This is a genomic window from Pseudonocardia sp. C8, assembly GCF_014267175.1.
Taxonomy (GTDB): domain Bacteria; phylum Actinomycetota; class Actinomycetes; order Mycobacteriales; family Pseudonocardiaceae; genus Pseudonocardia.
On sequence record NZ_JACMTR010000002.1, the window covers coordinates 2124342 to 2239684 of the forward strand.

General features: G+C 74.4%; 97 protein-coding genes, 1 tRNA gene, 1 pseudogene and 1 riboswitch (2 of these 100 cut by a window edge). Of the genes and pseudogenes, 53 read left to right on the forward strand and 46 right to left on the reverse strand.

The window, feature by feature from the left end; genetic code table 11:
• The 6 genes from H7X46_RS10625 to H7X46_RS10650 form a co-directional block, all read left to right on the forward strand.
• Window positions 1-557: the 3' portion of an oxaloacetate decarboxylase gene (locus tag H7X46_RS10625; RefSeq protein ID WP_370588699.1), read on the forward strand. It extends 298 nt beyond the left edge of the window; the window shows 557 of its 855 coding nt (coding positions 299-855); its start codon lies beyond the left edge, outside the window; its stop codon occupies window positions 555-557.
• A 2-nt stretch (window positions 558-559) separates the two neighbouring features.
• Window positions 560-1822, forward strand: coding sequence for an aconitase family protein (locus tag H7X46_RS10630; RefSeq protein ID WP_186359243.1), 1263 nt, complete (start codon window positions 560-562; stop codon window positions 1820-1822).
• A complete protein-coding gene (locus H7X46_RS10635; RefSeq protein ID WP_186359244.1) occupies window positions 1819-2349 on the forward strand; it encodes a 3-isopropylmalate dehydratase in 531 nt (176 codons plus the stop codon). The genes H7X46_RS10630 and H7X46_RS10635 overlap by 4 nt, the downstream gene beginning before the upstream one ends.
• Before the next feature lie 75 nt (window positions 2350-2424).
• Window positions 2425-3744 (forward strand): MFS transporter, encoded by a 1320-nt coding sequence (locus H7X46_RS10640; protein WP_186359245.1) that lies wholly within the window; start codon window positions 2425-2427, stop codon window positions 3742-3744.
• A 249-nt stretch (window positions 3745-3993) separates the two neighbouring features.
• A riboswitch (cobalamin riboswitch) is annotated at window positions 3994-4070 on the forward strand.
• An 86-nt stretch (window positions 4071-4156) separates the two neighbouring features.
• On the forward strand, window positions 4157-7783 hold the full coding sequence (cobN, locus tag H7X46_RS10645; RefSeq protein ID WP_186359246.1) for a cobaltochelatase subunit CobN: 3627 nt from the start codon (window positions 4157-4159) through the stop codon (window positions 7781-7783).
• A 9-nt stretch (window positions 7784-7792) separates the two neighbouring features.
• On the forward strand, window positions 7793-9229 hold the full coding sequence (locus tag H7X46_RS10650) for a plasmid pRiA4b ORF-3 family protein (RefSeq protein WP_186359247.1): 1437 nt from the start codon (window positions 7793-7795) through the stop codon (window positions 9227-9229).
• Between the two features lie 292 nt (window positions 9230-9521).
• On the opposite strand, the pseudogene H7X46_RS30600 reads toward H7X46_RS10650, so the two are convergent.
• Window positions 9522-9929, reverse strand: a pseudogene (locus H7X46_RS30600) (DUF4143 domain-containing protein); the annotation flags it as partial.
• Between the two features lie 11 nt (window positions 9930-9940).
• On the opposite strand from H7X46_RS30600, the gene H7X46_RS10660 reads away from it, so the two are divergent.
• On the forward strand, window positions 9941-10699 hold the full coding sequence (locus H7X46_RS10660) for a Mut7-C RNAse domain-containing protein (RefSeq protein ID WP_186359249.1): 759 nt from the start codon (window positions 9941-9943) through the stop codon (window positions 10697-10699).
• A gap of 48 nt (window positions 10700-10747) precedes the next feature.
• On the opposite strand, the gene thpR is transcribed toward H7X46_RS10660, so the two are convergent.
• A complete protein-coding gene (thpR, locus tag H7X46_RS10665) occupies window positions 10748-11299 on the reverse strand; it encodes an RNA 2',3'-cyclic phosphodiesterase (RefSeq protein ID WP_186359250.1) in 552 nt (183 codons plus the stop codon).
• Window positions 11300-11360: 61 nt separating this feature from the next.
• Between thpR and H7X46_RS10670 the strand changes: the two genes are divergently transcribed.
• Both H7X46_RS10670 and H7X46_RS10675 read left to right on the forward strand, forming a co-directional pair.
• On the forward strand, window positions 11361-11564 hold the full coding sequence (locus H7X46_RS10670) for a hypothetical protein (protein WP_186359251.1): 204 nt from the start codon (window positions 11361-11363) through the stop codon (window positions 11562-11564).
• A 261-nt stretch (window positions 11565-11825) separates the two neighbouring features.
• Window positions 11826-12581 carry an NAD-dependent deacetylase gene (locus tag H7X46_RS10675; protein ID WP_370588700.1) on the forward strand — a complete coding sequence of 252 codons (756 nt, stop codon included), beginning with the start codon at window positions 11826-11828 and terminating at the stop codon, window positions 12579-12581.
• A 162-nt stretch (window positions 12582-12743) separates the two neighbouring features.
• Here the strand turns inward: H7X46_RS10675 and H7X46_RS10680 are convergent, their stop codons facing one another.
• The gene (locus H7X46_RS10680; protein WP_186359252.1) at window positions 12744-12890 is read right to left on the reverse strand and encodes a hypothetical protein; all 147 of its coding nucleotides are present in this window, start codon (window positions 12888-12890) and stop codon (window positions 12744-12746) included.
• A gap of 99 nt (window positions 12891-12989) precedes the next feature.
• Entirely contained in the window at window positions 12990-14345 is a 1356-nt protein-coding gene (locus H7X46_RS10685; protein WP_370588701.1) for an MFS transporter, read from the reverse strand.
• Window positions 14346-14442: 97 nt separating this feature from the next.
• Between H7X46_RS10685 and H7X46_RS10690 the strand changes: the two genes are divergently transcribed.
• Both H7X46_RS10690 and H7X46_RS10695 read left to right on the forward strand, forming a co-directional pair.
• On the forward strand, window positions 14443-15195 hold the full coding sequence (locus H7X46_RS10690) for a hypothetical protein (RefSeq protein WP_186359254.1): 753 nt from the start codon (window positions 14443-14445) through the stop codon (window positions 15193-15195).
• Window positions 15192-16574, forward strand: a complete 1383-nt coding sequence (locus tag H7X46_RS10695) for a hypothetical protein (protein WP_186359255.1) — start codon at window positions 15192-15194, stop codon at window positions 16572-16574. The genes H7X46_RS10690 and H7X46_RS10695 overlap by 4 nt, the downstream gene beginning before the upstream one ends.
• A 12-nt stretch (window positions 16575-16586) precedes the next feature.
• On the opposite strand, the gene H7X46_RS10700 is transcribed toward H7X46_RS10695, so the two are convergent.
• Entirely contained in the window at window positions 16587-18143 is a 1557-nt protein-coding gene (locus H7X46_RS10700) for an acetolactate synthase large subunit (protein ID WP_186359256.1), read from the reverse strand.
• A gap of 123 nt (window positions 18144-18266) precedes the next feature.
• Here H7X46_RS10700 and H7X46_RS10705 point away from each other — a divergent pair, with 123 nt between their 5' ends.
• Entirely contained in the window at window positions 18267-18737 is a 471-nt protein-coding gene (locus H7X46_RS10705; protein WP_186359257.1) for a hypothetical protein, read from the forward strand.
• Between the two features lie 66 nt (window positions 18738-18803).
• On the opposite strand, the gene H7X46_RS10710 is transcribed toward H7X46_RS10705, so the two are convergent.
• On the reverse strand, window positions 18804-20003 hold the full coding sequence (locus H7X46_RS10710; protein ID WP_186359258.1) for an MFS transporter: 1200 nt from the start codon (window positions 20001-20003) through the stop codon (window positions 18804-18806).
• A gap of 56 nt (window positions 20004-20059) precedes the next feature.
• The gene (locus H7X46_RS10715; RefSeq protein ID WP_186359259.1) at window positions 20060-21061 is read right to left on the reverse strand and encodes a glycosyltransferase family A protein; all 1002 of its coding nucleotides are present in this window, start codon (window positions 21059-21061) and stop codon (window positions 20060-20062) included.
• Between the two features lie 226 nt (window positions 21062-21287).
• Here H7X46_RS10715 and H7X46_RS10720 point away from each other — a divergent pair, with 226 nt between their 5' ends.
• The gene (locus tag H7X46_RS10720; protein WP_186359260.1) at window positions 21288-22178 is read left to right on the forward strand and encodes an ATP-grasp fold amidoligase family protein; all 891 of its coding nucleotides are present in this window, start codon (window positions 21288-21290) and stop codon (window positions 22176-22178) included.
• 16 nt (window positions 22179-22194) lie between these two features.
• On the opposite strand, the gene H7X46_RS10725 is transcribed toward H7X46_RS10720, so the two are convergent.
• Entirely contained in the window at window positions 22195-23595 is a 1401-nt protein-coding gene (locus tag H7X46_RS10725; protein ID WP_186359261.1) for a lipopolysaccharide biosynthesis protein, read from the reverse strand.
• Window positions 23596-23802: 207 nt separating this feature from the next.
• Between H7X46_RS10725 and H7X46_RS10730 the strand changes: the two genes are divergently transcribed.
• Together H7X46_RS10730 and H7X46_RS10735 are read left to right on the forward strand one after the other, a co-directional pair.
• Window positions 23803-25068, forward strand: a complete 1266-nt coding sequence (locus H7X46_RS10730) for an FAD-dependent monooxygenase (RefSeq protein WP_370588702.1) — start codon at window positions 23803-23805, stop codon at window positions 25066-25068.
• A 126-nt stretch (window positions 25069-25194) separates the two neighbouring features.
• Entirely contained in the window at window positions 25195-26442 is a 1248-nt protein-coding gene (locus tag H7X46_RS10735) for an FAD-dependent monooxygenase (RefSeq protein ID WP_186359262.1), read from the forward strand.
• 36 nt (window positions 26443-26478) lie between these two features.
• Here the strand turns inward: H7X46_RS10735 and H7X46_RS10740 are convergent, their stop codons facing one another.
• On the reverse strand, window positions 26479-27957 hold the full coding sequence (locus H7X46_RS10740) for an amino acid permease (protein ID WP_186359263.1): 1479 nt from the start codon (window positions 27955-27957) through the stop codon (window positions 26479-26481).
• Window positions 27958-28134: 177 nt separating this feature from the next.
• On the opposite strand from H7X46_RS10740, the gene H7X46_RS10745 reads away from it, so the two are divergent.
• Window positions 28135-30642 (forward strand): ATP-dependent Clp protease ATP-binding subunit, encoded by a 2508-nt coding sequence (locus H7X46_RS10745; protein ID WP_186359264.1) that lies wholly within the window; start codon window positions 28135-28137, stop codon window positions 30640-30642.
• A 68-nt stretch (window positions 30643-30710) separates the two neighbouring features.
• Window positions 30711-31616 carry a cation diffusion facilitator family transporter gene (locus H7X46_RS10750; protein WP_186359265.1) on the forward strand — a complete coding sequence of 302 codons (906 nt, stop codon included), beginning with the start codon at window positions 30711-30713 and terminating at the stop codon, window positions 31614-31616.
• Between the two features lies 1 nt (window position 31617).
• Here the strand turns inward: H7X46_RS10750 and H7X46_RS10755 are convergent, their stop codons facing one another.
• Window positions 31618-35250: an ABC transporter ATP-binding protein gene (locus H7X46_RS10755; RefSeq protein ID WP_222131266.1), complete on the reverse strand. Its 3633-nt coding sequence runs from the start codon at window positions 35248-35250 to the stop codon at window positions 31618-31620.
• Between the two features lie 246 nt (window positions 35251-35496).
• Here H7X46_RS10755 and H7X46_RS10760 point away from each other — a divergent pair, with 246 nt between their 5' ends.
• Complete coding sequence (locus tag H7X46_RS10760; protein WP_186359266.1) at window positions 35497-38106, forward strand: PEP/pyruvate-binding domain-containing protein; 2610 nt, start codon at window positions 35497-35499, stop codon at window positions 38104-38106.
• Window positions 38107-38259: 153 nt separating this feature from the next.
• Here H7X46_RS10760 and H7X46_RS10765 read toward each other — a convergent pair whose 3' ends face one another.
• From H7X46_RS10765 to H7X46_RS10780, 4 genes are read right to left on the reverse strand one after another with little or no spacing between them, the layout of a single operon-like run.
• On the reverse strand, window positions 38260-39438 hold the full coding sequence (locus H7X46_RS10765; protein ID WP_186359267.1) for an N-acetylglucosamine-6-phosphate deacetylase: 1179 nt from the start codon (window positions 39436-39438) through the stop codon (window positions 38260-38262).
• Window positions 39435-40442, reverse strand: a complete 1008-nt coding sequence (locus H7X46_RS10770) for an SIS domain-containing protein (RefSeq protein ID WP_186362589.1) — start codon at window positions 40440-40442, stop codon at window positions 39435-39437. The genes H7X46_RS10765 and H7X46_RS10770 overlap by 4 nt, the downstream gene beginning before the upstream one ends.
• Before the next feature lie 32 nt (window positions 40443-40474).
• The gene (locus H7X46_RS10775; protein WP_186359268.1) at window positions 40475-41392 is read right to left on the reverse strand and encodes a BadF/BadG/BcrA/BcrD ATPase family protein; all 918 of its coding nucleotides are present in this window, start codon (window positions 41390-41392) and stop codon (window positions 40475-40477) included.
• On the reverse strand, window positions 41389-42774 hold the full coding sequence (locus tag H7X46_RS10780) for a sugar porter family MFS transporter (protein WP_186359269.1): 1386 nt from the start codon (window positions 42772-42774) through the stop codon (window positions 41389-41391). Before H7X46_RS10780 ends, H7X46_RS10775 begins: the two co-directional genes overlap by 4 nt.
• Before the next feature lie 78 nt (window positions 42775-42852).
• On the opposite strand from H7X46_RS10780, the gene H7X46_RS10785 reads away from it, so the two are divergent.
• Together H7X46_RS10785 and H7X46_RS10790 are read left to right on the forward strand one after the other, a co-directional pair.
• Window positions 42853-43569: a GntR family transcriptional regulator gene (locus H7X46_RS10785; protein WP_222131267.1), complete on the forward strand. Its 717-nt coding sequence runs from the start codon at window positions 42853-42855 to the stop codon at window positions 43567-43569.
• 763 nt (window positions 43570-44332) lie between these two features.
• Window positions 44333-44725: a hypothetical protein gene (locus H7X46_RS10790; protein WP_186359270.1), complete on the forward strand. Its 393-nt coding sequence runs from the start codon at window positions 44333-44335 to the stop codon at window positions 44723-44725.
• A 72-nt stretch (window positions 44726-44797) separates the two neighbouring features.
• Here H7X46_RS10790 and H7X46_RS10795 read toward each other — a convergent pair whose 3' ends face one another.
• The gene (locus tag H7X46_RS10795; protein ID WP_186359271.1) at window positions 44798-46237 is read right to left on the reverse strand and encodes an RNA polymerase sigma factor; all 1440 of its coding nucleotides are present in this window, start codon (window positions 46235-46237) and stop codon (window positions 44798-44800) included.
• Window positions 46238-46486: 249 nt separating this feature from the next.
• On the opposite strand from H7X46_RS10795, the gene H7X46_RS10800 reads away from it, so the two are divergent.
• Window positions 46487-47320, forward strand: coding sequence for an inositol monophosphatase family protein (locus tag H7X46_RS10800; protein ID WP_186359272.1), 834 nt, complete (start codon window positions 46487-46489; stop codon window positions 47318-47320).
• Between the two features lie 8 nt (window positions 47321-47328).
• Here H7X46_RS10800 and cei read toward each other — a convergent pair whose 3' ends face one another.
• On the reverse strand, window positions 47329-47961 hold the full coding sequence (gene cei / locus H7X46_RS10805; RefSeq protein WP_186359273.1) for an envelope integrity protein Cei: 633 nt from the start codon (window positions 47959-47961) through the stop codon (window positions 47329-47331).
• Window positions 47961-49043, reverse strand: a complete 1083-nt coding sequence (locus H7X46_RS10810; protein WP_186359274.1) for a phosphotransferase family protein — start codon at window positions 49041-49043, stop codon at window positions 47961-47963. Before H7X46_RS10810 ends, cei begins: the two co-directional genes overlap by 1 nt.
• A 330-nt stretch (window positions 49044-49373) precedes the next feature.
• On the opposite strand from H7X46_RS10810, the gene H7X46_RS10815 reads away from it, so the two are divergent.
• On the forward strand, window positions 49374-49676 hold the full coding sequence (locus H7X46_RS10815) for a DUF4193 domain-containing protein (RefSeq protein WP_186359275.1): 303 nt from the start codon (window positions 49374-49376) through the stop codon (window positions 49674-49676).
• A 63-nt stretch (window positions 49677-49739) separates the two neighbouring features.
• Here the strand turns inward: H7X46_RS10815 and H7X46_RS10820 are convergent, their stop codons facing one another.
• Window positions 49740-50243 carry a DUF3093 domain-containing protein gene (locus H7X46_RS10820; RefSeq protein ID WP_370588703.1) on the reverse strand — a complete coding sequence of 168 codons (504 nt, stop codon included), beginning with the start codon at window positions 50241-50243 and terminating at the stop codon, window positions 49740-49742.
• A gap of 25 nt (window positions 50244-50268) precedes the next feature.
• Between H7X46_RS10820 and dut the strand changes: the two genes are divergently transcribed.
• From dut to H7X46_RS10840, 4 genes are all read left to right on the forward strand, one after another.
• Window positions 50269-50784 carry a dUTP diphosphatase gene (gene dut, locus H7X46_RS10825; RefSeq protein WP_186359277.1) on the forward strand — a complete coding sequence of 172 codons (516 nt, stop codon included), beginning with the start codon at window positions 50269-50271 and terminating at the stop codon, window positions 50782-50784.
• On the forward strand, window positions 50784-54626 hold the full coding sequence (locus H7X46_RS10830) for a DUF3710 domain-containing protein (RefSeq protein ID WP_186359278.1): 3843 nt from the start codon (window positions 50784-50786) through the stop codon (window positions 54624-54626). The genes dut and H7X46_RS10830 overlap by 1 nt, the downstream gene beginning before the upstream one ends.
• A 238-nt stretch (window positions 54627-54864) precedes the next feature.
• On the forward strand, window positions 54865-55248 hold the full coding sequence (locus tag H7X46_RS10835; RefSeq protein ID WP_186359279.1) for an OB-fold nucleic acid binding domain-containing protein: 384 nt from the start codon (window positions 54865-54867) through the stop codon (window positions 55246-55248).
• Between the two features lie 22 nt (window positions 55249-55270).
• Complete coding sequence (locus tag H7X46_RS10840) at window positions 55271-55978, forward strand: DUF3159 domain-containing protein (protein ID WP_186359280.1); 708 nt, start codon at window positions 55271-55273, stop codon at window positions 55976-55978.
• 32 nt (window positions 55979-56010) lie between these two features.
• Here the strand turns inward: H7X46_RS10840 and H7X46_RS10845 are convergent, their stop codons facing one another.
• Together H7X46_RS10845 and H7X46_RS10850 are read right to left on the reverse strand one after the other, a co-directional pair.
• Entirely contained in the window at window positions 56011-56670 is a 660-nt protein-coding gene (locus tag H7X46_RS10845; RefSeq protein WP_186359281.1) for a TrkA family potassium uptake protein, read from the reverse strand.
• Window positions 56670-57332 carry a TrkA family potassium uptake protein gene (locus tag H7X46_RS10850; protein ID WP_186359282.1) on the reverse strand — a complete coding sequence of 221 codons (663 nt, stop codon included), beginning with the start codon at window positions 57330-57332 and terminating at the stop codon, window positions 56670-56672. The genes H7X46_RS10845 and H7X46_RS10850 overlap by 1 nt, the downstream gene beginning before the upstream one ends.
• A gap of 118 nt (window positions 57333-57450) precedes the next feature.
• On the opposite strand from H7X46_RS10850, the gene H7X46_RS10855 reads away from it, so the two are divergent.
• From H7X46_RS10855 to H7X46_RS10880, 6 genes are all read left to right on the forward strand, one after another.
• Entirely contained in the window at window positions 57451-59523 is a 2073-nt protein-coding gene (locus H7X46_RS10855) for an APC family permease (protein ID WP_186359283.1), read from the forward strand.
• On the forward strand, window positions 59520-60764 hold the full coding sequence (locus H7X46_RS10860; RefSeq protein ID WP_186359284.1) for a class I SAM-dependent RNA methyltransferase: 1245 nt from the start codon (window positions 59520-59522) through the stop codon (window positions 60762-60764). The genes H7X46_RS10855 and H7X46_RS10860 overlap by 4 nt, the downstream gene beginning before the upstream one ends.
• 74 nt (window positions 60765-60838) lie before the next feature.
• Window positions 60839-60912 (forward strand) — tRNA-Leu (locus tag H7X46_RS10865).
• 43 nt (window positions 60913-60955) lie between these two features.
• Window positions 60956-61705: a helix-turn-helix domain-containing protein gene (locus H7X46_RS10870; protein WP_186359285.1), complete on the forward strand. Its 750-nt coding sequence runs from the start codon at window positions 60956-60958 to the stop codon at window positions 61703-61705.
• Window positions 61706-61868: 163 nt separating this feature from the next.
• Window positions 61869-62498, forward strand: coding sequence for a response regulator (locus H7X46_RS10875; RefSeq protein WP_186359286.1), 630 nt, complete (start codon window positions 61869-61871; stop codon window positions 62496-62498).
• Window positions 62499-62716: 218 nt separating this feature from the next.
• Entirely contained in the window at window positions 62717-64048 is a 1332-nt protein-coding gene (locus tag H7X46_RS10880; RefSeq protein ID WP_186359287.1) for an ABC transporter substrate-binding protein, read from the forward strand.
• 73 nt (window positions 64049-64121) lie between these two features.
• On the opposite strand, the gene H7X46_RS10885 is transcribed toward H7X46_RS10880, so the two are convergent.
• The 5 genes from H7X46_RS10885 to H7X46_RS10905 all read right to left on the reverse strand — a co-directional run bounded on the left by H7X46_RS10885 (window position 64122) and on the right by H7X46_RS10905 (window position 68901).
• Window positions 64122-64940 (reverse strand): ABC transporter ATP-binding protein, encoded by an 819-nt coding sequence (locus tag H7X46_RS10885; RefSeq protein ID WP_186359288.1) that lies wholly within the window; start codon window positions 64938-64940, stop codon window positions 64122-64124.
• Window positions 64937-65974: an ABC transporter ATP-binding protein gene (locus tag H7X46_RS10890; RefSeq protein ID WP_186359289.1), complete on the reverse strand. Its 1038-nt coding sequence runs from the start codon at window positions 65972-65974 to the stop codon at window positions 64937-64939. The genes H7X46_RS10885 and H7X46_RS10890 overlap by 4 nt, the downstream gene beginning before the upstream one ends.
• Complete coding sequence (locus H7X46_RS10895; protein WP_186359290.1) at window positions 65964-66959, reverse strand: branched-chain amino acid ABC transporter permease; 996 nt, start codon at window positions 66957-66959, stop codon at window positions 65964-65966. Before H7X46_RS10895 ends, H7X46_RS10890 begins: the two co-directional genes overlap by 11 nt.
• Window positions 66960-66970: 11 nt before the next feature.
• Complete coding sequence (locus tag H7X46_RS10900; protein WP_370588704.1) at window positions 66971-68365, reverse strand: branched-chain amino acid ABC transporter permease; 1395 nt, start codon at window positions 68363-68365, stop codon at window positions 66971-66973.
• 137 nt (window positions 68366-68502) lie between these two features.
• On the reverse strand, window positions 68503-68901 hold the full coding sequence (locus H7X46_RS10905) for a PaaI family thioesterase (RefSeq protein ID WP_186362592.1): 399 nt from the start codon (window positions 68899-68901) through the stop codon (window positions 68503-68505).
• A gap of 175 nt (window positions 68902-69076) precedes the next feature.
• On the opposite strand from H7X46_RS10905, the gene H7X46_RS10910 reads away from it, so the two are divergent.
• Window positions 69077-69676 (forward strand): carbonic anhydrase, encoded by a 600-nt coding sequence (locus tag H7X46_RS10910; protein ID WP_186359291.1) that lies wholly within the window; start codon window positions 69077-69079, stop codon window positions 69674-69676.
• A gap of 11 nt (window positions 69677-69687) precedes the next feature.
• Here H7X46_RS10910 and H7X46_RS10915 read toward each other — a convergent pair whose 3' ends face one another.
• Entirely contained in the window at window positions 69688-70536 is an 849-nt protein-coding gene (locus tag H7X46_RS10915; RefSeq protein WP_186359292.1) for a class I SAM-dependent methyltransferase, read from the reverse strand.
• 325 nt (window positions 70537-70861) lie between these two features.
• On the opposite strand from H7X46_RS10915, the gene rpsA reads away from it, so the two are divergent.
• The 6 genes from rpsA (at window position 70862) to H7X46_RS10945 (ending at window position 76756) form a co-directional block, all read left to right on the forward strand.
• The gene (gene rpsA, locus H7X46_RS10920; protein WP_186359293.1) at window positions 70862-72352 is read left to right on the forward strand and encodes a 30S ribosomal protein S1; all 1491 of its coding nucleotides are present in this window, start codon (window positions 70862-70864) and stop codon (window positions 72350-72352) included.
• A 248-nt stretch (window positions 72353-72600) separates the two neighbouring features.
• Window positions 72601-73449: a hypothetical protein gene (locus tag H7X46_RS10925; protein WP_186359294.1), complete on the forward strand. Its 849-nt coding sequence runs from the start codon at window positions 72601-72603 to the stop codon at window positions 73447-73449.
• Between the two features lie 42 nt (window positions 73450-73491).
• The gene (gene coaE / locus H7X46_RS10930) at window positions 73492-74661 is read left to right on the forward strand and encodes a dephospho-CoA kinase (RefSeq protein WP_186359295.1); all 1170 of its coding nucleotides are present in this window, start codon (window positions 73492-73494) and stop codon (window positions 74659-74661) included.
• A gap of 213 nt (window positions 74662-74874) precedes the next feature.
• Window positions 74875-75651 (forward strand): RNA polymerase sigma factor, encoded by a 777-nt coding sequence (locus H7X46_RS10935; protein WP_370589062.1) that lies wholly within the window; start codon window positions 74875-74877, stop codon window positions 75649-75651.
• Window positions 75648-76430, forward strand: a complete 783-nt coding sequence (locus H7X46_RS10940; protein WP_186363000.1) for a hypothetical protein — start codon at window positions 75648-75650, stop codon at window positions 76428-76430. The genes H7X46_RS10935 and H7X46_RS10940 overlap by 4 nt, the downstream gene beginning before the upstream one ends.
• Window positions 76431-76465: 35 nt before the next feature.
• Window positions 76466-76756, forward strand: coding sequence for a hypothetical protein (locus H7X46_RS10945; RefSeq protein ID WP_186359297.1), 291 nt, complete (start codon window positions 76466-76468; stop codon window positions 76754-76756).
• A gap of 1388 nt (window positions 76757-78144) precedes the next feature.
• Here H7X46_RS10945 and H7X46_RS10950 read toward each other — a convergent pair.
• Entirely contained in the window at window positions 78145-78687 is a 543-nt protein-coding gene (locus H7X46_RS10950) for a DUF402 domain-containing protein (RefSeq protein WP_222131268.1), read from the reverse strand.
• Window positions 78688-78759: 72 nt separating this feature from the next.
• Here H7X46_RS10950 and uvrB point away from each other — a divergent pair, with 72 nt between their 5' ends.
• The 4 genes from uvrB (at window position 78760) to H7X46_RS10970 (ending at window position 84773) form a co-directional block, all read left to right on the forward strand.
• Window positions 78760-80982, forward strand: a complete 2223-nt coding sequence (uvrB, locus tag H7X46_RS10955; protein WP_186359299.1) for an excinuclease ABC subunit UvrB — start codon at window positions 78760-78762, stop codon at window positions 80980-80982.
• 185 nt (window positions 80983-81167) lie between these two features.
• Window positions 81168-82448: a glycosyltransferase family 87 protein gene (locus H7X46_RS10960; RefSeq protein ID WP_186359300.1), complete on the forward strand. Its 1281-nt coding sequence runs from the start codon at window positions 81168-81170 to the stop codon at window positions 82446-82448.
• Window positions 82449-82525: 77 nt separating this feature from the next.
• A complete protein-coding gene (locus H7X46_RS10965) occupies window positions 82526-83800 on the forward strand; it encodes a GAF domain-containing protein (RefSeq protein WP_186359301.1) in 1275 nt (424 codons plus the stop codon).
• Between the two features lie 205 nt (window positions 83801-84005).
• A complete protein-coding gene (locus H7X46_RS10970) occupies window positions 84006-84773 on the forward strand; it encodes an acetoin reductase (protein ID WP_186359302.1) in 768 nt (255 codons plus the stop codon).
• A 42-nt stretch (window positions 84774-84815) separates the two neighbouring features.
• Here H7X46_RS10970 and H7X46_RS10975 read toward each other — a convergent pair whose 3' ends face one another.
• Window positions 84816-85718, reverse strand: coding sequence for an ABC transporter permease (locus tag H7X46_RS10975; protein ID WP_186359303.1), 903 nt, complete (start codon window positions 85716-85718; stop codon window positions 84816-84818).
• On the reverse strand, window positions 85715-88759 hold the full coding sequence (locus tag H7X46_RS10980) for an ATP-binding cassette domain-containing protein (RefSeq protein WP_186359304.1): 3045 nt from the start codon (window positions 88757-88759) through the stop codon (window positions 85715-85717). The genes H7X46_RS10975 and H7X46_RS10980 overlap by 4 nt, the downstream gene beginning before the upstream one ends.
• 350 nt (window positions 88760-89109) lie before the next feature.
• Here H7X46_RS10980 and H7X46_RS10985 point away from each other — a divergent pair, with 350 nt between their 5' ends.
• On the forward strand, window positions 89110-90207 hold the full coding sequence (locus tag H7X46_RS10985; RefSeq protein WP_186359305.1) for a TerC family protein: 1098 nt from the start codon (window positions 89110-89112) through the stop codon (window positions 90205-90207).
• Window positions 90208-90269: 62 nt separating this feature from the next.
• Here H7X46_RS10985 and H7X46_RS10990 read toward each other — a convergent pair whose 3' ends face one another.
• Window positions 90270-90647, reverse strand: a complete 378-nt coding sequence (locus H7X46_RS10990) for an FKBP-type peptidyl-prolyl cis-trans isomerase (RefSeq protein WP_186359306.1) — start codon at window positions 90645-90647, stop codon at window positions 90270-90272.
• Between the two features lie 289 nt (window positions 90648-90936).
• On the opposite strand from H7X46_RS10990, the gene H7X46_RS10995 reads away from it, so the two are divergent.
• The gene (locus H7X46_RS10995) at window positions 90937-91965 is read left to right on the forward strand and encodes a sodium:calcium antiporter (protein ID WP_186359307.1); all 1029 of its coding nucleotides are present in this window, start codon (window positions 90937-90939) and stop codon (window positions 91963-91965) included.
• 39 nt (window positions 91966-92004) lie between these two features.
• Here the strand turns inward: H7X46_RS10995 and pqqE are convergent, their stop codons facing one another.
• The 12 genes from pqqE to H7X46_RS11055 form a co-directional block, all read right to left on the reverse strand.
• The gene (pqqE, locus tag H7X46_RS11000; RefSeq protein WP_370588705.1) at window positions 92005-93105 is read right to left on the reverse strand and encodes a pyrroloquinoline quinone biosynthesis protein PqqE; all 1101 of its coding nucleotides are present in this window, start codon (window positions 93103-93105) and stop codon (window positions 92005-92007) included.
• Entirely contained in the window at window positions 93102-93383 is a 282-nt protein-coding gene (gene pqqD / locus H7X46_RS11005) for a pyrroloquinoline quinone biosynthesis peptide chaperone PqqD (protein ID WP_186359308.1), read from the reverse strand. The genes pqqE and pqqD overlap by 4 nt, the downstream gene beginning before the upstream one ends.
• A gap of 79 nt (window positions 93384-93462) precedes the next feature.
• Complete coding sequence (gene pqqC / locus H7X46_RS11010) at window positions 93463-94179, reverse strand: pyrroloquinoline-quinone synthase PqqC (RefSeq protein WP_370588706.1); 717 nt, start codon at window positions 94177-94179, stop codon at window positions 93463-93465.
• Window positions 94180-94182: 3 nt separating this feature from the next.
• Complete coding sequence (gene pqqB, locus H7X46_RS11015) at window positions 94183-95109, reverse strand: pyrroloquinoline quinone biosynthesis protein PqqB (RefSeq protein WP_186359309.1); 927 nt, start codon at window positions 95107-95109, stop codon at window positions 94183-94185.
• Between the two features lie 72 nt (window positions 95110-95181).
• Window positions 95182-95274 carry a pyrroloquinoline quinone precursor peptide PqqA gene (gene pqqA / locus H7X46_RS30605; RefSeq protein ID WP_186359310.1) on the reverse strand — a complete coding sequence of 31 codons (93 nt, stop codon included), beginning with the start codon at window positions 95272-95274 and terminating at the stop codon, window positions 95182-95184.
• 56 nt (window positions 95275-95330) lie between these two features.
• Complete coding sequence (locus tag H7X46_RS11025; protein ID WP_186359311.1) at window positions 95331-97019, reverse strand: PQQ-dependent dehydrogenase, methanol/ethanol family; 1689 nt, start codon at window positions 97017-97019, stop codon at window positions 95331-95333.
• A 13-nt stretch (window positions 97020-97032) separates the two neighbouring features.
• Window positions 97033-97497 (reverse strand): MSMEG_3727 family PQQ-associated protein, encoded by a 465-nt coding sequence (locus H7X46_RS11030; RefSeq protein ID WP_186359312.1) that lies wholly within the window; start codon window positions 97495-97497, stop codon window positions 97033-97035.
• An 816-nt stretch (window positions 97498-98313) separates the two neighbouring features.
• Window positions 98314-99081: a ribonucleotide-diphosphate reductase subunit beta gene (locus tag H7X46_RS11035; RefSeq protein ID WP_186359313.1), complete on the reverse strand. Its 768-nt coding sequence runs from the start codon at window positions 99079-99081 to the stop codon at window positions 98314-98316.
• A gap of 9 nt (window positions 99082-99090) precedes the next feature.
• Complete coding sequence (locus tag H7X46_RS11040) at window positions 99091-99312, reverse strand: rubredoxin (protein WP_186359314.1); 222 nt, start codon at window positions 99310-99312, stop codon at window positions 99091-99093.
• A 195-nt stretch (window positions 99313-99507) separates the two neighbouring features.
• On the reverse strand, window positions 99508-101604 hold the full coding sequence (locus H7X46_RS11045; protein ID WP_186359315.1) for a prolyl oligopeptidase family serine peptidase: 2097 nt from the start codon (window positions 101602-101604) through the stop codon (window positions 99508-99510).
• Between the two features lie 63 nt (window positions 101605-101667).
• Window positions 101668-102162, reverse strand: a complete 495-nt coding sequence (rnhA, locus tag H7X46_RS11050; RefSeq protein WP_186362595.1) for a ribonuclease HI — start codon at window positions 102160-102162, stop codon at window positions 101668-101670.
• Between the two features lie 27 nt (window positions 102163-102189).
• Entirely contained in the window at window positions 102190-102864 is a 675-nt protein-coding gene (locus H7X46_RS11055; RefSeq protein ID WP_186359316.1) for a hypothetical protein, read from the reverse strand.
• A 537-nt stretch (window positions 102865-103401) separates the two neighbouring features.
• On the opposite strand from H7X46_RS11055, the gene H7X46_RS11060 reads away from it, so the two are divergent.
• Entirely contained in the window at window positions 103402-103686 is a 285-nt protein-coding gene (locus tag H7X46_RS11060; protein ID WP_186359317.1) for a hypothetical protein, read from the forward strand.
• Window positions 103687-103699: 13 nt separating this feature from the next.
• Here the strand turns inward: H7X46_RS11060 and H7X46_RS11065 are convergent, their stop codons facing one another.
• The 3 genes from H7X46_RS11065 to H7X46_RS11075 all read right to left on the reverse strand — a co-directional run bounded on the left by H7X46_RS11065 (window position 103700) and on the right by H7X46_RS11075 (window position 106801).
• Window positions 103700-104476, reverse strand: a complete 777-nt coding sequence (locus H7X46_RS11065; RefSeq protein ID WP_186359318.1) for a sporulation protein — start codon at window positions 104474-104476, stop codon at window positions 103700-103702.
• Between the two features lie 118 nt (window positions 104477-104594).
• Window positions 104595-105161 carry a hypothetical protein gene (locus H7X46_RS11070; RefSeq protein ID WP_186359319.1) on the reverse strand — a complete coding sequence of 189 codons (567 nt, stop codon included), beginning with the start codon at window positions 105159-105161 and terminating at the stop codon, window positions 104595-104597.
• A 965-nt stretch (window positions 105162-106126) separates the two neighbouring features.
• A complete protein-coding gene (locus H7X46_RS11075; RefSeq protein WP_186359320.1) occupies window positions 106127-106801 on the reverse strand; it encodes an MBL fold metallo-hydrolase in 675 nt (224 codons plus the stop codon).
• 374 nt (window positions 106802-107175) lie between these two features.
• On the opposite strand from H7X46_RS11075, the gene uvrA reads away from it, so the two are divergent.
• Window positions 107176-110151 carry an excinuclease ABC subunit UvrA gene (gene uvrA / locus H7X46_RS11080; protein WP_186362596.1) on the forward strand — a complete coding sequence of 992 codons (2976 nt, stop codon included), beginning with the start codon at window positions 107176-107178 and terminating at the stop codon, window positions 110149-110151.
• A gap of 164 nt (window positions 110152-110315) precedes the next feature.
• Here the strand turns inward: uvrA and H7X46_RS11085 are convergent, their stop codons facing one another.
• Window positions 110316-111173, reverse strand: a complete 858-nt coding sequence (locus H7X46_RS11085; protein ID WP_186359321.1) for a glycosyltransferase — start codon at window positions 111171-111173, stop codon at window positions 110316-110318.
• A gap of 379 nt (window positions 111174-111552) precedes the next feature.
• Between H7X46_RS11085 and infC the strand changes: the two genes are divergently transcribed.
• From infC to pheT, 6 genes are all read left to right on the forward strand, one after another.
• On the forward strand, window positions 111553-112176 hold the full coding sequence (gene infC, locus H7X46_RS11090) for a translation initiation factor IF-3 (RefSeq protein ID WP_186359322.1): 624 nt from the start codon (window positions 111553-111555) through the stop codon (window positions 112174-112176).
• A gap of 100 nt (window positions 112177-112276) precedes the next feature.
• A complete protein-coding gene (gene rpmI / locus H7X46_RS11095) occupies window positions 112277-112471 on the forward strand; it encodes a 50S ribosomal protein L35 (RefSeq protein ID WP_093339532.1) in 195 nt (64 codons plus the stop codon).
• A gap of 75 nt (window positions 112472-112546) precedes the next feature.
• Entirely contained in the window at window positions 112547-112930 is a 384-nt protein-coding gene (rplT, locus tag H7X46_RS11100) for a 50S ribosomal protein L20 (protein ID WP_186359323.1), read from the forward strand.
• Between the two features lies 1 nt (window position 112931).
• Entirely contained in the window at window positions 112932-113774 is an 843-nt protein-coding gene (locus H7X46_RS11105) for an RNA methyltransferase (RefSeq protein WP_186359324.1), read from the forward strand.
• Window positions 113775-113821: 47 nt separating this feature from the next.
• Window positions 113822-114877 (forward strand): phenylalanine--tRNA ligase subunit alpha, encoded by a 1056-nt coding sequence (pheS, locus tag H7X46_RS11110; protein WP_186359325.1) that lies wholly within the window; start codon window positions 113822-113824, stop codon window positions 114875-114877.
• A gap of 30 nt (window positions 114878-114907) precedes the next feature.
• On the forward strand, window positions 114908-115343 hold the 5' portion of the coding sequence (gene pheT / locus H7X46_RS11115; RefSeq protein ID WP_186359326.1) for a phenylalanine--tRNA ligase subunit beta. 2069 nt of this gene lie beyond the right edge of the window; 436 of the gene's 2505 nt are visible here — the first part of the coding sequence; it begins with the start codon at window positions 114908-114910; the stop codon falls past the right edge of the window.

The following is a 115343-nucleotide window of genomic DNA, read 5'->3' on the forward strand; positions in this document are numbered from 1 at the left end:
CGGCGGTCTTCATGGAGGACCAGCGCTCGCCCAAGCGTTGCCCGTTGATCCCGGGCGCCGAGGTCGAGCTCGTCGACACCGCCGAGGCCGAGGGCAAGGTCCGGGCGGTGAAGGACGCGGCCGGTGACATGATCGTCATCGCACGCACCGACGCGAGGGGCGACGAGGCGCTGCGCCGGGCAGAGGCGTACGTGCGGGCCGGTGCCGACATGATCATGCCGGTGACGAGGACGTTCTCCACCGTCGAGGAGTGGGCCCGTTGCCGGGAGGTCGCCGGCGTGCCACTGACCGCGACCCTGACTGCGTCGGCGTGGACCGAGCGGGAGTTCACCACCGATGTCATGGATGAGGTCGGTGTCCGGCTCGCCCTGCTGCCGACGCAGGTTCTGATGGCGGTCACCGGGGCCGCGCAGCACTGCCTGCGGCGCCTGGCCGCGGGCGAGCCGCCGGCGTCGGTGAGCGCGGACGGCCTGGGACACCACGACTTCATCGGACTGATCGGGATGGACGAGATCGAGCGCCAGCAGCACGCCTACCTGCCCGCGGCGGTGGTGTGACCGTGGGCGGCACGATCGCCGAGAAGATCCTCGCCCGAGCGGCGGGCGTCGCGTCCGTGCGGGCCGGGGAGAACCTCCCGGTCCGGCCCGACTACATGATCGCCTACGACTTCCCCGGCTACACCGACGTCATGTTCCGGCAGATGCACGACGAATTCGGTATCCGCGAGCTCGCCGAGCGGGACCGCTACGTGGTGTTCATCGACCACATGCTGACCCGTGGTGATGAGCGGGAGCAGGAGGTCCATCAGGTCACCCGTGACTGGTGCGAGTACTACGGGATCGCGCTGCACGAGGCCCGGGGGATCGGACACCAGGTGATGGCCGAGCTCGGATATGCGCAGCCCGGCAACTTCCTCATCCATTTCGACGGGCACATCTCCGGTGCGGGGGCGTTCGGTGCACTCGGCTGGGGCGTTCGGCGGGACCTGCTCGAGGCCTGGGTGTCCGGTCGGATCTTCCTCGACGTCCCGGCGACCACCCGGTTCGAACTGGCCGGGGAGTTCCGGCCCGGCGTGGACAGTCGCGACCTGGTGCACCGCATCATCTCCGACCTCGGCGCCGACGGCTGCGCGCACCAGGTGATGGAGTTCGGCGGACCCGGTGCCCGGGCGATGTCGATCGATCACCGGCAGGGCTTGTGCGGGATGGCGATGTTCACCGGCGCGGTATCCGCGGTCTTCGAACCGGACGAGGCCGCTCTGGAGCACGCGCACCGGGTCGGGGGTGGAGGGTTCACGCCGCAGTCGCCGGACCACGACGCCGGGTACCACGCCGTCCATCACTACGATCTCGCGACGATCGTGCCGCAGGTGGTGCTGCCCGGGTCGGCCCGTTCAGCACACACCCGTGACGCCGCCGAGCTCGGTGGCACGGCGGTGACCAAGGCGTTCATCGGGTCTTGTGCATCGGGCCGGATCGAGGACATCCGCGCGGCCGCCCGTGTCCTGCGCGGCCGGTCGGTGGCACCGGGGGTCGAGCTGAACGTGGTCCCGACCTCGGAGGCGGTGCACCGCCAGGCGGAGGAGGAGGGGCTGCTCGAGGTGCTCCGCGAGGCCGGCGCGCAGATCGCCCGGTCGAGCTGTGACTTCTGCTTCGGGTACCAGAAGCCGCTCCAGCCGGAGGAGAACTGCATCTCCACCGGCGTGCTGAACATCTCCGGCCGGATGGGCAGCACCGCCGCCAACATCTACATGGGATCCGCGTCGACGGTCGCAGCCAGCGCCGTGGCGGGGAGCATCTCCGCAGCCGAGGAGGTCCGGTGAGCGCCAGCCGTGACTACCCGCCACCGGCCGATGTGATCAGCGGGCGGGTGGCGTGGGTGTTCGGTGACGACTTCGACATCGACCTGGTGATCGGTGTCGAGAACATCAAGTCCTACGAAGCCGAGTTCCTCCGCAGCAAGGTCATGCAGGACTACGACCCGACCTTCGCCGACCGGGTACGGCCCGGTGACGTGATCGTGGGGGGCCGGAACTTCGGCTACGGTCACCCGCACTACCCCCCGATGGTCGCCCTGCGCGACCTCGGCATCGCCGCGGTCCTCGCCGAGTCCTTCTCGCCGGGGTTCTGGCGCGGCGAAACCTACAACGGGATGCCGCTGGTCACCGTCCCGGGGATCGCCTCCGCCGTGGCCGTGGGCGACGCCGTGCATCTCGACTGGCGGGCGGCCGCGGTCACGCTGCCCGGCGGCCGGGAGCTGCGAGGCACTCCGCCGAGCGCGCGGGTGATCCGCGTGATCGAGGCGGGGGGGTCGCTGAACCTGCTGCTCGCGGAGCACGCCCGGACCTGACCCCGGGCCCACCACCACGCCGGCCCACGCCGGCCCATGCCGGTCCATGCCGATCAACGCTGATCAGGAGCTCACGTGTCCGAGACGACCTCCGCGCCCGGTGCCACGGCGGCACCGCCACACTCCGTCCTGTCCGCCCGCCGGGCCGCGCTCGCCGGCGGGGTGGGAACGCTGATCGAGTACTACGACTTCAGCGTCTACGCCTTCCTCGCCGTCACCCTCGGGCCGCTGTTCTTCCCCAGCGACGAACCCGGCGTCTCGATCCTGCTCACCCTGGCCGTCTTCGGGTCGGCCTACGTCATGCGGCCGCTCGGAGGCTGGTTCTTCGGCCGCCTCGGTGACCGGCGCGGCCGCAAGCACGCCCTGGTCGTCACCGTGGTCACGATGGGGGCGTTCTCCGGGTTGCTGGGCCTCCTGCCGGACTTCGCGACGGCCGGGATGCTGGCGCCGATCCTGCTCGTCCTGGTCCGGCTCGCCCAGGGCTTCTCCGCAGGCGGTGAGATCGGTGGTGCTGCCACCTACGTCGCCGAGTCGGCGCCGCCCGGTAGGCGAGGCCTCTACGGTTCGCTCACCCCGGTCGGGTCGACCCTCGGCTTCGCGGTGGCCGCGGCGGTGGTCGGGCTGGTGACGGCGGTGACGACGCCCGAGCAGATGTCCGCGTGGGGCTGGCGGGTTCCGTTCCTGATCGCCGTCCCGCTGGCCCTGATCTGCCTGTGGGTCCGCGTGAAGCTCGAGGACACCGCCGAGTTCGAAGCCATGGCCGAGCGCCGCGAGGTCGTTCGCAGCCCGCTGCTGAACGTGCTCCGGGAGCGCCCCGGGGCGGTGCTGCGCGTCGTCGGGATCGCGATCGCCATGAACGGCACCGGGTACGTCGGGCTCACCTACTTCAGCACCTACCTGATCCAGACCCAGGGGTTCGGCAAGCAGGCCGTCTACTGGGCGTCGGCGATCGGGATCGCGCTCGCGTGTGCCACGTACCCGCTCGCAGGCATGCTCACCGACCGGTTCGGGCGCCGGCCGGTGCTGCTCGCCGCCTACGTGCTCTACCTGGCGCTGGCCTGGCCGGTGTTCGCACTGCTCGGTGCCACGTCGAGCATCGTCGTGGTCACGGTCACCTACGTCGTCTACATGGCGGTGAACGGCTTGGCGCAGGTTCCGGCGTTCCCACAGTTCACCGAGCTGTTCCCGCGGCGGATCCGCTACACCGGCGTCGCGCTCGGCTTCAACGTCGGCACGATCCTGGCCGGTGGCTCTGCGCCCTACGTCGCCGCGCAGCTCGTGCAGAGCACCGGGAACCCGATGTCGCCGGCGTTCTGGGTGCTGGGGGTCGCGCTGGTCGGCATCGTCACCGTCCTGTCCATGCGGGAGACCGGCCGGGACCGCCTCCCGGTGTAGGCCCCGCATCAGCCCAGGTACCGGCGGGCCCCGGAGTACGTGCCGTCGAACCGGACCGGCGTGATCCGCACCGGGGTCGCCGCGTCGAACGCCTCGATCATCCGTCCGTCCCCGGCGTACAGCGCGACAAAGGAGGCGCACCGCGCCGTCCCCGACCGTGCCGATCACCACCGTCAGCAGCGGTCGCCTTGACGCCGTCCCGGCCCGCCCGTGAAGGTGAGCCGACAACCGAAGACGGCGGGCGGGAGGCAGGAAGCCGGTGCGAGTCCGGCGCGGTCCCGCCACTGTGTCCCCCGATCGAACCCCGACGGGGCAGCCAGACACTGCACCCACCCGCCGCGCCACCTCCACCCGGGACGAGGATCCCGAGGAAGGTCCGCCGAATGACGCGCGCCCGTACCGGTGAAGTCCGGTGATCCTGCTCCTGTCCACCTCGGACACCGATCTGCTCTCCGCCCGCGCCAGCGGCGCCGGCTACCGGCTCGCCAACCCGAACCGGGTGCTGCTCGACGAGCTGGCGACGATGGCCGACGAGGCCGACGTCGTCGTCGTCCGGGTGCTCGGCGGCTACCGGTACTTCGAAGAGGGCCTGGACCTGCTGCGGACCCGGTCCACACCGCTGGTCTGCCTGGGCGGCGAGATGGCCCCGGACGCCGAGATGATGGAGCTCTCCACCACCCCGGCCGGGATCGCCGCGGAGGCGCACGTCTACCTGGCCCAGGGCGGCGCGGAGAACCTGCGCCAGCTGCACGCGTTCCTCTCCGACACCGTGCTGCTCACCGGCGAGCCGTTCGACCCGCCGGTCGAGCTGCCCGAGTGGGGCGTCCTCGAGCGGGAGACGGCCGGGCACGACGGGCCGACCGTCGCCGTGCTCTTCTACCGGGCGCAGTACCTGGCCGGGAACACCGCCTACGTCGAGGCGCTGTGCGCGGCGATCGAGGCGAAGGGCGCGCGTCCGCTGCCGATCTGGTGCGCGTCGCTGCGGCAGGCACCGGCCGAGCTGCTGGCGACGCTGCGGCGGGCCGACGCGATGGTCGTCACCGTGCTCGCGGCCGGCGGCACGAAGCCGGCGTCCGCGCAGGCCGGCGGCGAGGACGAGGAGTGGGACGTCGCCGAGCTCGCCGCGCTCGACGTCCCGATCCTGCAGGGCCTGTGCCTGACCAGCTCCCGCGCCACCTGGGAGGCCAACGACGACGGGCTGTCCCCGCTGGACGTCGCCACCCAGGTCGCCGTCCCCGAGTTCGACGGCCGGCTGATCACCGTCCCGTTCTCGTTCAAGGAGACCGACGACGACGGCCTGTCCGTCTACGTCCCGGACGCCGAGCGCGCCGCCCGGGTCGCCGGGATCGCGGTCAACCACGCGAACCTGCGTCGGGTCCCGAACGTGGACAAGAAGATCGTGCTGATGCTGTCGGCGTACCCGACCAAGCACGCGCGGATCGGCAACGCGGTCGGGCTGGACACCCCGGCGTCGACGATCGCGCTGCTGCGGGCGATGGCGGAGGCCGGCTACGTCGTGTCCGACGACACCGGGGAGTTCCCCGGTGTCGAGGCCGGCGACGGCGACACCCTCATGCACGCGCTGATCGAGGCCGGCGGGCAGGACCCGGACTGGCTCACCGAGGAGAAGCTTGCCGGCAACCCGATCCGGATCCCGGGGGAGGCGTACCGGGCCTGGTTCGAGACGCTGCCGCAGGACTTCCGCGAGGGCGTCGAGCAGCACTGGGGGCCCGCACCCGGCGAGCACTACGTGCAGGGCGGCGACATCGTCGTCGCGGCGCTGCGCCGCGGCAACGTGACGCTGATGGTGCAGCCGCCGCGCGGGTTCGGCGAGAACCCGGTCGCGATCTACCACGACCCGGACCTGCCGCCGTCGCACCACTACCTGGCCGCCTACCGCTGGCTTGCCGCGCCGGAGCCCGACGGCGGGTTCGGCGCGCACGCGATCGTCCACGTCGGCAAGCACGGCAACCTGGAGTGGCTGCCGGGCAAGACGCTGGGGATGTCGGCGTCCTGCGGCACCGACGCCGTCCTCGGTGACCTGCCGCTGGTCTACCCGTTCCTGGTGAACGACCCCGGCGAGGGCACCCAGGCCAAGCGCCGGGCGCACGCCACCCTGGTCGACCACCTCGTCCCGCCGATGGCGCGGGCCGAGAGCTACGGCGACATCGCACGCCTGGAGCAGCTCCTCGACGAGCACGCCAACGTCTCCGCGCTCGACCCGGCCAAGCTGCCGGCGATCCGCCAGCAGATCTGGACGTTGATGACCGCGGCGCAGATGCACCGTGACCTCGGCCTGGAGGAGCGCCCGGACGAGGACGTCTTCGACGACATGCTCCTGCACGTCGACGGCTGGCTCTGCGAGATCAAGGACGTCCAGATCCGGGACGGCCTGCACGTGCTCGCCCGGGCCCCCGAGGGGGAGCAGCGGGTCGACCTCGTGCTCGCCGTGCTGCGCGCCCGGCAGATGTGGGGCGGCGAGCAGACCGTACCCGGCCTGCGGCAGGCGCTCGGCCTGGTCGAGGACGGGTCCGAGAGCGGGACCCGCACCGACTCCGTCGAGGCCGTCGCGAAGGCCCTGGTCGCCGGCATGGAGGCGCGCGGGTGGGACGCCGGCGCCGCACCGTCGGTGGTCGCCGAGCAGCTCGGCGGTTCCCCGGCCCCGGAGCTCCCGGGCGCCGACCCCGCCGCGGTCGAGGCCGTGCTCCGGTTCGCCGCCGACGAGGTCGTGCCCCGGCTCGACGCGACCGCGCACGAGCTCGACCGTGTGCTGCACGCCCTCGACGGCGGGTTCATCCCGGCCGGCCCGTCCGGTTCCCCGCTGCGCGGCCTGGTCAACGTGCTGCCGACCGGCCGGAACTTCTACTCGGTCGACCCCAAGGCCGTCCCGTCGAAGCTGGCCTGGGACACCGGGCAGGCGATGGCCGAGTCCCTCGTCGAGCGCTACCGGGCCGACCACGGCGAGTACCCGCGCTCGGTCGGGCTGTCGGTGTGGGGCACCAGCGCGATGCGGACCTCCGGCGACGACATCGCCGAGGTGTTCGCCCTGCTCGGGGTGCGGCCGGTGTGGGACGATGCGTCGCGCCGGGTCCGCGACCTCGAGGTGATCGAGCTCGAGGAGCTGGGCCGGCCCCGGGTCGACGTCACCGTCCGGATCTCCGGGTTCTTCCGCGACGCGTTCCCGCACGTCCTGGCCCTGCTCGACGACGCGGTGCGGCTCGTCGCCGCGCGCGACGAGCCGCCGGAGCAGAACTTCGTGCGGGCCCACGTCGACAGCGACCGGGAGCGGCACGGCGACGACCGCCGGGCCCGCACCCGGATCTTCGGCTCCAAGCCCGGCACCTACGGTGCGGGCCTGCTGCAGCTGGTCGACTCCCGCGACTGGCGGGGCGACTCCGACCTCGCCGAGGTCTACTCCACCTGGGGCGGCTACGCGTACGGCCGCGGCCTCGACGGCGTCCCCGCCCGGGACGACATGGAGCAGGCCTACCGGCGGATCGCGGTGGCGGCCAAGAACATCGACACCCGCGAGCACGACATCGCCGACTCCGACGACTACTACCAGTACCACGGCGGCATGGTCGCCACGGTGCGCGCGCTGACCGGCTCCGCGCCGGCCGCGTACGTCGGCGACTCCACCCGCCCGGAGTCGGTGCGTACCCGCAGCCTGCACGAGGAGACCAGCCGGGTGTTCCGCGCCCGCGTGGTCAACCCGCGCTGGATCGCCGCGATGCGCCGGCACGGCTACAAGGGCGCGTTCGAGATGGCGGCGACCGTCGACTACCTGTTCGGCTGGGACGCCACCACCGGGGTGATCGCCGACTGGCAGTACGAGACGCTCACCGCCGAGTACGTCCTCGACCCGGAGAACCGGAAGTTCCTGCAGGAGTCGAACCCGTGGGCGTTGCACGGGATGGCCGAGCGGCTGCTCGAGGCGGCCGACCGGGGACTGTGGGAGGCCCCCGAGGCGTCCACCCTGGACGCGTTGCGGCAGGCGTACCTGGAGTCCGAGGGGGACCTGGAGGAGGACGGCTCGTAGCCTGGCCCCGTGGCAGGGGCATCGCACGATCCACGGGCCGGCGCCGGCCCGTTCGAGCGGCCGGTCCCGCCGTCGCGGCGGCGGGACCGGCGGACCGACGCCGTCACCTACCGGGTCCGGGTGGGCCTCGCCGGAACCGAGCCGCCGCTGTGGCGCCGTCTCGAGCTGGCCTCCGACCTGTTCCTGGACGAGCTGCACGACGTCCTGCAGGTCGCGTTCGGCTGGACCGACAGCCACTTGCACCGCTTCGGCTCCGGTCGCGGCTTCCACGACCGGGACACCGAGTACTACCTGTGCCCGTTCGAGGTCGAGGAGGGCGAGTCCGGGATCCCGGAGGGCGAGGTCCGCCTCGACGAGGTGCTCGCCGACCCCGGCGACACGCTGCTCTACCTTTACGACTTCGGCGACGACTGGCAGCACACCGTGCGCCTGGAGGCCGTCCTGCCGCGGGACCGGGATGCGCCGCGGGCGGTGTGCACGGCAGGAGGGCGGCCGGGCCCGCCCGAGGACATCGGCGGCGTCCACGGCTACGAGCTCCACGACGCCGCCACCGACCCGGCCCGCCCCGACCACGCCGCGGCCCGTGCCGAGTTCGCCGCGAAGTTCGGCTCTGAGGTCGATCCCGCCGCGATCGACGCGACGCCGTTCGACGCCGGCTCGATCACTGCGGAGCTCGTCGAGGCCGGGCCCGCGCCGCGACCGGCCGCCGCGCTGCCCGGCCGCCTCGCGGATCTGGTGAGCGAGGTCCGGGACCAGCGGGAGGCCGTCCGGCTCGTCCGGTGGATCGCGCGGACCCGGCCGGGCGAGCCGGTCACGATCGACCCGGACGTCGCCGCGGGCATGGTCCGCCCGTACACCTGGCTGCTCGACCGGATCGGCGACGGCGGGATCACCCTGACCTCGGCCGGTTACCTGCCGCCCGCCCATGTCGAGGCGGCGGCGACCGAGCTGGGCATCGCCGACGAGTGGATCGGCACGCTCAACCGGGAGGCCCACACCCTGCCCGTGCTGGAGCTGCGCGAGTCCGCGCGGAAGGCCGGACTGGTCCGGAGGAACCGCGGAAAGCTGCTGCTCACGGCCCGTGCACGACGGCTGCGGGCCGACCCGGTCGCGCTGTGGTGGCACCTGGCCGAGCAGCTTCCGCCCACGTCCCGGGACGCGTGCGAGAACCAGGCGGGGCTCCTGGTCCTGGTCGGTGTGGCCGGTGGCCGGGCCGAGGGCCTCGACAGCGCCGTCGCGCGGACGCTCGGCGCGCTCGGATGGGTGAGTGGCGACCGCGTCCCGCTGACGTCCCACGACGTGGTCGGGATCGCCCGCGAGACGTGGACCGTGCTGCAGCGGTTGGGCGCCGTCACCGGCCGGCGGTTCCGCGAGCAGGAGCGGGTGACGCCGGGAGGGATCGCCTTCGCCCGCGCCGCCCTGACGCACTGGCCCGCGGGACGCTGAGGAGCCGGGCCGTGCGGCCTCGGCGCGCCCGGCGGCCATGCCGGCGGTCCCGCTCCTTCGCTGACGGGCGCGTGGCCCCAGCTCAGGCGTCTCCGTCGATGCGTGGCCGGGGAGCACGCTCGTTCGGGTGCCACAACGCGGAGAACGGGAGCGCCCAGATGGGCCCACCCAGGTGCCGGGCTTCGGGGATGGTGCACAGCACGATGCCTGCCGAGAAGTCTGCGCCGAGGCGCTGTTCGAGGAGACGCAGCCCGCGAAGATCGTCGGCTCGCACCGTGGCGCCGGCCTTGATCTCGACCCCGACGACGTGGCCGTCGCCGGACTCCAGGACGATGTCGACCTCGACACCGGTCCGGTCCCGGAAGTGGAACAGGCTGGGTCTCGTCCGGGACCACTCGCACTGGGCTCGGAGCTCGCCCGCGACGAAGGTCTCGAGGAGACGCCCGGCAAGGTCGGGATCGGTGCGCAGACGGCCGCCGAGGAGCCGTGCGGCAAGCCCCGTGTCGGTGATGGTGAGCTTGGGTCTGCCCCCCAGCGGTCTTGCGATTCGCAGCCCTGCTGTCTGCGATTCGCAGAGGCTATCTCTGCGATTCGCAGCTGTACGGCCTGCGATTCGCAGCGAGATCTCCTGCGCGTCGCGGTCGACGTGAACTTCGGACGGGAAGTCGGTGTGGTGGGGCCACGTCTCCGGAACGGGCACGATCGACCGCGATGGCTTCCGCGCTGCTCGCCGTCCGCCCGCATCCCGAGCTGTGGCCGTTCCTCGCCCCGCGCCGCCGTCGGGAGGTCGTCGAGGTCGGCCACGACCCGGACGCGACGGTCGGGCACGTCGTGCAGTCGCTCGGGATCCCGCTGACCGAGGTGGGCCCGCTCGCCGTCGACGGCGCCGGTGCCGGCCCCGCGCACCGGCCCCGGCCCGGCGCGCGGATCGACGTCGGCCCGGTGTCCCGGCCGCAGCGGGTGCCGGGCGCGACCGGGTTCCTGCTCGACGTCCACCTCGGCACGCTCGCCCGCCGGTTGCGCGTGCTGGGCGTGGACGCCGCCTACCGCAACCCGGCCGACGACGACGCGCTGGTGCGGCAGGCCGCCACCGAGCAGCGGGTGCTGCTGACCCGGGACCGGGGCCTGCTCATGCGGCGCGCGCTCTGGGCCGGTGCGCACGTGCGCGGCGACCGGCCCGCCGACCAGCTGGCCGACGTGCTCGACCGGTTCGCGCCTGCCCTGGACCCGTGGACCCGGTGCCCGGCCTGCAACGGGCTGCTGGACGAGGTCGCGAAGGCCGACGTCGCCGACCGGCTCGAGCCCGGCACCCGCCGCTGCTACGAGCGGTTCGCCCGCTGCCGCGCGTGCGACCGGGTGTTCTGGCACGGCGCGCACGGCCGCGGGCTGGACGCCGTCGTCGCGGCGGCCCGGGCGCAGCTCGGGACCGCGGGGCGCCCGGACGGACCCCCCACCGCGGGCGGCCGCTGATCGCGCCCGGCACCGTCCGCGCCGAGGACGGCCGAGCGGGCGGCGTGCTCACCCCCGGCCCAGCGGCCACGACACCAGCAGCTCGTGCCGGGCCCGGCCGTCCGGGCCCGCGCCCAGGCGGCTGCGCACCAGGTGCAGCTCGCGGGCGGTCCAGGCCCGGCCGTCGAACCCGCCCAGCGCTGCCACCGCGGGCCGCAGGTCGGTTTCGCCCCGCGCGCGGGCCAGCGTGAGATGGGGCCGGTAGGGGCGGTCCTCGACGGCGAGCCGGGCGCGCCGGGCCGCGGCCCGCACGGACGCGGCCAGGCGGCCCAGCCGCTCGACGTCGCCCTGGACCCGGGTCCACAGCACCCGGTGCCCGAACCGGCCGGCACCGGCCAGCGACAGCGTGAGGGGTTCGTGCCGGGCCGCCGCCCGCGCCAGCCGTCCGACCAGGTCCTGCCGCGCGTCGTCGTCGACCTCGCCGAGGAACGCCAGCGTGAGGTGCCACTGCTCCGGCACCGCCCAGCGCAGCGCGGGGGAGCCGTCGCGCAGGGCCGCCGTCGCGGACCGCAGCTCGTCGACCACCTCCTGCGGGGGCGTCACCGCGACGAACAACCGCACCCCGGCATGTTCGCACGGGCCGGGCGGGCGTGACCGTGCCGCGGCGGGGTAGGCGCGGGGTGTGACCGAGCCGAACGACTATCCCGAGGACGACCCGCGCCACCACACGACGCGGCTGCGCGGCCTGCTCGACCAGCTGGCCGACCATGCGCTGGCCGACGTGGACAAGGTCAGCGACCCGGGGGCGCAGGCGCTGTTCGAGACCACCGCCGAGGTCTGCCGCGGGCTCGCGGCCGCGATGCGCCGCCACGAGCAGCGGACCTGACCCGTCCCTGGCACCTGGCACCCCGGCACCCGGCGCCCCGGCACCCCGGCACCAGGCACCAGGCACCCCGGCGCCCGGTACCCCGGCACACTCATGGAGCTTTAGTCCTGCGGGACGGGACCAAAGCTCCATGAGTGTGCCGGGGTACGCGGTACCGTCCGGGGTGCGCGGAGCGTCGGGGTGCGCGCGTCGGGGGTGTGCGGGGGTGTGCGGGGGCGTCCGGGCGTGCGCAGGAGTGGCGGGCGTGCCACGGTCGTCGTCGTGCAGGAGCAGCTGGAGCGGGCGGCCGCGCTGCTGGCCCGCGCCCGCCGGGTGACCGTCCTGACCGGGGCCGGGGTGTCCACCGACTCGGGCATCCCGGACTTCCGCGGACCGCAGGGCGTGTGGACGCGCAACCCCGAGGCCGAGCGGCTGTCGTCGTACCAGGCCTACCGCGACGACCCGGAGGTGCGCCGCGAGTCCTGGCGGCAGCGCGCCGCCCACCCGGTCTGGTCGGCCCGCCCGGGACCCGCACACGAGGCACTGGTCGCACTGGAACGGTCCGGGCGGCTTCGGGCGCTGCTCACCCAGAACATCGACGAGCTGCACCAGGCCGCGGGCTCCGCACCGGAGCGGGTGGTGGAGCTCCACGGCACCGTGCACCGCACCCGGTGCCTGTCCTGTGGCGCGCTGGCTCCGATGTCCGAGGCCCTCGACCGGGTCGCCGCAGGCGAGGAGGACCCGCCGTGCCCGGACTGCGGCGGGATCCTCAAGTCGGCGACGATCTCGTTCGGGCAGGCGCTGGACCTCGACGTGCTGCGGCGCGCCCAGGACGCCGCCCAGGACTGCGACGTGCTGCTCGTCGTGGGGAGCTCGCTCGGCGTCCACCCGGCGGCCGGCCTGGTCGACGTGGCCGCGGCGGCGGGTGCCGACGTCGTGATCGTCAATGCGGAGCCGACCCCCTACGACGACGTCGCGACCGTCGTCCTGCGCGGCGGTGCCGGGGAGTTGCTACCCCGGATTCTCGGCGGCGGTTGACGGGGTCGGCGGCGCGAACCGTCCGTGCTCGGATCACCTCCGTCGAGGTGCACCTCAGCGCGAATTGTCGATCTTCGCCGAACCCTGGGCTCCATCTCGGCGGGAATCTCGCCGGTGGCCCGGTCCCGCCCGGCGCAGCGGTCGTTCTCGCGGGCGTCCGGGTCAGCGCGACCGGCGGACGCGGCGCGAGGTCCGCCAGCGGGTCCCGAACAGGGCGCCGGTCCAGGTCACGGTCCGGCTTTGCCGGGACCGGCGCACCGTGCGCCGGAGCGGGCCGAACCGGAGCATCGTGCGGCGCCGCGTGCTCATGCGTCCCGAGGCTACGCCCGGCTCGGGGAGATGTAGGCCGAACCGGCCGGACCACAGCTCCGCGAGTCGTCGCGTCAGGGAGTACGCCGGCGGGGCGCGTCAGGGGCGTGCCGGCAGCCGGGTCCGGGACGCGGCCGCGACGCCGGTCAGGGCCGGCACCGCCACCACCGCGAGCAGCACCGGGAGCGCGACCGCGGGCGAGGACAGCAGCACGAGCAGCGCCCCGCCGAGGCCGACGAACGCGGCCGTCGCGAGCTGGTCGAGCAGCTGGGCCGCCGACGAGTGGGAGCCGACGTCGGCCGGCGCCGAGTGGGCGAGGGTGAGGAACGCGATCGCGGAGAACGCGACGCCCATCCCGAGCCCCGCGAGCCCCGAGGCGCCGATCGCGACCCAGCCCGGGAGCACGCCGGCCGCGACCGGGAGCAGGCCCAGCTGACCCGCCAGGATCACCGCGAAGCCGGAACGCAGCATGACCGACCGGTCGCGGTCCGGGTGGCGCGCCTGCCACGCGGCGGCGCCGGACCAGCCCAGCGAGGCGACGATCAGCGGGATCCCGGCCGTGGCGGGCGACCACCCGTGGGTGGCGGTCATCAGCAGCGGCAGGAACGACACCACCGTGAAGAACGCCGCCGCGACCAGACCGCGGGCCGCCACCACGGCGGGGACGCCCGGGCGGGCGGCGAACGTCCCGCGCGGCAGGAGCCGCCGCAGCGCCGGGACGAGCACGACCAGCGCGACCGCCCCGACGGCCGCGCCCCGCGTGTCGAGGTGCTCCGAGGCCCAGCTCAGCGCCGCGACACCGGCGGCGGCACCCAGCGCGGCGAGCACCGTCCCCCCACCTCCGGAGGGCGGGTGCGGGGCGGGCGGGCCCAGCCGCCGTACCGCGGGGAGGACCAGCACGAGGGCGAGTCCCACGACCGGCAGCAGCCCGAGGAACACCCAGTGCCACGAGAGCCGTTCGGTGACCACCCCGGCGAGCGGCGGCCCGGCCAGCGAGGGCAGCACCCACGCCGAGGAGATCAGCCCGAACACCGCGGGCCGCAGCCGCGCCGGGTACACCGCCGCGACGAGCACGTACACCGCGACGCCCTGCACGCCCGCGCCGAGGCCCTGCAGCACGCGGCCGGACAGCAGCCCGGCCATCGTCGTCGCGACCCCGGCGACGAGCAGCCCCGCGCCGAACACCGCGGGCGCGACGACCAGCGGGACCCGCGGCCCGCGGGCGTCGCACCACCAGCCGCCGAACGCCGTCCCGAACACGGCGGCGGCCAGGAACACCACGAACGGCCACGCGTAGTCGGCGATCCCGCCGAGATCGGAGACGACGACGGGCATCGCGGTGCCGACCCCCATCGCCTCGAACGCGGTGAGGCTGATCAGCAGCAGGATGCCGACCGTCGTCGGTGCCCGCCCGTGCGACCAGACCCCGTCTGCGCGACCCACGGTTCCGACCACGGGAGCACCTTCCGCCCCGGACCCGCCCGGAGGCCAGCCGAATTCCGTGCCGCGTACGCTCCGCGTTTCCGGTGGCCGCGACCGGGTACACGCGGTCATGACCGACCTCACAACGATCATCCTGCTCGTGGTGGTGGTGATCGTCGTCGCGGCGCTCGCCGTGGTTGCGGCGACGATGCTGCGCCGCCGCCACTCGGAGAAGCTCCGCGAGCAGTTCGGACCCGAGTACGACCGCACCGTCCGCGACGCCGACGACCCGCGGGCGGCGGAGAAGGAGCTGGAGCAGCGCCGCAAGCGGCACCGGGCGCTGCGGCTGCGCGACCTCGAACCGGGCGAGCGCGACGGCTACCGGCAGCGCTGGACTCAGGTCCAGCAGGGCTTCGTCGACGACCCGGCCACCGCGGTCCGGGACGCCGACCGGCTCGTCGCCGAGATCATGTCCGCCCGTGGCTACCCGATCGAGGACGTCGACCGGCAGGCCGAGGACCTGTCCGTCCGGTACCCCGTGGTCACCCAGCGCTACCGGGAGGCGCGCGCGATCTCGCGCGAGCACGCGGCCGGGCGCGCCGGCACCGAGGACCTCCGCCACGCCGTGACCAGCTACCGGTCGCTCGTCGAGGCCCTCCTCGAGGACGACGACGCCGACCGCGGTCCGGACCGGGCCGGCACGCCCGACCGCGGCGGGGCCGGCGGCACACACGACCGCGGCGAGGCGCACGGCCGTGACGACGCGCACGGCCGCGCCGGGAGCGACGGGAGCGGCAACGGGGCCCGCCGCCGCGACGGGAGCGCGATGCACGCGACACCGCCGCAGCAGGCGGACGACTCACGACGGGAGACCAGGACATGAACGAGCGTTCGGGCCGCCGGCACGAGGGCCGCGCCGCGCGGCTGGCAGGAGAGCTGAAGGACCGGATCGTCGGGACCCGCGACCACGAACGTGACGCCGCCTGGGACCCCGACGAGGCCGCGACGACCGCGGAGCGGGACGCCGGCGTGCCCGGGCAGCGGGACCGCGACCCCCTCCCACCCGACGAGGGACAGCCGCCGGCGCGCCCGCGGCCCGGGGAGCCGGAGCAGGCCCCGCCCCCCGCCGGGCCGGGCGGCGCACCCGCGCACCCGGGGTCGGCACCGGCCGGGGCGGGCGGCGGGTCCGCGCGTCCGGGTCCGGGACCGGACGGGCCCGGCGGGACCGCGTACCCGGGTCCGGGACCGGCCGGGGCGAGCGGGTCCGCGCGCCCGGGTCCGGGACCGGCCGAGGCGGGCGGGTCCGCGCGCCCGGGTCCGGGACCGGCCGAGGCGGGCGGTGCGCCGGCAGAGCCGGGGCCGCCGCCGGCGGGGACGACCGGGCGGCACGCGACGCCGTCCTCGGAGATGGGCGGCGCGACCGCGCAGCCGACCCGGCGACCGGCCGGCGCGCCACCGCCGCAGCAGGACCAGGCATCGCAGCAGGACCAGGCGCCGCAGCGGGGCCAGGCGCCGCCGCCGCAGGCCCAGCCGCAGCACGGCCAGGTGCAGCAGACCCCGCCGCAGCACGGCCAGACGCAGTACGCCCAGTCGCAGCACGGCCAGGCGCAGTACGGCCAGCCGCAGCACGGCCAGGCGCAGCACGCTCAGGCACAGCAGGCCCCGCCCCAGCACGCCCAGCCGCAGCAAGCGCCGCCCCAACACACCCAGGCGCAGGTGGCCCCGCCGCAGTACGACCAGCCGCGGCACGCCCAGGCTCCGCAGCAGGGACACACCGACGCCGGACCGGCGTCCGGCTACGACGGCCCACCCACCCCGGACATGCCCGAGGGACCGCGGACCCACCACGGCGCCGCGGCACCGGGCGCCGGCGGCACCATCGACGCCCCGGGCGCCGCGGACGCCCCCGGTGCCCCGGGCGGCGGAGTCGACGCGGCCACCGGCGCCCCGGGCGGCGGAGTCGACCCGACCACCGGCACCCAGGGTGGCGGCGCGGCGTCGTCGCTCATCCCGCCGGGCCGGGCCCGGGACTACCAGGAGCGCTGGAACGTCCTGAAGGGAGAGTTCGTCGACGAGCCCCGCCAGGCCGTGCACGGCGCCAACCAGCTGGTCGGGGAGGTGCTCGACGAGCTGGAGGAGCTGTTCCGGCGCCAGCGCGACGACCTGGAGCACCAGTTCTCCCGGCAGGACGCCTCCACCGAGGACCTCCGGCAGGCGCTCGGCCGTTACCGGGAGTTCTTCGACCGCCTGCTGTCGCTCTGACCGGCCGGACCGTCATCCCAGCGGCGGCACGATCGCCTCGACGAGGTGCGGCCCCGGCTCGCTCCGCGCCCAGCGGAGCGCGTCGAGCAGCTCCTCGGTGGTCTCCGCCCGCCGGGCCGGGACGCCGAGCCCGGTCGCCAGCGACACGAAGTCCGGCGTCGGGTCGGACAGGTCCAGCATTCGTCCCGCCCGCCCGGACCGTGCGGCCTCCCCGGCCCCGGTCCGGGCGAGCTCGACCCGCAGGATCGCGTACGCCGAGTTGTTGACCAGCACGGTCGTCACGTCGAGCCGCTCCCGGGCCTGCGTCCACAGCGCCTGGAGGGTGTAGAGCGCGCTGCCCTCGGCCTGCACCGCCACGACCGGACGGTCCGGGGCGGCGACCGCCGCACCCACCGCCACGGGCGGGCCGTGCCCGATCGCGCCGCCGGTCAGGGCCAGCTGGGTGTGCGGGGCCGCGGTCTGCAGGGCGGACGCGAGCGCTGCCGCGGCCGTCAGTGCCTCGTCCACCACGATCGCGCCCTCCGGCAGGGACGCGGCCACCGCGGCACACAGCGAGCGGACGTCCAGCGGCCCGGGCGGCGGGGCGGGCGCGTCGAGCGGCGCGGCGACCGCCACCGCGCCGGGCGCCACCGTGGCGGCCAGCTCCTCGAGGGCCGCGGCGGCGTCGGTGGCGGCGTCGGCGAGCCCGACCACCGCGCAGCCGTCCGGCACCAGGTCCCCGGGCACGCCCGGGTAGCCGAAGAACGACACCGGTGCCCGTGCCCCGGCCAGGACCAGCGACGACGCGCCGTCCAGCTGGGCGAGCGCGTGCTCGGCGAAGTAGCCGAGCTTGTCCACCCGGGGCCGTCCGGCGCCGGTGTCCCAGCACCGCGGGAACGTCTCCACCAGCAGCCGGGCCCCGGTCGCCGCGGCGATCCGGCCGGCCGCGTCCATGCCCCGGGCGGACAGGGCGGACCCGCCGAGCAGGACGACGGCGCCGGGCCGGGTCACCGCGTCCGCCGCGGCCTCGACCCGGGTCTTGCACGGCGCCTCCGGCGGGAGCGACGTCCGCGGGGCAGCGACGGCGCCGCCCTCGGACCAGGAGACGTCGGCCGGCAGCACGAGGGTCGCCACCTGGCCGCCGCGCTCCGAGGTCGCCGCGACCGCCCGCATCGCGTCCTCGGCCACGTCGCGCACGTCACCGGAGGTGTGCACCCACCCCGACACGGTCCGCGCGACCGCGGTGATGTCGGATTCGAGCGGGGCGTCGTGCCGCACGTGCCCGGTCGCGTGCGCCCCCACCACGCACAGCAGGGGAGTGCCGGCCCGGCGGGCGTTGTGCAGGTTCGCCAGCCCGTTGCCCAGACCCGGCCCCAGGTGCAGCAGCACGGCGGCCGGCCGGCCGGTGATCCGGGCGTAGCCGTCGGCGGCGCCGGTCGCGACCCCCTCGAACAACGTCAGCACGCCCCGCATCTCCGGGACGTCGTCGAGGGCCTGCACGAAGTGCATCTCGGAGGTTCCGGGGTTCATGAAGCACACGTCGACGCCGGCCCCGACCAGCGATCCGACCAGCGCCTGCGCGCCCCTCACCCGTCGGTCCCCGTACTCGTCGTCATCATGATCCCCAGTTCACACGGTGCGGGCCCGCCACGGAAGCGGGGGTTGTCGCCGGGCCCGGCTCTGGGAACGATGGGTGCGGAGGTGATGACGTCCATGTCGCTGGATCGCGTGTGGCTGCGCCTGCCCGACGGCGGCCTCGTCCGGGCCGACCAGGCCATCGGCATCGAGGTGCACCGGACCCCGGAGACGCTCGGGAAGCGGTCCCACTGGCTGCTCGACGTCGTGCTGGCCGTCCCGTCGGGCGGCGGCGGCTCCGAGGACGGGTGGCGCACCGGGCCGCTGTACCGGACGCTCGCCCAGACCGACGACGAGGAGCCGGTCGAGGCCCCGGCCGCACTCGCCCGGCTGCTCGCCCAGCTCGACGACGTCGACGCCGCCGGGGTCGTGCGGGCCGACACCGGCCGGCTGGGCCGCGACCCGCACCCGGACCGGACCGTCGCGGCCGGCCCCATCCGGTTCGCCTACACCGCCTTCGCCCCGGTGGCGTCCGACGGCGTCCCGATCGGGCTGCCGGAGGCCGGCGAGGCGCAGCGGATCGGCGCCGGCGTCGTCGACGGGGACTGACGGGGCCTGACGGGGCCTGACGACCGGGACCGACGGCAGACCGCTGCCGGCGGTGCGGGCGGGCTGCTACCGGTGCCCCGACCGGGCCGGCAGCACGGCCGCGAGCACCAGCACGACCAGCCCGGCGAGCGGTACGACCAGCAGCCCGACCTGCAGCCGGGTCGCGTCGGCGATCACGCCCACCACGGGCGGCGAGAGCAGGAAGCCGACCCGCATCAGCCAGGTGACGACGGTCAGCCCGGTCCCGGGGGCGAGGCCGGGGAGCCGGTCGGCGGCCGTCATCGCGGCCGGGACCAGGGTCGCCACCCCGAACCCGGCCACGCCGAACCCGGCGATCGTGCCGGGCACGGTCGGGAACGCCAGGGCGAGCCCCATCCCGGCCAGCACCAGCCCGCCGCCGGTGCGGGCCACGGCCCGCTGCCCGAACCGGTCGACCAGGCGGTCGCCCAGCACGCGCCCGACGAACTGGCAGCCCTGCAGCGCGACGAACCCGAACCCGGCCACGGCCGCGCCGGACCCGAGCCCCTCGAGGTAGATCGCGGCCCAGGTGGAGCCCGAGTCCTCGACGACCGTCCCGGAGTTCGCGATCACCCCGAACGCGAGCAGCAGCACGACCGTGCGCGGCCCGAGCCCGGTCCACGGCCGCCGCGCGCCCTGATCACCGGTCCGCTCGGCGTCCTCGTCGCCCGGCAGCAGCAGCGGGTGGACCGACAGCGCGATCACCACCGACAGCAGCGACGACAGCCCCAGGTGCAGGCCGAGGGGCAGCGCGATCCCGGCCGCGGCCGACCCCATCAGGCCACCGGCCACCGCACCGACCGACCACAGCGCGTGGAACGAGTTGAGGATCGACCGCCCGTAGCGGCGCTGCACCCGCAGGCCGTGCGCGTTCTGCGCGACGTCGACGATCGCGTCGGAGGCCCCGACCAGGAACATCGCAGCGGCGAACAACCCCCAGGACGGCGCGAACGCGACCAGCACCATGCCGAGCGCGATGGCCGCCATCCCGAACGACGCGACCCGCGACGACCGGAACCGGGCGATCAGCGCGCCCGCGGTCAGCCCGGCGAGCAGCGCCCCGACCGGCATCGCCGCCACGGCGACGCCGAACTGTGCGTTGCTCAACGCGAGATCCGTCTTGATCTGCGGGAAGCGCGGCAGCACGTTCGCGAACACCAGGCCGTTGGTGAGGAATACCAGCGCGACACCGGTGCGGGCCCGTCGTTCGGTGGGGCCGGGCAGGACCGCCGTGGTTCGTTGCGTCACTGATCTGATGATGCCCGAGGGCCACCGGGCGGGGCGGACCCCGTGTGACGGGGTCGTCAGCCCCGCAGCTGCTGGAGCCGCCCGGCGGTGCGCAGCGCACCGGACATGCCCCGGTAGGCGCCGCTGCGGGCGCCGTCGCGCAGGCTGCGCAGCCGGGCGCGGCGGTCCCGGCCGGCCCCGTTCCAGGCCAGCAGCGCGCGGCCCCACGAGTCCCGGGCCAGCTCCCGGGTCCCGGCCTCCCGGGCGAGCAGCGCCCAGCGGTCGCCGAAGTCGTCCAGGCCGTCGCGGTAGGCGAACACCGCGGGCCGGATGTAGGCCATCCCCGGGTGCAGCCGCTGCATGGCCGGCGCGTAGTCGGCGAGGACCTTGTCGAGGCACTCGAAGCGGCGCCTGCGGTTCGAGCTGATCGATCCGGTCCGCATCAGCCGCATGTCGAGCAGGTAGCGCCGGGTCCCCCACATGAGCGGGTAGTTCGAGCCGGTCGCGATCCGCAGCCACATCTCGAAGTCGACGGCCGAGGGCAGCGAGGAGTCGAACCCGCCGACCTGGTCGAAGCAGGCGCGGCGGATCATCAGCGAGCTGCCGTTGTGCGGCGGGTTGTTCTCGACGAGCTGCTTGTCGACGTCGACCTTCCCGGACGGCTGCCAGCGCAGCGCCACGACCTGGCCGCTCTCCAGCATCACCCGGGTGTGGCAGTAGGCCATGCCGACGCCGGGCGGTGCGGTGTGCAGCGTCTGGAGCATGTGCCGCAGGAACTGCGGGTGCCAGCGGTCGTCGCCGTCGAGGAAGGCGACGAACGGGGCGGCGCTCTCGGCGAGTGCCCGGTTGCGCGCGGCGCCCGAGCCGCCGTTCGCCACCTGGACCAGCCGGATCCGCGGGTCGCGGCCCGCCCGCGCGCGGACGATGTCGGCGGTGTCGTCGGTCGAGCCGTCGTCGACGACCACGTACTCGAAGCGGGTCTCGGTCTGTGCGAGGACGGAGTCGATCGCGTCACCGATCCACGGCCCCACGTTGTAGGCCGGTGTGATCACCGTCACCAGCCGGTCGCAGCTGCGCACGGAGCGAAACGCTATCAAGCCCCCGTCCGAGTGTGCAGGCGGTCGGGCACCCCCACCCGGGGGCGCCCGGACGGAGCAGCACCGGCGGACGCCGGCCGCGGCGTTGGGCCGGCCGCGTGATCAACTGAGAGGGGACACTCCACAAATGATCTCCCTGGGTGATGGACCCGCTCCGTTCCGTGTACCCGGCGGAGCCCGCGACAGGGGGTCGACTATCCTCCGGGGAATGTCGTACGACGTACGGGTCGCACTGTCGCGGCGCCTGCGGTTCCTCCCGCACCGGGCCTTCGCGGTCCTGCACCACGCCCTGTTCCAGGGCGAGCTCACGACCCTGCGCCACCCGACGACCTACTCGCAGCTGCTCGCCGCGAAGAACCTCGGCGCCCAGCCCGAGCTGGTGCGCATCACGGCGGACAAGTACCTGGTCCGCGAGCACGTCGCGGAGCGGATCGGCGCCGAGCACCTCATCCCGCTGCTCCAGGTCGTCGAGCGGGCCGAGCACCTCGACCTCGACTCCCCGCAGCGCCCGTACGTCGTCAAGGGCACGCACGGCTGCAACATGACGATCCTGGTCCCGTACCCGGCCGCGGCCGACCACGCGGGGATCCGGGCGACGGCCGCCCGCTGGCTGCGCACGGACTTCTACCGGCAGGGCTGGCGGGAGCGCCCCTACCAGGGGATCACCCCGCGGGTGGTCGTCGAGGAGTTCCTCGGTGACGGCCGCACGCCGCCGGCGGACTACAAGTTCTTCGTGTTCCACGGCGAGCCCGCGATGGTCGTCGTCGACCAGGACCGGTTCGTCGCGCACACCTCGACGCTGCTGCACCCGGACTGGGTGCCGTTCCGGATCTCGGGGCGCTTCGCGCAGGCCGCGGTGCGTCCCGAGAAGCCGGCCTCCTACGAGCGGATGCTGGAGATCGCGCGCACGCTGGGCAAGGACTTCACGTTCGCCCGGATCGACCTCTACGACGTCGACGGCCACGTCTACTTCGGCGAGATCACCCACAACCCGGGCGGGGGGCTCGTGCGGCTGCGCCCGCGCGACTTCGACCGTGCGCTGGGGGAGCTGTGGCGCAACGGCGTGCCGATCCCCGAGCGGTTCGTCGACCGGGACTGAAGCCCGGGCTCGAGCCCTACTCGCGCACCCGCGGGAGTTCCTGGGTCGGGGTGTCCGGGCCGGCGACCGGGCCGGTGTCGTCGCCCGGCGCGGCCGTCCCGCCCGGCTCCTCCGGCGGAGCCGGCCGGCGCATCCAGCGGATCACTGACGGGGCCATCACGCACGCCAGCAGCAGCTCGCCGGCCAGCCAGGACCAGCCGACCGCGTCGACGCCGAGCGCGGGAGCCAGCAGCGGCACGCCACCGAGCACGATGATCGCGTGCACCAGCTGCTGGACGGCCAGCCCGCCGGTGCGGTTGGTGAGCCGGCTCTTCGCCATCCACAGCGTCACGATCACCCGCGGGAACATCGACGCCATCAGCAGCTGCAGCAGCAGGGTCGAGTTCGCGACGTACTGCGGCCCGTAGAACCACAGCAGCAGCGGCGCCCCGAGCCCGATCACCACCGACGCCGGCAGGACGATCACGCAGATCCGGCGCAGCACGGCGCGGGCGAACACGTGCGCCCGTTCCGGCTTCCGGGACCCCTCGACGACCAGCGCCGAGCTGATCGCGACCGAGAGCATCGTCATCGCGAGGAACACGGTCTGGGCGGGCAGCAGGTAGGCGCTGGCCGCCTGCCCGATGACCATCACGACGAGGACCGGCAGGAACGACGACATGGCCTGGTTGAACACCTGGCCGAGGTAGTCGCCCGCCATGTAGCGGACGAGCACGGCGCGCTCCGGGGCGCCGGTGCCGGTGCGGGTGGCCGACTCCGCCACGTGCCGGGGCAGCAGCCGCCGGGAGATCAGCAGGGTGAACGGCACGAGCAGCGCGATGACCGGCGCCGTCCACGAGGTGAAGACGCCGTCGGCGACCGAGGTGAACGAGACGACGACGAGCAGGACGAGCTTGACGACGCCGTAGACGCCGTTCTCCAGCACCACCCACATCGCCGAGCGGAGGCCGGTGAGGACCTGGTCCTGCATGTTGAAGATCGACCATGCGGCGGTGGAGACGACGAACCACGCGCCGAACGCGGGGGACACGTGCAGCGGGTCGCCGGGGGAGTAGGCGAGGTGGCAGTAGGTCATCACGCCGGCCGACCCGAGCACGGCCGCGCCCGCCGAGATGCCGTAGGCGGTGCGCACCAGCGACGCGGAGTCCCGGCCCGCGTTGGGGAGGAAGCGGATGATCGCCTGACCGAAGTTCAGCGAGGTCAGCACCGAGATCATCATCATCAGGTTGACCAGCGCGTTGCCGCGCCCGACGTCGTCGGTGCTGAAGACCCGGGCGGCGAAGACCCAGTAGACGAGGCCGAACCCGGAGTTGACGACCGTGTTCAGCATCAGGGCGTACGCGTTGCGGTAGAGGGGGTTGCCCATCTCGCTGCGTACCGACCGCACGCGGCCCGCCACCATCCCGCCGAGGCTCATCGGATGCGGGTCCGGGGCGTCCGCGGGTGCCCCGTCCGGGAGGCCACGTTCGTTGCGTGCACAACACCACGCTAACGGCGTAACGGCCGGGCCGGTGGCGCGGGGCCGCACCGGGTCGCCGGAGGCGTCCGCCACCCGGCGGCGCCGGGTGACCGCTGCGCTACCGTACGTCGGTTCCGATGGACGTCCCGACGCGAAGGGGGCCGCGTGCGTATCGCCTGCGCCGGAGGGGGGCCCGCCGGGCTCTACCTGGCCGTGCTGGCCGCGATCCGGTCCGGGGGCCGGGACGAGGTCGTCGTCCTCGAGCGGAACGAGCCCGGGCGCACCCACGGCTTCGCCGTGACGTTCGGTGAGGACCTGCTCGACGACGCCTTCCGCAACGACCCGGCCGGGGGAGCCGCGCTGCGCCGCGCGGCCCGGCTGTGGAGCGCCCAGGAGATCCGGGTCGGCGACCACCGCCCGGCGCACGTCGGCGGCAAGTACGGCTACAGCATCGCCCGCGTCGAGCTGCTCGACGTGCTGGCCCGGCGGGCCGAGCAGCTGGGCGTGCGGATCGAGTACGGCCGGGCCGTCGAGTCCCGCGAGGAGGTCGACGCCGACGTCGTCGTCGCCGCCGACGGCATCGGCAGCCGGCTGCGCGGCGCCCGCGCCGAGCACTTCGGCACGACGATCACCGACGGCGCCAACCGCTATGTCTGGCTCGGCGCCGACCGCGATTCGGACACCTTCGTCTGGGACTTCCAGCGCACCGACGCCGGCTGGATGTGGATCCACCTGTACCCGTCGTCGAACGGGCTCAGCACCTGCATCGCCGAGTGCGAGCCCGGCACCTGGACGGCGCTGGGCCTGGACGCGATGTCCGGGCCCGAGGCCATCACGCTGATCGAGTCGGTCTTCGGGCGCACCCTCGGCGGGTGCCGGATCGTCGAGCCGCCCGGCGGGCTGGACGCGCAGCCGTGGCTGCGCTTCCGGGAGGTCCGCAACCGCACCTGGCGCGACGGCGAGCTGGTCCTGGCCGGCGACGCCGCGCACACGACCCACTTCGGCATCGGCTCGGGCACCGTCCTGGCGATGCAGGACTCGATGGCGCTGGCCGACGCGCTGTACGGCACGGACGGCGCGGCCGGTCGCGACGTCGTCGACCTGCGGGACGGGAACGGCCGCGGTGCCGCGCTGGCCGCCTACGACGCGCGCCGGCGGGCCCAGGTCGGGCCCGTCCAGGACGCGGCCCACCGGAACATGCAGTGGTTCGAGCAGGCCGGCCGCCAGCTGGAGCGGGCCGACGACCCGGTGGACTTCGCCTGGTCGCTCGCCGACCGGCGCGGGGACATGGGGCGGATCCACTACCAGCTGCACCGGGCGACCCAGGTGCCCGCGCTGCGCCAGGTCCGCCGCGGCCTGACCACGGCCCGGCGGGTGCGCCGCGCCGTGCTGCGGGAGGCGTCCGGCCGCTCCCGCGGACCGCAGGACTGATCCGGACCGCCATTCGGCGTATCTGCACGCACCGTCACCGAGTCGGAGCGCTCGCGCCCTTGAGGTGCGCCCGGGCGCTTGTACGTTGTGTCGCACAACGTTGACGGACTGCGATCGGTGGGACGCGTGAAGATCGTCTGCATTGGCGGTGGACCTGCGGGTTTGTACCTCTCGGTGCTGGCCCGGCTGCGGTCGGGGGGCCGCGACGAGGTCGTGGTGGCCGAGCGGAACGAACGGGGGACGGCGTCCGGCTTCGCGGTCACTCTCGGTGAGGACGTTCTGGACGAGTTCTTCCGGACGGACCCGGTCGGGGCCGAACGGGTGCGGGCCGCCGCCCACATGTGGGACTCGCAGGTGGTCGAGGTGGCCGGCGAGCGGGTGCACCTCGGTGGCCGCTACGGCTACGCGATCGGCCGCGCACGGCTGCTGGAGCTGCTCGCCGAGCGCGCCGAGGAGCTCGGCGTGACCCTGCGGCACGGCACGGCCGCGGCGGCGGGCGGCGACGTCGCGGCCGACCCGCTCACCGCGGACGCGGACGTCGTGGTCGCCGCCGACGGCGTCAACTCCGCGGTACGGACGGCGCGGGCGCCGGCGTTCGGGACCCGGGTCGCGCACGGCGCCAACCGCTACGCCTGGTTCGGCACCGGCAAGCGGTTCCGGCCGTTCACGTTCGCGTTCGAGCCGACCGAGGCCGGCTGGGTCTGGTTCCACGCCTACCCGGCCGCGGACTGCCCGAGCACCTGCATCGTCGAGTGCGCGCCGGAGACCTGGACCGGTCTCGGCCTGGACCGGATGGACCCCGGCGAGGGCAGGCGGCTGCTCGAACGGATCTTCGCCCGCGCCCTCGACGGCCACCAGCTGATCGCCCCGCCCGGCGTGGACGCCTCGCCGTGGCTGCGGTTCCGCGAGATCCGCACCATGTCCTGGCGGGACGGCAACGTCGTCCTCGCCGGGGACGCCGCGCACACCACGCACTTCGCGATCGGCTCCGGCACCGTGCTCGCGGTGTCCGACGCGATCGTCCTGGCCGAGCACCTGTACCCGCGCGGCAGCACCGGCACCGACGACGTCGAGGCCGCGCTGGCCGGCTACGACGCCTGCCGGCGGGCCGCGATGGCCCCGGTGCACCAGCTGGCGCGCGCGAGCATGGAGTGGTTCGAGACCGTGCCCGCCCGGCTCGCCACCGCGGACGCGCTGGAGTTCTCCTGGTCGCTGCTGGACCGGCGGCACGACCAGGGGCGGCTCAACCAGCGGCTGCACCGCGCCACCCAGGTCGAGTCGATCCGCCGGGTCCGGCGCGGCCTCACGACGGCGCGGCGGGTGCGCCGGGCGCTGCGCCGCAAGGAGATCAACCCGCGGCTGACCCTGCGCTGAGCGGAGCTTGCGGAGCGAACATCTGCGCTGCGCCGCTCAGGCCTGGTCCCTGGCGGCCTCCTTCCCCATGAGGGAGTGCCTGCGGCCGTAGACGGCGTAGACGACCAGGCCCAGCGCCAGCCAGGCCGCGAACCGGATCCAGGTGTCCAGGTTCAGGTTGAGCATCAGGTAGAGGCAGGCGAGCGCGGTGAGCGCCGGGACGACCGGCGAGAACGGCACCCGGAACGGGCGCTCCAGGTCGGGCCGGGTCCGCCGGAGCACCGGCACCGCGACCGCGACGATGATCATCGCGGCGAGGGCGCCGATCGAGACCATGTCGGCCAGCGCCGTGATCGGGGTGAAGGCCGCGATCGCCGCGCAGACCACGCCACCGATGATCGTCATCCGGTGCGGGGTGCCCCAGCGCGGGTGCGCCGTGCCGATCTTCTCGGGCAGCAGGCCGTCGCGGCCCATCGCGAAGCCGATCCGGCCGATCGTGACCAGCTCGACCATCATCACCGAGGTGAGCCCGGTGACGGCGCCGAGCGCGATCAGCGCGCCGATCCAGGGCAGGCCCACGCGCGAGAACGCGGCGGCCAGCGGGGCACCGGTGTCGATCTCGGTGTAGGGGACCATCCCGGTCAGGACCAGCGACACGCCCACGTAGAGCAGCGCGCACACGCCGAGGGCGCCGAGCAGGCCGATCTTGAGGTCCCGGTTGGGCCGCCGGGTCTCCTCGCCGAGGTTGGCCAGCGCCTCGAAGCCGGTGTAGGCGAAGAAGACCACCGCGGCCGCGCTGAGCATGCCGCCGATGCCGTAGACGGTCGGTTCCAGGCCGAACACGCCGGAGACGACCGGCTGGGTGAACACGCTGCCCCCGCCCTCCGGCGGCTGGGCCTGCGGGATGAACGGCGTCAGGTTGGCCGGGTCGACGTAGAACACGCCGACGGCCAGGATCAGCACGCACACCGCCAGCTTGACCAGCACCAGCGCGTTCGTCAGCCAGGCCGACTCGCGGATGCCCACCACGGCGACCACGGTGAGCACCGCGATGATCGCGACGGCGCCGACGTTCACGGTCGCGTCCTCGCCGAACCACTCCGGCGGGAGCCCGAACAGCTCCGACAGGTAGCCCGACCAGCTCCGCGACACGACCGCGAGGCCGAGCCCGAACTCGAGCAGCAGGTCCCACCCGATGATCCACGCGAAGACCTCGCCGAGGGTGGCGAACGCGTAGGTGTAGGCCGAGCCCGCGGTCGGGACGGACGAGGCGAGCTCGGCGTAGCAGACCGCGGCCAGCCCGGCGACGATCGCGCCGATCAGGAACGACAGCGTGACGGCCGGGCCGGCGTGCTGCTGGGCCTCCACCCCGGCGAGGGTGAAGATGCCGGTGCCGATGATGATGCCGACGCCGAAGCCGACCATGTCCCGGGCCCGCAGCGTGCGCTTCAGGGGCGACCCGCCGCCCTCACCGTCCACTCCGGCCAGTCCGCGGGCCAGGATCCGTTCCACCGGCATCGTGCGGGACCACCCCACGCCGTCACCCCCAGGTCGATCGACTGCCGGGTGACCGTATGCCGCCCGGACCGGTGACGCCCGCCGGGACGCGCACGAGTCCGGATCGTTACCCGGCGTGCGACGCGCCGGCGCGGCGTTTCGCGGGTGGGCGTGCCGGGAATGCCCGCGACCGGCCGACTCGATGAGAGGTGAGCGATGACCGGCTTCTTCGGTCCCGGCGACCCGCGGGGCCCCGTGCACCGGATCGACCTCACCCGCCTGATGAGCGCGGGTGCCCGGGAGATCATGGCCAGGGCCGCGCAGGAGGCGATGGAGCGCGGTGACACCGACCTGGACGCCACGCACATCCTGCTGGCCTGTGCCCGCAGCGAGACCACCCGGCGCTGGATCGCCCGGGCCGGCGGCGACCCGGACGTCATCGCGCGCACCCTCGAGGAGCGCCTGCCCCGGACCGACGGGGCCGACAACCGGCCACCGGCGCTGACGCCGTCGGCGAAGCGGGCCCTGCTCGACGCGCACCAGATCTCGCGCTCGCTCGGCTCGACCTACATCGGCCCCGAGCACCTGCTGCTCGCGCTCGCCGCGAACGAGGAGTCCGCGGCCGGGCGGCTGCTGGCCCGCTCCCGCTTCACCCCCGGCTCGATGGCACCCGGACCCGGGCCGCAGCCCGGGGCCGCCGCCCCCGCCGGCGGCCCCGTCCCCGAGCAGCCCGAGGTGTCGACGCCGACCCTGGACCAGTACGGGCAGGACCTCACCGCCGCCGCCCGCGGCGGCCAGCTCGACCCGGTGATCGGCCGCGACGACGAGATCGAGCAGACCGTCGAGGTGCTGTCCCGGCGCACCAAGAACAACCCGGTGCTGATCGGCGAGGCCGGCGTCGGCAAGACCGCCGTCGTCGAGGGCATCGCCCAGCGGATCGCCGACGGCGAGGTCCCGGACACCCTGCGCGGGCGCCGCGTCGTGCAGCTCGACCTGGCCGGCGTCGTCGCCGGGACCAAGTACCGCGGCGACTTCGAGGAGCGGATGCGGACGCTGATCGAGGAGATCCGCGAGCACACGAACGATCTGATCGTCTTCATCGACGAGCTGCACACCATGGTCGGTGCGGGCACCGGTGGCGGCGAGGGTGGCGGCGCGATGGACGCCGGCAACCTGCTCAAGCCGGCACTGGCCCGGGGCGAGCTGCACGTCATCGGCGCCACCACGCTCGACGAGTACCGGCGCCACATCGAGTCCGACTCGGCGCTGGCCCGGCGGTTCCAGCCGGTCATGGTGCCGGAGCCGTCGGTCGAGGACACGGTCGCGATCCTGCGCGGGCTCGCCGACCGGTACGAGGCACACCACCAGGTGCGCTACACCCCGGAGGCGCTGCGCGCCGCCGTCGAGATGTCCGACCGGTACGTCACCGAACGGTTCCTGCCGGACAAGGCGATCGACCTGCTCGACCAGGCCGGCGCCCGGGTCCGGCTGCGCACCCGCACGCCGACCGTGGACCGCCGCGAGATCGAGCACCGGATCGAGCAGCTGACCCGGGACAAGGACCAGGCCGTCGCGCACGAGGACTACGAGAAGGCCTCCCAGCTGCGCGACGAGATCACCGCGGCCCGGGAGCACCTCGCCGCCGACCCCACCGACCCGGACCGCAAGGCGCCGGTGGTCGGCGTCGACGAGATCGCCGAGGTCGTCTCGCGCGCCACCGGCATCCCGGTCACCCAGCTGACCGAGGCCGAGCGGGACCGGCTGATGAAGCTGGAGGACGAGCTGCACCGGCGCGTCGTGGGGCAGGACGCCGCGGTCACCGCCGTCGCCGAGGCCATCCGCCGCTCGCGGTCCGGGCTCGGCGACCCGGACCGGCCGGTCGGGAGCTTCCTGTTCCTCGGCCCGACCGGTGTGGGCAAGACCGAGCTCGCCCGCGCGCTCGCGGTGGCGCTGTTCGGCGACGAGGACCGGATGGTCCGGCTCGACATGAGCGAGTACGGCGAGAAGCACACCGTCGCGCGGATGGTCGGTGCCCCGCCCGGCTACGTGGGCTACGGCGAGTCCGGCGAGCTGACCGAGGCGGTGCGCCGCAGGCCGTACTCGGTGCTGCTGCTCGACGAGATCGAGAAGGCCCACCCGGACGTGTTCAACACCCTGCTCCAGGTGCTCGACGACGGCCGCCTCACCGACGGCCAGGGCCGCACCGTCGACTTCCGGCACACCGTCGTCATCATGACCTCGAACGTCGGCTCCGAGCTGATCACCGGGCACGGGATGACGCTCGGGTTCGGCTCGGCTGCCTCCCGGGAGGCCTCCGCCGCGGAGCGCGAGGACGCCGTGCTGCGGGAGCGGCTGATGCCCCGGCTGCGCGAGGTCTTCCGGCCGGAGTTCCTCAACCGGATCGACGAGACGATCGTGTTCCGGCGGCTCGACACCGAGCAGCTCGCCGAGATCACCCGGCTGCTGCTCGACGACACCCGGTCCCGCCTCGCCGCCCAGGACATCGGATTCGACATCTCCGAGGACGCCGTCCGGCTGCTCGCCGAGCACGGCTACCAGCCCGACTTCGGGGCCCGCCCGCTGCGCCGCACCATCCGGCGGGAGCTGGACAACCCGCTGTCGGCGATGCTGCTCGACGGCCGCATCGGTCCCGGCCGGTCGGTGACGGTGGACGCGGACGACGGCGAGCTGGTGATCGAGAGCACGGCGCCCGCGTCGGTGTAGGGCTGTAGCTCATACTTCCGGGCCATCCGTTTAGACATGCGAATGTATGCATGGGTAGGGTGTGCGGCATGGGGCACGGACACGGGCACGGCGGGGCGCAGACGGACCGGCGGCGGCTGGCGGTCGCGCTGGGCGTCACCGTGTTCACCGCGGTGGCCGGCGCGCTCGGCGCCCTGCTCACCGGCTCGCTCGCCCTGCTCGCCGACCTCGGGCACCTGCTCACCGACTCCGGGGCGCTGGTCGCGGCGCTGATCGCGTCCGTGCTGGCGGGCCGCCCGGCCACCGACCGGCGGACCTACGGGCTGGGCCGGGCCGAGGTGCTGGTCGCGGCGCTGAACGCCCTCACCCTGGTCGCGGTCGTGGTCTGGGTGGCGGTCGAGGCCGTGCAGCGGCTGTTCGAGCCGGTCGGGATCCCCGGCCTGCCGCTGCTCGTCGTCGGCGTGCTCGGACTCGTCGGCAACCTGGTCTCGCTGGCCGTGCTCGCCGGCGGCGATCGCGGCAACATGAACCTGCGTGGCGCGATGCTGCACGTGCTCGGCGACGCGCTGGGGTCGGTCGGGGTGCTCGCGGCCGCCGTCGTGCTCATGACGACGGGCTGGCCCTACGCCGACACCGTCGCCTCGATGGTCATCGTCGCGCTGGTCCTGCCGCGGGCGGTCGGGCTGCTCCGCGAGGCCTCGCACGTGCTGCTCGAGGGCGCGCCGAAGGGCGTCGACGCCGGCGCGGTCAAGGACGCGCTGCTCGGCGTGCCGGGGGTGACCGACGTGCACGACCTGCACCTGTGGGCGATCAACGACCGCACCCCGGCGATGTCGGCGCACCTGGTGGTGGACGAGGAGGTCTCGGCGCACTGCGGCGACGGCTCGGTGCTCGACCGGGCCGCGCACGTGCTGCGCGAGCGGTTCGGGCTGGACCACTCCACCCTGCAGGTCGAGCACGACGCGCACACCGGCCACGAGAACCACTGCGGCTGACTCAGCCCGCCAGGTGCGACCAGCGCGGCGCCAGCTCCGACCACGGACCCTCGTCGGCGACCCGGCCGTGCTCGAGCACGACGACCCGGTCGGCCCGGGCCAGCGCGGCCCGCTTCGTGCTCGCGCCGACCACCGTGCTGCCCCGGCGGCGCAGCGCCGCCCACAGCTCGATCTCGGTGCGGACGTCCAGCGCCGAGGACACGTCGTCGGCGACGATCAGTTCCGCGTCCGTCGCGAGCGCACGGGCCATCGCCAGGCGCTGCACCTGCCCGCCGGACAGCCGGATGCCCCGGTGGCCGACGACGGCGTCCGGCCCGCCGGCCGCCGCCACGTCCGGGCCGAGCCGGGCGTCGTCGACGGCGGCGCCGATCGGGCGCCGGTGCCCGAGGGCGATGTTGTCGCCGAACGAGCCGGACAGCACCCGCGGGACCTGCCCGACGTACGCGACCTGGCCGGGGCGCAGGAACCGCTGCGGGTCGTCCACGGCACGCCCGTTCCACCGGATGACGCCCTCGTGCCCGACGAGCCCGGCCAGCCCGGCGAGCAGGCTGGACTTGCCGGCGCCGACCTGGCCGGTGACCAGCACCAGCGAGCCGGCGTCGACGTCGAGGTCGACCCCCTCGACGCCGACGGTGCCGTCGTCGTGCACGGCCGTCAGCTTCTCCAGGCTCAGCCGGTGCAGGGGTTCCCGCGGCGCCGGTGCCGGGGCCGGCGCGGTACCGGCCACCAGGTCGACGCCGGCCGGGAGGGCGGTGAGGTCCGCGGACCCGGCGAACGGGGCGACCGTCCGCAGCCAGCGGCGCGCGATCGGCGCCTCGGTGACCGCGGCCGCGCACACCTGACCGAGGAACCCGGCCCCGTTCAGGGTGGTCGACACCAGCAGCGCGGTCGCCAGGTCCCACGTCCCGGCCGCGTAGAGCGCCCAGGTCAGCACCACCGCGGCCTGCACGAGCAGGCCCGGCACGCCGTCCAGCAGCGTCCGGATCCGGTACTCGCGCACCGTGGCCCGGACCCGGCGGGCGTCGACCGCGGAGAGGTGCGCCCGCACGGCCCCGGTCGCCGCGGCCAGCTTCACCGTCCGCACCGCGTCGAGGGTGGACCCGAGCGCGGTGCCGAACCGGGCGCGGGCGTCGGCCGCGCGCCGGCCCGCCCGCCCCGCGAACGGCGCGCCGAGCGCCGCGACCGCCGCGCAGAGCAGCAGGAACGCCCCGATGACCGCGGCGACCCGCACGTCACCCGCGACGAGGCCGGCCGCCACGACGACGATCACCGAGTTCGTGACGTCCACCCAGCGGTCGACGTAGAGCGTGAGCCGGTCCGAGTCGAGCGCGCGGGCCACGACCTCGCCTGCCGGCGCCCGCCCGGACCGGTGCTGCATGGTCTGGCCGCGCAGCACGGCCAGCCGCAGCCGGAGGGTGACCGCCGACCACCAGCGAGGGTAGGTGCGGAACGCGACCGCGATCCACAGCGGGAACAGCAGCAGCACCCCGGTGAGGGCGATCGCCGGGGCCCACGGCGCGGCCCCGTCCTGCAACGAGGCCGCGACCAGCCCCCACAGCCAGCCGGTGACCACACCGGTCGCCCCGGCGAGGGTGGCGAGGGTGAACATGAGCCCGCCCGCCAGGCCCCAGCGCTTGTGCGCGAACGCCAGGCGCAGGACCGCCCGCCACAGCGCGGGCGCGGGCGCCGGTGCCGCGGCGGGCGCCGGCCGCCGCCGGGTACGGCGGGCGATCGGGTCCGGGTCGGGCGCCGTGCCCGGTGCGAGCGTCGCCACCCGGGCCCCGGTGCCGCCGCCGGGCATCACGACCGCGCCGGGAAGGTGCGGGGAGCCGACCGGGGCGACCCCGTCGCCGCCCGCGCGGCCGGCCGCCGTGCCGCTGCTGCCGGTCGGGCCGTCGCCGCCGGCGTCGTGCTCGCCGGCCGTGCGCCCGGCGTGACTCGGCCCCGGGGCGCCGTGTTCCGGATCGCCGTGGTCGGCGGCCAGCAGGTCGGCGTAGCGGCCCGGCTCGGTGGCCAGCCGGGTCCGGTCACCGTGCTGGACCAGCCGCCCGTCCTCCAGGACCGCGACGGCGTCGGCCCGCCGGACCGTCGACAGGCGGTGCGCGACGACGATCCCGGTCCGCCCGGACAGCAGTGCCCGGGAGGCCCGGTTCACCCGCTCCTCGGTGCGCGGGTCCATCCGGGCGGTCGCCTCGTCGAGCACGACGACGGCGACGTCGCGCACCAGCAGCCGCGCGAACGCCACCAGCTGCTGCTCCCCGGCCGAGAGCGTCACCCCGCCGCTGCCGAGCCGGGTGTCGAGCCCGTCCGGCAGCGCCGCGACCCAGCCGTCCAGCCCGAGCGCGGACACCGCTTGCGCCACCGCGGAGCGGGACACGGCCGGGTCGAACAGCGTGACGTTCTCCGCGAGCGTGGCGGCGAGGATCTCGGTGCGCTGGGTGACGACGCCGACCGCGCGCCGCAGGTCCTCGAGACCGGTGTCGCGGACGTCCCGGCCGCCGACGAACACCTGGCCGCGGGGCGGCTCGACCGCCCGGGACAGCACCTTCGCCACGGTGGACTTGCCGGAACCGGTCCGGCCCAGCAGCGCGCACGTCGTCCCGGCCGGGACGACGAGGTCGATCCCGGCCAGCCGGAACCCGCCGTCGTAGCCGGCGGTGAGGCCGCGCAGCTCCACCGCGGCCGGCCCGGCGGGGACCGGGGCGCCGCCCACCGGCTCCCGCTCGGCGTGCAGCAGCGACCGGACCCGGGTGAGCGCGCCGACGCCGGCCTGGATGTCGGGCATCCGGTCGACGATCGCGTCCACCTGGGACACGAACGCGGTGACCAGGATCCACAGCGACACGAGCGCGGCGATCCCGCCCGGGTCGCCTGCGACCAGCCACACCCCGCCGAGCGCGACCGCGCCCAGCAGGGCGTGCGCGACGAACCCGGTCCGCAGGCCGACCTTCGTCGCCGCGACGCTGACGGTCTGCACCCGCCGGAGCACCTCCGCCGCGCGGGCGGCGAACCCGGCGACCACGTGCGCCTGCCCGAGCGAGGTGCGCACGTCGTCCTGCCCGGCGATCGCCTCCTCCAGCTGCGCGGAGTGATCCGACCATGCCGCCTCCTCGGCGAGCTTGGCCCGCGCGACCACCGGTGTCAGCGGCCGTGCCACCAGCACGATCAGGCCGGCGACCAGCGGGAACGCGAGCCAGGCCGGCCAGAACACCAGCCCGGCGACGACCCAGGCGAGCACCGAGCGCAGCAGCGCGCGGCCGGTCTCCCAGCCGATCCGCCGGAACAGCGTGGCGAGCTGGCGGGAGTCGTCGTCGACCCGGTCGAGCAGCTCACCGACCGCCTGGTCCTCCAGGCGGGGGAGCGGCTGGGCCAGTGCCGCGTCCAGCAGGTCGGCCCGCAGCCGCCCCTCGGCGCGGCTCACGACCCCGGCGAACAGCAGCCGGCCGAGGGTGTCGAGCGCCGCCGCGCCGAGCAGCAGCGCCCCGAGCACCGCGACCAGCGCCGGCGACGGCCCCACCGCGACCCGGCCGGCAACGGTCGCGGCGACCGCCTCCGCGACCGCGGCGACCACGGCCGCGGTGACCGCGACGGACGACGCCGCCCCGCTCAACCGCCGCCACGACAGCGCGCGCACGTCAGGACACCCCCGCAGGACCGGACCGGGAGGCACGGGATCTCCGGCGCCGGTCCGCGGGCGACGCTAGCCCCGGCCCCCGGCCGGAATCGCCCGGTTTTCCGCTGCGGGCCGGCACCTCACACCGGTTGACGGTGCGACACACCCGTTGCACGGGGTGTGCCGCGGCGCGAACGGGTGTGACGACGAGGGGGCCTCTATTTCATCAAGCGTTGAGTTCTGGGGGGTGCGGCGCTACCGTGAGCCATGGACACGGCATTCGTCACCGGACTGGACCGGGTGGACCCGGCCGACCTCGCCGCGGCCGGTGGTAAGGCCGCCAACCTCGCCGAGCTGATCGGGGCCGGGTTCCGGGTGCCGGACGGCTTCTGCCTCGGCACCGCCGCCTACGCCCGGGCCGCGACGGCGGCCGGCCTCGGCACCGGCCCGGACGCCGCGGTCGCCGGGGACGCGCTGCGTGCGGTCACCGTGGCCGAGGAGATCGCCCGGGAGGTCCGCGCCGCCTACGCCGCGCTCGGCCCGGACGTGCCGGTCGCGGTCCGGTCCTCGGCGACCGCGGAGGACCTGCCCACCGCGAGCTTCGCCGGGCAGCAGGACACCTACCTCAACGTCGTCGGGCCGGGCGCGCTGCTCGACGCGGTGCGCCGCTGCTGGGCGTCGCTGTGGACCGGGCGCGCCGTCGCCTACCGCGCCACCGCGGGCGTCGACCCCGGCGGCGTGCGGCTCGCCGTGGTCGTCCAGCGCATGGTGGACGCCGACGTCGCCGGCGTGCTGTTCACCGCGGACCCGGTGACCGGCCACCGGGGCCGCACCGTGATCGACGCCGCGCCCGGGCTGGGGGAGGCGGTCGTGTCCGGGGCGGTGAACCCGGACCGGATCGTCGTCGAACCGGACGGGGCGGTCGCCGAGTACCGGGTCGGCGACAAGGCGACGGCCGTGCGGGCCGTGGCCGGCGGCGGCGTCGAGCGGACGGCGGTGCCGGCCGGCGGCGACCGCTGCCTGTCCGCGGCCCGGATCGCCGAGCTCGTCGCCCTCGGCCGGCAGGTGGAGGCGCATTTCGGCGCCCCGCAGGACCTGGAGTGGGCGTTCGACACCTCGGGGACGTTGTGGCTGCTGCAGGCCCGGCCGATCACCACGCTGTACCCGCTGCCCGCCCCGGCCGCACCGGGCCTGCGGGCCTACCTGTGCGTGAGCCTGGCCCAGGGACTGACCCGGCCGATCACCCCGATGGGGATCTCCGCGTTCCGGGTGATCGCCGCGCGGGCCGCGCGGGAGGCGTTCCGGGCCCCGGTGGCCGACCCGCTGGCCGGGCCCGCCGCGTTCGCCACCGCCGGTGGCCGGGTGTTCGCCGACATCACGCCGGTGCTGCACAGCCCCGGCGGGAGCCGGCTCGCCCCGGCGCTGCTGGACGTGATGGAGGCCCGCTCGGCGGTCGTGCTGCGCGCGCTGTCGGCCCGCCCGGAACTGGCGCCGCGGGGCCGGTCCCCGGTGCCGTTCGTGCTGGGGGTGCTGCGCACGCTCGCGCACTTCCGGGCCCCGCTCGTGCTGCTCCGGGCGCTGGCGAGCCCGGAAGCCGGGCTGCGGCACGCGGAGCGGGTCGGGCGCCGGGTGCGGGTGCTGCGCCCGCTCGGGCCGGGCGCGCCCGCCCGGGACCGGCTCGACCACGCCGTCCGGCTGCTGGACGGGGTGTTCCCGATGATCCCGACGGTCGTCCCGGTGGCCGGGGCGGGCTTCGCCGGGCTCGGCGCGGCCCGGCTGCTGGCCGGTCCCGCACTCGACAGCGGCGCCGTCCACGACGTGCTGCGGTCGCTGCCGCACAACTGCACCACGGAGATGGACCTGCAGCTCTGGGCGGTGGCCGTGCGGGTGCGGGCCGACGCGGCCTCGGCCGCCGCGCTCGCCGGGCACCCGCCGGCGGAGCTGTCCGCGCGGTACCGGCGTGGTGAGCTGCCCGCGGTGCTCGCCCGCGAGCTCGACGCGTTCCTCGCCGAGCACGGGCACCGGGCCGTCGCCGAGATCGATCTCGGACTGCCGCGCTGGTCCGACGACCCGTCGCACCTGCTCGGCGCGCTGGCCAACTACCTGCGCGACGACGGGGGCGACCCGCCGGACGTCCGGTTCGCCCGCGGCGCCCGGGCCGCCGAGGCCGCCGTCGCCCGGGTCGTCGACCGGGTCCGGGAACGGTCGGCGTGGCGGGCCCGGCTCACCGCGCTCGCGCTGGACCGCACCCGCCGGCTGGCCGGGATGCGCGAGGAGCACAAGGACCTGCTCGTGCGGCTGCTCGCGGCCGCACGGGCCGAGCTGGCCGCGGTCGGCGCCGAGCTCGCGGACCGCGGGCTGCTCGACGACCCCACCGACGTGTTCTTCCTCGAGCTCGACGAGGCCGGGGCGGCGCTCGACGGCGTGGACCACCGGGACCGGGTCCGCGCCCGGCGTGACGAGTACACCCGCGAGCTGGCGCGCCGGCACGTCCCCCGGGTGCTGCTCTCGGACGGCACCGAACCGGAGGCCGAACCGGGCACCGGGCCCGCGGGCGCGGACGGTGCGCTCACCGGCTCGCCCGCCTCGGCGGGCACGGTGACCGCGCCCGCCCGGGTGGTGCTGGCCCCGGACGGGGCGCACGTCGAGCCCGGCGAGATCCTCGTCTGCCCGTCCACCGACCCCGGCTGGACACCGCTGTTCCTCACCGCGGGCGGGCTGGTGATGGAGATGGGCGGCTCGAACTCGCACGGCGCCGTGGTGGCCCGGGAGTACGGCATCCCCGCGGTGGTCGGGGTGGCCGGGGCCACGGAGCGGATCGCCAGCGGGGACCTGCTGACCGTCGACGGCGGCGCCGGCCTGGTGCGCCGCGGCTGAACCGGGACGATGGACCCCGCCCGGGCGCCCCCACACGGAGAGGCGCCGCGGGCGCGGGCATCCCCGACCCTAGGAACCCCGGGCGGTCCGGTCCACGCCGCTCACCGACGCTGCCCGGACACGGCAGCGGCCCGGGTGCCGCGGCTTCCGGGATCACCCCGTCGTCGCGCAGCGCGGCTCCTGGAGGGCCCCGCAGACCGGTCGTCCCCGCCGGTACACCGCCCGGACCTGCAGCTCCCCGGTCAGGACCACCAGGTCGGCGCGGCGCCCCGGTTCGAGGGCCCCGACGTCGTCGAGCCCCAGGGTGGACGCCGGCGTCGAGGACGTCAGCGCGACCGCGCGCTCCAGGCCCGTCGCCCGGTCCGGCGCGTTCGCCACGATCCGCCGGAACAGCGCGTCCCCGGTCGCGGTGCTGCCCGCGATCGAGCCCCGGCCGGCGAGCCGGGCCACCCCGCCGGCCACCCGGACGTCGAGCCCGCCGAGCCGGTAGCACCCGTCCGGCATCCCGGCGGCGACCATGGCGTCGGTGACCGCCGCGACCCGCCCCGGTCCGGCCGTCGCGAGCACCAGGTCCCACAGGGCGGGGTGCACGTGCAGGCCGTCGGTGACCAGCTCGACGGTGACCCGCGGGTCGCCGAGCAGCGCGGCCGCCGGGCCGGGTTCGCGGTGGTGCAGCGGCGCCATCGCGTTGAACAGGTGGGTCCCGACCCGTGCCCCGGCCTCGATCGCCTCGACGACCGCGGCGTAGCCGGCGTCGGTGTGCCCGACGGCGGCCAGCGCCCCGGCCGCGGTGACCCGCCGGATCGCGTCGAGCCCGCCGTGCCGTTCCGGGGCCAGCGTGACCATCCGGACCACGCCGGTGCGCAGCAGCGGGTCCAGCTCGGCGGGGTCCGGGTCGCGCAGCAGCGCGGGGTCGTGCGCGCCGCAGCGGCCCGCCGCCAGCCACGGCCCCTCCAGGTGCACGCCGGCCAGGTCGCCGTCGGCGACCAGCTCGGCGAGCGCGTCCACGGCGCGGCGCAGGTCCGCAGGCCCTGCCGTGACCAGCGACGCGAGCGTCGTGGTGGTGCCGTGGGCCCGGTGGAACTCGACCGCGCGCCGCGCCTCGGCCGGGTCCCCGGTGGTGTAGGCGGCGCCGCCGCCCCCGTGCACGTGCTGGTCGACGAACCCGGGGACGACGACCGCGGCGCCCAGCTCGACGTCCGCGGCGCGGGCCGGGCGCCCGGTCCCGGTCGCCGTGATCCGCTCGCCGGTCACCTCGACCCAGCCCGGCCCGCAGGAGCCGGGCAGCACGACGGTGTCCGCCGCGAGCAGCGTGCCGCCGGCTCCGGTCACATCGTCTCCGTGACCTTGCGGAGCCCCCGCGGCGCGTCCGGGTCACCGCCGCGGTCCACGGCGACGTGCCGCGCGAGCAGCTGGAACGGCAGGATCTCCAGCAGCGGCGCGAGCGGCTCGTCCACCTGCGGCAGCGGCAGCGTGGTACCGGGACGGCCGACGGTCAGCACGTCCGCGTCCCGCTCGGCCAGCGCGTCGAGCACGGGGGAGAACGCGTCGCCCCCGGCCCCGGCGGACATCACGGCCAGCACCGGTACCCGGGGTTCGACCATGGCCAGCGGCCCGTGCAGCAGGTCGGCGCCGGAGAACGCCTGCGCCGAGACGTACGCCGTCTCCATCAGCTTCAACGCCGCCTCCCGGGCAGTGGGGTAGGAGTACCCGCGGCCGGAGGTGATCATACGGTCGGCGAACCGGTACCGGACGGCGATCCCGGCGACCTCGGCGTCCCGCGCCAGCACCTCCTCGGCACGGTCGGGCAGCCCGCCGACCTCGCCGGTCCCGCCCCGCACCCGGTCGAGCAGCAGGTACAGCGCCAGCAGCTGGGCGGTGTAGGACTTGGTCGCCGCCACCGCGCGTTCCGGCCCGGCGAGCACGTCGACGTGCGCGTGCGCCGCCCCGGCCAGCGCCGACGACGCGTTGTTGGTGACGGCGACGGTGAGCGCGCCGCCGGCACGGGCCACCTCCAGCGTGCGCAGCAGGTCCGGGGACCCACCCGACTGGCTGATCGCGACCATCAGCACGCCGGTCAGGTCCGGCCGGGCGCCGTAGGCGGTGTACGTCGACGGGGAGACCAGCCCGACCGGCATCCCGAGGGTGATCTCCATGAGGTACTTCGCGTACAGCGCGGCGTGGTCGCTGGTGCCCCGGGCGGCGAGCAGCGCGAACCGCGGTGCGCGGCGGCGGATCAGTGCCGCCGCCGCGTCCAGGCCCGAGCTGCCGTCCGGCCCGGCCTCTGCGAGCAGCCGCCGCCACACGGCGGGCTGCTCGGCCGTCTCGGCCGCCATCAGGGCTCCGGCCGGGGTGGTCGGTGTCGTGGTCACGGGGTCTCCTCCAGGGACGGGACGGCGCCGGCCGGGGTGTGCGGCGCGTCGGTGAGCGCGCGCGCCAGGTGCAGCGCGCCGAGGACCGGGTCGGCGCGCAGCACGTGCAGCGGCACGCCGGGCAGCCGGTCGCGGACGAGGTCCTGCACGGCGGGTCGGTGCACGACGAACCCGCCGCCGAGCACGACCGGGCCGGTCAGGTGGAGCCGGTCCAGCACGCAGCGGGCGAGCCCGGCCAGCGCGTCGGCGGCGCGGGCGAGGATCGCGTCGGCGGCCGGGTCGGTGCCGGCCAGCTCGGCGACGGCGGCGGAGCGCGCCGCCCAGTAGCGGCGGTCCGGGCGGCCGTAGACGTGGTCGAGCAGCTCGTCGCTGCCGTCGAGCCCGCAGCTCGCGAGGACGGCGCCGGTGACGGCATCGCGGGGCAGCCCGCGGTCGTGCCGGGCCAGCGCGTGCCGGACCGCCTCGCGGGCCACCCACCACCCGCTGCCCTCGTCACCGAGCAGGTAGCCCCATCCGCCGGCCCGGAACTGGGCGCCGTCGCGGCGCCGCCCCCAGGCCACCGACCCGGTGCCGGAGATCAGCGCGACGCCCTCGTCGAGCCCCTCGGCGGCGAGCAGGAGCTGGGTGTCGTGCACGACCAGCACCCGGGCGTTCGGCACCCGCTGCGCCAGCAGCGCGGTCAGCCGGGCGACGGTGGCCGGCGAGTCGGCACCGGCCGCGCCGGCGCACACCGCGGACACCCCGGTCAGGTCGCCGAGCCCGGCCAGGACCGCGTCCAGCTGGCGGCCGGCCTCCGCGTCACCGACCGAGGCCAGGTTGGCGCTGCCGGTCTCGCACTCCCGGCGCGCCCCGCCGGCGCAGCGGACCGCCCTGGTCTTGGAGCCGCCGATGTCGAGGCCCAGCAGGTCGCTCACGACTCCACCGACTTCTGCGGGGCCGCCCAGGTGCCGCCGTTCTCCCAGTAGCCGCGGATCTCCTCCAGCTCGCGGCCGCGGGTCTCCGGCGCGAGGCGGTGCACGAACACCAGGGCGAGCAGTGCGAGCACCCCGAACACCACGAACGTGCCGGCGCCGCCGAGCTCGGTGAGCATGGTGAGGAAGAACGCCGCGACCACCGCGTTGGCGACCAGGTCGGCGGTGAGCATGGTGCTCGCGCCGAGCGAGCGCAGCCGGGACGGGAAGGCCTCACCGGCGTAGACCCAGACCAGCGAGCCGAAGCCGAACGTGAACCCGACGGTGAACAGCACCAGCCCGAGGAACCCGAGCACGGACCCGCCACCGGTCGCGAACACCACGACCAGCAGCAGGTTCGCCACGACCATGATCCCGATGCCGCCGAGCAGCACCGGCCGCCGTCCCATCCGGTCCACCGTCACCAACGAGCCGAGGACCGCGACCAGCCCGGCGACCTGGACCAGCGCGGGCAGCCCGAGCAGGGCGGCGTTGCCGGTGAAGCCCATCGCCTCGAAGATCCGCGGCGAGTAGTAGACGATCGCGTTGATACCGGTGATCTGGATGAAGAAGCCGAGCCCGAGCACGAACAGGGTGGCCCGCAGGTAGGGACGGCGCAGCATCTCCCGCCAGGCCCCGCGCCGGGTGGTCTCCCCGGACTCGGTGGTGATCTCGGCGAGGTGCGCGTCGACGTCGGTGCCCGGCTCGAGGCGCTCGAGCACGGCGCGCGCGTCGGCGATCCGCCCGCGCATCGCGTACCAGCGGGCGGTGTCGGGCAGCCGGGCGATCATCACGGTGACGAGCACGGCCGGCACCGCGGCGAGTCCGAGCATCCAGCGCCAGCTGCCGGTCCCGGCGAGCGCCCAGGCGACGAGGTAGCCCGCGATGATCCCGACCACGGTGGCCACCTGGTAGAGCACGAGCATCGCCCCGCGGATCTTGGCGGGTGACGACTCGGCCACGAACACCGGCGCGACCACGATCGACACGCCGATCGTCACGCCGAGCAGCAGGCGCGAGACCAGCAGCATCGGCACCGACCACGCCAGCGCCGAGAGCAGCGAGAACAGTCCGAACCCGACGGCGACCGCGATCATGGCCGGCTTCCGGCCGATCCGGTTGGCCAGCGACCCGCCGCCGATCGCGCCGAGGATCTGGCCGATCACGACGACCGTCGCGACCTGCTCCTGCTGCTGCGTGCTCAGCCCGAACTCGTCGGTCATGAACAGCAGCGCACCGGCGATGTTCGACTGGTCGTAGCCGTAGATCACGCCCACGGTCGCGGCGGACGCCGCGACCAGTACGCCGAGCCTCGATGCTCCGCGCAGTTCCTGAAGGAATCCCACTGTCCCGCTCTCTCCGTAGATTGATGTAGACCAATCAGTGTGTGGTAGGTTGGCATAGACCAATCAGGGAGGTCAAGGGTGGAGTTGCGGTCCGGCGTACGGGTGCCGAAGTACTGGACGGTCAAGCAGGCGCTGCTCGACCAGGTCGCCGCGGGCCGGCCCGGCACCGCGCTGCCCACCGAGCGGGAGCTGGCCGAACGGTTCGCGACCTCGCGGACCACGGTGCGGCAGGCGATCACCGAGCTGGTCACCGAGGGCCGGCTGCACCGGACGCAGGGCAGCGGCACCTACATCGCCGAGCCGCAGCGGGTCGAGGTGCAGCAGCTCACCTCGTTCACCGAGGACCTCGGGCCGGACCGGGTCGCGGACCGGATCCTCGACGTGCGCACCGAACCGGCCGACGCGGACACGGCAGGCGCGCTCGGCGTCACCGCCGGCGAGACGCTGCACGTCGTCGAGCGGGTGCGGCTGGTCGACGGGGCACCGCTGGCGGTGGAGACCGCCCGGCTCGCCGGAGACCTGCCCGGACTGGCCGCCGAGCTCGCGGAGCGGGGCTCGCTCTACGCGACCCTGCGTGACGCCTACGGCCGGGAGGTCGCGCAGGTGCGGGACTCGGTGCAGAGCCGGCTGGCCGACCCGGCCGAGGCGGAGCTGCTCGACGTCGAGACCGGACACCCGTTGCTGCTGGTCCGGCGGTTGAGCCATACCGCAGACGGCCGTCCGGTGGAGTGGACCCGGTCGGTGTACCGGGGGGACCGGTTCACGTTCGTCGCGAGCACCCACCGGGTGCGGTGAGCGTCGGTCGTCGCCGGGCCCGGCGCGCGCCGTGACGGCCCGGGCACGGCGTGCCGCGGGAGCCGTCGATCACCACGGTTCCGCCTCCGAAGGGCGGGGACGTGCCGCTCGCCGAAGCATCAGGTGTCGATCGGCGCGATCTGCCCCCGCTGAGGGCGAGATCGTGCGTCTCACGGTCGCGCGTGCTGTCGATCAGCACGAATTGGCCCTGGGTGGGGCGGGATCGTGCGGTTCGAGTGCTCGTGCGGTGTTGATCTGCACGAGTTCGCCCTAGGTAAGGCAGGAACGTGCGTCTCACGGTCGCGCCTGCTGTTGATCTGCGCAGTATTGCCTCGGGTGGGGCCGGAAGGTGCGTCTCGCGGTCGTGCGTGGTGTCGATCTGCACGTATCTGCCGTGGGTGGGGCGGGATCGTGCGTCTCACGGGCGCTCGTGATGTCGATCAGCACGAACTGGCCGTGGGTGAGGCGGGATCGTGCGTCTCGAGGTCTCGCGCGATGTCGATCAGCACGGTCGCGCCGTCCCGACGGCGGGAATGTGCGTTTCGTCGTCGTGCGTGGTGTCGATCTGCACGAGTTCGCCCCAGGTGAGGCGGGAACGTGCGTCTCACGGTCGCGCCTTGTGTGGATCTGCACGGTATTGCCCCGGGTGACGCGGGATCGTGCGGGTCGCCGTGATCGTCGCCCCCCGGTCCGCGGCGGACGGTGAGCGCCGCTGAACTGTCGGGGGCGGGTGTCACCCTGCGACCTGGGAGGGGAGACGCTCATGAAGATACTGGTGGCCACCGCCCGGACCCAGGGCGCGCGTTCCAACGACTTCGACTGGTGCATCGAGGGCGAGCTGGTCCGGATCGCGGAGGTGTGCGCCCGGGACCGGAGCGACCCCGACGGCGGCTGCGGCTGCGGGCGCGGGTTCGGCGGCCTCAACTCGCACCGTTCCACGACGACCGCGATGGTCGCCGAGGTTCCGCTGTCGTGGGAGGACTACGTCCAGGCGATCCGGTCCAGCATGGAGCAACAGGGCTGGTGCCCGTGTGCCGGCTGCGCGGTCGCCGCGGCCGAGCACCTGGCCGCCGTCGTGGCCGGCCTGCCGGTCGGAGCCGTCGTCGAGCGGCGGCTCGACAAGATCGTGGTCCGCGCGTCACCGGCAGCGCAATGAAGGGTTGGGCTCGGGAACGCGAAAGGCCGCCGAGCAGGACTCGCGCTGCTCAGCGGCCTTTCGCCACGCTCGTCAGTCGAGGTAGTCGCGCAGGACCTGGGACCGCGACGGGTGCCGCAGCTTCGACATCGTCTTCGACTCGATCTGGCGGATCCGCTCGCGGGTCACGCCGTAGACCTGGCCGATCTCGTCGAGGGTGCGCGGCTGGCCGTCGGTGAGCCCGAACCGCAGCCGGACGACGCCCGCCTCGCGCTCGGACAGCGTCGCGAGCACCGACTGGAGCTGGTCCTGCAGCAGGGTGAAGCTCACCGCGTCGACCGCGACGACGGCCTCGGAGTCCTCGATGAAGTCCCCGAGCTGCGAGTCGCCCTCGTCACCGATGGTCTGGTCCAGCGAGATCGGCTCCCGGGCGTACTGCTGGATCTCCAGCACCTTCTCCGGGGTGATGTCCATCTCCTTGGCCAGCTCCTCCGGGGTGGGCTCGCGGCCCAGGTCCTGGAGCAGCTCGCGCTGGATGCGGCCGAGCTTGTTGATGACCTCGACCATGTGCACCGGTATACGGATGGTGCGGGCCTGGTCGGCCATCGCGCGGGTGATCGCCTGGCGGATCCACCAGGTCGCGTAGGTGGAGAACTTGTAGCCCTTGGTGTAGTCGAACTTCTCGACGGCACGGATCAGGCCGAGGTTGCCCTCCTGGATCAGGTCCAGGAACGCCATGCCGCGGCCGGTGTAGCGCTTGGCGAGCGACACGACCAGCCGGAGGTTCGCCTCCAGAAGGTGGTTCTTGGCGCGCTCGCCGTCCCGCACGATCCAGCGCAGGTCGCGGCGCATCTGCGGGGACAGCTTCTCGTTCGCCTCGAACGACTTGCGCAGCCGCTCGGCGCCGTAGAGGCCGGCCTCGATCCGCTTGGCGAGCTCGACCTCCTCCTCGGCGTTGAGCAGCGCCACCTTGCCGATCTGCTTGAGGTAGGCGCGGACCGAGTCGGCCGATGCGGTCAGCTCGGCGTCCTTGCGCGCCTGCCGCAGCGCCTCCGACTCCTCCTCGTCCCAGACGAAGTCGGCCGACTTCTGCTGCGAGGACCGCGTGGTCGGCGCCACCCGGTTCTTGCCGGTGTTGGTGTCGTCGTCCTCGTCGTCATCGTCGGGCGCGTCGGGCGCGTCCTCCGCCTCGACCTCCACCTCGGCCGCCTCGACCAGGTCGGCCTCGATGTCGGCGGTGTCGAGCTCCTCGTCGAGGACGACGTCGCCGTCCTCGAGCTCGGCCTCCTCGCCCTCGGGCTTCTTGGTCGAGGGCTTCTTCGTCGCCGCCCTCTTCGGGCCGCCGGCCGGGGTGTCCTTCGTGGCGGTGCCGGTCTTCGCGGCGGCGGTCTTGCGGGTGCGTGCGGCCGGCTTCTTGGCGGTGCCGGTCGCCGCCGTGCCACCGGAGGTGGTGCTGCGGCGGCTGCGGGATGCGGTACCCGCCGTCGGCTCGACGGACGAGTCGCTGCGTGCTGCGGAGTCTGCGGCTGCCACCTGGGCCCTCTCGCTACGTGCGCTGGAGTGTTACGCGGCCGGTTCGCGGTGCGCCCGTCGGGACGACGAGGCCACGCCTCCGGTCGGAAGTCCTGTCCTGGCACCGCCTCGGTCGCCGGCGTCGGTCGAAGGTCGCCGCGCGTCCCGGAGGCGGGGTGCGCGTTCCATTGTAACTGCGCACCGCCGACCACGACGCACCTCACGCCGCCCCGCGCGTTCCGGAGGCGCGACACGTGGTCGGATGGTGCCGTGAGCCCGCACCAGAGCAGCGATCCCGCCACCCTGCGCGCCGTCGCCGAGCAGGTCGCGGCCGAGGCCGCCGAGCACCTGCGCGGCCTGCCCGCCCCGCGCGACGAGGGCGTCGCCACCAAGTCGTCGCCGACCGACGTCGTCACCGCGTCGGACGCCTCGGTCGAGACGTTCGTCCGCACCCGGCTCGCCGAGCTGCGGCCGGGCGAGCCGGTGTTCGGTGAGGAGGGCGCCGGTGACGCCGACACGGCGCGCTGGGTCGTCGACCCCATCGACGGCACCGTGAACTACCTCTACGGCCTGCCCTGGTACGCGATCTCGGTGGCCGCGGTCGAGCACGGGGCGACGGTCGCCGGCGCGGTCGCCGAGCCGGCGTCCGGTCGGCTGTGGTCGGCCGGGCGCGGCCTCGGGGCCAGCTGCGACGGCCGCACGCTGGCCGTCGCGCCGACCGTCGACCTCGGACAGTCGCTGATCGGGACCGGGTTCTCCTACCGGGCCGAGCGCCGGGCGCGGCAGGCCCGGCTGGTCGCGGCGATGCTGCCGGAGGTCCGGGACGTCCGCCGGGCCGGTGCCGCGGCGCTGGACCTGTGCGCCGTGGCCGCCGGCTGGCTCGACGGCTACCTGGAGCACGGCTGCAACTGGTGGGACTGGGCGGCCGGCGCCCTGATCGCGCAGGAGGCGGGGGCGCTGGTGCACATCGCCGTCCCGCCCGGGGTGGACGACCTCGGCGGCGACGCCGACGGGCTCGGCGCCGACGTCTCGCTGGCCGCGACCCCCGGCATCGCCCGCGAGCTGGTCGCGCTGGCCCGCCGCAGCGGTTCCGCGGAGGTCTGAGCCGCGCCTCAGGTGCAGACGCCCTCGCGGGCCTGGGACAGCAGGCCCGGATCGGCCTGCGCGCCGCCCTCGGTGCCCTGCGAGGCCAGCTGGTCCAGCGCGTCCCGGGCCGCCCGGCCCGGCGCGACGTCGGTGAACGCCGTCCCGACCACGACGTCCACCACCGGGCCCGGCCGCTCGTCGCGAATCAGCTCCACGCACGGCAGCGCCAGGGCCAGGGTGGCCGCGGCGCTCTCGCCCTCCGGGCCGAACCGCATCTGACCGATGCAGTCCAGGTTGCCCTCCGGGAACGCCGGGTCGTTGCCGGGGGTGGTCGCCTCGGCGAACTCGAGGTCCTTGAGCTGCGCGGCCACCAGGTTCGCCTGGCCGCGCTGCCCGCCGGCGTTGAGTACCTGGAAGCGGACATCGCGCGGCGGGGCCGCCTGGACGCCGTCCAGGTCGGAGCGGCTGATCTCCGATCCGGGCAGCGAACCCGACGTGGGAGCCGCGCAGTCCGTCGACGACGGGCCCTCCGACGCGGTGCTCAGCACCACCGTCCAGGTGGCGACGGCGAGCACGGCCAGCACCACCGAGGTCGCCACGATGGGTCCGGTCCGGCGCCGCTCGTAGGGCCGCGCGGAGCGGGGCAGCCGCAGGCGCATCAGAAGGATCCTCCGTCCAGGACGTGGTGGCCGAGGGCGACGAGCGGGCCCACCGAGCCGTCGAGTCCCGCCGCCATGTCTGCCGGGACCGATCCGGCCCGGACCCGGGCGAGGATCCCCGCGAGGACCACGGCGAGCTTGAACGCGCCGAACGCGACGTACCAGGGCAGCGGGGCGACGTCGAGGCCGGTGCGGGCGGCGTAGGCGTCGACGAGCTCGGTGCGGCGGGGGAACCCGGGCAGCGCGGTGGGGGACGGCAGCGGCTGGGCGTCCGACCAGACACGGTCGTCGCCGTCCTGCTGCCAGTAGACGAGCAGCAGCCCCAGGTCGGCGAGCGGGTCGCCGAGGGTCGACATCTCCCAGTCGAGGACGGCGCGGATCCGGGCCGGGTCGGTGGCGTCGAACACGCAGTTGTCGAGCCGGTAGTCGCCGTGCACGATCGTGTGCCGCTGCGTGGCCGGGACGTCCGCGGCGAGCCGCTCGGCGAGCCGGGTGAGTTCGGTCTCGTCGTCGGCCGTGACCGGGATCGGGTCGTCGCCGTCGCGGGCGGTGGCCCACTGGGTGCCCCAGCGCCGGATCTGCCGCTCCATGAAGCCCTCGGGGCGGCCGAAGTCCGCCAGGCCCACCCCGGCCGGGTCGACGGCGTGCAGCGCGGCGAGCACGTCGACCAGCGCGGTGCCGGCCGCCCGCCGCTCGTCCGCCGTGGCGGCCCATCCGTCGGGCAGCTGCGCGAGCGGGACGACGCCGTCGACCAGCTCCATCACGAAGCAGGGCGCGTCCAGCACGTCGTCGGCGGCGGCCAGGACGGCGGGCACCGGCACCGGTGTCGGGGCCAGCGCGGCGATGACCCGCTGCTCACGGGCCATGTCGTGGGCGGTCGCGGCGACCTGCCCGACCGGCGGGCGGCGCAGGACGACGGCGCCGGCGGGGGAGGACACCCGGTAGGTCAGGTTGGAACGACCGGCGCCGATCGCGGCCAGCTCGGCGTCGCGCCACCGCTCGTCGTCCAGGGCCGTCGCCAGCCAGCCACCGACCACCGCGGGGTCGGCACCGGGGGTGGGCGTGCGGGCACTCGTCGTCACGCCGACCGACCCTAGCCGGGACGTCCGCGGGGCCCTCGCTGTGACACCCCGTGGCGTGCGGTGCGGCTGACCGGGGGACTCCCCGTGCCACCTGCAGGGACCTTGGGCTACCCTGCCCGCCGCCGGTGGCGGACCGGCCCCGCCGGACGGAGGCGAGCAGATCGGCGCCGAGCCGTCGGCGGAGTGAGACCGGCGTCACCTCCGCCGCCGGGCACAAACCTGGCCGCCGCGACGTTCCTCAGCGGCACGCGACGACCGACAGATGCGAAGGACCCTGCTGCCCACCGGCCGGAGTGAGCAGCACAGACGTGAATGGCAAGGGTGAGACCCATGGCGACCGACTACGACGCACCGCGTCGCAACGAGGCCGACGAGATGGCCGAGGACTCGCTCGACGAGCTCAAGCAGCGCCGGAACGAGGCGCAGTCCGCGGTCGTCGACGTCGAGGAGACCGACACCGCGGAGAGCTACGAGCTCCCGGGTGCCGACCTGTCCGGGGAGGAGCTGACGGTGAACGTCCTGCCGAAGCAGGCGGACGAGTTCACCTGCGCCAGCTGCTTCCTGGTGCACCACCGGAGCCGGCTCGCCAGCTCCTCGGGTGGGCAGTATCTCTGCCGCGACTGCGCGGCGTGACGCGCTGACAGCGGGCGAACGGGCCCCGGCGGATTCCGCCGGGGCCCGTTCGCATGCCAGGGGTCAGGAGTTCTGCGGGTGCGCCGCCTGCGCGGCGATGGCCGAGCGCAGCGCGTCCGGGCGGCGGCTGCTCATCACCCAGTACGGCTCGCCGACGCCCGGGTCGGTGACCTCCACCCGGACCAGCGGGCCGATCCAGGGCCGGTGCAGGACGTAGGCCAGCGGGTCGAGGTCCGGGCCCATCGCCCGCTGCTTGTCCTTCTTCGCCACGGTGTCGGTCACCCCGGTCGCGGACAGCGGGAGCACACGGCCGTTCGAGATCAGCTTGCCGTCGCGCACCGTGGTGCGGCTGCGGCCCATCCACCACAGGACGGCGACGCACAGCGGGATCATCACCGCGTAGCCGATCCAGGAGCGGAGGCCCGGGTACCCCATGTGGATCTGGGCTCCCAGCAGGACGCCGAGCCCGGCGGCGAGCAGGTACCACCACACCGGGACGGACAACCGTTCGTCGAACGCAGTGGGGCCGGACGTCGCAGAGTCCCGCTCCGGAGGCCGATCGCTCACGTCGTCCAGGGTAGCGTCGCCCGCCGTGCCCGGTTCCGCCCCCGCTCCCCCGGACGAGCCGCTGGTCGCACCGTCCGTCGACGTGCTGCTGACCAGGCTCGACCCCGGCATCCCGCTGCCCTCCTACGCCCGCCCCGGTGACGCCGGGGCCGACCTGGTGACCACCGAGGACCTCGTGCTCGCCCCCGGCGAGCGCCGGCTGGTCGGCACCGGAGTCGCGATCGCGCTGCCCGACGGCCACGCCGGGTTCGTGCACCCGCGTTCCGGGCTGGCCGCCCGCTGCGGGCTCTCGATCGTGAACGCGCCCGGGACGGTGGATGCCGGCTACCGCGGCGAGATCAAGGTCTGCCTGATCAACCTGGACCCGGCCGAGCCGGTGGAGCTGCGCCGGGGGGACCGGATCGCGCAACTGGTCGTGCAGCGGGTGGAGACGGCCCGCTTCGTCGAGGTCGATGCGCTGCCCGGGTCCGTACGCGGGTCGGCCGGCCACGGCTCGACCGGCGGGAACGCCGCGCTCGGGCGCGGGGGAGGCGAGCACTGATGCCGGGACGCACGCGCGGGAAGATGTTCGACATCCGGCCCGAGCACGACGAGGCCGAGGTCGCCGGGTCCGGCGCCTACCCCGGGTACCCGGGATACGGCGACGCCGACGTCGACCCGTACGACGGTGACCCGTACGCGGCCGACCCGTACGCGGCCGACCCGTACTCGGCTGACCCGTACGACGAGTACGACGACGCCGACGAGCCGGACGGTCGCGGTGTGAACGGTCGGAGAGCGAACGGTCGGAATGCGAACGGGACGGCCGCCGAGGGGGCGCCGAACCGCAACGGCACCGGGCGCAACGGCACCGGGCGCAACGGAGCCGGCCGCAACGGAGCCGGCCGCAACGAGACGGACCGCAACCGCGCCGACCGCAACGAGACGGGCCGCAACGGTCCCGGTCGCAACGAGACGGGCCGCAACGGAGCCGGCCGCAACGGTGCCGGTCGTAACGGGACGGGACACACGGGCCGCATGCCGGCGGGCGGGGGCGCGACCGGACGTGACGCCACGAGCACCGGGCGCACCGGTGTGGGGCGGACCGGGCGCAACGGCGCCCCTCGAGGCGCGGCGGAGGCGACCGGGGGTGCAGCGGCGACGACGGCCGTTCGTGCGGTCAACGGTCCCGCGCCGGCCGCCGGTGCGTCCGGCCGGTTCCGCCCCGGAGACGACCGCGACGGGCGGGTGGCCCCGGACGGCCGGTGGGACGACGTCGAGCCCCCGCTGCTCAGCCACCGCAGCGACGCCGAGGAGCCCGCCTACGCCCGCGAGCGGATCCCCCAGGGGTTCGACGGCGGCGATCCCGACGACCCGGACTGGGGTCACGGCACGCCCGACGACGACCACGACGACGAGTACTACGAGGACGGGTACGACGAGGACGAGTACGGCGTCGGTGACGCCCCGCTGTCCGTCCCACCGCCCGGCAGCGGCGGCCGGCCGCTCGGGCCGGCCGACGTCGAGGAGCTCGACCCGTCGATGACCGACGCGCTGGCGCGCGTCGACCTCGGCGCGATCCAGGTGCCGGTGCCCTACGGCGCCGAGATGAAGCTCGAACCGGCCGACGCGGAGCGCACGCAGGCCGTCCACCTGCTGCTGCCCGAGGGCAGGATCGCGGTGAGCGCGCTGGCCGCGCCCCGGTCGACCGGGCTGTGGGGCGACCTGTCCGCGGAGATCGAGCAGTCGCTGCGCAACGGCGGCGCCCGGGTCCGCAGCGTCCGCGGCGACTGGGGCCGCGAGCTGCACGCCCGCACCGAGAGCGCCGCCTCGGTGTTCGTCGGCTGCGACGGCCCGCGCTGGATGGTCTACGGCGTCGCGACCGCGTCGCTCGAGACCGTCGAGGCGCTCGACGTCGAGCTGCGCCGGGTCCTGCGGGGGATCATCGTCGTCCGCGGGAAGTCGCCGTACCCGCCGCGGACGGTGCTCCCGCTCGAGCTGCCCGAGCACCTGCGGCAGAAGCAGCCCGAGTCCGCCGCGGCACAGAAACCGAGCATCACCGTCTCCGTCCCGCGGCCGGCCGACACCGCCGCGACCGGGAGTGCACCGGCCCAGACCAAGGGGTCTGCCCGGCCGGCGGGCGCCACGCCTGCCCGGTCCACGGGGGCCACGCCCGCGCAGCCGACCGGGGCGACGCCTGTCCAGCACTCGGGTGCCACGCCTGCGCAGGCCACGGGGGCCACGCCTGCGCCGCACACGGGGGCCACGCCTGCCCAGCACGCAGGGGCCATGCCGGCGCAGGCCACCGGGGCCACGCCGGCGCAGCCCACCGGCGCCGCGCAACCCCGGCCGGGCGGTACCACCAAGGCCCGGCGCACCGGTGCGACGCCGGCACAGCCCACCGGAGCGCCGCCGGCGCCCGGTACCGGCACGTTCCCCGCGACCCCGTCACCCGGGCCGCGGGACGACGCCCGCCCGGCGGCCGGCCCCGCGCCCTCGCGCCGGATGCCGGCGCCCGGGCCGGTGTCGGCGCCGATCCGCCGGCCGGCCCCGGACGACCTCCGACCGGACCCGGACGACTACACGGCCGACCCCGCGCCCCGCGCGCCGCGGCCCGCCCCGCGTCGCGGGGCCACCGGCCCCGTGCCCGCCGAGCAGCCGGCCGAGCGGACCGCACTGGCCCGTCCGGTCCCGCCCGAGGACCCCGCCGAGCGGACCGCCCTCGCCCGCCCCGTCTCGCCGGAGACCCCCGCGGAGCGCACCGCGCTGGCCGGGCCGCCGGTGCCGCCCGCCGACGACCCCGAGGTGCAGGACGGTGGCGGGCCGCAGCGTGGTGGTCGTACGAGCGGGCGGCCCCGACCGGCCCCCGCGGCGTACGAGCACCCCGGCGAGCACGCGGACGCACCCGACCGCTCGCCCCGCCGGTCCCGCCGGACGGCGACCGGGAGCGGCCGGGTGCCCGCCACCGGCGCGCATCCCGTCCCTGCCGGGACCGAGCCGGCGCCGCACGAACCGATCGCCGAGCCGCCGGTCCGCCGGGATCCCGCGGTGACCGCGCTGTCGGCCACCGACCTGCTGGCCGGTACGGAGGTCGAGGCCACCCACCGCGACCGGTACGGCGAGGAGCCCTCCGGACGCCGCGCCCGCACGTCGGCCGGGGAGGAGGGCTCGGGTCGCCGCGACCGCGCGTCGGCCGGGGACGGCTCCGGTCGTCGTGCCCGCGTGTCCGCCGGGGACGGCTCCGGTCGTCGTGCCCGCCCGGCCGCGGACGACACGCACGGGACCCACGCCGACGACGTCGCGACCTTCGGGACCGGCGCACACCACACGTCCGGCGGGGACCGCGACACCACGGCCGGCCGCAGCAGCGCCGCGGCCGCCGAGAGCGGAGGGCGTTCCCGCCGCCGCGCGGCCGGCGGCGCGGGCCGCATCGACGCGGCCGACCTGCTGGCCGGGCACGGCGCCGCCGGCGGCAGCGCCGGCCCGGCCGCGCCGGACGACGAGCCGGCCCGCCCGGCGTCGATGGCGATCGCGGACATCCCGCTCGCCGACATCCCGCTGATGGACGCCACCCTGGAGCCGCGCCCCGGCTCCGAGCCCGAGCGCGAGACCCGGTCCGCGGCCGCTCGCCGGCACGCCGAGCCCGAGCCTCCGCCCACGGCCCCGTCCGCGCCCGGTCGGCGACGCAGCGAGGCCCCACCGGCCGAGCCGGCGGATCCCGAGGCCGAGTTCGGATCCGGCGACGACTGGCTCTCGACCGAGATCGCGGCCAGCCGCCGCGCCGGCCGGCACGGCGCCGGCACCGGCACGTCGGTGGCCGACCTCCTCGCGTCGGCGGCGCTCGACGCTCCGGGGAGCGGGTCCCGTCGCCGTGCCGCGGAGCCGGAGAGCCGGTCCGCCGGCTGGGAGGCCGGAGCCGAGTCGGCCGCGTCCCGCACCGACGACCCGTCGCTCACGGACGACGACGTCCCGTCCCGCACGGACGGCGACGTGTTCCGCACGGGCGGCGACGTGTTCCGCACGTCCACGGCCGGCCCCACCGGCCCGACCTCGGCGGACGAGGCCCGCAGCGCCCTGCAGGACCTCCTGCGCAGCGCCTCCGGGTACCGCGACGAGCAGGGCCATGACACCGACCATGACACCGGCCACGACACCGGCGATGACTCCGGTCACGGCACCGGAGGCGACCCGGGCGACGGGCACGGCGTCACCGGGCTCGCCGACTACCGGGCCGGCCGCTCGGCCCGGCGCCGCAGCCGTGAGCACGACCGTGGGCAGGACGACGAGCCGGGCGCGGACCCCGCCCGGGCCGCGGGTGGCTCCGGGCTGACCGGCCAGTGGCCGTCCGCCCGGCGCGCCGCCGGCACCGATGCCCGCGATCTCGGGAAGCACCGGCGGGACTGAACCGGAGGGGGTTCCGGGCGCCGTGCCCGGAACGCCCGCCGGGCGGGACCACCGGCCGCGCCCGGACGACCGGTCGGCGTGACCGGCGGGCCCGTCGGGGTGCGGGCGGCCACGTTCCGCCCGGCACAAACCGGGACGCCCGCGCGTTACGCTGGCGTGGCCGTAACACGACACCCGTCGGGTCGCCACAGGAGTGCGGGACGCCGGAGGTTCCGGACCGCGCGGGCCGAGGAGAGACATGGGCAGCACGGATGGCGGAACGTTCCGCCGGATGCTTCGCAAACTCACCAGTGACGTCGACGAGCTCGACGCACGGGATCTCGCCGAGGACGTCGAGGAGACCGGCGCGCGACCGGCCCGCGACTGCACCTGCGGCGAGGAGGTCACGATGCTGGGCCGGATCCGCAGCGTCGAGCTGTGCCCGGAGAGCGCGGAGGCCACGTTGAAGGCCGAGCTGTTCGACGGCACCGACGGCGTCACGCTGGTCTGGATGGGCCGGCGCCGCATCCCCGGCATCGAGGCGGGCCGCACCATGCGGGTGCGGGGGCGGGTCTCGGTCCGGGACGGCACCAAGGTGATCTACAACCCTTACTACGAGATCTGCCAGACCCAGCAGCAGTGACCCGCCGAGCGATCGGAACCGTGTGAGCGACCACCACCACATCGACCACCGGGACGCGCCGACCACCCGGATCCCCCGGATCGACGGGGCCGGCGCTCCGGAGAGGGAACCGGCCGATCGGCGGGACCGCGAGCGGATGCCGACGCTGCTGGAGCAGATGGGCGGTGTCCCCGGGATCGTCGCGTCGTCGGTGCCGGTAGCGGTGTTCGTCGTGGTCAACCTGATCGGCGGGCTGCAGCCGGCGCTGATCGCCGCGCTGGCCGCCGGCGTCGCCGTCCTGGTGTGGCGGCTGGTCCGCCGGGACCCGATCCAGCCGGCGATCTCCGGGCTGTTCGGAGTCGGGATCTGCGCGCTGGTCGCCCGGCAGACCGGCGAGGCCCGCGGCTTCTACCTGCCCGGGCTGCTGCTCAGCTCGTTCTTCGCGCTGGCCGCGATCGTGTCGATGATCGTGAAGTGGCCGCTGGCCGGCGTGATCTGGAACGGGCTGAACGCGCGCGGCACGCAGTGGCGGCAGAACCCCGTCCTGCTGCGCGCCTACACCCTCGCCACCGGGCTCCTCGCGCTGGTGTTCGCGTCCCGGGTGGTCGTCCAGGGGCTGCTCTACGACGCCAACGCCGAGACCTGGCTGGGTGTCGCCCGGCTCGCGATGGGCTACCCGCTGCTCGCGCTGGCGATCCTGGCGACCGTCCTCATCGTCCGGCGGGCCGAGAGCGGCGCTCCGCGCTCGTGAGTGCTTATCGCGGTTCCGGCCGCGATAACCACTCACGGGCGCGCCAGCGCCTCCCGGATCTCCGCCTCGACCGCGGTCGTCGCCACGAAGAGCAGCTCGTCGCCCGGCTCGAGGGCGTCGTCCGGCTGCGGGACGATCACCCGGCCGCCGCGCAGGATCGTCACCAGCGCCGAGTCCGGCGGCAGTGTCACCGACCGCACCGGGCGCCCGGCCAGCGGCGTCTCGTCGGGCAGCGTCACCTCGACCAGGTTCGCCTGGCCCTGGCGCAGCGTGAGCAGCCGCACCAGGTCCCCGACGGCGACGGCCTCCTCCACCAGCGCGGCCAGCAGTCGCGGGGTGGACACGGCGACGTCGACGCCCCAGTTCTCGCCGAACAGCCACTCGTTGCGCGGGTCGTTCACCCGCGCCACCACCCGGCGCACCCCGAACTCGGTCTTCGCCAGCAGCGACACCACGAGGTTGACCTTGTCGTCGCCGGTGGCGGCGATGACGACGTCGCAGCCCTCGATGCCGGCGTCCTCGAGCGAGGACAGCTCGCAGGCGTCGGCGTGCACCCACTCGGCCTCCGCGACGGCGTTCGGGTCGATCTGGGTGAGCTCGCGCTCGATGAGCATCACCCGGTGCTCGGACTCGACGAGCTCCAGCGCGATCGACCGCCCGACGGCGCCCGCTCCCGCGATCGCGACCCGCATCAGTCCTCCTCGGGCGGCGCCGCGGCGGCCGCCGTCACGTCGCTGACCGTGCCGGAGATCGCCGCCACGTAGACGGTGTCCTCGGCCTGCACGGTGGTGTCCTTGGTCGGCAGCACTCCCGTCCCGAACCGCACGACGAACGCGACCCGCGAGTTCGTGGCCCGCTCCAGGTCGCGGACCGGGCGGCCCACCCAGTCCTCGTGCAGCGGCAGCGGCAGGACGGCCACGGTGCCGGTGGGCTCCCGCCAGGCCGTGGCGACGCCGTCGGGCAGCAGCATCCGCAGCAGCCGGTCGGTCGTCCACGGCACGGTCGCCACGGTGGGGATGCCGAGCCGCTCGTAGACGGCGGCCCGCTTGGCGTCGTAGATCCGCGCGACCACCTTCTCGACGCCGTAGCTCTCCCGCGCGACCCGGGCGGCGATGATGTTCGAGTTGTCGCCCGAGGACACGGCGGCGAACGCGTCCGCGGCGTCCAGCCCGGCCTCGTCGAGGACGCTGCGGTGGAACCCGAAGCCGACGACCTGCCGGCCCCGGAAGTCCGGCCCCAGCCTGCGGAACGCCTGCGGGTCGCGGTCGATCACCGCGACCTCGTGGCCGAGCCGCTCCAGGCCCGAGGCCAGGGACGCGCCGACCCGGCCGCATCCCATGATGACGACGTGCATGGCGGAACGGCTTCCTTCCGGCGGTGCGGCTGCTCGGTGCGGGACGCGACGACTGTCCGACGGCGTCGGGTCCGACGCTAGCGCGTCGCCGTCCGGCACGGGGCATAGGCTGCGCACCGTGTCCAAGTTCGCTGTCGCGTTCAAGCGGCTCGTGGTCGGACGACCGCGCCGCAGCGACCGCCTGACCAGCACGCTCCTGCCGAAGCGGATCGCCCTGCCGGTGTTCGCCTCGGACGCGATGTCGTCCGTTGCCTACGCCCCGGAGGAGATCTTCCTGACCCTGTCGGTGGCCGGTGTCGCGTCCTATGTGATGTCGCCGTGGATCGGGCTGGCGGTCGTCGTCGTGCTGCTGACGGTCGTCGCGAGCTACCGGCAGAACGTGCACGCCTACCCGTCCGGCGGGGGCGACTACGAGGTGGCGACGGTCAACCTCGGCAAGAACGCCGGCCTCACCGTCGCCAGCGCCCTGCTCGTCGACTACACGCTCACCGTCGCCGTGTCGATCTCCGCGGCGGCCGCCAACATCGGCGCCCTGGTGCCGTTCGTCGCCGAGCACAAGGTGCTGTTCGCGGTCTCGGCGATCGTCGTGCTCACCGCGGTCAACCTGCGCGGGGTCCGGGAGTCCGGGGCCATGTTCGCGATCCCCGTCTACGCGTTCGTGTTCGGCGTCGGGACGATGATCGTCTGGGGGCTGACGCGGATCCTGCTGCTCGGCGACGACGTCCGCGCCGCCAGCGCCGACCTGCACCTGGTGGCCGAGGGCGACGCCTACACCGGGCTCGCGCTGATGCTGCTGGTGCTGCGGTCCTTCACCCAGGGCGCGGCCGCGCTGACCGGGGTCGAGGCGATCTCGAACGGGGTGCCGGCGTTCCGCAAGCCCAAGTCGCGCAACGCGGCGACCACGCTGCTGCTGCTCGGCATGATGTCGGTCACGATGTTCATGGGTCTCGTCGCGCTGGCCCAGCTGACGCACGTGCAGATCGCCGAGGACCCGGCCCACCAGTTCCCCGACGCGCCGCCCGGCTACGAGCAGCAGACCATGATCGCGCAGCTGGCCCAGGCCGTGTTCGCCGACTTCCGGCCGGGCTCCTTCTTCGTCATCGTGATGACCGCGCTGATCCTGGTGCTGGCCGCGAACACCGCGTTCAACGGCTTCCCGGTGCTGGGCTCGATCCTGTCCCAGGACCGCTTCCTGCCCCGCCAGCTGCACACCCGCGGCGACCGGCTGGCGTTCTCCAACGGCATCGTGTTGCTGGCGCTGTTCGCGATCCTGCTGGTCGTCGGGTTCCAGGCCGAGGTCACCCGGCTGATCCCGCTCTACACCGTGGGCGTGTTCGTGTCGTTCACGCTCTCCCAGGCCGGCATGGTCCGGCACTGGAACCGGGAGCTGGAGCTCGACCCCGAGCCCGCGCAGCGCCGGAAGATCCGCCGGTCGCAGGCGATCAACGCGTTCGGCGGGGTCATGACCGGGCTCGTGCTGATCACCGTGCTCATCACCAAGTTCACCCTCGGCGCGTGGATCGCGATCGTGGCGATGGGCGGGTTCTTCCTGCTCATGCGGGGGATCCAGCTGCACTACGACCGGGTGTCGGCCGCGCTGGTCGCCGAGGAGAGCGACGACGTGCTGCCGTCGCGCAACCACGCCGTCGTGCTCGTGTCGACGCTGCACAAGCCGACGCTGCGGGCGCTGGCCTACGCCCGGGCCACCCGGCCGGACATCCTCGAGGCCGTCACGGTCAACGTCGACGACACCGACACCAAGAAGCTCGTCGACCAGTGGCACCGGCGGAAGATCCCGGTCCCCCTGAAGGTCGTGGAGTCCCCGTACCGCGAGATCACCCGGCCGGTGCTGGACTACGTGAAGCGGATCCGCTCCGACTCCCCGCGCAACGTCGTGACCGTCTACATCCCGGAGTACGTCGTCGGGCACTGGTGGGAGCAGGTCCTGCACAACCAGAGCGCGCTGCGGCTCAAGACGCGGCTGCTGTTCCAGCCGGGGGTGATGGTGACGAGCGTGCCGTGGCAGCTGCCGTCGTCGTCGCGCACGCGGGCGCTCTCGCCGCTGGACGCGCCCGGCGCGTCCCGGCGCGGCTACCCGGGGCTGGAGCAGCTGCCCGGCGAGCGCCGCGACACCGCCGGCACCGGGCCGGCACCGTCGGGCGCGGTCCGCAGCACGAAGGGGAACCGATGAGCGTGGCACCGGCCACCGACTGGACCGACCGGATGCTCGAGCTCACCGTCGGTCCGGTCGCGCACGGCGGGCACTGCGTCGCCCGCGCCGGTGGGGACGGGCGCCCGGCGGACGACGGCCGGGTCGTGTTCGTCCGGCACGCGCTGCCCGGGGAGCGGGTGCGCGCCGTCGTCACCGAGGACCCGGGCGGGGCATTCTGCCGGGCCGACACCGTCGAGGTCCTGACCGCGTCCCCGGACCGGGTCGAGCCGGCCTGCGTGTGGGCCGGGCCCGGCGGGTGCGGCGGCTGCGACTTCCAGCACGCCACGCCGGCCGCCCAGCGGGCCCTGAAGGCCGACGTCCTGCGGGAGCAGCTGGCCCGGCTGGCCGCGCCGGCCGCGGCGACGGCCGCGGTCCGGTTCGACGAGGTCGTCGTCGAGGAGCTGCCCGGCGGGCCGCTGGGCTGGCGGACCCGGGTGCGGCTGGCCGTCGACGACGACGGCGTCCCCGGCCTGCGTGCGCACCGCAGCCACGACGTGTGCGAGATCCGCGACTGCCCGCTGGTCCCCGGTGGCGCGCTCGAACCCGTCCTCGAGCGGCGGTTCCGGCCCGGGTCCGAGGTGGACGTGACGGTCGTCGGCGGCACAGCGAGTAGCGCCGGCGGATCGCGCGTCGATGCAACCGCCCGGATCGGGGCCGGGTCCACCGTGCACGCCGCGGGCCGGACCTGGGAGCTGTCGGCCGGCACGTTCTGGCAGGTGCACCCGGCGCTGCCCGACACCCTCGCCGGCGTGGTGGGCGACTGGGCCGCCGTGCCGCGCGGCGGTGTCGCCTGGGACCTCTACGGCGGCGTGGGCCTGCTCGGGTCGGTGCTCGCCCGCCAGGTCGGGCCGGACGGGACCGTGCTCGTGGTGGAGTCGTCGCCGTCCGCGGTGGCCGACGGCGCGGCCGCGCTCGCGGATCTCGGGCAGGTGGAGTTCGTCCGGGGCCGCGCGGAACGGGAGATCGGCCGGCTCCGCCCGGACCCGGACGTGGTCGTCACCGATCCGCCGCGGACCGGGCTCGGCCGGGCCGCGGTGCGGGCGCTGGCCGCCCGGCGCCCGCGCCGGATCGTGCACGTCGGCTGCGACCCCGCCGCGCTCGCCCGGGACCTCGCGCTGTTCGCCGGCGCCGGGTACCGGGTGACGCGGCTGCGGGCGTTCGACGCGTTCCCGATGACCCACCACATGGAGGCGGTGGCGCTGCTGGAACCACTGGAGTGAACGGGCCCCGGTTTCCGCGGGACCCGGCGCGGCCGCTAAGCTGGACGAAGAGCTGAATAGGCTGAATGTCGCAAGCCCCCGTATTCCAATCGGCAGAGAAAGCGGTCTCAAACACCGTACAGTGTGGGTTCGAATCCCACCGGGGGCACTGGTCGCCGATTCCTGTCAGGGTGCGGCGCGACACTTCGAGCATGTATCCGCGGGAAGCCGTTGACGACGCCCTGCTCCTTTTTGCCGGTGGGGTGAGCCGTGTCGAGATCTCCAGACGGCTCGGGATCCCGGCGGCGACGGTCCGGCACTGGATACGGGGGTCGCGGCGATCACGCCCGGCCGAGACGGCGTGTTTCCGGTGCGCCGGCACCGCGATCCCGGAATCCTACGCCTACATGCTGGGCATGTATCTGGGAGACGGCCACATCGTCGTCGGACGACGAGGGGTGCAGTCCCTCTCGGTGTTCGGTGACGATATGTGGCCAGGTGTCCTCGATGAGGTCGAGGCGGGCATGGCCGACTTAATGCGCGGAGCGGTGTGCAGGGTCCGGCGGCAGGGCTGTACGCAGGTGAAGAGCTACTCCAAGCACTGGACGTGTCTGTTCCCGCAACACGGGCCCGGAATGAAGCACACCCGGTCCATCCGCCTGGAGGAGTGGCAGCAGCAGATCGTCGACGCCCGTCCGGAGCTGTTCCTGAAAGGCCTGTTCCACTCCGACGGCTGCCGGACGACGAACCGGGTCCGTAGTCGCCGCCCGGACGGGCCGGTCCGCGAGTACGCCTATCCCCGCTGGTTCTTCTACAACACGTCCGACGACATCATGCGCATGGCGGAGGCAGCCCTGGACCAGCTCTGCATCGCGCACCGCCGCGCACGGCCGAACGTGCTGTCGGTGGCCCGCCGGGACGCCGTCGCGGCTCTCGACCGCGCGATCGGGCCCAAGACGTGACCGGGCGCGTCGCGCGGAGGGCGTCCTGGCCGCCCTAGCCGGGATTGCACGCTGGAAGCGTGTTTCCGCACACGAAAGGCCGAAGTGGTTCGGTCGTACCGCTGTTGCCCCGGTAGCCTGGGCCGTCCGGTCGCAGTTCCGTTTCGTCGCTAAGGAGACCCCGGTGACCGACAACGTTCCCGCAGACACGCCGGCCGAGGACGGCCCGCAGCCCGGGTGGCGGGTGCTGGTCGTCGAGGACGAGGCCCTGATCCGGATGGACCTGGCCGAGATGCTCTCCGAGGAGGGCTACCAGATCGCCGGTGAGGCCGGCGACGGTGAGGCCGCGATCGAGCAGGCCCGCGAGCTGAAGCCGGACCTGGTGATCATGGACGTCAAGATGCCCAAGAAGGACGGCATCGAGGCGGCGTCGACGATCGTCGAGGAGAAGATCGCGCCGGTCGTCATGCTCACCGCGTTCAGCCAGCGCGATCTCATCGAGCGCGCCCGCGACGCCGGCGCCATGGCCTACCTGGTCAAGCCGTTCGCCCGGCACGAGCTCGTCCCGGCCATCGAGCTGGCCGTCTCCCGGTTCTCCGAGAAGAAGGCCCTGGAGGACGAGGTCGCGACGCTCAACGAGCGGTTCGAGACCCGCAAGGTCGTCGACCGGGCCAAGGGCCTGCTGATGACCCACCAGAAGATGTCCGAGCCCGAGGCGTTCCGCTGGATCCAGCGCACCGCGATGGACCGCCGGACCACGATGAAGGCGGTCGCCGAGGCCGTCGTGGACGGGCTCGCGACCGCGAAGTCCTGAGCGACGATTCCGGGGCCGCCGGTTCACCGGGAAACGGATCCGTCACGACGCGTCGTGTGATCGACACCCGGACGGTCGAAACGTGACACGGGTGGCCCGGATCATCACATTCGTGTCACGAGTGGTGACCGGATCCCGTTTCCTGGTTCGCGCGTACTAGTTTTCCGCCATCCTCCCGCGCCACGTCGACGGCGGGGGAGCGTCGAAGGGGAACTCGTATGACGCGATCATCGTGGCGAATTGCAGCCCTGGCCGGGGTGGCGTCGCTGGTCCTGGCGGGGTGCGGCGGTGGCGGCGGGGAGCAGGCCGGCTCCGGCGAGGGGGCCGGGACCGGCGAGGCGCCGTCCGCGGCCGGGCAGGCCTGCACCCCGGCACAGGCCCAGCCGACCGGCAACCCCGGGACCGCACCGCTGAAGATCGGTTCGCTGCTACCCGAGACCGGCAGCCTCGCGTTCCTCGGCCCGCCGGAGTTCGCGGGCGTCGAGGTGGCGCTCGAGGAGGTCAACGCGGGCGGCGGCGTCCTGGGCCAGCCGATCCAGCACCTGCGCGGCGACTCCGGCGACGACACCACCGACATCGCCAACCAGACCGTCGACCGGCATCTCGGGGCCGGCACCCAGGTCATCGTCGGCGCGGCGGCGTCCGGCGTGTCCAAGCTGGTCATCGACAAGATCGCCGGTGCCGGCGTGGTCCAGTTCTCGCCGGCGAACACCTCCGACGAGTTCACCTGCTGGCAGGACCGCGGGATGTACTTCCGGACCGCGCCGCCGGACGTCCTCCAGGGGCAGGCACTGGCCCAGCTGATCACCTCGGACGGCGGCCAGCGCGTGTCGCTCCTGGCCCGCAACGACCCGTACGGGTCCGGCCTGGCGAACAGCACCGAGCGGAACCTGGTGAACGCGGGCATCCCGCAGGACCAGATCCAGAAGCTGATCTACGACCCGAACGCCGCGTCGTTCAACCCGGAGATCGACCAGGTCGCGCAGTTCAACCCGGACGCGATCGCGGTCATCGGCTTCGACGAGTCCAAGCGGATCCTGACCCGCATGACGGAGGTGCGGATCGGCCCGTCGCAGAAGCGCGTCTACGGCACGGACGGCAACATGGGCAACGCGCTCGGCGAGGGCCTGCCGCCCGGCCTGCTGAACGGCATGAAGGGCACGCTGCCGCTGACCGAGCTGTCGGGTGACTTCCAGAACCGTCTCAAGGCGCAGGACCCGGCGCTGACCGACTTCAACTACGCCGCGGAGTCCTACGACGCGGTCGTGCTCTCGGCGCTCGCGGCCGAGGCGGCGAAGTCGACCAACGGCCCGGACATCGCGACCCAGATCAACGCGATCACCAAGGGCGGCGAGAAGTGCACCACGTACGCGGCGTGCAAGGCGATCGTCGCCCGGGGCGGTGACGTCGACTACGACGGCGCGACCGGCACGCTCGACTTCACCGACGCCGGTGAGCCGGGCTCGGGGTCGTACGGCGTGCAGACGTTCGACGCCCAGAACAAGATCAGCCCGAACGTGACCTACGTCCGCGTGGGTGCCCAGGGCTGAGGCGACGGATCACCGGGGGCGGGCCGTCACGGTCCGCCCCCGGAGTTCCGTTCGGGCGATTCCGGGCGGGGTATCAGTCCTTCTTCTCCCGGCTCCCGGCGAGCGTGCCCAGGTACAGCTCGATGACCTTCGGGTCGTTCAGCAGCTCCCGGCCCCCCGCGGTGTAGGCGGCCCGGCCCTGGTCGAGCACGTAGCCGCGGTCGCAGATCTGCAGGCAGCGGCGGGCGTTCTGCTCCACCATGATCACCGAGACGCCCGCGGCGTTGATCCGCTTGCAGCGCACGAACACCTCGTCCTGCAGCATCGGCGACAGGCCCGCGGAGGGCTCGTCGAGCAGCAGCACCGAGGGCGACATCATCAGCGCCCGGCCCATCGCGACCATCTGGCGCTCCCCGCCGGACAGCGATCCCGCCTTGGTCCGGCGGCGCTGCCCCAGCATCGGGAAGAGCTCGGCGACCTCCTCGAACCGGGCCGCGAACGACTTCGGCCGCAGGTAGACCCCCATCTGCAGGTTCTCCTCGATCGACAGCGAGGGGAACACGTTGTCCCGCTGGGGCACGTAGCCGAGCCCCCGGGTGACCAGCGCGTGCGCGCGGGCACCGGTGATGTCGCTGTCACGCAGCCGGATCGTGCCGCTGCGCACCGGGATCAGTCCGAACATCGCCTTGAGCAGCGTCGACTTGCCCGCGCCGTTCGGGCCGATGATCCCGACGATCTCGCCGTCGCGCAGGAAGAAGTCGCTGCGGTGCAGGATGTCGACGCCGGGCACGTACCCGGCGACCAGGGCGTCGACGCGCACCAGCGCGCCCTCGGCGAGGCGGGCGTGCACCTCGGGCGTCGCCGCCTGTTCCGGGGTCAGGACGCCGTCGGTGCCCGGGGCCTGCTCGCTCATGTCCGCTTCCCCTCGTCCGCCTCCTGCTCGGCGGCCTCCATCTCGGCGACCAGGGCGGCCGTCTCGCCGACCGGGTTGCCCTCGGCGTCGAACTCCAGCAGCCGGTCGTGGTGCGCACCGAGGTAGGCGTCGACGACCGCCGGGTTCGACGACAGCGCCGACGGCGGCCCCTCCGCGATCACCTGTCCCTGGGCCATGACGACGACCCAGTCGCTGATGTCCCGGATGACGTCCATGTCGTGCTCGACGAACACGACGCTCATGCCCTCGTCGCGCAGCGACTTGACGTGCCGCAGCAGGCTCTGGGTGAGCGCCGGGTTCACGCCAGCCATCGGCTCGTCCAGCATGACGACCTTGGGCTCCATCATCAGCGCCCGCGCCATCTCGAGCAGCTTGCGCTGCCCGCCGGACAGCGATCCGGCGAGGTCGTCGGCCTTGGCCTCCAGCTGGAACCGGGCCAGCAGCTCGCGCGCCCGCTCGGTGACCTGGCGTTCCTGGGCCCCCCACGCGGTGAACAGTGCCCCCATGAAGCTCTCGCCGCGCTGCCCGGTGGCGCCGAGGCGCATGTTGTCCATGACGGTCATGCCGGCCAGTGCCTTGGTCAGCTGGAAGGTCCGGACCACGCCGAGGCGCGCCACCCGGTGCGGGGGCAGCTTCTGCAGCGGCGCGCCCTCGTACACCCAGGTGCCGGTGTCGGCCCGGTCGAAGCCGGTGAGCAGGTTGAACAGGGTCGTCTTGCCGGCGCCGTTCGGCCCGATCAGGCCGGTGATGGCGCCGCGCTGGAACTCCAGGTGGGTGACGTCGACGGCGGTCAGCCCGCCGAAGGTGCGGGTCACGTCGTCGGCGACGAGCACCGGGTCCGGCTTGGCGACCCCCGGCTCCGGTGCGACGCCGGCCAGCGCGTGGGCGGGGTCGTCGGCGGCCGGCGGCGCGCCCCGGGCCGGGCCGGCGTGCTCGTCCGCGAACGCGGTGTCCCGGGTGATCTCGGTGTCCCGGTCCCCGCCGGGCCCGTCGGGCACGCGGTCAGCGGCCATCGCCGAGCACCTCCCTCCGGCGTCCGAAGATGCCTTGCGGCCGGAACACCATCATGAACCCCAGGAAGGCGCCGACGAGCACGAAACGGATGGCGCCGACGTCCTGGGACGAGATGACGGGCAGCAGCGGCGACTCGCCCGCGGTGGCCTGGCGCAGGAACGCGTCGGCGACCGAGAGCAGGAACCAGAACGCCATCGCGCCGATCACGGGCCCGAGCACCCGGCCCGCGCCGCCGAGGATCAGCGCGGCGTAGGCGAAGAACGTCTGCGGCGGCGAGTAGAAGTCCGGGGTCAGCGACTGGGTCGACAGTGCGAACACGATGCCACCCAGCGCGCCGAACACCCCGCCGAGGGCGAGCGCCTGCATCTTGTAGGCGAACACGTTCTTGCCCAGCGCCCGGGCCGCTTCCTCGTCCTCCCGGATGGCCTTGAGCACCCGGCCCCACGGGCTGCGCACCAGCAGCCAGGTGAGCAGCACGCAGAGCCCGACGACCGTCCAGCCGACGAGGATCGCCCACAGGTCGGGGCCGCGGACGTCCAGCCCGAGCAGCGAGTAGGACGGCCGGGTGAACGGGTTCGCCCCGGCGAAGGTGTCGGCGAAGCCGGTGAGGCCCTGGGTGCCGCCGGTGAACCCGGTCTGCGACGTCGAGCGGGTGATCAGGCGCAGGATCTCCGACGCCGCGATCGTCACGATGGCCAGGTAGTCGGCCCGCAGGCGCAGCGTCGGGATGCCCAGCACCAGCGCCAGCGCGACCCCGCAGGCCATGCCGATCAGGATGCCCAGCCAGAGCGGGGCGCCGTAGTTCGCCACCGCGATGCCCATGCCGTACGCGCCGACCAGCGCGAACCCGATCTGGCCGAAGTTGAGCAGGCCGGTGTAGCCGAAGTGGATGTTGAGGCCGAGCGCCAGAAGCGTGAAGAAGATCGCCGAGGGCCCGATCAGCTGGGAGAAGCCGACGGTCAGGAGCTGTCCGAAGTCGATCATGGCGCGCGCCTTCAGCCGATCCGGGCCCGGGAGCCGAGCAGGCCCTGTGGGCGGAACACCAGGATCACGATCAGCACCGCCAGGCCGCCGAGGTACTTGAGGTCCAGGGGCAGCACCAGCGTGGAGAGCTGGACCAGGATGCCCACGATCAGGCAGCCCAGCAGCGCGCCGTACGCGGTGCCGAGGCCGCCCAGGATGACGCCGGCGAACATGAGCAGCAGCAGCCGGAAGCCCATCTCGTACTGGACGGTGCTGGACAGCTCCGACAGCGCGAACAGCACGCCGCCGAGGGTGGCCAGCGCGCCCCCGAGCATCCAGACGAACAGGATCACCCGGTCGACGTTGATCCCGGAGGACGCGGCGAGGTCGCGGTTGTCCGACACCGCGCGCATCGCCTTCCCGATCCGGGTCTTCTGCAGCAGCAACGCGATCGCGACCAGCACGACGATCGAGATCCCGATCGCCGACAGGTCCTTGTCGGTCAGCGCGACCGGCCCGTAGTTCCGCACGGTCTGCGCGGTGTAGTCGGTGAACGACTCCGACCGCCCGCCGAAGAAGATCAGCACCAGGTAGCGCAGCGCGATCGACAGGCCGATCGAGACGACGAGCTGGGCGATCAACCCGGCCCCGCGATGGCGCAGCCTGCGCCAGATGCCGAGCTCGTTGGCCGCGCCGAGCAGGGCACCGATCAGCATCGCGATGATCGTCGCGGGGATCAGCTGGACGCCGCCGGCCACGTTCACGTACCAGGCGACGGCGGCGCCGATGGTGACCATCTCGCCGTGCGCGAAGTTGGTGAGGCCGGTGGTACCGAAGATCAGCGACAGGCCGACCGCGGAGATCCCGATGACCAGGCCGAAGCGGATGCCGTCGACGAACAGGCGGACGAAGATCGCGAACCCGCCCGCGCCCAGCCCCTCGGCCTCCTCGCCGAAACGGAACACGACCGTGTTCAGCGAGCCCGCGGTCACCTGGCGGGTGGTCTCGCCCTGCAGCACCTGGGTGCCGGGCGGGAGGGTGGTCTCGTCGAGCCGGAACGTGTAGCTCCCGGCGGCCGGGACGGTGAGCTGCCACCGGCCGTCGGGCCGCGAGGTGGCCTCGGCGGCCCGGACGCCGTCCCGTTCGGCGACGATCGTCACGTTGGCCAGCGGGCGCCCGTTCTGGTCGCGCAGGGTGCCGCTGACGTCGATGCCGTCCTGCTGCTGCGCGACCGCGGCGGGTGCCGGGGCCGGGGGAGCGGCGGGTGCGGCGGCCGCCGCCGCACCCGCGAGGGCGACCGTGCCGATCAGCGCGACCAGCAGCCCGGTCAGCCAGCGGAACGCGGCCGGGGACCGTCGCGGGACCCCGGCGCGGACGGTCACCGCGCGGCCGGCGCGCCCGCGGGGCGGAGTGCGAGGTGGTGACACGTGGGCCGTCCTCGTGCTGCGTCCAGCGACCACCCGGGCGGGTGATCGGGGCGAACCTAGCCGAGGACGGGACTGGTACGAACGTCTCGGACGCGGCCGTGGCCGAGACGTAACCCGCCCGTGCCGCAGCGCGACACTCAGGACACGAGCGGTCGTGTGTCCCGGTGCAGGCAGGTCAGCTTCGCGGTGCACACGCGACGGCCGTCGTCGTCGACGAGAACGATCTCGGACGTCGAGGTGGACCGCCCCACGTGGACCGGCCGGGCCGTGCCGGTGACCGAGCCGGTGGTCGCGGAACGGTGGTGGGTGCAGGCCAGCTCCAGGCCGACCGGGAACCGGTCCGGCAACGCGTGCAGTGCGGAGAGGACGGACCCCAGCGTCTCGGCGAGGACGGCGCTGGCGCCGCCGTGCAGCAGCCCGTAGGGCTGGCGGTTGCCCTCGACCGGCATCCGGCCGACGACCGCGTCGGGTCCCGCCTCGAGGATCTCGATGCCCATCCGGGCGGTGAGCTGCTCCAGGGCGTGCTGTGGCTGCATGTCGGGCAGCTCGGTGAGATCGATCGGCACGCCGACGATCGTAGGTTGCGCCGGACCCTTCCCGGCCTCCGAGGGGAGCGGCGCCGGACACATCACACGGCTCTGGCTTGCCGCCCGCACCCGGTTCCGCGATCTTGAGCAGGACCGACGTCCCCTACCCCCGGAACGAGGAGCGATGGCCGACACCAGGCCGACCGCCGCCGAGGCGTGGTCGATGATGCTCGAGGGCAACGGGCGCTGGCAGCGCGACGAGCGCCAGGATCCCCGCCGGTCGGCGGAGGAGCGGGCCGCCGCGGTGGCCGGTCAGACCCCGGCCGCGATGATCCTGTCGTGCTCGGACTCGCGGGTCCCCGCCGAGCTGGTGTTCGACCTCGGACTGGGGGACCTGTTCGTCGTGCGTACGGCCGGGCAGGTCGTCGACGACGCCGTGCGCGGCACCCTCGCGTTCGGAGCCGGCGCGCTGGGCATCCCGCTGCTGGTGGTGCTCGGTCACTCGCAGTGCGGCGCGGTGAAGGCCGCGGTGGCGGTCGCCGGCGGCGAACCCGCGCCGGAGCCGGCCACGCTCGGCGCGCTGGTCGGCGACATCGTGCCGGTGTGCGTGGGGGAGGGCGACGACGAGAAGGCCGGCGTGGCCGCGGCGGTCGACGCCAACGTCCGGCGGGTGGTCGCCCAGCTGACGTCGGACCCGTCGCTGTCGGGCGCGGTCTGCAACAACCGCCTGACGATCATCGGCGCGCGCTACGACCTGGAGACCGGCGCCGTCGTCGAGGTGTAGCCGGAGCCGGGTCAGCCCGGGCGGCGGGTCACGAAGATCGCCGTGCCGGGGAAGAGCTCGCCGCGCAGCCGGGACCACTGGCCCCACACCCGCTCGTGGCCCTCGGGCCACTCCGGCTCGACCAGGTCCTCGAGGACCAGCCCGGCGGCGACGACGTCCCGGACGCGGTCGCCGAGCGTGCGGTGGTGCTCGACGTAGGTGGCCCGGCCCGCGCCGTCGACCTCCAGGTACGGGGTGCGGTCGAAGTAGGACTGCACCACGGTGAGGCCGCGCTCGCCGGGGTCGTCCGGGAAGACCCAGCGCATCGGGTGGTTCACCGCGAACACCCACCGCCCGCCGGGGCGCAGCACCCGGTGCACCTCGCGCATGACCCGCCCCGGGTCGGCCACGAACGGGACCGCACCGAACGCCGAGCACGCGAGGTCGAACGTGCCGTCGGCGAACGGCAGGTGCTCGGCACCGGCCTGCACCAGCGGCACGTCGACGCCGAGCTCGCGGTTGAGCCGGGCGGCGTGCCGCAGCATCCCGGCCGAGACGTCCAGCGCGACCGGGTGGGCACCCTGGGCCGCCAGCCACCGGCTGCACGGCGCGGAGCCGGCTCCCACCTCCAGGACCCGCTTGCCGGCCAGCGAGGCGCGCGGGCCGAGCAGCTCGGCCTCGGCCTCGTGCAGGTTCTCCGGGCACCAGACGAACTCGGCGTCGCCGATGTCGGCACCGTGCTCGGCGAGGTAGGCGTCGGCGTCGGCGTCCCACCAGCGGCGGCCGGCCGCCTCGGACTCGGCGGGGCCGACCGGGCGCCGGGCGACGCCCGCGGTGCCGACGGCGATCTCGGCGGAGTGGAACTCGTCGCGGCTGCTCATGACCACCCGATCGTCGCAGTACCGGGGCCCGGGCCCGCGACCCGCCCGAATGCCCGACCCGCATTGCCCCGATCTTTCCGGGCCGCGTAGCATGCATCGCGCACCGTGGTCAACGTGTCGGAGGACCGCCCGGCGCCACTCCTGCGCCGGTTCGCGAGAGTCCGTCGCAACGAGGTTCCGACCACGGGAATCGACGCCAGAGGGTGACTGTTACAGAAGGAATCAGACACAGTCACAGCTACACGCACCACAACCGGTGAGCGTTGCTGCAGCAGCGCCGACCCGGACCGACCAGCCAGAGAAATCCATCGGAGCACCCCACTACATGTCCACCGACACCACCGCCGCCCCGACCACGCCGCAGGTCGCTATCAACGACATCGGGTCGGAGGAGGACTTCCTCGCCGCCATCGACCAGACGATCAAGTACTTCAACGATGGCGACATCGTCGAGGGCACCATCGTCAAGGTCGACCGTGACGAGGTCCTGCTCGACATCGGCTACAAGACCGAGGGCGTCATCCCCTCGCGGGAGCTGTCGATCAAGCACGATGTCGACCCCGCCGAGGTCGTCGAGGTCGGCGAGTTCGTCGAGGCCCTCGTCCTCCAGAAGGAGGACAAGGAAGGCCGCCTGATCCTGTCCAAGAAGCGCGCGCAGTACGAGCGCGCCTGGGGCACGATCGAGGCCCTCAAGGAGGCCGACGAGCCGGTCGAGGGCACCGTCATCGAGGTCGTCAAGGGCGGCCTCATCCTGGACATCGGGCTCCGCGGCTTCCTGCCCGCCTCGCTGGTCGAGATGCGCCGGGTGCGCGACCTGCAGCCGTACGTCGGCCGCAAGATCGAGGCCAAGATCATCGAGCTGGACAAGAACCGCAACAACGTGGTCCTGTCCCGCCGTGCCTGGCTGGAGCAGACCCAGTCCGAGGTCCGCAGCGAGTTCCTCAACCAGCTGCAGCGCGGCCAGGTCCGCAAGGGCGTCGTCTCGTCGGTGGTCAACTTCGGTGCGTTCGTCGACCTGGGCGGGGTCGACGGCCTGGTGCACGTCTCCGAGCTCTCCTGGAAGCACATCGACCACCCGAGCGAGGTCGTCGAGGTCGGCCAGGAGGTCACCGTCGAGGTGCTCGACGTCGATCTCGACCGCGAGCGGGTCTCCCTGTCGCTGAAGGCGACCCAGGAGGACCCGTGGCGGCTGTACGCCCGGACCCACGCGATCGGCCAGATCGTGCCGGGCAAGGTCACCAAGCTGGTGCCGTTCGGCGCGTTCGTCCGCGTCGAGGAGGGCATCGAGGGCCTGGTCCACATCTCCGAGCTGGCCGAGCGCCACGTCGAGATCCCGGAGCAGGTCGTCCAGGTCGGCGACGACTGCATGGTCAAGGTCATCGACATCGACCTCGACCGGCGCCGCATCTCGCTGTCGCTGAAGCAGGCCAACGAGGGCATGACGGTCGACACCGAGTTCGACCCGACCCGCTACGGCATGGCCGCCGAGTACGACGACCAGGGGAACTACATCTACCCCGAGGGCTTCGACGTCGAGACCGGCGACTGGAAGGAAGGGTACGAGGAGGCCCGCGCCGCCTGGGAGAAGCAGTACGCCGAGGCGCACGCCCGCTACGAGCAGCACATCGCCCAGCTCCGCAAGGCCGCCGAGGCCGAGGCGGAGGGTGGCGACGAGGCCGCGCCGGCAAACTACTCCTCCGGTGGCGACACCGAGGAGCGCGCCAGCACCGGCGGCGGGCAGGCCGAGTCGGGTGGCTCGCTCGCCAGCGACGAGCAGCTGGCCGCGCTGCGGGAGAAGCTCTCCGGCGGGGCCTGATCGCCCCTCCCGGTCCGCGACGGACCGGATGGTCGGACCGCACCGAGCCCCGGTGACCCATGTGGCCGCCGGGGCTCGGCGCTGTTCGGGGGCGGGGATACGGCCGGATGAACGGCAGCCGTTCGCCGGGTGTCGTCGCCCGGCGTGTCGGCCCGAACGCGCCGCGTAGAGATCACGTTTCGGCACCGGTCCGTGGCGCCCCGGGCGCCCGCCATGAGTCGATCTTGTATCGCGCCTAGATTGGAAGCATGGCCGGCCCCGTCCGCCGGACGCGATCCGGCACGTCCCTGCACCCATCCCTGCGTACCCGTCGACGGTGGGTGGCGCTGCTCGCCGGCCTCTCCCTGGGGGCCGGCGTCCTGGCCGGTTGCGCCACCGCGTCCGGTGACCCCGGGATCGCCGTGCCGACCTTCCCGGAGGAGTCCGGTGGCCCCGCCCCCGGCGCCGAGCCGATCCCGATCAAGCTGCCGGACGACTGCAAGGTGCTGATGGATCCCGAGCAGGCCGGAGCGCTGTTCGGGCAGGTGCTCGGCTCGGTGTCGGTCCAGACCGTGCGCGGGGTGCCGGAGCCGGCGGTGAACCGCACCGAGCGGACCGCCTGCACCTACCGTGTGAGCGGGCCGGACCAGGCGTTCGGCGGCGGCGGTGCCCGCAACAGCGGCCCGGTGCTCTACCAGCTCAACATCGGACGGTACGGCGACGCCGCGTCGGCGACCCGGCAGTGGCAGCTGAACACGAACGCCGAGCGGGCCGACGCGATCGCCTCGCGCGACATCATGGTCGGGAGCGTGCCCGGCGTGCTCGTCGAGCGGCCGGACGAGTCGATGCTGGCGCTGGTCTACGGCGTCGACACGCTGACGTTCATCCTGCCGGTCGCCGCGCCCGGGCAGAACCGTTCCGCCGCGGAGACGCTGCCGGACCTGGCCCAGCGGATCATTCCCGCGCTGACCCCGACCCAGCCGCCCAGCACGCCGCCGCCCGCCCCGCCCGCCCCGCCGCAGGCACCGGGCAGCGCACCGGCCGCGACCCCGGTCCCCGGTGCGCCGGCGCTGCAGGCCGGGCGCGGGTCCGCGGCGGATCCGCCGGACGCGACCTGACCGGCTCCGGTCACCCGGGCGGCGCACCGATACGGTGATCATGTGCTGCGGACAGGGCTGACCGGAGGAATCGGGGCGGGCAAGTCGACGGTCGCCCGCCGGCTCGTCGAGCGGGGCGCCGTGCTGGTCGACTCCGACCGGCTCGCCCGCGAGGTCGTCGCCGCGGGAACCGAGGGCCTCGCCGCCATCACCGAGGCGTTCGGCGCCGGCGTCCTCGGCCCGGACGGCGAGCTCGACCGGCCCGCACTGGCGTCCGTCGTGTTCGGCGACCCGGCGGCCCGCCGCACCCTGGACGGCATCGTGCACCCGCTGGTGCGCGCCCGCTCGGACGAGCTGGTCGCCGCCGCTCCGCCGGACGCGATCGTCGTGCAGGACGTCCCGCTGCTGGTCGAGGGTGGCATGGCGGCCGCGTTCCCGCTGGTCGTGGTGGTCGGGGTGGACGCCGAGGAACGGGTCCGGCGGCTGGTCGCGGCGCGCGGGATGGCCGAGCCCGACGCGCGCGCCCGGATCGCCGCGCAGGCCACCGACGCGCAGCGCCGCGCCGCCGCCGACGTCTGGCTCGACAACTCCGGCGACGAGGAGACGACCCGGCGCCGGGCCGACGCGCTCTGGGACGAGCGGCTCGTCCCGTTCGAGGAGAACCTGCGGCGCGCCCTGCCGGTTCCGGAGGGCCCGCCCCGGCTCGTCGACCCGGACCCGGACTGGCCCGGGCAGGCCCGCCGGCTCGCCGACCGGGTGGCGGCCGCGGCCGGGTCGCACGGCCGGGGGGTCGAGCACGTCGGGTCCACCGCGGTGCCCGGGCTGGTCGCCCGCGACGTCGTCGACCTGCAGCTGGCGGTCGAGTCCCGCTCGGACGCGAACCGGGTGGCCGGGGGGCTCGCGGCGGCCGGGTTCCCCGCCGATCCGGACCTGCCCGCCGACCTCCCCGCCGACCTCTCCGCCGACCGGGACGCGGGGCCGGTCGGCGCCGGGACGGTGCGCGTGCACCGGTCGGCCGACCCCGGCCGGCCCGCCGTGGTCGTGGTCCGGGTGCACGGCTCCCCGGCCTGGCGGCACGCGCTGGGTCTCCGGGAGCGGCTCCGCGCGGACGGGCGGGCCCGGGACGCGTACGCCGAGCGCAAACACGCCGCCGCGGCGCTCTACGCCGACGATCCGGACCCCCGTCGCTACGCAGCGCACACGGCGGCCTGGCGTGGCGATCCGGACGAGTGAGTTGCGCCGGTGGTGTGACGCGAACCGTGACATCTGCGTGAAGGGCAACCCGTTTCCGTAACGGTTCTCGCTCGTTGGCCGATCAGGCGGGTGCAGAGCGCCGACGCTCGGAGTCCGCCGAGGTACGGGCGGGTTCCCCGCCGATCGCCCCGGCTCGGGCCGATCGGACGGTGAACCCGGGTACGGCGACGAGAGGACACGGGGTTGAGCACGGTGGCGCAGCGATACGGCGCGGACGGCGAGTTCGCCGAGCCCGGTCGCGTGCCTGGCGTCCCCCATCCGGCGTACTACGGGGGCGGCCGGCACGCCCGTGACGACGATGGCATCGATCACGGGGGCTGGACCGGTGCGGCCGAGGAGCCGCCGCCGACGGACGAACCGCCGCCGATCAGCGGGGCGCTGGTCCAGCAGCACCGCACGCTGCCGCACGGCGAGCTGCGCGCGGACTTCGGCGCGCACCTGGAGACCCACTACCCGCGCCTGGTCGCGCAGCTGTACGCGATCACCCTGAACCCGCAGGAGGCGCACGACGCCGTGCAGGACGCGTACTCGCGTGCCTGGCGGCGCTGGAACGACCTGCGCGACCTTGACGAGGACCCGGTCCACGGCCACGAGGACCCGGCCGTCGGCTGGGTCCGCCGGGTCGCCATCCGGACCTCGATGCGCGGCCGGTTCCTGCGGCGCCGCCGCCGTCCGGCCGCGGAGGACACCGACCCGCGCACGGGCGCGCTGCTCGAGGCGCTGGGCCGGCTCGGCCCGGCCGACCGGCGCGCGGTCGTGCTGCACCACATGGCCGGGCTGCCCGCCGCCGCGGTCGCCGAGCTGGAGGGCGTCGGAGAGCAGGAGATCCGGCGTCGACTGGTCCGGGGCCGGGAGGTCGTCACGGAGGGCATGGCCGAGGTGCTGGAGGAGATCGTCGGGGCGCCGGTCGAGGCGGCTCCGTACGTGGACGGCGGCCACACCCGCGTCGTCGAGGGGGGACGGGCATGAACGGGTACGGCGACATCGACCGCGAGTTCCACCGGCTGGACGACGTGCTCGCCGCGGCCGTCCCGCTGCCGCCCGTCGACGACGTCATCGCCCGCGCCGCCGGGGCCCGGCGCGCGACCTCCGCGGCGGCCGCCGCCGTGCTGACGGTCGGCACGCTCGGCGGGATCACCGCGGTCGCGACCGCGGCCGCGCCCGACGGCACGTTCGTCGGTCCGCCGTTCGCGATCGCCTCGCCGGTGACCGCATCGCCGCCCCCGGAGCGGATCGACCCCGGGGCACCGACCCCGGCGCCCGGCGGCGACGCGCTCCCGCCGGCCTTCGACCCGGCCACGGCGGCGAACCCCGGGGGAGCGCCGGCCGCGGACGGAGCGCCTTCCCCGGACGGCACCGACCCGGGCGGGGTGGCCCCGGGCGCGCCGGCTCCGGCCGCGCCGCCGCCCGCGCCCGACGGTGGGGGAGCGCCGCCTCCTCCGCCGCCCCCGGCGCCGGCTCCGCCTCCTGCGCCGCCGACCGATCCCGGTGGTGGCGACGAGGGGTCGGAGGACCCGCCTCCGCCGTCGCCGACGCCCAGCTCGCCGCCGCCGTCCGACGAGCCGGATCCGACGACCCCGCCGTCGACGTCGAACGGCGAGGGCACGCCGGACCCGACGACCAGCTCGTCGGCCGCGCCGACCACCACGTCGGGGAGCAGCACCACGCCGACGACCGGCAGCACGACGTCGAACGGTTCCTCGACCAACGCGGTCGGGCAGGGCCCGGCGCAGCACTCGGCGGTCTGACGCCGAGCGTCGCGCTGCCGCCCCGCCGGCTCGGGGTGGGCGACCCGCGCGCGTCGTGCCGCGCGTCGTCGACGCGGCCGAGCCGGGTCCCCTGCGCGTGCGACACGCTGCCGCCCCGCCGGCAGGCACGCTGCCGCCCAGCCCGCCGGGCGACACGTCGCACGCTGCCGCCCCGCGACGGCACGCTGTCGCCCCGCGACGGCACGCTGCCGCCCCGCGACGGCACGCTGTCGCCCCGCGACGGCACGCTGCCGCCCCGCGACGGCACGCTGCCGCCCCGCGACGGCACGCTGCCGCCCCGCGACGGCACGCTGTCGCCCCGCTGACGGCATGCTGTCGCCCCGCGACGGCACGCTGTCGCCCCGCTGACGGCATGCTGTCGCCCCGCCGGGAGGCATGCAGCCGCCTCGCCGGGAGGCATGCTGCGCGCCGCGGCCCCGCCGACCGGCGCGCGGCGGCCCGCCGGGAGGCATGCCGCGCCTCGACACCGCCGGCGGTTCCTGCCTGGCCCGCGGGGGCTGCCGGGTCGACACCGCCGGCCCGGTCGCGCCGATCGAGCGCCACGTCGCAGCCCGTGCGAGGGGCGCGCGCGAACCTCGCCGGGCGCGGCCGGGGGTCCACCTGCACGTTCCGGCCTCGGACGCGGCGAGATCGTGCACCTCGCCGGGGCGCGGGCTGATCGAGCCGCACCCTCCGGCCCCGGACGGGGCGGGTTCGTGCAGCTCGTCGGAGTCGCCGGGGTCGAGTTGCACGTTCTGGTCTCGGCCGGGGCGAGATCGTGCAGGTCGCCGGGCTCGGCCGGGTCGGGCTGCACGTTTCGGCCCGGGGTGGGGCGACTTTGTGCGCCTGGTCGGGTCCGGCGGGGTCGAGTTGCACGTTCTGGTCTCGGGCGGGGCGGGTTCGTGCGTCTCGCTGGGTTCGGCGGGGTCGAGTTGCACGTTTCGGCCCGGGGTGGGGCGACTTTGTGCGCCTGGTCGGGTCCGGCGGGGTCGAGTTGCACGTTCTGGTCTCGGGCGGGGCGGGTTCGTGCGTCTCGCTGGGTTCGGCGGGGTCGAGTTGCACGTTTCGGCCCGGGGTGGGGCGACTTTGTGCGCCTCGCCGGGTTCGGCCGGGTCGAGCCGCCACGTTCTGGCGCCAGCCGGGGCGGGATCGTGCGTCTCGCCGAGTTCGGCCGGGTCGAGTTGCACGTTCTGGTCTCGGCCGGGGCGAGATCGTGCAGGTCGCCGGGCTCGGCCGGGTCGGGCTGCACGTTTCGGCCGTGCGTGGGGCGGTTTCGTGCGTCTCGCCGGGCTCGGCAAGGTCGAGTTGCACGTTTCGGCCCGGGGTGGGGCGACTTTGTGCGTCTCGCCGGGTTCGGGCGGGTCGAGCCGCCACGTTCTGGCGCCAGCCGGGGCGGGATCGTGCGTCTCGCTGGGTTCGGCGGGGTCGAGTTGCACGTTTCGGCCCGGGGTGGGGCGACTTTGTGCGCCTCGCCGGGTTCGGCCGGGTCGAGCCGCCACGTTCTGGCCCCAGCCGGGGCGCGGTTTCGTGCGTCTCGCCGGTCCCGGCGGGGTCGGGACGCACGTTCCAGCCCTGGGCGGGGCGACATCGTGCAACCCGGTGGGCCGCAGGTCGGCGCGTGCCGCCGGTATCGCGCGCCCTGCGTGCCACGAGCGGGTCGTTCGGGGGAAGGAACGCCACGAGCGGCCCGCTCGTGGGGGGACGAGCGGCGTGCTCAGCCGGCGAGGCCGGCCGGCGGGGCCGGGGACGCGCGCGGCCCCAGGTCGATCCCGTGCGCGGCCAGCCAGGCCTCGTGGTCGTGCCCGTGCCGGGCCAGCCCGTCCAGCACGGCGTGCGAGCGCTCCAGCGCGTACTCGGCGAGTGCCGGCTCCAGCAGCCCCTGGGCGACGGCGGTGACGTACTCGTCCACGTCGATCACCTCGGTGGCCCGCCCGCGGTGCACGACCAGGTCCAGGTAGAGGTCGGTCATCCGGATCCGCCGCCCGTCGCGGGTGAACGACGCGATGTCGAGGTAGGCGTCCTGGTCGCGCTCGTGCCCCGGCCGCCACCGCCAGTCGGAGAGGCAGACGCCCAGCTCCGGGATCACCCACGACTCGATCCACCAGGCGTTCGGCCGGGCGACGATCGGCCGGGACAGGTAGAGCCCCCACTCCTCCTCGCGGAGGGTCTCGATCTCGCGGCGGGTGCCCTTGGTGTCGAACTGGGCGCGGGCGTCGGGGTCGAAGACCTGCGTCTTGGGCGGGTGCACGGCGACCATCCTGCCGGGGCCGGGCGGGGCTGTCAGGGCGCGCGGCGCGAGACTGTCGGAGGTCGCTCGTACCCTGGGGACATGGCTTTCGCGACCGAGGTCCCGGGCAGCGCCGCCGACGCGCACGCGCACCCCGATGCGGGCACGACGCCGACGGACACCCCGCTCGCGCACTCCGAGCACCGTCCGGTCGGCGAGATCGAGCGCCGGGAGGGCCGGTTCCGGGTGGTCAGCGACCACCGGCCGGCCGGTGACCAGCCGACGGCGATCGCCGAGCTGGACCGCCGGCTGCGGGCCGGCGAGCAGGACGTCGTGCTGCTGGGCGCCACCGGCACCGGCAAGTCGGCGACGACGGCGTGGCTGATCGAGCAGCAGCAGCGGCCCACGCTGGTGATGGCGCCGAACAAGACCCTCGCCGCCCAGCTGGCCAACGAGCTGCGGGAGATGCTGCCGCACAACGCCGTCGAGTACTTCGTCTCGTACTACGACTACTACCAGCCCGAGGCCTACATCGCGCAGACCGACACCTACATCGAGAAGGACAGCTCGATCAACGACGACGTCGAGCGGCTCCGGCACTCGGCGACGATGAACCTGCTGTCCCGGCGCGACGTCGTCGTGGTCGCCTCGGTGTCGTGCATCTACGGCCTCGGCACGCCCCAGTCGTACCTGGACCGGTCGGTGCCGCTGAAGGTCGGTGACGAGATCGAGCGGGACCGGCTGCTGCGGCTGCTGGTCGACGTCCAGTACACCCGCAACGACATGTCGTTCACCCGCGGCACGTTCCGGGTCCGCGGAGACACCGTGGAGATCATCCCGGCGTACGAGGAGCTGGCGCTGCGGATCGAGTTCTTCGGCGACGAGATCGAGGCGCTCTACCACCTCAACCCGCTGACCGGCGACACGGTCGAGCAGGTCGACGAGATCCGGATCTTCCCGGCCACGCACTACGTGGCCGGCCCGGACCGCATGGAGCGCGCCGTGCGGGACATCGAGGCCGAGCTGGAGCAGCGGCTCGAGCAGCTGGAGAACCAGGGCAAGCTGCTGGAGGCCCAGCGCCTGCGGATGCGCACCCAGTACGACATCGAGATGATCCGCCAGGTCGGGTTCTGCTCGGGCATCGAGAACTACTCGCGGCACATCGACGGCCGCGGCCCCGGCAGCGCGCCGGCCACCTTGATCGACTACTTCCCGGACGACTTCCTGCTGGTGATCGACGAGTCGCACGTGACCGTGCCGCAGATCGGCGGCATGTTCGAGGGCGACATGTCCCGCAAGCGCAACCTCGTCGAGTACGGCTTCCGGCTGCCGTCCGCGGTGGACAACCGGCCGCTGACCTGGGAGGAGTTCACCGACCGGATCGGGCAGACCGTCTACCTGTCCGCGACCCCCGGCGACTACGAGATGTCCCGCACCGGCGGCGAGTTCGTCGAGCAGGTCATCCGCCCGACCGGCCTGGTCGACCCGGAGATCGTCGTGAAGCCGACCAAGGGCCAGATCGACGACCTGGTGCACGAGATCCGCGGCCGGACCGAGCGCGACGAGCGGGTCCTGGTCACCACGCTGACCAAGAAGATGGCCGAGGACCTCACCGACTACCTGCTCGAGCTGGGGATCAAGGTCCGCTACCTGCACTCCGAGGTCGACACCCTGCGCCGGGTGGAGCTGCTGCGCCAGCTCCGCTCCGGCGAGTACGACGTGCTGGTCGGCATCAACCTGCTCCGCGAGGGCCTCGACCTGCCCGAGGTGTCGCTGGTGGCGATCCTCGACGCGGACAAGGAGGGCTTCCTCCGCTCGGAGCGCTCGCTGATCCAGACGATCGGCCGCGCGGCCCGCAACGTGTCCGGCCAGGTGCACATGTACGCCGACACGATCACCGACTCGATGCGGTACGCCATCGACGAGACCGACCGCCGCCGGGCCAAGCAGATCGCGTACAACACCGAGCACGGGATCGACCCCCAGCCGCTGCGCAAGCGGATCGCCGACATCCTCGACCAGGTCTACCGCGAGGCCGAGGACACCGAGGCCGTCCCGGTCGGCGGGTCCGGGCGCAACGCCTCCCGCGGGAAGCGGGCCGCCGGTGAGGCGGGCCGGGCACCCGCCGCCGGCAGCGCCGGCGTCCCGGCGCGGGACACGGCGGGCATGCCGCGGGCCGAGCTGGCGGACCTGATCCAGCAGATGAACGAGCAGATGCTCGCCGCGGCGCGTGACCTCCAGTTCGAGCTGGCCGCCCGGCTGCGTGACGAGATCGCCGACCTGAAGAAGGAGCTGCGGGGGATGGACGCCGCCGGGGTGAGTTGAGGCGGTTCGCGCGGGATGTCCGGATTTGCACCGGTGGGGTCCCGGTGTCGGCCGGGGCGGCCCGGGGTACCGGCGGGCCTCCCGATACCGTGTGTGCCCGTTCCCACCCGTCCCGGCCGTCCGCGACCGCACCGTCGCACGGCCCGACCCCCGCCCGGCCCGGGCGCGCAGCGGAGGAGCCCCGCGTGACCGTCACCCGCATCACGCCCGATCCGGACGTGCCCGCCGGTCCCGGCGCCGGGGTCGTGCCCCGGCTGCGGTCGCTGGCCGTGGCGTGGACGACGCTCTGGTTCACGGTGCCGCTGCTCGCGGTGTCGCTGTTCTGGTCGTGGATCCGGCTCGGCAACTACGCGCTGGACCTCGACATCTACCGGATCGGCGTGCAGGTGTGGCTGGCAGGCGGGGACATGTACGGCCCGCTGCCGCCCCCGATGAACGGCCCGCTGCTGCCGTTCATCTACCCGCCGTTCGCCGCGCTGGCGATGGTGCCGCTGTCGCTCGTGCCCTACCCGGTCGCCTTCACCCTGCAGTTCGTGGTGTCGACGGTGTCGCTGGCCCTCTGCGTCGCGATCGCGATCCGGGTGGCCTGGCCGGCCGGTGGGTGGCGGTCCCCGCTCGTCCTCGGTGTCCCGGCGCTGGCCGCGGCCCTGCTGATCGAGCCGGTGGCGCAGACGTACGCGTTCGGCCAGATCAACCTGGTGCTGATGGTGCTCGTGCTGGCCGACTGCCTGGCGCCCCGGGCCCGGTGGCCGCGCGGCGTGCTGCTGGGCCTGGCCGCCGCGATCAAGCTGACCCCCGGCGGGTTCATCCTGTTCTTCCTGGTGCGCCGGGACTGGAAGGCGGCCGGTGTCGCCGTCGCCACCGGGGTCGTCGCCACCGGGCTCGGGTTCCTCGCCGACGCCGACTCCTCGGTCCGGTACTGGTTCGTCGGCGGCCCTGCGGCGGACGTCAGCGGCTCGACGTTCTTCTCGAACGAGACCGTGCAGGCGGTGCTGGCCCGCCAGGAGGTCCCGGCGCCGTGGTTCACGGTGCTGTGGCTGGTGATCGTGGGCGTCCTGCTGGCGCTGGCGATCCCGGTGATCCGCCGGACGGAGCCGGTGGTGGCGCTGGCGGCGACCGCGGCCGTGGTCCTCATGGCGACCCCGACCGCGTGGTCGCACCACTGGGTCTGGGTGGTGCCGGCCCTGATCGGGCTCGCCGGGCACGCGCTGCGGTACCGGTCGGCCGTCTGGGGTGGGCTCGCCGCCGCGATCGCCGCGATCTTCTACATCGCGCCGTTCCGCTGGATGCCGAACGTGTGGGGCGTCGAGATGAAGTGGAACCTGTGGGAGCAGGTGCTCGGCGCCAGCTACGTCATCCCGGCCACCGTCGCGCTCGGGCTGGGCTGCTGGTACGTGACCCGGGGGCCGGGCCGGCCCGGTGGGCCGCAGGCGCCCGGCCCGGAGCGGCTGCACGTCGGGGCCTGACCGGAGGGTGCGGCGGACACCCGCACCCCTATGGCGCCGGCCACACCCCGCCTCTAACCTGGGGCCAGGAGGTGCCGGTGGCCGACGACGACGTCCGGGAGCAGGCGAGCATCTGTGCGGTGCGTCCGGGAACCGATCTCGGCCGGCACGCGCGCATGCTGTCCCAGCTGCACGACGCCGTGCTCTCCGGGGACGCTGCCCCGGACCGGGCGCGGCGGCTCATCGCCCGCTCCTGGGACCGGGTCCGCGCCCAGGGCGTGAACCCGGACGCCGGTGACCCGCCCGGCCCGCTCGACGCCGGGCAGGTCGAGCAGCGGCGTAGCACGTCCCCGCTCGTCCCGGTGCTGCCCGCCCTGCGCTCCGCCCTCACTTCGGTCGCCGAGGACGCCCGGCACGTGATGGTCGTGACCGACGCCGACGGCGTGCTGCTGTGGCGGGAGGGGTCCACCGCGGTCCGGCGGCGCGCCGACGGGCTCGGCTTCACCGAGGGCGCCAACTGGTCGGAGTGCTCGGTCGGCACCAACGCCATCGGCACCGCACTCGCCGAGGGCGGCCCGGTGCAGATCTTCTCCGCCGAGCACTTCGTCCGCAGCCACCACCGCTGGACCTGCACGGCGGCCCCGGTGCACGACCCCCGCAGCGGGGAGCTGCTGGGTGTCGTCGACGTGTCCGGGCCCGCCGAGACCATCCACCCGACGACGGTCGCGCTGGTCAACACGGCCGTCCGGCTCGCCGAGGCGGGGCTCTGGCAGCGGCACGAGGCGCGCCTGGAGGCGCTCCGCACGATCGGCGCCCCGATGCTGGCCGGTACGTCCGGGCCCGGCCTCGTCGTGGACGACCACGGCTGGGTCGCCGCCGTCACCGGCCTGCCCGGGGTGGAGCGGGTCGCGGCGCCGTCGGCGGACCGGCTGATCGCGGTACACGGCATCGGCCCGTGCCTGCCGGAGCCCGTCCCGGGCGGCTGGCTGCTGCGGCCTGCCGACTCCGGCTCCTCGCGGATGCGGCTGCGCCTGGACCTCGACGCGCGGCCGCCGCAGGCCGTCGTCGAGGGCAGCTCGCGGTGGGTGCACCCGTTGTCGACCCGGCACGCCGAGGTGCTGGTTCTCCTCGCCCGGGCCGGGACGGCCGGCCTGGACTCCGCCGCGCTGTCCGAGAGCCTCTACGGCGACCGGGCGCACCTGGTCACGGTGCGCGCCGAGATGTCCCGCCTGCGGCGCGGTCTCGGCGGGATCCTGCTGGCCCGGCCGTACCGGATCGCCCCGGAGGTCGAGCTGGACCTCACCGGGCTGCGGGAGAGTCGGGTCGTCCGCGACTCCGCGGCCCCCGGCATCGCCGCGCTCCGCGACTCCTGATCGGCCCGGCCGCGCTCCGCGGCTGCGACCGCGATCGACCGTTCCCGCCGAGCCACCTCCTGAGCGGGACGGTTGCAACCCCACTGCAACGCTGGCCGCGGCCGGTGTCACGGGAGTGAACTCTCGGGGCACGGGCCGGGTCCGTCCCGGCCGTACCGGCCGCCGGCGGGGTCCGGCGCCGCGCCGTCGAGACGAGGGAGCCGACATGGGTGTCGCCGTGGTCACCGGAGCGGGCCGGGGTATCGGGCGCGGGATCGCGCTGCGGCTGGCGCGTGACGGGCACGCGGTCGCCGTCAACGACCTCGACGCCGGTGGTGCGTCCGCCGTAGCCGACGAGATCGGCGCCGCAGGCGGGACCGCGCGGGCCTACCCGGCCGACGTCACCGACCCGGACGCGGTCACCGCGCTGGTGAACCAGGTCGTCGACGACCTCGGCGGCCTGGACGTGATGGTCGCGAACGCGGGGATCGCGCAGGTCAAGCCGTTGCTCGAGGTCACCCCGGACGACCTGCGGAAGATCTTCGAGGTCAACGTGTTCGGCGTCGTCTACTGCCTGCAGGCCGCGGCCCGGGTGATGATCGACCGCGGCACCGGCGGGAAGATCGTGAACGCGGCGTCGATCGCCGGGCACTCCGGGTTCGACCTGCTGGGCCACTACTCGGCGACGAAGTTCGCGGTGCGCGCGCTCACCCAGGCCGCGGCGAAGGAGCTCGCCCCGCACCGGATCACGGTCAACGCGTACTGCCCGGGCATCGTCGGCACCGACATGTGGGACCTGATCGACGAGCAGATGGGTGCCCGCAGCGGCGCGGCGAAGGGGGAGACGCTCGAGGAGTACTCCCAGATGATCCCGCTGGGCAGGGTGCAGACCGCCGACGACGTCGCCGCGTTCGTCTCCTACCTCGCCGGCCCGGACTCGGACTACATGACCGGCCAGTCCGTCATGATCGACGGCGGCATCGTCATGGTGTGACCAGGTTCCGGGCCGGGTGGGTGCGCCCCGGCCCGGAACCGTTCAACTCGTGATGTCCTTGCGGGTGAACCGCCAGGCCGCGAGCCCGAGGAACGCGGCGGCGTAGCAGACCGCGGAGAACACGCCGTAGGTCATGTCGGTCCAGTCGACGTCGCGGGCCAGCAGCGCCGACCAGGCGTCGCCGTAGTGGGTCGGGAGGAAGTTCCGGATGACACCCAGGTCCTCGATCTGGTCGATGATCTGGGAGACGATCGAGGTCATCACCGCCCCGCCGACGGCGCCGAGCGGCGCGTCGGTACTCACCGACAGCAGCAGCGCCAGCCCGGCGACCCAGCCCAGCTGGACGATCACGTAGACCGCCCCGAGCATGACCCGGCCCACGGCGGTCGGGAACGGCAGCGACTCGCCGATCGGGGACACCAGGTCCCCGGCGCCGTACGCGAGCGCCCCGACCGCCAGCGACGCGACCGGGAGCAGCAGCAACGCCGCCACCGACAGGAACCCGGCGACGACCGCCTTCTGCCGCAGCAGCCGGGCCCGGGGCACCGGTATCGCCAGCAGGTAGCGCAGCGACGACCACGACGCCTCGGAGGCCACCGTGTCCCCGAAGAACAGCGCCACCAGCACCACGAGCAGGAAGCTCGCCGACGCGAACAGGGTGAACACCGCGAAGTTGGCGGCGCTGCCCGACGCCAGGTCGACGAGGTTCGGGCCGCTCGCGGCGCCGTCGTCGTCGCTGCCGAGGGAGAACGCCGCCCACAGGATGACCGGCATGGCGACGACCAGCGCGAACGCCACCTGGGTCCGGCGGCGTTCGAGCTGGCGGACCAGCTCGGTCCGCAGCGGCAGCGTCCGGCCCGGACGGGCCGGGGGTGCCGAGTCCCCGGCGACCAGGTCACCGACGTGGCCGCGCCGGGTGGACAGTGGACGCTCGTCGTCGCTCATGGGGTGCTCCCGCTCACGTCACGCCCCTCGGGGCCCACCAGGTCCAGGAACGCGTCCTCCAGCCGGCCGCGGGGACCGGCCGCGCTCACCGCGACACCGGATCCGACCAGCGCGGCGACGGCGTCGGCCCGCGCGGTGCCGTTCAGGTGCGCGTGCACCACACCCGGCTCGTCCCCGGTGATCACGTCCGTGACCCCGTCGATCCCGGCCAGCACCTCGGCCGCCCGGTCGGTCGCGTCGACGGTGAACGACGACCCGCCGCCGGACGCGGTCAGCTCGGCGACCGTGCCGGACGCGACGACCGTCCCGCGGTGCATGACGACGACGTCGGTGCAGGTCTGCTCGACCTCGGCCAGCAGGTGGCTGGACACCAGCACGGTGCGCCCGGCGGAGGCGTAGCGGCGCAGCAGCTCGCGCATCGCGTGGATCTGGGGCGGGTCGAGCCCGTTGGTCGGCTCGTCGAGGAGCAGCAGCTCCGGCAGGCCGAGCATCGCCTGCGCGATCGCGAGCCGCTGCCGCATGCCCTGCGAGTAGGTGCCGACCTTGCGGTGCACGGAGTCGCCGAGCCCGGCGATCTCCAGGGTCTCGGCCATCCGGGCCTGCTCCGGCGGCCGGCCGGTCGCCTGCCAGTACAGCCGCAGGTTCTCGGCGCCGGACAGGTGCGGCAGGAAGCCGGGGCCCTCCACGAACGCGCCGATCCGGGACAGCACCGCCGCACCCGGCCGGACCGGGCGGCCGAACGCCCGCATCTCCCCGGACGTCGGCGTGATCAGTCCCATCAGCATCCGCAGCACGGTCGTCTTGCCGGCCCCGTTCGGGCCGAGCAGGCCGAGCACCGCGCCCCGGGGGACGGTGAACGTCACGTCGGACACGGCGCGGAACCCGTTGCGGTAGGTCTTGGCCAGCCCGGTGACCTCCAGCGGGGGCGCGTCCGTGCCGGGTGCGGTGTCGTCGGCGGCCTCGGCGCGGCGGGCCCGGGCCCGGGCGACCGCCCACAGCAGCAGCGCCCCCGCCAGCACGCCCGCGATGCCCAGGACCGGCCACAGCGGCACGGTGACGGCGGACTCGGCGCGGCCGGGTACCTGCGGCACCGACAGCTCGGGCCCGGCGAGCCCGATCCGCCACACGGCCGGGTCGGCGCCCGACTCGTAGCCCTGGTCGGTCGTCGCGAACCGGACCTGCAACCGGCTGCCCGCGGTCACCGGCGCGACGACGCCGGGCAGCGTCACCGTGACCTCGGCCGGGGTGCCGTCGGCGGGAACGGTGACCCGCAGCGGGGCGACGGCGTTGCCGAGCAGCGTGCTGCGCCCGTCCGGGGACAGCGCGGTGACCGAGGCGAACAGCACCGCCGTCTCCGGTGCCGGCTGGCCGGGCACCCGCGACACCCGCACGGTCACCCGGGGTGCCCCGGAGGGCTGCATGGCCTCGGCGACCGGCTCCGAGGTGAACCGCGCCGACTGGCCGGGCGTGGCGAGCCCGGCCATCGCCCCGAGCGAGCCCAGCGAGCCGAGTGCCCGGCCGAGGCCGGGCAGCGAGGTGACCGCGGCCGGGGTGCCGCCCGGCGGGTGCACGACGACCTGTTCGCCGCCGGCGAGCGGCACCGCGGTCGGGACGACCGGGTCGGCGCCGAGGCCCGGGTACCCGTCGGCGAGCACGGTGCGCCCGGTCGGGGTGTCGCTGCGGGTCCGGACGTTGCTCCGCACCTGGTAGGCGAACGTGGTCCCGGCGAGGTCCCCGGACTCGGCGTCGGCGACCGGGCGCCCGCGCAGGTGCGCGTCGAACCAGTCCCCGATCCGGGCTCGCACGTCGGTGCCGGGGCCCGCACCGTCGTGCCCGCCGGCGAACCACAGCACGGACACCGGGGTGCCGTGCGCGGCGATCTGGCGGGCGTTGGCGTCGGCCTGGTCGAGCCCGAACAGGGTGTCCTGCTCGCCCTGCACCAGCAGCGTCGGCGCGGCGATCCGGTCCGTGACGGTGGCGGGGGAGGACCGGCGCAGCAGCTCCGCCAGCGCAGGGGAGGCACGCCCGGTCCGGGTGGCCTCGGCGTACGCCGCGCAGACGTCCGGGGCGAACCGGCCGCAGGTCAGCTGCGGTCCGGCGGCCCCCGGCGCGCCCGGTGCGGGGCCGGCCGCGCCCGCGGCCGAACTCCCGGCCGATCCGGCACCGCCGGATCCGCCCGTGGTGTCGGAACCACCGGATCCGCCCGTGGGGTCGGTCGCACCCGGGTCCTCCGCCCCGGCGGGCCCCGACCCGCCGCCGAGGCCGCCGGAGCCCGATCCGCCGAGCCCGCCGGACCCACCGGCGCCCTCGTCCGCCGGCGGCCCGCCACCGCCGGCGACCCGCCCGCCGGAGCCGAAGAACACGCCGGCCCACCCGCGCTTGAACACCCCGTCCGGTGCTCCCGCACCGGCGGCGGGGGTGGCTGCCGGCGCCGACCCGGCCGGGACGGCGTTGTTCGGGAACAACGCCTGCCCCAGGTCGTTCCAGGTGATCACCGGGGCGATCGCGTCGACCCGGGCGTCGTACCCGGCGAGCAGCAGGGCGAGCGCGCCGCCGTACGAGCCGCCCGTGACACCGACCGTCGGATCGCGGTCGCCGTCGCGCTGCACCTCGGGCCGGACGGCGAGCCGGTCGAGCAGCCGGGACGCGTCGGCCACCTCGCGGGCCGGGTCGTTCAGCCCGATCGCGCCGCCGGACGTCCCGAACCCGCGGGCGGTCCAGGTCTGCACGACGTAGCCGCGGGCGGCCAGCTCGCGCGCGTCCCGGTCGACGGACTGCTTGCTGCCGCCGAACCCGTGCGCGATCAGCAGCGCGGGCGCCGGGGTGGCCGTGGTGGCGGAGGCGGGGACGTACAGCGAGGTGTCGAGCTCGACCGTCCCCGGCTCGCCGGGCCCGGCCGGCACCGCGACCCGCTCCGCGGTGACCGCGACCGTCCCGGCGGTCGCCGCGGTGGCGGCCGGCGCGAACGAGAGCAGCAGCCCGACGACGGCGACCGCGATCGTCGGGGCGAGGACCCGGTGGTTCCGGGGACGCGGGTGCACCCCGTCGAAACTACGCAGGAGACGGGGTGCGCGCCGCCGCGTACCGGGTACGGCGTCCGGGACGGTCCTCCCGCCACGAGAATCCCGGCATACCGGACACCGAGGTGACCCGATCGGGTGTCGGCGGGGTGCGGTCGGTCACCTGCGCTCGCGCCCGGGCGGCCGGACGCGGGACACTTCCCGCGAACCGCAGGGGAGTATCCCGCTCGCGGTGATGTCGTCAACACGGTGAGTCCCGGCAGCGTGCCGGGTGGACCCCGGCATCATCGGCCACGCCAGGCGCACGCGCGCCGTGGTGGGAGAGACCTCGGGCACATCGCATGCTGCCCTGGTCTTCTTGGAGGAACTACGTGAACGTCCCCCTGTGGCTCTGGCTGGTGACGATCGGCGCGTTCGTCGTCGTCATCGGTGCCGACCTCTGGCTGAACGACCACAAGCCGCACGCCGTCACCCTCGGCGAGGTGACCCGCTGGGTCGTCTTCTACATCGCGCTCGCCGTCGCGTTCGGACTCGGCGTCTGGTACTTCGCCGGAGGCACCTTCGCCGGCGAGTTCTTCGCCGGGTACCTGACGGAGTACTCGCTCTCGGTCGACAACCTGTTCGTCTTCCTGATCATCATGTCGGCGTTCAAGGTGCCGGTGGTCCACCAGCACAAGGTGCTGCTGGTCGGCATCGTGATCGCGCTGCTGATGCGGAGCATCTTCATCGCGGCCGGCGCCGCGGTCATCGAGCGCTTCAGCTGGGTCTTCTACCTGTTCGCCGCGTTCCTCATCTACACCGCGTTCTCGCTGGTCAAGCAGGCCGCCGGCGGCGACGACGAGGAGTGGGAGGAAGGCCGGCTCCTGCGCTGGATGCGGAAGGTCTTCCCGGTCACCGACGACTACCACGGCGCGAAGACCACCGTGAAGATCGACGGGAAGCGCTGGCTGACCCCGATGCTGATCGTGATGGTCGCGATCGGCATGACCGACATCATGTTCGCGCTGGACTCGATCCCGGCGATCTTCGGGCTGACCCAGGAGGCGTACCTGGTCTTCACCGCGAACGCGTTCGCGCTGATGGGCCTGCGGCAGCTCTACTTCCTGCTCGGCGGCCTGCTCAACAAGCTGGTCTTCCTGTCCTACGGCCTGGCGGTGCTGCTGGCGTTCATCGGCGTCAAGCTCGCGCTGCACGCCTTGCACGAGAACGAGCTGCCGTTCCTCAACGGCGGCGAGCCGCTGCACGTGCCGGACATCGGGATCGGGCTGTCGCTGAGCGTCATCATCGGCGTGCTGGCCATCACGACGATCGCGAGCCTCGTCGCCGTCCGGATCAAGCCGGAGCTGGCCGACCAGCACGGCGCGCTCTCCGCGCCGCCGCTGGCGCGCTCCAAGGAGGAGGCCGCCCGGCTCGCCGCCGAGGACGAGAAGGCCGACCACCACGTGTCGCCGCCGTCGGTGCGCGACTGACGACCGGACCACCACCGGCCCGGGCAGGACTCCTGCCCGGGCCGGTGCGCGTCCGGGGGCGGTCAGCTCACGCCGACCAGGTCCACCACGAACACCAGCGTCTCGTTCGGGGCGATGACCCCGCCGGCCCCGCGGGCGCCGTAGCCGAGGTGCGGCGGGATGACCAGCCGGCGGCGGCCGCCGACCCGCATCCCCGTGACGCCGGTGTCCCAGCCGGAGATGACCTGGCCGGCCCCGAGGCCGAAGCGCAGAGGCTGGCCGCGGTCGTAGGAGTTGTCGAACTCGCGGCCGGTGGACTGGGACACGCCGACGTAGTGGACGGCCACGTTGTCGCCCGGCTTGGCCTCCTGGCCGTCGCCGACGCTCAGATCCTCGGTCACCAGTTCGGTGGGCAGCGGGCCGTCGACGGTCTCGACGGTGGGCTTCTGCGGTGCGGTCACGGTGGGTGCTCCCGGTGCGGGCTTCCGACTGCGGTCGGCTGTCCCGCGCGACCCTGCCAGAACCACCGGACCGGATCCGCCCGGCCCCCGCACCCCGTACGGCCGGCGGGCGGCCGCCGTCCGGGCCTGTCCGTTCGGTCAGGTCGCACCAGGATCGTTGTGACGCGCGACATTGGGTTTGCGAGCATGTATCTCCCCGGCCGGCGGCATCCGGCCGGGTCCACCCTGACGAGCTCGCCGGCCGGCCGCGCGTGATCCTCCGTCCGGCGACGGGAGGTGCGACCCGACGATGATGTCGGTCCTGGTCTTCGCCGCCGGCGCCGCGCTGCTCATCTACAGCGCGGAGAAGCTCATCACCTACCTGGTCGGGGCCGCGCGCGGCCTCGCGATCTCCGTCTTCCTGCTCGCGGTGATCTTCACCGGGATCGAGTTCGACGACCTGGTCTTCGGCGTCGCGCTCAACCTCGAGGGCATGGAGGAGGTGGCGCTCGGCGTCGTCTTCGGCACCGTGATCTCGATGGTCGGTGTGGTGCTGGCGCTGGCGGCGCTGCTGGTGCCGTGCCGGGTGGACATCCCGCGGGACTACCTGGCGATCTTCGCACTGTCCCCGCTGGTCCTGGTGGGGCTGGCGTTCGCAGGCGAGGTCGGCACCGGCCTGGCGATCCTGCTCATCGCGCTGTTCGTGGCGTTCGTGGCCTACATCGCCGTGCAGGAGCGCAGGCGGGCGGTCCCGGTGTTCCGGGACACCGACGTGCTGGAACGGGCCGGGACCGACCACGGCGGCACGGTGCCCGACGACCCGTCCCGCACCGGCGGCATCGAGCTCACCTCCAAGCAGCACCTGCCCGGCTGGGCACTGCTCGGGCTCGCGGTCCTGTCACTGGCCGGTCTGGTCGTCGGTGCGTGGGTGATGACCGAGGGCACCGAGGGGATCCTCGAGGACTTCGGGATCGCCGGAACGGTCTTCGGCGCCACCATCGCGACCCTGGTCCTGACCTTGGAGGACATCTTCCTCACCGTCGAGCCCGCGCGCCGCGGCACGCCGCTGATCGGTGTCGGCAACGTGATCGGCTCGGTCGTGTTCTCGGTGAGCGCCAAGCTCGGGATCATCGTGCTGGCCGGCGGCGAGATCGAGGTGACCCCGGACGTGTTCGTCTGGCACCTGCCCGCCCTGGTCACCCTAGTGGGGTTCGCCGCGTTCGCGCTGTGGACGGGACGGCTGCGGCGCTGGCACGGCGTCGTGCTGCTGGCCGCCTACGTCGTCTACTGGGCCGTCAGCTTCGTGGTCTTCGGCATGGTGCCGGTCGAGACCGGCTGAGCGCACCGCCGGCGTCCGACGGTGCCGTTCCTCCGCCGGCTACCGGTGCGGCCGGGGCACCAGCTCGAGGTCGACCGGCTCCGGGCGGTTGGCCTCGGCGACCGCGGCCTCGACGCGGTGGTGCTCGGGGGAGAGGTGGCACACCGGGTCGGTCGCCGCAGGGTCCCCGGTCAGCTGGAACGCCTGGCAGCGGCACCCGCCGAGGTCGACCTCCCGGCGGTCGCAGGTCCGGCACGGGTCCTGCATCCAGCCCTCGCCACGGAAGGCGGTGAACAGCGGCGCCGAGGTCCAGATGTCGGCCAGCGACGCCTCCCGCACCGAGGCCCGGGGCAGCGGCAGGGTCTGCGCGGCGGGGCAGGGCAGCGCGTCACCGTCCGGGGCCACCGTCAGCTGCCGTTGCGCCCAGCCGCCCATGCACGGCTTGGGGTAGCGGCTGTAGTAGTCCGGCAGCACGTGCACGACCTCCATCCGGCCGCGCAACCGCTCCCGGGCCGCGGTGACGACCTCCTCCGCGCGGTCCAGCTGCGCGCGCGAGGGCAGCAGCGCCGTCCGGTTCCGCCAGGCCCAGCCGTAGTACTGGGTGTTGGCCAGCTCCACGCGGTCGGCCTGCAGATCCTCGACGAGGTCGAGGATCGCGGCGATCCGGTCGATGTTCTGCCGGTGCAGGACGACATTGACCGTCAGCGGCCACCCCAGCTCCCGGACCAGCCGGCACGCGGCCACCTTGCGGTCGAACGACCGGAGCCCGGCGATCCGGTCCGACGTGGCGGGCTCGTCGGCCTGCACGCTGATCTGCACGTGGTCCAGCCCGGCCTCCTTGAGCTCCACCGCGCGCGGCCGGGACAGGCCGACGGCGCTGGTGACCAGGTTCGTGTACATGCCGAGCCGGTTCGCGGTGCGGACGAGCTCGGGCAGGTCCCGGCGCAGCAGCGGCTCGCCGCCGGACAGGTGGCACTGCAGGACGCCGAGGTCGGCCGCCTCGGTGAACACCCGCTGCCAGTCGGCGGTGCCGAGCTCGTCGGCGTAGCGGGCGAGCTCGATCGGGTTCGAGCAGTACGCGCAGGCGAGCGGGCAGCGGTAGGTGAGCTCGGCGAGCAGGCCGAACGGGCGGGGCGCGGTCCCGGTCACCGGGGCGGTCACAGGGCCACCAGGTTCCGGTCGGCCAGCCGGGCCAGGTAGTCGTGCACCTGCCCGCGGATCGTCTGCTCCTCGGCGCCGTCGAACCCGGCGACCAGGGACGTGACGATCTGGTCGACGGTGCGTTCCCCGTCGCACAGGCGCAGCACCGCGTGCCCGGTCTGGTTCAGCACGACCACGGTCTCCGGCCCGAGCAGCACGTACCCGCCGGTGGCCCGGTCCGGGCGCATCCGGACGTGCGGCCCGAGCCGGGGCCGGGCGTCCCCGCTGATCTCCCGCATCGCGCCTCCCGGTGTCCGGTGCCGCGCGGCACCGCCCGGCGCGTCCCGCGGCGGGGGCACGGAGGCCGCGGCGGTGGCGTCACGCGTAGGCATGGTCGATGGCGTCCATCATCGTCCACAGGACGTCGCACTTGAAGGACAGCGCGCCCACCGCGGCATCCTGCTCGGCAGCGCTGCGGCAGTGCGCGACGACGACCTCGAGCGCGTGCTCGGAGTCGCGCGGCGCCTGTACCAGCCGGTTCCGGAAGTACTGCAGGCCGGTCGGGTCGATCCAGGTGTAGTAGCGCTCGAAGGCGGCGAGCCGCTCGGCCATGAGGTCCGGGGCGAACAGCTCGGTGAGCGACGACGCGACCGCCTCCACCCACGGCCGCGTGCGGGCGAAGGTGACGTAGGCGTCGACGGCGAACCGGACACCGGGCTGCACGTGCCGGTGGTCGAGGACCTCCTCCCGGGTCAGCCCGCAGGATTCGGCGAGCCGCAGCCATGCCTCGATGCCGCCCGTGGCGGGGCCGTCCGCGCGGTCGGGGGTGCCGTCGTGGTCCAGGATCCGCCGGATCCAGCGCCGCCGGACCGCGACGTCCGGGCAGTTCGACAGGATGGCGGCGTCCTTGACCGGGATCGCCTCCTGGTAGGCGAACCGGTTCGCGACCCAGCCGCGGATCTGGTCGGGGGTGAGCGTGCCGGCGTTCATGCGCAGGTGGAACGGGTGCGTGCTGTGGTAGGCGTGGGCGTGCGCCCGCAGCCGGTCCACGAGCTCACCGGCGGGCGCGCCGGGGCGGTCGGTCAGTGCGGTCACGGGTCAGACCTCCAGTTCCAGGCCGTCGACGGCCACCTCGAACCCGGCCTTCTCCACCTCGGCACGCTCGTCGGAGTCGTCCAGCAGGATCGGGTTGGTGTTGTTGACGTGGACGTAGACCACCCGGGCCGGCCCGAGCCGGCGCAGCACCTCCAGGCTGCCACCGGGGCCGCCGACGTGCAGGTGCCCCATGTCGTGCGCGGTCTTCGCCGCGAGCCCGAGCCGGACGAGCTCGTCGTCGTGCCAGGTCGTGCCGTCGAGGAGCAGCAGGTCGGCCCCGGTGATCTCGTCGAGCACCGCGGGGGTCAGCGCCTGCACCCCCGGCAGGTGGACGGCGCAGCGGCCGGTGGCGGTGTCGGTGAACCGGTACCCGACGACCCGGCCCGGAACCGGAGCCGTGTCGTCGATGCTCGCTCCGCCTGCGCTCCGCGAGGTGCCGAAGCGGTCGGGCTTGCTGGTGGGCACGTCGAACGCCCGGTAGGTCAGCCCGGTCCCGAGCGCGACCTCGACGCCGGGCTCGACCGGCGTCCAGGTCACCGGGCAGAACCGCTCCAGCGTGGTCAGCAGCCCGGTGCCCGCGCGCAGGGTGCGTTCGGTGGCCGCGGTGGCGTGCAGGTGCACCCCGCCGCCCTCGCGCAGCAGGACGAGGCCGAGCGTGTGGTCGATCTCGGCATCGGTGAGCAGCACGCCGCGCAGCGGGGTGGTCCGGTCCCCGCCGGGGTGTAGCGCGGGCGTGGCGGCGAGCTGGGTCCGGACGTCGGGGGAGGCGTTGACCAGCCACCAGCCGTCCCCCGCGGTGATCGCGATCGACGACTGGGTGCGCGGCGTGGCGGGCCGGGACCCGTCGCGCACCGCGCGGCAGCCCGGGCATCCGCAGTTCCACTGCGGGAAGCCGCCGCCGGCGGCCGAGCCCAGTACCTGCAGCCTCATGCTCCTCCTCGGGTGCGCCGCACCGGCAGGGGCGCCGGACGGGCCGTCCGGCGCCCCTGCGGTGTCACCGGGTCACCCCTCGGTGCGGGCGATGTACATCGTCACCTCGGGGGCGCAGCCGATCTCCTCGAACTCGGGCGCCTCCCACACGGTGGTGGGCTCCACGGGTGTCACCTCCCTTCTGCGGTGGTCCGCGGCGACGGCAGTGCCGTTCGTCTCCCTCAGCTCTCCGGCAGGGCGAAGCAGAACAGCGCGTCACCTGCGGCGGCGCCGAGCAACCCGGGCAGGAACCCCTCGATCCAGCCACCCCAGCCGGTCGGCACGACGACGTACTGGCGGCCGTCGACGCTGAACGTGCTCGGGCTCGAGTGGTGCCCGCTGCCGCACTGGAACGACCAGAGCTTCTCGCCGGTGTCGGCGTCGAGCGCGACGAACTCGCCGGTCGGGGTGCCCTGGAAGACCAGCCCGCCCGCCGTGGTCAGCGTCGAGGCACACATCGGGTACTCGTTGCGCCAGCGCCACTTCTCCTCGCCGGTGAGGGGGTCGATCGCGGCGACGAAGCCGTAGAAGTCCTCGATGTCCACGGCGACGCCCGCACCCCAGTACGGGATGCTCTCCTTGAACTCGCGCCGGCGGCGGGTCGCCGTCGCCCCGACCTCCTGGACCGGCACGTACATCAGCCCGGTCTGGGGGTTGAACGCCATGTGCGTCCATTCCTTGCCGCCGGCCGGACCCGGCCAGAAGTGCACCGGGACGCCCTCCTCGTCCGGGTACACCTTGGGCGTGACCGTGCCGTCCGGCGCGATCTCACCCCAGGTGATGCGGTCGACGAACGGGAACACGCGGACCAGGTCACCGTTGGTCCGGTCCAGGACGAAGAAGTAGCCGTTCTTGTCGGCGTGCCCGAGCAGCTTGCGGCCGTCGGGCGCGTCGAACAGGACGTTCTCCATCGTGGAGTCGTAGTCCCACAGGTCGTGCGGGGTGAACTGGTAGTGCCAGCGGATCTCCCCGGTGTTGACGTCCACCGCGACGGTGCTGTCGGTGTAGAGGTTGTCGCCGGGGCGCACGCCGCCGTCGAAGTCCGGCGCCGGGTTGCCCGTGCCCTGGTAGAGCAGCTCCAGCTCCGGGTCGTAGGTCGGGGTGACCCAGCAGTTCGCCCCGCCGCGCTGCCACGCCTCGCCGTCGTCCGGCCAGGTCTCGGAGCCGGGCTCGCCGGGCTTGGGCACCATGTAGCGGCGCCAGCGGCGCTCGCCGGTCTGGGCGTCGAAGGCGTCGAGGTGCCCCCGGCTCCCGAACTCCCCGCCGGAGCTGCCGCAGATGACCATGTCCTTCACGAGCAGCGGCGCGACGGTGCCGCTCTCGCCGGCCCGCACGTCGCCGTTGACCGTGTCCCACACCTTCTCGCCGGTCGTCGCGTCGAGCGCGATGAGGTGCGCGTTGAGCGTGTACATGTAGACCTTGCCGTGCCCGACCGCCAGGCCCCGGTTCACGTTCCCGCAGCACAGCGACACGTCGTACGGCGACGCGTGCTTGTAGCGCCAGAGCTCCTCGCCGGTCGTGGCGTCGATGGCCCACGCCTTCCCGTCCGGCCCCGAGACGTACATGATCCCGTCGACGACGATCGGCGAGGCCTCGAACGAGTAGGTCGACGCACCGGACTGCATGCCCGTCGCACCGGCCTGGAACACCCAGGCCGGTACCAGCCGCTTCACGTTCTCCTTGTTGATCTGGTCGAGCCGGCTGCACCGCTGACCGTCGTAGGTTCCGTAGTAGGTGAGCCAGTTCTCGGGCTCGGAGGCGGCGGCCCGGATCCGCTCGTAGTCCACGGCGGACGTAGCAGGTGCGCTGCCCTTGACGTTGCTCAGCTGCGCGAACGAGATGGCCTCGCCGGCGTCGACGTAGTCGGTCATGTGCTGCTCCTTCCTACGGGCGCGGCTGCGGGGGCCGGTCGAGCTTGGCGTGGTCGGGGACTTCCCCGGTGATGACGATCGCTCCGACGAGGCCGCGGCCCTCGTCGTTGCCGCTGGTGGAGCTGTAGTAGTAGGTGCCGGGACCGTCGAGGTTGATCGAGGCCGTCCCCTTGGCGTGGTTGACCAGCCAGATGAACTTGGGGTCCCCGTTGCAGGGCAGCACCGCGCAGTGCGTGTTCTTGTCGTCGTTGATCAGGGTCAGCACGAGGTCGCCGCCGTGCGGGAGGATCAGGATGGACGGGTCGTAGCGCAGCTCGTCCTCCGGGATCCGGATCGTGGCGCGCATGGTCCCGTCGGCGTCCTCCTCCGCGTGCCCGATGCTCCCCGTGTTGAGCAGGCGCCCCAGGGCGGTGCGGTTCTGCCCGTCCAGCCCCGCCGCCGCCAGCTGGCCCTCCCGATCACTTTCGGTCGTCGTCATTGACATATCCTCCCGAACGCGAATTGTCGGTGGAGTACGTGATCACTTTCACACCGCTGGTGCGGGCCGTCAACCCTGCTTCCGCGCGGATTTCGAGAAACGATCAACGGTACCGGCCGGGTCGGCGAGGCCGGCGAATACCCGACCTTGTCGGTCCACGTTGTACGGCTCGTCGCCCGCTGCGGGGCAACGGGAGCGGGCATGCGGGCGCGGCGGCCCGAACGCCCTCGGATTGACCCTGTCCGAACGGTCAGGTAGGCGGGCTCGCGACGGACCGTACGGGTGACGGCGGTGCTGGTCAGCGCCGAGCCCCGGACGAGCCGGGCGCCGGCGGCCGGGACCGGCCCCGGTCCGGCGGCCCGGGTGGGGCGCCGGGGCGGGACGGGTGCGGCCCGACGGCCGTCCGGGGCTGCCGGCGGGTGCGGTGCGTGGTGGGGCGGAATCCGCCGACCGTTCCATCATTTACCGTCCCACCATTTTCCGTGACCACTGTGGATTCGCGTGGCGGGCGGCATGCCGACGATTATCGGATCGCGCAGGAATTGCCGGGGCGATCGCTCGGGGCCGGGAAGCGGAAATCTCGACGTGGTATCGCGAACCTTTCCCGGCGAGCCGCCGCAGCCCGGTGACGTGCGGCGGAGCCGTCGGTCACTCGCGTATGGACAGTGCGGCGACCGGGGCTCGCCGGGCACACCGCCCGGTGGCCGGGCACATTCCGCCGCGGCATGCGGGCCGGAGACGCGGTGAACGAAACACGTGTTTCGTCACGTAGCCCCGTCGAAACACATGTTTACTCTCACTTCGGTGCCCGGCTCGTCACCAGAACTTGATGCCGGCCGCCTTGAGCCGGCGCTTGTGCTGGCGCACCGCGGTCTCGATGGCGGCGGGGGAGATGAGGTCACCCCAGACCTTCGCGGACTCCTCGCCCTGTTCGAGCAGGTCGGCGGCCTGCTCGGCGCTGATCGCGGAGCCCTGCACGATGCGTGACCCGAACCCGATGTGCCAGCGCTCGTCGCGGAGGACCAGCTCCATCCCCTTCCGCACGCCGGGCAGCTCGACGGACAGGCCCTCGAGCGCGTCGAGCATCGCGTTCTGGCCCGCCAGGAGCACCACACCTTCGATCACCATGTGGTACAGGCCGACGGCGCCGGTCAGGCCGGTGTGGTCCTCGGCGAGCCGCCGGGCGGTGTCCGGCAAGCGCTGCTCGAACAGCCCGACCAGCTCGGAGCTGACGTGCCCGCGCAGCACGTCGCGCCGCGCCGCGGGGGTCGGGCCGGGCACGCCGGCGACGTCGGCGGCGACGAGGTCGAAGAAGCGTGCGTGCCGTGCCTCGTCGCGGGCCTGGGCCCGGAAGGTGGCCTCCATCGAGGCGTCACGCGCGGCCGCCTGGTAGGAACCGAGCTGCCCGGCCACCGAGGCCTCGGCGATGCAGAAGCCGGCGATCAGCCCGAGGAGCTGGGCGTTCTCGGAGTCGGTGAGCCGCGGCCACCCCGCGCGGTCGGCCGTGTAGTCGATCTCGGTCTCGTCCCACTGCAGCGACTCGGCGAGCTGCGCGAAGTGGGCGTACCCGGCGATCATGGTCATCGGTGTCCCTCACATCCCCGGGAAGTCCTCACCCGGCTCCAACATCCGGAAGTCCGCCTTGCCGGCACCACAGATGGGGCACATCCAGTCGTCGGGGATCTCCTCGAACGGCGTCCCCGGCGGGATCCCGCCGTCCGGGTCGCCCTCCGCGGGGTCGTAGACGAAGCCGCAGGGTTCGCAGAACCATCTCGCCGCCTCCGGCCGGGCCGGGGCGGACGTGTCGACGCTCATGCGTCACCTCGCCGCGCGGAGCGGGATTCAGCCTGGGTCGGGAAATCGTCACGCATCGTCATGTGCCTCCCACGGCTCCGTCGCCGTGTGGCCGGGTTGAACCGGATCGGCGCGAAGGGCCGTCCGGGACCCAGGTAGCCACACCGGGCGGGGGACCGCAAGGGGGCCCCGCGGTGGCCGCGCCGCCCGGGGACCTCACGTGCCGAGCGCGTCGCGCAGGAACCCGACCTGGAGCAGCAGCAGGTTCTCGGCGACCACCTCCTGCGGCGTCATGTGCGTGACCCCGGACAGCGGAAGCACCTGGTGCGGCCGGCCCGCGGCGAGCAGTGCCGAGGACAGCCGCAGCGTGTGCGCGGCGACGACGTTGTCGTCGGCCAGCCCGTGCACGATCATCAGCGGCCGGTGCGGCGCCTCGCCGGTCGGGGGCACCGCGGCGTCGTCCACGATCGACGACCGGGTGTACGGCTCACCGCCGGGAAGCCCCAGGTAGCGCTCGGTGTAGTGGGTGTCGTAGAGCGCCCAGTCGGTCACCGGGGCGCCGGCGATCGCGGCGTGGAACACGTCCGGGCGGCGCAGCACCGCGAGCGCGGCCAGGTAGCCGCCGAACGACCAGCCGCGGATGCCGACCCGGGCCAGGTCGAGGTCCGGGTACTCCTCGGCGGCCGCGTGCAGCGCCGCGATCTGGTCCTCCAGCACCGGCCCGGCGAGGTCGCCGTGGATCGCGCGCTCGAACTCCGGACCGCGGCCGGGGGACCCGCGGCCGTCGGTCACGAGCACCGCGAACCCCTGGTCGGCGAACCAGCGGCTGGTCAGGTGCGCGTTGCGGGCCTGCACGACCCGCTGGGAGTGGGGGCCGCCGTACGGGTCGAGCAGCACCGGGACCTTCGTGCCGGGGACGTGCCCGGCCGGCAGGAACACCGCCGTCCGCAGCTCCCGCTCGCCGAACGCGCGCAACGTGACGTCGGGGGAGAACCCCGGGTCCACGGCGTGCCCGGCGACCGGGCGCTCGGTGCCGTCGGCGGTGACCAGCACGGCGTGCGGTGCGCTGCCGAGATCCTGCGAGACCCGCACCAGGGTGCCGCCCGACGTGGTGCCGGAGTGCAGCCCCTCGGCGGGCGACAGCCGGACCGGTTCCGCACCGGGCGTGACCGAGTGGAGCGCCACCGAGGTCGGCTCGGCCGACGCCCGGAACAGCACGGTCTCGCCGTCGATCCCGAGCACCTCGCGGACCTGCAGATCAGGTTCGGTCAGCGCGGTGTCGCCGGCGACCAGCCGGCGGGCCCCGCCGGCGTCCTCGGCCCGCACGAGCAGCCCGGACGCGGTCCGCGCCGGGACGCCCGGCACGTTCTCCACCCACACCGGGTCGGCCTGGACGTGCAGCGTGCGGGTCGCGCCGGTCGCCGGGTCGACGGCCAGCGTGCGCACCTCGCGCTGGTCGCGGGGCTGCACCGAGATGAGCGGGCCGTGCGCGTCCCACCCCGCGGTGGCCAGGTACTCGTGGGCGGCGGCGTCCCAGGTCACCGGGGTGCGCTCGCCGCCGACCGTGACGATCTCCAGCCCGACGAGCGCGTTCGGCGTGCCCGCGGCCGGGTAGCGGATCTCGGCCGGTGCCCGGTCCGGATGTGCCGGATCGGCGATGTGCCAGCGCGCGACCGGGGACTCGTCGACGCGGGCGACGAGCAGCGCGTCCCCCTCGGGGGACCACCAGAAGCCGCGCGTGCGGCCCATCTCCTCGGCCGCGGCGAAGTCCGCGAGACCGTAGGAGACCGCGGGACCCTCCGGGGCGACGAGCCGGGTGGTGGACCCGGAGGCGAGGTCGTGCAGGTGCAGGGCCCGCCCCGCGACGAACGCGACCCGGGTCCCGGTCGGGTCGATCCGCGGGTCGACGACGGCCTCGATCCCACCGACGTCCAGCGGCCGGACGTCCGGTGTGCCGGTCAGGGAGACGGTGAACGGCCGGCCGGACAGCGCGAACACCGCCCGCTCGACCGCGGTGTCCACCGTGTACCCGACGACGCCGCCCGCCTGCTCGCGCACGCGTTCCCGGCGGGCCCGCTCCTCGGCCGGCAGATCCTCCTCACCGGGCAGGCCGGGGACCTCCGCGGGATCGACGAGCAGCCGTTCCATCCCGGTCGCCGCGTCGATCGACCACAGGCAGGTCACCGGGTCCGTCCCGGACCGGCTGCGCAGGAACACCGCGCGGGAGCCGTCCGGGGCGACGGTGAAGCCGCGGGGCACGCCGAGCGTGAACCGGCGAGTGCGGGCGTGCAGGCGGGGGAACGAGTCGGTCACGGCGTGCTCTCTCCGGGGGTCGGCGGTCGCGCCGGACGTTAGCCGACACCCCCGACGGCGAGCTCAGGCCGGCGCGCGCCGCCGCCCGCGCGGGGCCCGCGGGCGGGCCGGCTTCGCGACGGAGCCGCCGGCCTCCGCGCACCCGCGCGCGGCGAGCCGGTCGGCCCGCTCGTTCTCCGGGTGGCCGGCGTGCCCCTTGACCCAGAACCAGGTGACGTCGTGCCGGCCGACCGCGGCCTCCAGCTCCCGCCACAGGTCGTCGTTCTTCACCGGCTCGCCGGCCGCGGTCCGCCACCCGCGCGCCTTCCAGCTCGGCAGCCAGCGGGTGATCCCGTTGCGGACGTAGGTGCTGTCGGTGTGCAGGTGGACGACGCTGCGCCGGGTCAGCACCTCCAGCGCGCGGATCGGGGCGGTGAGCTCCATGCGGTTGTTCGTGGTCGTCGCCGGCTCGCCACCGTGCAGCTCGCGCTCGTGCGTGCCGTAGCGCAGCACCGCACCCCAGCCGCCCGGGCCCGGGTTCGGGACGCAGGCACCGTCGGTGAAGATCTCCACGATCACCGTCACGGCCGGGACGCTAGCCGAGTCTCAGTACAGCCGGTACGACGCCCGGGACGCGACGAAGCCGTGCCCGCTGCGGGCGTCCCGGCACTCGACCCCGGACCGCCGGCTCACGCAGGTCAGGTCGCCGTGCGTGACGTGCGTGCCGTAGCGGAGCGCCGTGCCGCCCGGCCGGGCCGGGGTGCCGTCACAGGTCGCGCGTGCCCGCGCCGCGCCGTCGACGACCAGACCGGCCTCGGCGCAGCCGGACGCGCCCCGCGGCGTCCAGGTGCGGTCCTCGACGTCGCAGCGGGCCGCGCCGTCGTCGATCCGGCACGCGATGTTGCCGGTCGGTGAGGTGAACGACGGGGTGGCCCCGAACGTGGCCGGGTCGGCCGCCCTCGTTCCGGCGACCAGGTCGGGCGGTGCCGCGACCGGCGCCTCGGCCGGCGGGCCCGCCGGGTTGCCGCCGGTGCCCTCCCCGGTCCCGGCGGACGTCGTGACGACGGCCGCGACGGCCAGCATGAAGGTCGCACCGACGGCGACCGCGGCGGTCCGGTGCCCGACGGCGCCGAGCCGGGCCGGGGCGAGGCCGTGCAGGGCGCGCCGCCAGGCCGGCGCACCCGCGGGCGCCTCCGGGGCCTCGGCGGTGAGGACCACCGCGGGCCACGGCAGCGGCGGGGTGTGCGGGCCCGTGCCCGGGCCCGGCACCGGGCCGGTCACCGCGTCCGACGCCGGTGGGGGCGGTCCGGCGGGCAGGATCGTCCCGGGTGCGGCCGGCGTGCCGCCGCGGGGGCCGGGGACCGCGGGCGGAGCAGGTTGTGGTGGAGCGGGCTTCGGCGGAGCGGGTTGTGGCGGAGCGGGCTCCGGTGGAGCGGATCGTGGCGGGGCGGGCTGTGGCGGGGCGGGCTGTGGCGGGGCGGGCTGTGCTGGGGCGCCGGCCAGCGGTCCGGGGCCCGGCGGTGGCTCCGTCCGCGGGACCGGCACCACCGGCCCGTCGACCACGGCCGCCGCCGGACGGCCGTCGGGGCGGTCCTCGGGGTGGATGGGGTCACGGTCGTCGGCGTGGGGAGCGCTCATCGGTCCGGCACGCTAAGCGGGCACCACGCCCGGCACAGCGTCCGTTCGGAGCAGTCACGACGGCCGGTCGTCCCGTGACGATGATCGTCCGGCGGTCGACGGGGAGCCGGTGATGCGGGTCGGTGCGCCGCATGCCGCGGATCTCGCACCGGTCGTCGCACGGCTGGCAACCTGGGCCGCGTGAGCCAGGCCCTCTACGAGATCACCGTGAACGCCCTGCTCGACCGGGATCGCCCGCTCACCCCGGCCGAGTGGGAGGCCGCCGTCGCCCGGGTCGGTGGCCCCCGGGCACCGCAGCTGGTCGCCGAGCTCGACGACGCCGGGCTGCTCGGCGCGGACCTGCTCGCCGTGGCCGTCCCGGCGGCGTGGGAGCTGGCCGACCGCCCGCTCGAGCGGCTGCCGGCCGACCGGTGGCGCGAGCTGTACGCCGCCGCGGGCGCCGGGCCGCCGCCCGGCCTGCCGTAGCGCCCGGCTCGTCTCAGCCGAACAGGCCCCGCCGTCGCGCCAGCTCTCCCAGGTGCCCGCGCATCTCGGACGCCCAGTCGTGCCGATCGAGCTGGTCGTACGGGATGGTGAGCCGGGCGACCCGGTCCCCGCCGGCGTCGAGGAACCCGCCGCGACGGTCGCCCTGGATCAGGACGTCGATCGCGTGCGGCCCGGCCAGGAAGCTGACCTCCACCTCCTTGAGGCCCCGCAGGTCCCGCGGTGGCGCGAACTCGATCTCCTGGTAGAAGCCGAACTGCGCGCCCGGGATGTGGCCCTGCTCGACGTCGGCCCGCAGGAAATGGCAGCCGGCCTGCTCGAACGCGGCCAGCAGCCGCTGCTGCGGCGGGATCGGCTCGACCCGGACCGGGTCGAGGTCGCCCCGGTCGAGCGAGCCGGCGATGTCCAGCTCGGTGCGCAGGCCGAGCCGGACGCCAGGGAGGTCGCGGCCGTGCACCACGTTGAACGGTGACTGCAGCGGAACCTCGAACCGGAACGGCACCGAACGCCGCTCGCCGGGATGCAGCTCGAACCGGTCCGCGACCCGCTGCTCCGCGAACGACGTCGTCGAGCGGTGCTCGCGGTCGTCCCGCTCGACCTCCACCTCGACCTCGAGCCGCAGCGCCAGGTACTTGATCCGCTGCTCGACGTCGCCGCCGACGATCTCGACGACGCCGTCGAGGAACCCGCCCGGCTGCGTGACCGGGGTGTGCACGGCCGTGTCGACCGTCGTGCCGCCGCCGAACCGCGCCTTGAGCTTCTTGAACACCATCTGTCGCTCCCCCCGTGTGTGCCGCAACGCTAGCGGGAGGAGGGGCGGAGCGAACCGGCCTTCCGGCCGCATCCGATGACAGGTGGGCTCGTGAACCGGGCCGGCGTTCGGCGTGCCCTCAGTTGGTGTCGAGCGGTCCGCCATCCATCAGCCCGTCGCCGTCGGCGTCGGCACCACAAGCAGCGGTGCCGTACTCGGCGCTGGTGGGGTCCGAACAGGTGCGTTCCCGATGGTCCCCGACGACCTCTCCGTCGAGCTGCTCCGCGAACTCCCGGTTGGCCCGCTCCTTCGCTGCGTTGATCTCCGGGCAGTCCTTGTTGGTGATCACGTTCGGGTTGCCGGGGTCGCCGAACTCGGGATCGCCGGTCGGATCACACGTGTAGACGGTGGCGCGTTCGGGCTCGGGTTCCTCGCCGGCCGGCACCGGGAGCGGGAACGGAGGGACGACGCGGTCGGGGAGCGGTGGCGGCGGCACCAGCGTGCGCGGCAGCGCGGCCGGCGCGTTCGGGCGCGGGGCCGCGGCCGGTTCGATCGGGCCGGTGGCCTCGGCGACCGAGGCGGCAGGGATCTCGGTCAGGGTGAGCGCGGCCGCGACGCCCAGGGCGGCGACGAGCGTCGCCGGTACGAGCGCACCGAGCGTGCGGCGGCCGAGACGGCGTGCTCGGGGCTGATCGGTGCGCACCACGGCTGGTCTCCCGGTGACCAGAGCCGCCTGGTGCGGCCCGTCCACCGGTGACATCGCGACGCGCGGCCCAGCGTTAGCCGCCGAACGGAGTAACCCAGTAGTCCGATTCGGCAGGCCCGCAGCGGTCGCGTTCGTGCTCGCCAGGACGGTCTGCTCGACACGGGCCGATCGACACGCGCGCGGCGCTCGAGAGGCACGGTGTCGGCGCCAACACCGAGTTGATCGGCCCGTGAGCGAGGCTCGGGTTGCACGTTGTCGCCCCGCCCGAGGCGACAACGTGCTGATCGATCGGGGCGCCGTGCCCGAGGTGCACGTTGGTGCCCTCCGCGGGGCGACGTCGTGTTGATCGATCCGGGCTCGGGGCGCGAGTTGCACGTTGTCGCCCCGCCCGTGGCCACATCGTGTTGATCGACCCGGGTTCGGGGGTCGAGGTGCACGTTGTCGTCCCGGCCGGGGCGGGATCGTGCTGATCGATCTGGGCGTGGTGCTCGAGGTGCACGGTGCTGCCCTGTCGAGGGCGGGATCGTGCTGATCGAGACCGGTGCGGTTGTCGAGGTGCACGTTGTCGCCCCGCCCGGGGTCACATCGTGTTGATCGATCGGGGCGCCGTGCTCGAGGTGCACGGTATCGCCCCGCTCGAGGCGACAACGTGTTGATCGATCGGGGCGCCGTGCCCGAGGTGCACGTTGGTGCCCTCCGCGGGGCGACGTCGTGTTGATCGACCCGGGTTCGGGGGTCGAGGTGCACGGTGTCGCCCCGCCCGAGGCGACACCGTGTTGATCGATCTGGGGCGCCGTGCCCGAGGTGCACGGGGTCGCCCCCTCGGGGGCGGGAGCGTGCTGATCGATCCGGGCGTGGCGCGGGTCAGCCGCCTCACCCGCTCACGGTCGGCGCATCCCACGGGCACCGCGCCGTCGGGGAGACCCGCCGATGGCAGGCAGTCCCGACGGGTGGCCCGGCAGCGGCTACCAGCCGCGCGACTTCCACTCCGGAAGGTGCGGCCGCTCCGCGCCGAGCGTGGAGTCGTCGCCGTGCCCCGGGTAGAACCAGGTCTCGTCGGGGAGCCGGTCGAACACCCGCTCCTCGAGGTCGGCCAGCAGCTGCGCGTTGTCCTCCCGCGACCACGTCTTGCCCGGCCCGCCCGGGAAGAGGCTGTCGCCGGTGAACAGGTGCGGCCGGTCCTCGCCCCGGTAGAGCAGCGCGATCGAGCCCGGCGTGTGCCCGCGCAGGTGGGTGACCTCCAGCTCGATCTCGCCGAAGGAGATCGTGTCACCGTCCTCGACGAACTCGTCCATCGGCGCCGGGAGCTCGGGCGCGTCCTGCGGGTGCGCGATCAGCCGCGGCTCGAACATTCCGGCGATCGCGCCCAGCGCCTGCCAGTGGTCGGCGTGCCGGTGGGTGGTGACGAGATGGCGCAGGTCCGGGCGCTCGTCGGTGGCGCCGATGAGATCGGCGAGCCGGGCCGGCTCCGCGGCCGCGTCGATCAGCAGCGCCTCGTTGCTCTGCTTGCACACGAGCAGGTAGGCGTTGTTGTCCATCTCGCCGACCGAGATCTTGCTGATGCTCAGCCGGTCGAGGTCGCGCCGGATGGCCGCGCCACCCGGGTCGGTGTGACCGGTGTAGTAGTCCAGGACGTCCACGGGCGCGAGGGTAACGGCCCGGCCCGGCATCGGCCGCAGGGAGAACCCGCCGGTCGCACGGGCGGGCCCGCTCACGGCTCGAACATGCGTACGAGTATGGTTGCGGTGTACCGACCGGCGCGTGCCGGGGCGCATCCACCGAGGGGGACCTGCGGGAACACACGCTCGCGGGATTCTTGTCGGAGGGTCGACCTAGCATCGGTGCCGGACGTGGAGACACCCCCGCGGCCGGCAGCCGCCGGACGTCACAGCCCGGTCGCGGAATGTCCCGACCGCCGTGGGTGTCCCACCAGGGTCCCCCGACGACCTCGCCGTTCCAGGAGGCGCGCATCGTGAGCGACCAGAGGCCCGACCGCCGTGACGCCGGCACCGCCCTGTCCCCGGGGGCGTCGCCGGTCCCGAGCGGTCCCAAGCTGGTCGTGCGCGGCGCGCGGGAGCACAACCTGCAGGGCGTCGACATCGACCTGCCCCGCGACAGCATGATCGTGTTCACCGGGCTGTCCGGCTCCGGGAAGTCGAGCCTGGCGTTCGACACGATCTTCGCGGAGGGGCAGCGGCGCTACGTCGAGTCGCTGTCGGCCTACGCCCGCCAGTTCCTCGGGCAGATGGACAAGCCCGACGTCGACTTCATCGAGGGTCTGTCCCCGGCGGTCTCGATCGACCAGAAGTCGACCAACCGCAACCCGCGCTCCACGGTCGGCACGATCACCGAGATCCACGACTACCTGCGGCTGCTCTACGCCCGCGCCGGGATCCCGCACTGCCCGCAGTGCGACGAGCGGATCGCGAAGCAGACCCCGCAGCAGATCGTCGACCAGGTCCTGGAGATGGAGCAGGGCAGCCGCTTCCAGGTGCTCGCCCCGGTCGTCCGGACCCGCAAGGGCGAGTTCGTCGACCTGTTCTCCACCCTGCAGTCGCAGGGCTACTCGCGGGTGCTCGTCGACGGCACCGTGTACCAGCTCTCCGACCCGCCCACGCTGAAGAAGCAGGAGAAGCACGACATCGCGGTGGTCGTCGACCGGCTGTCGGTCAAGGCGACCGCCAAGCAGCGGCTCACCGACTCGGTGGAGACCGCGCTGCGGCTCGCCGACGGGCTGGTCGTCCTCGACTTCGTCGACCTCCCCGCAGACGACCCCGGCCGGGAGCGCCGGTTCTCCGAGCGGATGGCCTGCCCGAACGGCCACACCCTGGCCGTCGACGACCTCGAGCCGCGCACCTTCTCCTTCAACTCGCCCTACGGCGCCTGCCCGGCCTGCACCGGCATCGGCATCAAGAAGGAGGTCGACCCGGAGCTCGTCGTCCCCGACCCGGACCTGTCGCTGGCCGACGGCGCCATCGCGCCCTGGTCGTCGGGGCACAACGCCGAGTACTTCGGGCGGCTGCTGACCGGGCTGTCGAACGCGATCGGCTTCCGGATGGACACGCCCTGGCGGAAGCTGCCCGCGGCCGCCCAGAAGGCGGTGCTCCAGGGCAGCACCGACCAGGTGCACGTCCGCTACCGCAACCGGTACGGCCGCGAGCGCTCGTACTACGCCAACTTCGAGGGCGTCATGCCCTTCCTGGAGCGGCGCCTGGAGCAGACCGAGTCGGAGTCGCAGCGCGAGCGCTACGAGGGCTACATGCGCGACATCCCGTGCCCGGCCTGCGGCGGTGCCCGGCTGCGGCCCGAGGTGCTGTCCGTGACCCTGCCGCACCAGGACCTGGGGGAGCGGTCGATCGCGCAGGTCTCGAGCATGTCGGTCGCCGAGTGCTCGGCGTTCCTCAACGGCATGGTGCTCGACGACCGCCAGGCCATGATCGCCGGCGCGGTGCTCAAGGAGGTCCAGGCCCGGCTCGGCTTCCTGCTCGACGTCGGGCTGGACTACCTGTCGCTGGACCGGGCCGCGGGCACGCTGTCCGGCGGCGAGGCGCAGCGGATCCGGCTGGCCACCCAGATCGGGTCCGGGCTGGTCGGGGTGCTGTACGTGCTCGACGAGCCGTCGATCGGCCTGCACCAGCGGGACAACCGGCGGCTCATCGACACCCTGAGCCGGCTGCGCGACCTGGGCAACACGCTCATCGTCGTCGAGCACGACGAGGACACCATCCGCGCCTCCGACTGGGCGGTCGACATCGGCCCCGGCGCGGGGGAGCACGGCGGGCACATCGTGCACTCGGGCACGGTCGCCGACCTGGAGTCGCACGACACCTCGCTGACCGGTGCCTACCTGTCCGGGCGGAAGTCGATCCCGCTGCCGCAGCGCCGCACGCTCGACCCGGACCGGAAGCTGACGATCGTCGGCGCCCGCGAGCACAACCTGCGCGGGATCGACGTCGACGTGCCGCTCGGCGGCCTCGTCTCGGTCACCGGGGTGTCCGGCTCGGGGAAGTCCACGTTGATCAACGACATCCTCGCCACGGTCCTGGCGAACCGGCTCAACGGCGCTCGCCAGGTGCCCGGCCGGCACACCCGGATCACCGGCGTCGACCAGGTCGACAAGCTCGTGCGCGTCGACCAGTCGCCGATCGGGCGTACCCCCCGCTCGAACCCGGCCACCTACACCGGGGTGTGGGACAAGGTCCGCAAGCTGTTCGCGGCCACCACCGAGGCCAAGGTCCGCGGCTACACCGAGGGCCGGTTCTCGTTCAACGTCAAGGGTGGCCGCTGCGAGGCGTGCACCGGCGACGGGACGATCAAGATCGAGATGAACTTCCTGCCGGACGTCTACGTCCCGTGCGAGGTCTGCAAGGGGGCCCGCTACAACCGGGAGACCCTGGAGGTCCACTACAAGGGCAAGACCGTCGCCGACGTCCTCGACATGCCGATCGAGGAGGCCGCCGAGTTCTTCGAGCCGATCACCTCGATCAGCCGGTACCTGCGGACCCTGGTCGACGTCGGTCTCGGCTACGTCCGGCTCGGGCAGCCGGCGCCGACGCTGTCCGGCGGTGAGGCGCAGCGCGTGAAGCTGGCCTCCGAGCTGCAGAAGCGCAGCAACGGCCGGACCGTCTACATCCTGGACGAGCCGACCACGGGCCTGCACTTCGAGGACATCCGCAAGCTGCTCGCGGTGATCCAGGGGCTGGCCGACAAGGGCAACACGGTGATCGTCATCGAGCACAACCTCGACGTCATCAAGACCTCGGACTGGATCATCGACATGGGCCCGGAGGGCGGTTCCGGCGGCGGGACGGTCGTCGCGCAGGGCACGCCGGAGCAGGTCGCGGCGCACCCGGAGAGCCACACCGGCCGGTTCCTGCGCGACCTGGTGACCCCGGACCCGGCCCCGGCACCGCGACGGCGGTCGGGCACGGCTTCCCGGAACGGGGCCGGTGGCACGCGGGGCCGGGCGAAGGCGGCCACCGCCGGCTGACCGCTCCGGTCCGGCGCCCCGGCAGCGGCCCCGGGTCCGGCGCGCCGGCTCCGGCAACCCCGGGTCCGGCAACCCCGGGCCCGGCGGCCCCGGGCCCCGCGACCCTCGGTCAGGCGGCCCTGGTCCGGCGAGCGCGGTCCGGCGCGTTCCCTGATCGACGCCGGTCAGGCGCGCCGCGCCCGGACCGTCTCGAGGGCCCCGCCGAGCATGAACAGCGCGTACCGCCGCGCCAGGGCGCCGTAGCAGCCGGCGATCCCGATCGCGCGGTCACGGCGCCGGATCACCGGTTCGGCGTCCCGGATGAGCCGCCGGGTGAACTCCCGCTGCACGGCGAACTCGGCCCGGGTCGCCGCGGCCGACGCCGAACCGGGGTGGATCCGGAACGAGGCAGCCGTGCGCCGGTCGCCGTGCAGCCCGCCGTGCCGCAGCAGCCGGACCCACAGGTCGAGGTCCATCGTGAACAGCAGCGTGCCGTCGACACCGCCGATCGCCTCGTAGTACGCGCGGCGGAACGTCACCGCGGCCGGGGGGCCGATCGGGTTTCCCCCGTGCCGGACGACGGCCCGCAGCACGTCCGCCGCACCCCGCGGGCCCAGCAGCGTCCGCGGCACGTGCCGGTTGGGGAACAGGGTCCGGCCCGCGGCGTCGATCATGTCGGTCCGGCCGACGGCCAGGGCCAGCGACGGGTCCGCGGTGAGCGTCGCGACCTGCGCGGCCAGCGCGCCCGGCGCGACGAGGTCGTCGGCGCAGACGATCTTCACGAGGTCGGCCCGGGCGAGCTCCACGGTCCGGGCCCAGTTCTCGGGCATCGGCACCGTGTCCTCGGCCTGGACGAGCCGGACCCGCGGGTCGCCGAGGCCCCGGACCACGTCCGACGTGCCGTCGGTACTGCCGTTGTCCCGGACGACCACCTCGAGGTCGACGTCCTGGTCGAGCACGCTGCGCAGCGTCTGCTCCACGTGGGCGGCGCCCTGGTACACCGGGACGCACACCGTGACGGCGGGGGTGGGGTCGGTCGGCACCGCGAGGTCCTCTCGGGGATCGGTTGCGGGCCGTCATCGTGGCGCCCGGACGCCCCGGCTCCAACGCGGCGACGGGGAAATGCCCGGTCGGAACGGCCAGCGGTACCGTCCGTGCGGCCGCCGACGCCACCCCACGGGGCGATCATCGTCGGCGGACGACGCCGTCCGGGGGGAGCGGTCCGGTCCGCCGACCCGCCCGGCCCGCCCGGAGGCGGGCTGCTATTCTCGGGAATGCGACCACCCGGGACCGCGTTGAGGCGTGTGTTCCGGGCGTCAAGTGGAGCCCCGCTCCCACCCGCGCCGTGCTCGTAGCGGTGTCCGGGTCCATGGTCCGGCCTCGCGGCGCCCGTGCGTCGCCGGCCGATCAACGGGTCTTCGCTTGTCGTCGCCGGCGCAGCAGGTTGTAGCGACAGCGAGTTACTCAGGAGACCCCATCAGCACAGAGCCCCGCATCAACGACCGCATCCGCGTGCCCGAGGTCCGCCTCGTCGGCCCGAACGGGGAGCAGGTCGGGATCGTGCGCATCGAGGACGCCCTGCGGTTGGCCCAGGACGCCGACCTCGACCTGGTCGAGGTGGCCGCCCAGGCTCGCCCGCCGGTCTGCAAGCTCATGGACTACGGCAAGTTCAAGTACGAGAGCGCGCAGAAGGCCCGGGAGTCCCGGCGCAACCAGCAGCTCACCGTGATCAAGGAGCAGAAGCTCCGGCCGAAGATCGACAAGCACGACTACGAGACCAAGCGCGGCCACGTCCGCCGCTTCCTCGAGGGCGGCAACAAGGTCAAGGTCACGATCATGTTCCGTGGTCGCGAGCAGTCGCGTCCCGAGCTGGGCTACCGGCTGCTCCAGCGTCTGGCCGAGGACATCGGCGACATCGCCGTGGTCGAGGCCGCGCCGAAGCAGGACGGTCGGAACATGACGATGGTCCTCGCTCCGACCAAGAAGCCGGCACCGCGCAAGTCCGCGGCCACCACCTCCGACGCCCCGGCGGACGCCGAGGCGTGAGGCCGGCCTCCGCCACCGGCCCCCCGGTCGGCGGAGGTGGACACGCAGTACCCGAACCGACCCCCGCCACCGGCGGGGGCCGACACCGAACGGAAACGTCATGCCCAAGAACAAGACGCACAAGGGGACCGCGAAGCGCGTCCGCACCACCGGCAGCGGCAAGCTGATGCGTCAGCAGGCCGGCCTGCGGCACCGCCTGGAGGTGAAGTCGCGCAAGGAGAAGCGTGACCTGTCGGGTGTCGTCGACGTGGCCAAGCCGGACGTGAAGCGCGTCAAGAAGCTGCTCGGTCGCTGACCTTCCCGCCCCACACGAACTTCCGGCGGCCGCCGTGCCCCTCGGAGACCGCCGAACCACCTCAGGAGACACACCATGGCACGCGTGAAGCGCGCGGTGAACGCCCAGAAGAAGCGCCGCACCACGCTGGAGTCGGCCGCCGGCTACCGCGGACAGCGTTCGCGGCTGTACCGCAAGGCCAAGGAGCAGATGCTCCACTCCATGAACTACGCCTACCGGGACCGTCGCCAGCGCAAGGGCGACTTCCGGCAGCTGTGGATCACCCGGATCAACGCCGCGGCCCGCGCCAACGACATGACCTACAATCGGTTCGTCCAGGGCCTCAAGGCCGCCGGTGTGGAGGTCGACCGCAAGAACCTCGCCGAGATCGCCGTGAGCGACCCCGCCGCGTTCACCGCCCTCGTCAAGATCGCGAAGGAGAACCTGCCGGCCGGTTCCGAGCAGGGCTCCGCGGCCTGAGGTGATCCGCGCCGAGACGCCCGGCACCGAACGCACCCCGCGCGTCGCGGCAGCCCGCAAGCTGCTGCGCCGCGCCGGGCGTGATCGGGCCGGGCGTTTCCTCGTCGAGGGGGCCCAGGCCGTCCGCGAGGCCCTCGCCGCCGGCCCCGTGCACGAGCTCTTCGTGACCGAGGCCGCCGGGGCACGGAACCCGGAGCTGGTCGAACGGGCCCGCGACCGCGGCGTCCGCGTGTTGGCCGTCACCGAGAAGGCGGCGGCCGCACTGTCCGAGACCGTCACCCCGCAGGGGCTGGTCGCGGTCTGCGACCTGCTCGACGTGCCGGTCGCGACCGCGCTCGCCGGTGCACCCGGTTTCGTCACCGTCTGCGCCGGCATCGCCGACCCCGGCAACGTCGGCACCGTCGTCCGGGTCGCGGACGCGGCCGGCTGCGACGCCGTCCTGCTGGCCGGGGACACCGTCGACCCGCACAACGGCAAGGCGGTGCGGGCCTCCACCGGCAGCCTGTTCCACCTGCCCGTGGCCCGCGGGCGGGACGCAGCTGCCGTCGTCGCCGCCTGCGGGGCCGCGGGGCTGACCACCCTGGTGGCCGACGGGCGCGGCGAGATGGACCTGCACGACCCGGACACGAGCCGGATCCTCGCCGGGCCGGTCGCCTGGATCCTCGGCAACGAGGCGCACGGCCCCGGTCCGGAGGTGTTCGCCGCCGCCGACCACCGCGTGCGGATCCCCATCCACGGCCGGGCCGAGTCCCTCAACCTCGCCACGGCGGCCGCGATCTGCCTGTACGCGACGGTCGGCGCCCGCGCCGGCGTCGCCCCGCAGCTGCCGCCGGGCGCGGACTGACCTGCTCGGAAACCCGTTCGGGGCGTCCCTCTACGATCGGGGCCACCATGAGTGAGAACGACGCGGGCAGCCCGCTGGATCCGGACGCGCTGAAGGCCGCGGTGGAGGCCGCGCGCTCGGCGTTCGACGCCGCCGCCGACCTCGACGCGCTCGCCGCCGTCAAGCCGGCACACCTCGGGGACAGGGCCCCGATCCCGATGGCGCGTCGCTCGCTGGGCAGCCTCCCCGGCCCCGAGCGGGCCGACGCCGGGAAGCGGGTCAACGCGGCCCGCCAGGAGGCCCAGGCCGCGTTCGACGAGCGCCGCGCCGTGCTGGTCGCCGAGCGCGACGCCCGGGTGCTGCGCGAGGAGGCCGTCGACGTCACCCTGCCCACCGGCCGCCGCCCGCGCGGGGCCCGGCACCCGATCACCCAGCTGTCCGAGCGGATCGCCGACATCTTCGTCGCGATGGGCTGGGAGGTGGCCGAGGGGCCGGAGGTGGAGGCGTCCTGGCTGAACTTCGACGCGCTCAACTTCGGCAAGGACCACCCGGCCCGCACCATGCAGGACACCTTCTACCTGGGTGACGCGGCGCAGGGCCAGGACTCCGGGACGGTGCTGCGCACCCACACGTCGCCGGTGCAGGTCCGCTCGCTGCTCGAGCGGGAGCTGCCGGTGTACGTGGCGTGCCCGGGCCGCACGTTCCGCACCGACGAGCTCGACGCGACCCACACCCCGGTGTTCCACCAGGTCGAAGGGCTCGCCGTCGACACCGGGCTCACCATGGCGCACCTCAAGGGCACCCTCGACGCGTTTGCCCGCGCCATGTTCGGGCCCGAGGCCGGCACCCGGATGCGGCCGTCCTACTTCCCGTTCACCGAGCCGTCCGCCGAGGTGGACCTGTGGTTCCCGCACAAGAAGGGCGGGCCCGGCTGGGTCGAGTGGGGCGGCTGCGGGATGGTCAACCCGAACGTCCTGCGCGCGGCCGGCGTCGACCCCGAGGTGCACTCCGGCTTCGCGTTCGGCATGGGCATCGAGCGGACGTTGATGTTCCGCAACGGCATCCCCGACATGCGCGACATGGTCGAGGGCGACGTCCGCTTCTCGTCCGCGTTCGGCGTCTGAGCACCACCTTCCAGCAAGGAGTTCTGAGCAGTGCGAGTGTCCGCCTCCTGGCTCGCCCGGCACATCGACCCGGCGGCCATCCCGGCGTCGCCCGACGCGATCGGCGAGGCCTTCGTCCGGGTCGGGCTGGAGGTCGAGGAGATCCACCCGGCGCCGGAGATCACCGGGCCGGTGACCGTCGCGCGGGTGGCGGAGGTCGAGGAGCTCACCGAGTTCAAGAAGCCCATCCGGTACTGCCGGGTCGAGTTCGGTGACCGGCACCGGTACGTCATCTGCGGGGCGACCAACTTCGCCGTCGGTGACCTCGTGGTGGTCACCGAGCCGGGCGCCGTGCTGCCGGGCGGGTTCGCCATCGCGCAGCGGGAGACCTACGGGCGGGTCTCCGACGGCATGATCGCCTCGGCGAAGGAGCTCGGCCTGGGCGCCGACCACACCGGCATCCTCGTGCTGCCACCGGGCACCGCCG

Excerpts from the sequence above, each read along its gene's own strand:
- pqqD (WP_186359308.1), bottom strand. The coding sequence starts at position 93,383 with ATGCGGGAGATCAGCGGGGACGCCCGGCCCCGGCTCGGGCCGCACGTC.
- H7X46_RS10770 (WP_186362589.1), bottom strand. The coding sequence starts at position 40,442 with ATGGCGGCCGAGACGGCCGAGCAGCCCGCCGTGTGGCGGCGGCTGCTC.
- H7X46_RS11040 (WP_186359314.1), bottom strand. The coding sequence starts at position 99,312 with ATGAGCGTCGACACGTCCGCCCCGGCCCGGCCGGAGGCGGCGAGATGG.
- H7X46_RS10895 (WP_186359290.1), bottom strand. The coding sequence starts at position 66,959 with ATGATCGACTTCGGACAGCTCCTGACCGTCGGCTTCTCCCAGCTGATC.
- H7X46_RS10870 (WP_186359285.1), top strand. The coding sequence starts at position 60,956 with ATGTATCCGCGGGAAGCCGTTGACGACGCCCTGCTCCTTTTTGCCGGT.
- H7X46_RS10970 (WP_186359302.1), top strand. The coding sequence starts at position 84,006 with ATGGGTGTCGCCGTGGTCACCGGAGCGGGCCGGGGTATCGGGCGCGGG.
- H7X46_RS10890 (WP_186359289.1), bottom strand. The coding sequence starts at position 65,974 with ATGGCCGCTGACCGCGTGCCCGACGGGCCCGGCGGGGACCGGGACACC.
- H7X46_RS10950 (WP_222131268.1), bottom strand. The coding sequence starts at position 78,687 with ATGGTCGCCGTGCACCCGCCCAAGACGCAGGTCTTCGACCCCGACGCC.
- H7X46_RS11065 (WP_186359318.1), bottom strand. The coding sequence starts at position 104,476 with ATGGTGTTCAAGAAGCTCAAGGCGCGGTTCGGCGGCGGCACGACGGTC.
- rpsA (WP_186359293.1), top strand. The coding sequence starts at position 70,862 with ATGTCCACCGACACCACCGCCGCCCCGACCACGCCGCAGGTCGCTATC.
- H7X46_RS10690 (WP_186359254.1), top strand. The coding sequence starts at position 14,443 with ATGACCGACCTCACAACGATCATCCTGCTCGTGGTGGTGGTGATCGTC.
- H7X46_RS10750 (WP_186359265.1), top strand. The coding sequence starts at position 30,711 with ATGGGGCACGGACACGGGCACGGCGGGGCGCAGACGGACCGGCGGCGG.
- H7X46_RS10940 (WP_186363000.1), top strand. The coding sequence starts at position 75,648 with ATGAACGGGTACGGCGACATCGACCGCGAGTTCCACCGGCTGGACGAC.
- H7X46_RS10660 (WP_186359249.1), top strand. The coding sequence starts at position 9,941 with ATGGCTTCCGCGCTGCTCGCCGTCCGCCCGCATCCCGAGCTGTGGCCG.
- H7X46_RS10705 (WP_186359257.1), top strand. The coding sequence starts at position 18,267 with ATGTCGCTGGATCGCGTGTGGCTGCGCCTGCCCGACGGCGGCCTCGTC.
- H7X46_RS11025 (WP_186359311.1), bottom strand. The coding sequence starts at position 97,019 with ATGACCGACTACGTCGACGCCGGCGAGGCCATCTCGTTCGCGCAGCTG.
- H7X46_RS10835 (WP_186359279.1), top strand. The coding sequence starts at position 54,865 with ATGGGCAGCACGGATGGCGGAACGTTCCGCCGGATGCTTCGCAAACTC.
- H7X46_RS10745 (WP_186359264.1), top strand. The coding sequence starts at position 28,135 with ATGACCGGCTTCTTCGGTCCCGGCGACCCGCGGGGCCCCGTGCACCGG.
- H7X46_RS10760 (WP_186359266.1), top strand. The coding sequence starts at position 35,497 with ATGGACACGGCATTCGTCACCGGACTGGACCGGGTGGACCCGGCCGAC.
- rplT (WP_186359323.1), top strand. The coding sequence starts at position 112,547 with ATGGCACGCGTGAAGCGCGCGGTGAACGCCCAGAAGAAGCGCCGCACC.
- pheS (WP_186359325.1), top strand. The coding sequence starts at position 113,822 with ATGAGTGAGAACGACGCGGGCAGCCCGCTGGATCCGGACGCGCTGAAG.
- H7X46_RS10680 (WP_186359252.1), bottom strand. The coding sequence starts at position 12,890 with ATGAGCACGCGGCGCCGCACGATGCTCCGGTTCGGCCCGCTCCGGCGC.
- H7X46_RS11035 (WP_186359313.1), bottom strand. The coding sequence starts at position 99,081 with ATGACCATGATCGCCGGGTACGCCCACTTCGCGCAGCTCGCCGAGTCG.
- H7X46_RS10790 (WP_186359270.1), top strand. The coding sequence starts at position 44,333 with ATGAAGATACTGGTGGCCACCGCCCGGACCCAGGGCGCGCGTTCCAAC.
- H7X46_RS10850 (WP_186359282.1), bottom strand. The coding sequence starts at position 57,332 with ATGCACGTCGTCATCATGGGATGCGGCCGGGTCGGCGCGTCCCTGGCC.
- pqqB (WP_186359309.1), bottom strand. The coding sequence starts at position 95,109 with ATGAGGCTGCAGGTACTGGGCTCGGCCGCCGGCGGCGGCTTCCCGCAG.
- H7X46_RS10725 (WP_186359261.1), bottom strand. The coding sequence starts at position 23,595 with ATGAGCCTCGGCGGGATGGTGGCGGGCCGCGTGCGGTCGGTACGCAGC.
- H7X46_RS10925 (WP_186359294.1), top strand. The coding sequence starts at position 72,601 with ATGGCCGGCCCCGTCCGCCGGACGCGATCCGGCACGTCCCTGCACCCA.
- H7X46_RS11030 (WP_186359312.1), bottom strand. The coding sequence starts at position 97,497 with ATGACGACGACCGAAAGTGATCGGGAGGGCCAGCTGGCGGCGGCGGGG.
- H7X46_RS10830 (WP_186359278.1), top strand. The coding sequence starts at position 50,784 with ATGCCGGGACGCACGCGCGGGAAGATGTTCGACATCCGGCCCGAGCAC.
- H7X46_RS10860 (WP_186359284.1), top strand. The coding sequence starts at position 59,520 with ATGAGCGTGGCACCGGCCACCGACTGGACCGACCGGATGCTCGAGCTC.
- H7X46_RS10905 (WP_186362592.1), bottom strand. The coding sequence starts at position 68,901 with ATGCAGCCACAGCACGCCCTGGAGCAGCTCACCGCCCGGATGGGCATC.
- H7X46_RS10885 (WP_186359288.1), bottom strand. The coding sequence starts at position 64,940 with ATGAGCGAGCAGGCCCCGGGCACCGACGGCGTCCTGACCCCGGAACAG.
- cei (WP_186359273.1), bottom strand. The coding sequence starts at position 47,961 with ATGCGCCTGCGGCTGCCCCGCTCCGCGCGGCCCTACGAGCGGCGCCGG.
- rpmI (WP_093339532.1), top strand. The coding sequence starts at position 112,277 with ATGCCCAAGAACAAGACGCACAAGGGGACCGCGAAGCGCGTCCGCACC.
- H7X46_RS10910 (WP_186359291.1), top strand. The coding sequence starts at position 69,077 with ATGGCCGACACCAGGCCGACCGCCGCCGAGGCGTGGTCGATGATGCTC.
- H7X46_RS10995 (WP_186359307.1), top strand. The coding sequence starts at position 90,937 with ATGATGTCGGTCCTGGTCTTCGCCGCCGGCGCCGCGCTGCTCATCTAC.
- H7X46_RS10815 (WP_186359275.1), top strand. The coding sequence starts at position 49,374 with ATGGCGACCGACTACGACGCACCGCGTCGCAACGAGGCCGACGAGATG.
- H7X46_RS10975 (WP_186359303.1), bottom strand. The coding sequence starts at position 85,718 with ATGAGCGACGACGAGCGTCCACTGTCCACCCGGCGCGGCCACGTCGGT.
- H7X46_RS10695 (WP_186359255.1), top strand. The coding sequence starts at position 15,192 with ATGAACGAGCGTTCGGGCCGCCGGCACGAGGGCCGCGCCGCGCGGCTG.
- H7X46_RS10880 (WP_186359287.1), top strand. The coding sequence starts at position 62,717 with ATGACGCGATCATCGTGGCGAATTGCAGCCCTGGCCGGGGTGGCGTCG.
- uvrB (WP_186359299.1), top strand. The coding sequence starts at position 78,760 with ATGGCTTTCGCGACCGAGGTCCCGGGCAGCGCCGCCGACGCGCACGCG.
- H7X46_RS10845 (WP_186359281.1), bottom strand. The coding sequence starts at position 56,670 with ATGCGGGTCGCGATCGCGGGAGCGGGCGCCGTCGGGCGGTCGATCGCG.
- H7X46_RS10915 (WP_186359292.1), bottom strand. The coding sequence starts at position 70,536 with ATGAGCAGCCGCGACGAGTTCCACTCCGCCGAGATCGCCGTCGGCACC.
- H7X46_RS10720 (WP_186359260.1), top strand. The coding sequence starts at position 21,288 with ATGTCGTACGACGTACGGGTCGCACTGTCGCGGCGCCTGCGGTTCCTC.